Source organism: Streptomyces sp. NPDC002888, assembly GCF_042888465.1.
Lineage (GTDB): Bacteria > Actinomycetota > Actinomycetes > Streptomycetales > Streptomycetaceae > Streptomyces.
In genome coordinates, this window is sequence record NZ_JBIAPU010000015.1 from 54,681 (window position 1) to 168,406 (window position 113,726).

115 protein-coding genes and 4 pseudogenes (2 of these 119 cut by a window edge) are annotated in these 113,726 nt (G+C 69.6%); 68 read left to right on the forward strand and 51 right to left on the reverse strand.

Features of this window, described 5'->3' with window-relative positions; translation table 11 throughout:
• The 3 genes from ACFYWX_RS24145 to ACFYWX_RS24155 form a co-directional block, all read left to right on the forward strand.
• On the forward strand, positions 1-1,197 hold the 3' portion of the coding sequence (locus tag ACFYWX_RS24145; RefSeq protein WP_389426157.1) for a PLP-dependent aminotransferase family protein. The gene continues 243 nt to the left of window position 1, outside the view; only the last 1,197 of its 1,440 coding nucleotides appear in the window; its start codon lies off the left edge, out of view; its stop codon occupies positions 1,195-1,197.
• Between the two features lie 122 nt (positions 1,198-1,319).
• Positions 1,320-2,894, forward strand: coding sequence for an alkaline phosphatase D family protein (locus ACFYWX_RS24150; RefSeq protein WP_389426158.1), 1,575 nt, complete (start codon positions 1,320-1,322; stop codon positions 2,892-2,894).
• Between the two features lie 164 nt (positions 2,895-3,058).
• Positions 3,059-4,297: a GNAT family N-acetyltransferase gene (locus ACFYWX_RS24155; RefSeq protein ID WP_389426159.1), complete on the forward strand. Its 1,239-nt coding sequence runs from the start codon at positions 3,059-3,061 to the stop codon at positions 4,295-4,297.
• 2 nt (positions 4,298-4,299) lie between these two features.
• On the opposite strand, the gene ACFYWX_RS24160 is transcribed toward ACFYWX_RS24155, so the two are convergent.
• Positions 4,300-5,499, reverse strand: a complete 1,200-nt coding sequence (locus ACFYWX_RS24160) for a trans-sulfuration enzyme family protein (protein WP_389426160.1) — start codon at positions 5,497-5,499, stop codon at positions 4,300-4,302.
• 60 nt (positions 5,500-5,559) lie between these two features.
• Here ACFYWX_RS24160 and ACFYWX_RS24165 point away from each other — a divergent pair, with 60 nt between their 5' ends.
• The gene (locus ACFYWX_RS24165) at positions 5,560-6,054 is read left to right on the forward strand and encodes an Lrp/AsnC family transcriptional regulator (protein WP_389426161.1); all 495 of its coding nucleotides are present in this window, start codon (positions 5,560-5,562) and stop codon (positions 6,052-6,054) included.
• A gap of 32 nt (positions 6,055-6,086) precedes the next feature.
• Positions 6,087-7,778 carry a DUF885 domain-containing protein gene (locus ACFYWX_RS24170; RefSeq protein ID WP_389426162.1) on the forward strand — a complete coding sequence of 564 codons (1,692 nt, stop codon included), beginning with the start codon at positions 6,087-6,089 and terminating at the stop codon, positions 7,776-7,778.
• A 24-nt stretch (positions 7,779-7,802) separates the two neighbouring features.
• On the opposite strand, the gene ACFYWX_RS24175 is transcribed toward ACFYWX_RS24170, so the two are convergent.
• The 3 genes from ACFYWX_RS24175 to ACFYWX_RS24185 all read right to left on the reverse strand — a co-directional run bounded on the left by ACFYWX_RS24175 (position 7,803) and on the right by ACFYWX_RS24185 (position 9,856).
• A complete protein-coding gene (locus ACFYWX_RS24175) occupies positions 7,803-8,642 on the reverse strand; it encodes an SDR family oxidoreductase (RefSeq protein ID WP_389426163.1) in 840 nt (279 codons plus the stop codon).
• Positions 8,643-8,801: 159 nt separating this feature from the next.
• Positions 8,802-9,317, reverse strand: a complete 516-nt coding sequence (locus ACFYWX_RS24180) for an immunity 21 family protein (protein ID WP_389426164.1) — start codon at positions 9,315-9,317, stop codon at positions 8,802-8,804.
• A 56-nt stretch (positions 9,318-9,373) separates the two neighbouring features.
• Complete coding sequence (locus tag ACFYWX_RS24185; protein ID WP_389426165.1) at positions 9,374-9,856, reverse strand: rhodanese-like domain-containing protein; 483 nt, start codon at positions 9,854-9,856, stop codon at positions 9,374-9,376.
• A gap of 123 nt (positions 9,857-9,979) precedes the next feature.
• Here ACFYWX_RS24185 and ACFYWX_RS24190 point away from each other — a divergent pair, with 123 nt between their 5' ends.
• Positions 9,980-10,426, forward strand: coding sequence for an Lrp/AsnC family transcriptional regulator (locus ACFYWX_RS24190; RefSeq protein WP_389426166.1), 447 nt, complete (start codon positions 9,980-9,982; stop codon positions 10,424-10,426).
• Here ACFYWX_RS24190 and ACFYWX_RS24195 read toward each other — a convergent pair.
• From ACFYWX_RS24195 to ACFYWX_RS24210, 4 genes are read right to left on the reverse strand one after another with little or no spacing between them, the layout of a single operon-like run.
• Positions 10,420-13,410: an AAA family ATPase gene (locus ACFYWX_RS24195; protein WP_389426167.1), complete on the reverse strand. Its 2,991-nt coding sequence runs from the start codon at positions 13,408-13,410 to the stop codon at positions 10,420-10,422. The genes ACFYWX_RS24190 and ACFYWX_RS24195 overlap by 7 nt on opposite strands.
• Positions 13,407-14,570, reverse strand: a complete 1,164-nt coding sequence (locus tag ACFYWX_RS24200) for an exonuclease SbcCD subunit D (protein ID WP_389426168.1) — start codon at positions 14,568-14,570, stop codon at positions 13,407-13,409. Before ACFYWX_RS24200 ends, ACFYWX_RS24195 begins: the two co-directional genes overlap by 4 nt.
• A gap of 28 nt (positions 14,571-14,598) precedes the next feature.
• Positions 14,599-15,813, reverse strand: coding sequence for a tyrosine-type recombinase/integrase (locus ACFYWX_RS24205; protein ID WP_389426169.1), 1,215 nt, complete (start codon positions 15,811-15,813; stop codon positions 14,599-14,601).
• A 38-nt stretch (positions 15,814-15,851) separates the two neighbouring features.
• Positions 15,852-16,232, reverse strand: coding sequence for a helix-turn-helix domain-containing protein (locus ACFYWX_RS24210; RefSeq protein ID WP_389426170.1), 381 nt, complete (start codon positions 16,230-16,232; stop codon positions 15,852-15,854).
• A 1,084-nt stretch (positions 16,233-17,316) separates the two neighbouring features.
• On the opposite strand from ACFYWX_RS24210, the gene cutA (ACFYWX_RS24215) reads away from it, so the two are divergent.
• A complete protein-coding gene (cutA, locus tag ACFYWX_RS24215; protein WP_389426171.1) occupies positions 17,317-17,643 on the forward strand; it encodes a divalent-cation tolerance protein CutA in 327 nt (108 codons plus the stop codon).
• A 71-nt stretch (positions 17,644-17,714) separates the two neighbouring features.
• Here cutA (ACFYWX_RS24215) and ACFYWX_RS24220 read toward each other — a convergent pair.
• A pseudogene (locus ACFYWX_RS24220) lies at positions 17,715-17,981 on the reverse strand (transcriptional regulator); the annotation flags it as partial.
• Positions 17,982-18,032: 51 nt separating this feature from the next.
• Positions 18,033-18,276 (reverse strand): annotated as a pseudogene (locus ACFYWX_RS24225) (transcriptional regulator); the annotation flags it as partial.
• Between the two features lie 2 nt (positions 18,277-18,278).
• Here ACFYWX_RS24225 and ACFYWX_RS24230 point away from each other — a divergent pair.
• Positions 18,279-18,425 (forward strand): annotated as a pseudogene (locus ACFYWX_RS24230) (DNA-binding protein); the annotation flags it as partial.
• Between the two features lie 361 nt (positions 18,426-18,786).
• Here the strand turns inward: ACFYWX_RS24230 and ACFYWX_RS24235 are convergent.
• From ACFYWX_RS24235 to ACFYWX_RS24255, 5 genes are all read right to left on the reverse strand, one after another.
• Positions 18,787-20,694, reverse strand: a complete 1,908-nt coding sequence (locus ACFYWX_RS24235; RefSeq protein ID WP_389426172.1) for a hypothetical protein — start codon at positions 20,692-20,694, stop codon at positions 18,787-18,789.
• Positions 20,695-20,702: 8 nt separating this feature from the next.
• A complete protein-coding gene (locus ACFYWX_RS24240) occupies positions 20,703-21,257 on the reverse strand; it encodes a hypothetical protein (RefSeq protein WP_389426173.1) in 555 nt (184 codons plus the stop codon).
• Positions 21,258-21,270: 13 nt separating this feature from the next.
• Entirely contained in the window at positions 21,271-22,359 is a 1,089-nt protein-coding gene (locus ACFYWX_RS24245; protein ID WP_389426174.1) for a dsDNA nuclease domain-containing protein, read from the reverse strand.
• A gap of 303 nt (positions 22,360-22,662) precedes the next feature.
• On the reverse strand, positions 22,663-22,884 hold the full coding sequence (locus ACFYWX_RS24250) for a DUF5134 domain-containing protein (RefSeq protein WP_389426175.1): 222 nt from the start codon (positions 22,882-22,884) through the stop codon (positions 22,663-22,665).
• Entirely contained in the window at positions 22,881-23,171 is a 291-nt protein-coding gene (locus ACFYWX_RS24255) for a DUF5134 domain-containing protein (protein ID WP_389426176.1), read from the reverse strand. The genes ACFYWX_RS24250 and ACFYWX_RS24255 overlap by 4 nt, the downstream gene beginning before the upstream one ends.
• A 226-nt stretch (positions 23,172-23,397) precedes the next feature.
• On the opposite strand from ACFYWX_RS24255, the gene ACFYWX_RS24260 reads away from it, so the two are divergent.
• Together ACFYWX_RS24260 and cutA (ACFYWX_RS24265) are read left to right on the forward strand one after the other, a co-directional pair.
• Complete coding sequence (locus ACFYWX_RS24260; RefSeq protein ID WP_389426330.1) at positions 23,398-24,618, forward strand: metallophosphoesterase; 1,221 nt, start codon at positions 23,398-23,400, stop codon at positions 24,616-24,618.
• A 449-nt stretch (positions 24,619-25,067) separates the two neighbouring features.
• A pseudogene (gene cutA, locus ACFYWX_RS24265) lies at positions 25,068-25,352 on the forward strand (divalent-cation tolerance protein CutA); the annotation flags it as partial.
• A gap of 79 nt (positions 25,353-25,431) precedes the next feature.
• On the opposite strand, the gene ACFYWX_RS24270 reads toward cutA (ACFYWX_RS24265), so the two are convergent.
• The 3 genes from ACFYWX_RS24270 to ACFYWX_RS24280 all read right to left on the reverse strand — a co-directional run bounded on the left by ACFYWX_RS24270 (position 25,432) and on the right by ACFYWX_RS24280 (position 28,527).
• Positions 25,432-26,676 carry a helix-turn-helix domain-containing protein gene (locus ACFYWX_RS24270; RefSeq protein ID WP_389426177.1) on the reverse strand — a complete coding sequence of 415 codons (1,245 nt, stop codon included), beginning with the start codon at positions 26,674-26,676 and terminating at the stop codon, positions 25,432-25,434.
• A 261-nt stretch (positions 26,677-26,937) separates the two neighbouring features.
• The gene (locus ACFYWX_RS24275; protein ID WP_389426178.1) at positions 26,938-28,086 is read right to left on the reverse strand and encodes a helix-turn-helix domain-containing protein; all 1,149 of its coding nucleotides are present in this window, start codon (positions 28,084-28,086) and stop codon (positions 26,938-26,940) included.
• A gap of 21 nt (positions 28,087-28,107) precedes the next feature.
• Positions 28,108-28,527 carry an NUDIX domain-containing protein gene (locus tag ACFYWX_RS24280; RefSeq protein ID WP_389426179.1) on the reverse strand — a complete coding sequence of 140 codons (420 nt, stop codon included), beginning with the start codon at positions 28,525-28,527 and terminating at the stop codon, positions 28,108-28,110.
• 168 nt (positions 28,528-28,695) lie between these two features.
• Here ACFYWX_RS24280 and ACFYWX_RS24285 point away from each other — a divergent pair, with 168 nt between their 5' ends.
• From ACFYWX_RS24285 to ACFYWX_RS24345, 13 genes are all read left to right on the forward strand, one after another.
• Positions 28,696-29,496 carry a TauD/TfdA family dioxygenase gene (locus ACFYWX_RS24285; RefSeq protein WP_389426180.1) on the forward strand — a complete coding sequence of 267 codons (801 nt, stop codon included), beginning with the start codon at positions 28,696-28,698 and terminating at the stop codon, positions 29,494-29,496.
• A gap of 14 nt (positions 29,497-29,510) precedes the next feature.
• Positions 29,511-29,966, forward strand: a complete 456-nt coding sequence (locus tag ACFYWX_RS24290; RefSeq protein WP_389426181.1) for an ATP-binding protein — start codon at positions 29,511-29,513, stop codon at positions 29,964-29,966.
• Complete coding sequence (locus tag ACFYWX_RS24295; protein ID WP_389426182.1) at positions 29,966-30,364, forward strand: DUF6415 family natural product biosynthesis protein; 399 nt, start codon at positions 29,966-29,968, stop codon at positions 30,362-30,364. Before ACFYWX_RS24290 ends, ACFYWX_RS24295 begins: the two co-directional genes overlap by 1 nt.
• A 28-nt stretch (positions 30,365-30,392) precedes the next feature.
• Positions 30,393-31,067 (forward strand): hypothetical protein, encoded by a 675-nt coding sequence (locus ACFYWX_RS24300; RefSeq protein WP_389426183.1) that lies wholly within the window; start codon positions 30,393-30,395, stop codon positions 31,065-31,067.
• 309 nt (positions 31,068-31,376) lie between these two features.
• Positions 31,377-31,787 (forward strand): 6-pyruvoyl tetrahydropterin synthase family protein, encoded by a 411-nt coding sequence (locus ACFYWX_RS24305; protein ID WP_389426184.1) that lies wholly within the window; start codon positions 31,377-31,379, stop codon positions 31,785-31,787.
• Complete coding sequence (locus ACFYWX_RS24310; protein WP_389426185.1) at positions 31,784-32,530, forward strand: 7-carboxy-7-deazaguanine synthase QueE; 747 nt, start codon at positions 31,784-31,786, stop codon at positions 32,528-32,530. The genes ACFYWX_RS24305 and ACFYWX_RS24310 overlap by 4 nt, the downstream gene beginning before the upstream one ends.
• Before the next feature lie 59 nt (positions 32,531-32,589).
• Positions 32,590-33,234 (forward strand): GTP cyclohydrolase I, encoded by a 645-nt coding sequence (folE, locus tag ACFYWX_RS24315; protein WP_389426186.1) that lies wholly within the window; start codon positions 32,590-32,592, stop codon positions 33,232-33,234.
• Positions 33,234-34,052 carry a hypothetical protein gene (locus ACFYWX_RS24320; protein ID WP_389426187.1) on the forward strand — a complete coding sequence of 273 codons (819 nt, stop codon included), beginning with the start codon at positions 33,234-33,236 and terminating at the stop codon, positions 34,050-34,052. The genes folE and ACFYWX_RS24320 overlap by 1 nt, the downstream gene beginning before the upstream one ends.
• Positions 34,049-35,116 (forward strand): hypothetical protein, encoded by a 1,068-nt coding sequence (locus ACFYWX_RS24325; protein ID WP_389426188.1) that lies wholly within the window; start codon positions 34,049-34,051, stop codon positions 35,114-35,116. Before ACFYWX_RS24320 ends, ACFYWX_RS24325 begins: the two co-directional genes overlap by 4 nt.
• A gap of 22 nt (positions 35,117-35,138) precedes the next feature.
• Complete coding sequence (locus tag ACFYWX_RS24330; RefSeq protein ID WP_389426189.1) at positions 35,139-35,834, forward strand: dTMP kinase; 696 nt, start codon at positions 35,139-35,141, stop codon at positions 35,832-35,834.
• A gap of 27 nt (positions 35,835-35,861) precedes the next feature.
• Complete coding sequence (locus ACFYWX_RS24335; protein ID WP_389426190.1) at positions 35,862-36,779, forward strand: DUF2797 domain-containing protein; 918 nt, start codon at positions 35,862-35,864, stop codon at positions 36,777-36,779.
• A gap of 63 nt (positions 36,780-36,842) precedes the next feature.
• Positions 36,843-37,685: a class I SAM-dependent methyltransferase gene (locus ACFYWX_RS24340; protein WP_389426191.1), complete on the forward strand. Its 843-nt coding sequence runs from the start codon at positions 36,843-36,845 to the stop codon at positions 37,683-37,685.
• Positions 37,682-38,233, forward strand: coding sequence for an NUDIX hydrolase (locus tag ACFYWX_RS24345; RefSeq protein ID WP_389426192.1), 552 nt, complete (start codon positions 37,682-37,684; stop codon positions 38,231-38,233). The genes ACFYWX_RS24340 and ACFYWX_RS24345 overlap by 4 nt, the downstream gene beginning before the upstream one ends.
• A gap of 20 nt (positions 38,234-38,253) precedes the next feature.
• Here the strand turns inward: ACFYWX_RS24345 and ACFYWX_RS24350 are convergent, their stop codons facing one another.
• Positions 38,254-38,772, reverse strand: coding sequence for an NUDIX hydrolase (locus tag ACFYWX_RS24350; protein WP_389426193.1), 519 nt, complete (start codon positions 38,770-38,772; stop codon positions 38,254-38,256).
• 170 nt (positions 38,773-38,942) lie between these two features.
• Between ACFYWX_RS24350 and ACFYWX_RS24355 the strand changes: the two genes are divergently transcribed.
• On the forward strand, positions 38,943-40,148 hold the full coding sequence (locus tag ACFYWX_RS24355; RefSeq protein WP_389426194.1) for a hypothetical protein: 1,206 nt from the start codon (positions 38,943-38,945) through the stop codon (positions 40,146-40,148).
• Between the two features lie 419 nt (positions 40,149-40,567).
• On the opposite strand, the gene ACFYWX_RS24360 is transcribed toward ACFYWX_RS24355, so the two are convergent.
• Complete coding sequence (locus ACFYWX_RS24360; RefSeq protein ID WP_389426195.1) at positions 40,568-41,008, reverse strand: pyridoxamine 5'-phosphate oxidase family protein; 441 nt, start codon at positions 41,006-41,008, stop codon at positions 40,568-40,570.
• Between the two features lie 707 nt (positions 41,009-41,715).
• On the opposite strand from ACFYWX_RS24360, the gene ACFYWX_RS24365 reads away from it, so the two are divergent.
• The 3 genes from ACFYWX_RS24365 to ACFYWX_RS24375 are packed head-to-tail and all read left to right on the forward strand — an operon-like array spanning position 41,716 to position 44,606.
• Positions 41,716-42,258 carry a hypothetical protein gene (locus tag ACFYWX_RS24365; RefSeq protein ID WP_389426196.1) on the forward strand — a complete coding sequence of 181 codons (543 nt, stop codon included), beginning with the start codon at positions 41,716-41,718 and terminating at the stop codon, positions 42,256-42,258.
• 12 nt (positions 42,259-42,270) lie between these two features.
• Positions 42,271-43,377 (forward strand): MAB_1171c family putative transporter, encoded by a 1,107-nt coding sequence (locus ACFYWX_RS24370; protein ID WP_389426331.1) that lies wholly within the window; start codon positions 42,271-42,273, stop codon positions 43,375-43,377.
• A gap of 29 nt (positions 43,378-43,406) precedes the next feature.
• Complete coding sequence (locus tag ACFYWX_RS24375) at positions 43,407-44,606, forward strand: amidohydrolase family protein (RefSeq protein WP_389426197.1); 1,200 nt, start codon at positions 43,407-43,409, stop codon at positions 44,604-44,606.
• Between the two features lie 39 nt (positions 44,607-44,645).
• On the opposite strand, the gene ACFYWX_RS24380 is transcribed toward ACFYWX_RS24375, so the two are convergent.
• Positions 44,646-45,551, reverse strand: a complete 906-nt coding sequence (locus tag ACFYWX_RS24380) for a helix-turn-helix domain-containing protein (RefSeq protein WP_389426198.1) — start codon at positions 45,549-45,551, stop codon at positions 44,646-44,648.
• An 809-nt stretch (positions 45,552-46,360) separates the two neighbouring features.
• On the opposite strand from ACFYWX_RS24380, the gene ACFYWX_RS24385 reads away from it, so the two are divergent.
• From ACFYWX_RS24385 to ACFYWX_RS24435, 11 genes are all read left to right on the forward strand, one after another.
• Positions 46,361-47,413 (forward strand): hypothetical protein, encoded by a 1,053-nt coding sequence (locus tag ACFYWX_RS24385; RefSeq protein WP_389426199.1) that lies wholly within the window; start codon positions 46,361-46,363, stop codon positions 47,411-47,413.
• Entirely contained in the window at positions 47,410-48,165 is a 756-nt protein-coding gene (locus ACFYWX_RS24390) for an ATP-binding protein (protein WP_389426200.1), read from the forward strand. Before ACFYWX_RS24385 ends, ACFYWX_RS24390 begins: the two co-directional genes overlap by 4 nt.
• 122 nt (positions 48,166-48,287) lie before the next feature.
• Positions 48,288-48,905 carry a WhiB family transcriptional regulator gene (locus tag ACFYWX_RS24395; protein ID WP_220645595.1) on the forward strand — a complete coding sequence of 206 codons (618 nt, stop codon included), beginning with the start codon at positions 48,288-48,290 and terminating at the stop codon, positions 48,903-48,905.
• Positions 48,902-50,545, forward strand: coding sequence for a hypothetical protein (locus ACFYWX_RS24400; RefSeq protein WP_389426201.1), 1,644 nt, complete (start codon positions 48,902-48,904; stop codon positions 50,543-50,545). The genes ACFYWX_RS24395 and ACFYWX_RS24400 overlap by 4 nt, the downstream gene beginning before the upstream one ends.
• 14 nt (positions 50,546-50,559) lie before the next feature.
• A complete protein-coding gene (locus tag ACFYWX_RS24405) occupies positions 50,560-50,733 on the forward strand; it encodes a hypothetical protein (protein WP_389426202.1) in 174 nt (57 codons plus the stop codon).
• Positions 50,734-50,795: 62 nt separating this feature from the next.
• Positions 50,796-51,068: a hypothetical protein gene (locus ACFYWX_RS24410; RefSeq protein WP_389426203.1), complete on the forward strand. Its 273-nt coding sequence runs from the start codon at positions 50,796-50,798 to the stop codon at positions 51,066-51,068.
• 128 nt (positions 51,069-51,196) lie between these two features.
• The gene (locus ACFYWX_RS24415; RefSeq protein ID WP_389426204.1) at positions 51,197-51,727 is read left to right on the forward strand and encodes a plasmid mobilization protein; all 531 of its coding nucleotides are present in this window, start codon (positions 51,197-51,199) and stop codon (positions 51,725-51,727) included.
• Positions 51,724-53,451 (forward strand): relaxase/mobilization nuclease domain-containing protein, encoded by a 1,728-nt coding sequence (locus tag ACFYWX_RS24420; RefSeq protein ID WP_389426205.1) that lies wholly within the window; start codon positions 51,724-51,726, stop codon positions 53,449-53,451. The genes ACFYWX_RS24415 and ACFYWX_RS24420 overlap by 4 nt, the downstream gene beginning before the upstream one ends.
• 81 nt (positions 53,452-53,532) lie before the next feature.
• Positions 53,533-53,979, forward strand: a complete 447-nt coding sequence (locus ACFYWX_RS24425; RefSeq protein WP_389426206.1) for a hypothetical protein — start codon at positions 53,533-53,535, stop codon at positions 53,977-53,979.
• Positions 53,980-54,082: 103 nt separating this feature from the next.
• The gene (locus ACFYWX_RS24430) at positions 54,083-54,778 is read left to right on the forward strand and encodes a hypothetical protein (RefSeq protein WP_389426207.1); all 696 of its coding nucleotides are present in this window, start codon (positions 54,083-54,085) and stop codon (positions 54,776-54,778) included.
• Positions 54,779-54,945: 167 nt separating this feature from the next.
• The gene (locus ACFYWX_RS24435; protein WP_389426208.1) at positions 54,946-55,401 is read left to right on the forward strand and encodes an NUDIX domain-containing protein; all 456 of its coding nucleotides are present in this window, start codon (positions 54,946-54,948) and stop codon (positions 55,399-55,401) included.
• Between the two features lie 145 nt (positions 55,402-55,546).
• Here ACFYWX_RS24435 and ACFYWX_RS24440 read toward each other — a convergent pair whose 3' ends face one another.
• The 8 genes from ACFYWX_RS24440 to ACFYWX_RS24475 all read right to left on the reverse strand — a co-directional run bounded on the left by ACFYWX_RS24440 (position 55,547) and on the right by ACFYWX_RS24475 (position 66,698).
• The gene (locus tag ACFYWX_RS24440; protein WP_389426209.1) at positions 55,547-56,440 is read right to left on the reverse strand and encodes a hypothetical protein; all 894 of its coding nucleotides are present in this window, start codon (positions 56,438-56,440) and stop codon (positions 55,547-55,549) included.
• Between the two features lie 48 nt (positions 56,441-56,488).
• On the reverse strand, positions 56,489-57,001 hold the full coding sequence (locus ACFYWX_RS24445) for a hypothetical protein (RefSeq protein WP_389426210.1): 513 nt from the start codon (positions 56,999-57,001) through the stop codon (positions 56,489-56,491).
• A gap of 15 nt (positions 57,002-57,016) precedes the next feature.
• Positions 57,017-57,703 carry a DUF317 domain-containing protein gene (locus ACFYWX_RS24450; protein ID WP_389426211.1) on the reverse strand — a complete coding sequence of 229 codons (687 nt, stop codon included), beginning with the start codon at positions 57,701-57,703 and terminating at the stop codon, positions 57,017-57,019.
• A gap of 78 nt (positions 57,704-57,781) precedes the next feature.
• On the reverse strand, positions 57,782-58,090 hold the full coding sequence (locus ACFYWX_RS24455) for a hypothetical protein (protein ID WP_389426212.1): 309 nt from the start codon (positions 58,088-58,090) through the stop codon (positions 57,782-57,784).
• Between the two features lie 95 nt (positions 58,091-58,185).
• Positions 58,186-58,539 carry a DUF317 domain-containing protein gene (locus tag ACFYWX_RS24460; protein WP_389426213.1) on the reverse strand — a complete coding sequence of 118 codons (354 nt, stop codon included), beginning with the start codon at positions 58,537-58,539 and terminating at the stop codon, positions 58,186-58,188.
• A 1,006-nt stretch (positions 58,540-59,545) separates the two neighbouring features.
• Complete coding sequence (locus tag ACFYWX_RS24465) at positions 59,546-61,183, reverse strand: UvrD-helicase domain-containing protein (protein WP_389426214.1); 1,638 nt, start codon at positions 61,181-61,183, stop codon at positions 59,546-59,548.
• Complete coding sequence (locus ACFYWX_RS24470) at positions 61,171-63,174, reverse strand: ATP-dependent endonuclease (RefSeq protein WP_389426215.1); 2,004 nt, start codon at positions 63,172-63,174, stop codon at positions 61,171-61,173. Before ACFYWX_RS24470 ends, ACFYWX_RS24465 begins: the two co-directional genes overlap by 13 nt.
• A 350-nt stretch (positions 63,175-63,524) precedes the next feature.
• Positions 63,525-66,698 carry a DEAD/DEAH box helicase gene (locus ACFYWX_RS24475; RefSeq protein ID WP_389426216.1) on the reverse strand — a complete coding sequence of 1,058 codons (3,174 nt, stop codon included), beginning with the start codon at positions 66,696-66,698 and terminating at the stop codon, positions 63,525-63,527.
• A gap of 470 nt (positions 66,699-67,168) precedes the next feature.
• Here ACFYWX_RS24475 and ACFYWX_RS24480 point away from each other — a divergent pair, with 470 nt between their 5' ends.
• Both ACFYWX_RS24480 and ACFYWX_RS24485 read left to right on the forward strand, forming a co-directional pair.
• The gene (locus tag ACFYWX_RS24480; RefSeq protein WP_389426217.1) at positions 67,169-72,235 is read left to right on the forward strand and encodes a sacsin N-terminal ATP-binding-like domain-containing protein; all 5,067 of its coding nucleotides are present in this window, start codon (positions 67,169-67,171) and stop codon (positions 72,233-72,235) included.
• Positions 72,223-72,483: a hypothetical protein gene (locus ACFYWX_RS24485; RefSeq protein WP_389426332.1), complete on the forward strand. Its 261-nt coding sequence runs from the start codon at positions 72,223-72,225 to the stop codon at positions 72,481-72,483. The genes ACFYWX_RS24480 and ACFYWX_RS24485 overlap by 13 nt, the downstream gene beginning before the upstream one ends.
• A gap of 178 nt (positions 72,484-72,661) precedes the next feature.
• Here the strand turns inward: ACFYWX_RS24485 and ACFYWX_RS24490 are convergent, their stop codons facing one another.
• The 3 genes from ACFYWX_RS24490 to ACFYWX_RS24500 form a co-directional block, all read right to left on the reverse strand.
• Entirely contained in the window at positions 72,662-73,606 is a 945-nt protein-coding gene (locus ACFYWX_RS24490; protein WP_389426333.1) for a collagen binding domain-containing protein, read from the reverse strand.
• A gap of 288 nt (positions 73,607-73,894) precedes the next feature.
• Positions 73,895-74,782 carry a hypothetical protein gene (locus ACFYWX_RS24495; protein ID WP_389426218.1) on the reverse strand — a complete coding sequence of 296 codons (888 nt, stop codon included), beginning with the start codon at positions 74,780-74,782 and terminating at the stop codon, positions 73,895-73,897.
• A gap of 42 nt (positions 74,783-74,824) precedes the next feature.
• Positions 74,825-75,406 (reverse strand): DUF317 domain-containing protein, encoded by a 582-nt coding sequence (locus ACFYWX_RS24500; protein ID WP_389426219.1) that lies wholly within the window; start codon positions 75,404-75,406, stop codon positions 74,825-74,827.
• A gap of 40 nt (positions 75,407-75,446) precedes the next feature.
• On the opposite strand from ACFYWX_RS24500, the gene ACFYWX_RS24505 reads away from it, so the two are divergent.
• Positions 75,447-75,719 carry a hypothetical protein gene (locus tag ACFYWX_RS24505; protein ID WP_389426220.1) on the forward strand — a complete coding sequence of 91 codons (273 nt, stop codon included), beginning with the start codon at positions 75,447-75,449 and terminating at the stop codon, positions 75,717-75,719.
• A 28-nt stretch (positions 75,720-75,747) separates the two neighbouring features.
• Here the strand turns inward: ACFYWX_RS24505 and ACFYWX_RS24510 are convergent, their stop codons facing one another.
• The 19 genes from ACFYWX_RS24510 to ACFYWX_RS24600 form a co-directional block, all read right to left on the reverse strand.
• Entirely contained in the window at positions 75,748-76,611 is an 864-nt protein-coding gene (locus ACFYWX_RS24510) for a DUF317 domain-containing protein (RefSeq protein WP_389426221.1), read from the reverse strand.
• A 47-nt stretch (positions 76,612-76,658) separates the two neighbouring features.
• Entirely contained in the window at positions 76,659-77,342 is a 684-nt protein-coding gene (locus ACFYWX_RS24515) for an HAD family hydrolase (protein WP_389426222.1), read from the reverse strand.
• Positions 77,339-78,427, reverse strand: coding sequence for an MFS transporter (locus ACFYWX_RS24520; RefSeq protein WP_389426334.1), 1,089 nt, complete (start codon positions 78,425-78,427; stop codon positions 77,339-77,341). The genes ACFYWX_RS24515 and ACFYWX_RS24520 overlap by 4 nt, the downstream gene beginning before the upstream one ends.
• 74 nt (positions 78,428-78,501) lie before the next feature.
• Entirely contained in the window at positions 78,502-79,728 is a 1,227-nt protein-coding gene (locus ACFYWX_RS24525; protein WP_389426335.1) for an ATP-grasp domain-containing protein, read from the reverse strand.
• 103 nt (positions 79,729-79,831) lie between these two features.
• On the reverse strand, positions 79,832-80,161 hold the full coding sequence (locus tag ACFYWX_RS24530) for a hypothetical protein (protein WP_389426223.1): 330 nt from the start codon (positions 80,159-80,161) through the stop codon (positions 79,832-79,834).
• A 60-nt stretch (positions 80,162-80,221) separates the two neighbouring features.
• Entirely contained in the window at positions 80,222-81,385 is a 1,164-nt protein-coding gene (locus tag ACFYWX_RS24535) for an MFS transporter (RefSeq protein WP_389426224.1), read from the reverse strand.
• 74 nt (positions 81,386-81,459) lie between these two features.
• Positions 81,460-81,981 carry a hypothetical protein gene (locus ACFYWX_RS24540; RefSeq protein ID WP_389426225.1) on the reverse strand — a complete coding sequence of 174 codons (522 nt, stop codon included), beginning with the start codon at positions 81,979-81,981 and terminating at the stop codon, positions 81,460-81,462.
• Positions 81,978-82,865, reverse strand: coding sequence for a winged helix-turn-helix transcriptional regulator (locus tag ACFYWX_RS24545; protein ID WP_389426226.1), 888 nt, complete (start codon positions 82,863-82,865; stop codon positions 81,978-81,980). Before ACFYWX_RS24545 ends, ACFYWX_RS24540 begins: the two co-directional genes overlap by 4 nt.
• Positions 82,866-82,893: 28 nt before the next feature.
• The gene (locus tag ACFYWX_RS24550) at positions 82,894-83,322 is read right to left on the reverse strand and encodes a hypothetical protein (RefSeq protein WP_389426227.1); all 429 of its coding nucleotides are present in this window, start codon (positions 83,320-83,322) and stop codon (positions 82,894-82,896) included.
• A gap of 9 nt (positions 83,323-83,331) precedes the next feature.
• The gene (locus ACFYWX_RS24555; RefSeq protein ID WP_327731489.1) at positions 83,332-83,775 is read right to left on the reverse strand and encodes a hypothetical protein; all 444 of its coding nucleotides are present in this window, start codon (positions 83,773-83,775) and stop codon (positions 83,332-83,334) included.
• Positions 83,772-84,248 carry a hypothetical protein gene (locus tag ACFYWX_RS24560; RefSeq protein WP_389426228.1) on the reverse strand — a complete coding sequence of 159 codons (477 nt, stop codon included), beginning with the start codon at positions 84,246-84,248 and terminating at the stop codon, positions 83,772-83,774. The genes ACFYWX_RS24555 and ACFYWX_RS24560 overlap by 4 nt, the downstream gene beginning before the upstream one ends.
• Positions 84,249-84,360: 112 nt before the next feature.
• Positions 84,361-84,720, reverse strand: coding sequence for an SH3 domain-containing protein (locus ACFYWX_RS24565; protein WP_389426229.1), 360 nt, complete (start codon positions 84,718-84,720; stop codon positions 84,361-84,363).
• A gap of 186 nt (positions 84,721-84,906) precedes the next feature.
• Positions 84,907-85,653: a hypothetical protein gene (locus tag ACFYWX_RS24570; protein ID WP_389426230.1), complete on the reverse strand. Its 747-nt coding sequence runs from the start codon at positions 85,651-85,653 to the stop codon at positions 84,907-84,909.
• Positions 85,654-85,681: 28 nt separating this feature from the next.
• Positions 85,682-86,380: a hypothetical protein gene (locus ACFYWX_RS24575; protein WP_389426231.1), complete on the reverse strand. Its 699-nt coding sequence runs from the start codon at positions 86,378-86,380 to the stop codon at positions 85,682-85,684.
• Positions 86,381-86,410: 30 nt separating this feature from the next.
• A complete protein-coding gene (locus tag ACFYWX_RS24580; RefSeq protein WP_389426336.1) occupies positions 86,411-86,980 on the reverse strand; it encodes a GNAT family N-acetyltransferase in 570 nt (189 codons plus the stop codon).
• Positions 86,899-87,486 (reverse strand): hypothetical protein, encoded by a 588-nt coding sequence (locus tag ACFYWX_RS24585; RefSeq protein ID WP_220645625.1) that lies wholly within the window; start codon positions 87,484-87,486, stop codon positions 86,899-86,901. Before ACFYWX_RS24585 ends, ACFYWX_RS24580 begins: the two co-directional genes overlap by 82 nt.
• Positions 87,483-87,977, reverse strand: a complete 495-nt coding sequence (locus ACFYWX_RS24590; protein ID WP_389426232.1) for a type II toxin-antitoxin system RelE/ParE family toxin — start codon at positions 87,975-87,977, stop codon at positions 87,483-87,485. Before ACFYWX_RS24590 ends, ACFYWX_RS24585 begins: the two co-directional genes overlap by 4 nt.
• Positions 87,974-88,585 carry a DUF4913 domain-containing protein gene (locus ACFYWX_RS24595; protein ID WP_389426337.1) on the reverse strand — a complete coding sequence of 204 codons (612 nt, stop codon included), beginning with the start codon at positions 88,583-88,585 and terminating at the stop codon, positions 87,974-87,976. The genes ACFYWX_RS24590 and ACFYWX_RS24595 overlap by 4 nt, the downstream gene beginning before the upstream one ends.
• A 204-nt stretch (positions 88,586-88,789) precedes the next feature.
• Positions 88,790-89,545, reverse strand: coding sequence for a DNA-methyltransferase (locus ACFYWX_RS24600; protein ID WP_389426233.1), 756 nt, complete (start codon positions 89,543-89,545; stop codon positions 88,790-88,792).
• Positions 89,546-90,079: 534 nt separating this feature from the next.
• Here ACFYWX_RS24600 and ACFYWX_RS24605 point away from each other — a divergent pair.
• From ACFYWX_RS24605 to ACFYWX_RS24735, 27 genes are all read left to right on the forward strand, one after another.
• On the forward strand, positions 90,080-91,183 hold the full coding sequence (locus ACFYWX_RS24605) for a C40 family peptidase (protein ID WP_389426234.1): 1,104 nt from the start codon (positions 90,080-90,082) through the stop codon (positions 91,181-91,183).
• A 196-nt stretch (positions 91,184-91,379) separates the two neighbouring features.
• The gene (locus ACFYWX_RS24610) at positions 91,380-91,745 is read left to right on the forward strand and encodes a hypothetical protein (protein ID WP_389426235.1); all 366 of its coding nucleotides are present in this window, start codon (positions 91,380-91,382) and stop codon (positions 91,743-91,745) included.
• 254 nt (positions 91,746-91,999) lie between these two features.
• Entirely contained in the window at positions 92,000-92,308 is a 309-nt protein-coding gene (locus ACFYWX_RS24615; protein WP_389426236.1) for a DUF6112 family protein, read from the forward strand.
• Positions 92,308-92,982, forward strand: a complete 675-nt coding sequence (locus ACFYWX_RS24620; RefSeq protein WP_389426237.1) for a hypothetical protein — start codon at positions 92,308-92,310, stop codon at positions 92,980-92,982. The genes ACFYWX_RS24615 and ACFYWX_RS24620 overlap by 1 nt, the downstream gene beginning before the upstream one ends.
• Positions 92,983-93,024: 42 nt before the next feature.
• On the forward strand, positions 93,025-94,389 hold the full coding sequence (locus tag ACFYWX_RS24625; RefSeq protein ID WP_286249449.1) for an ATP-binding protein: 1,365 nt from the start codon (positions 93,025-93,027) through the stop codon (positions 94,387-94,389).
• An 87-nt stretch (positions 94,390-94,476) separates the two neighbouring features.
• Entirely contained in the window at positions 94,477-95,949 is a 1,473-nt protein-coding gene (locus ACFYWX_RS24630; protein WP_389426238.1) for an SCO6880 family protein, read from the forward strand.
• 255 nt (positions 95,950-96,204) lie between these two features.
• Positions 96,205-96,660: a DUF6238 family protein gene (locus ACFYWX_RS24635; protein ID WP_389426239.1), complete on the forward strand. Its 456-nt coding sequence runs from the start codon at positions 96,205-96,207 to the stop codon at positions 96,658-96,660.
• Between the two features lie 29 nt (positions 96,661-96,689).
• The gene (locus ACFYWX_RS24640) at positions 96,690-98,204 is read left to right on the forward strand and encodes an ATP-binding protein (RefSeq protein WP_389426240.1); all 1,515 of its coding nucleotides are present in this window, start codon (positions 96,690-96,692) and stop codon (positions 98,202-98,204) included.
• 448 nt (positions 98,205-98,652) lie between these two features.
• A complete protein-coding gene (locus ACFYWX_RS24645) occupies positions 98,653-98,802 on the forward strand; it encodes a hypothetical protein (protein ID WP_389426241.1) in 150 nt (49 codons plus the stop codon).
• Between the two features lie 42 nt (positions 98,803-98,844).
• Positions 98,845-99,627, forward strand: coding sequence for a hypothetical protein (locus ACFYWX_RS24650; RefSeq protein ID WP_389426242.1), 783 nt, complete (start codon positions 98,845-98,847; stop codon positions 99,625-99,627).
• 23 nt (positions 99,628-99,650) lie between these two features.
• Positions 99,651-100,190: a hypothetical protein gene (locus tag ACFYWX_RS24655; protein WP_389426243.1), complete on the forward strand. Its 540-nt coding sequence runs from the start codon at positions 99,651-99,653 to the stop codon at positions 100,188-100,190.
• Positions 100,102-101,274 carry a hypothetical protein gene (locus ACFYWX_RS24660; protein WP_389426244.1) on the forward strand — a complete coding sequence of 391 codons (1,173 nt, stop codon included), beginning with the start codon at positions 100,102-100,104 and terminating at the stop codon, positions 101,272-101,274. The genes ACFYWX_RS24655 and ACFYWX_RS24660 overlap by 89 nt, the downstream gene beginning before the upstream one ends.
• A 40-nt stretch (positions 101,275-101,314) precedes the next feature.
• Complete coding sequence (locus ACFYWX_RS24665) at positions 101,315-102,010, forward strand: hypothetical protein (protein WP_220645639.1); 696 nt, start codon at positions 101,315-101,317, stop codon at positions 102,008-102,010.
• A complete protein-coding gene (locus ACFYWX_RS24670; protein WP_389426245.1) occupies positions 102,007-102,552 on the forward strand; it encodes a hypothetical protein in 546 nt (181 codons plus the stop codon). Before ACFYWX_RS24665 ends, ACFYWX_RS24670 begins: the two co-directional genes overlap by 4 nt.
• 5 nt (positions 102,553-102,557) lie before the next feature.
• A complete protein-coding gene (locus ACFYWX_RS24675; RefSeq protein ID WP_389426246.1) occupies positions 102,558-103,184 on the forward strand; it encodes a hypothetical protein in 627 nt (208 codons plus the stop codon).
• Positions 103,185-103,295: 111 nt separating this feature from the next.
• Entirely contained in the window at positions 103,296-103,988 is a 693-nt protein-coding gene (locus ACFYWX_RS24680; RefSeq protein ID WP_389426247.1) for a glycosyltransferase, read from the forward strand.
• Positions 103,988-104,533 (forward strand): hypothetical protein, encoded by a 546-nt coding sequence (locus ACFYWX_RS24685; RefSeq protein ID WP_389426248.1) that lies wholly within the window; start codon positions 103,988-103,990, stop codon positions 104,531-104,533. Before ACFYWX_RS24680 ends, ACFYWX_RS24685 begins: the two co-directional genes overlap by 1 nt.
• A gap of 253 nt (positions 104,534-104,786) precedes the next feature.
• Entirely contained in the window at positions 104,787-106,193 is a 1,407-nt protein-coding gene (locus tag ACFYWX_RS24690; protein ID WP_389426249.1) for a hypothetical protein, read from the forward strand.
• Positions 106,190-106,546 (forward strand): hypothetical protein, encoded by a 357-nt coding sequence (locus ACFYWX_RS24695; protein ID WP_389426250.1) that lies wholly within the window; start codon positions 106,190-106,192, stop codon positions 106,544-106,546. Before ACFYWX_RS24690 ends, ACFYWX_RS24695 begins: the two co-directional genes overlap by 4 nt.
• Before the next feature lie 28 nt (positions 106,547-106,574).
• Entirely contained in the window at positions 106,575-107,789 is a 1,215-nt protein-coding gene (locus ACFYWX_RS24700) for an MFS transporter (protein WP_389426251.1), read from the forward strand.
• A gap of 170 nt (positions 107,790-107,959) precedes the next feature.
• A complete protein-coding gene (locus tag ACFYWX_RS24705; protein ID WP_389426252.1) occupies positions 107,960-108,403 on the forward strand; it encodes a hypothetical protein in 444 nt (147 codons plus the stop codon).
• 287 nt (positions 108,404-108,690) lie between these two features.
• Positions 108,691-108,912, forward strand: coding sequence for a hypothetical protein (locus ACFYWX_RS24710; RefSeq protein ID WP_016572176.1), 222 nt, complete (start codon positions 108,691-108,693; stop codon positions 108,910-108,912).
• Between the two features lie 194 nt (positions 108,913-109,106).
• Complete coding sequence (locus ACFYWX_RS24715) at positions 109,107-110,249, forward strand: AAA family ATPase (RefSeq protein WP_389426338.1); 1,143 nt, start codon at positions 109,107-109,109, stop codon at positions 110,247-110,249.
• Positions 110,246-112,045 (forward strand): hypothetical protein, encoded by a 1,800-nt coding sequence (locus ACFYWX_RS24720; RefSeq protein WP_389426253.1) that lies wholly within the window; start codon positions 110,246-110,248, stop codon positions 112,043-112,045. The genes ACFYWX_RS24715 and ACFYWX_RS24720 overlap by 4 nt, the downstream gene beginning before the upstream one ends.
• A 250-nt stretch (positions 112,046-112,295) precedes the next feature.
• Positions 112,296-112,745, forward strand: a complete 450-nt coding sequence (locus tag ACFYWX_RS24725; RefSeq protein ID WP_389426339.1) for a hypothetical protein — start codon at positions 112,296-112,298, stop codon at positions 112,743-112,745.
• A gap of 106 nt (positions 112,746-112,851) precedes the next feature.
• Positions 112,852-113,289: a hypothetical protein gene (locus ACFYWX_RS24730; RefSeq protein ID WP_389426254.1), complete on the forward strand. Its 438-nt coding sequence runs from the start codon at positions 112,852-112,854 to the stop codon at positions 113,287-113,289.
• Positions 113,286-113,726, forward strand: the 5' portion of a protein-coding gene (locus tag ACFYWX_RS24735) for a hypothetical protein (RefSeq protein WP_389426255.1). It continues 342 nt past the right edge of the window; only the first 441 of its 783 coding nucleotides appear in the window; its start codon is at positions 113,286-113,288; the stop codon falls past the right edge of the window. Before ACFYWX_RS24730 ends, ACFYWX_RS24735 begins: the two co-directional genes overlap by 4 nt.

Genomic DNA, 113,726 nt, shown 5'->3' on the forward strand with positions numbered 1-113,726 from the left:
GGCTACCTGCGCAGCGACCGGGGCGCCGGCACCTGGGTGGGCGGTGCCGTACGGGCGGCGCCCTCACGCGCGCGTGACCTCGCCCCGCGCACCCCGGGCGCCCGGGCCGACTTCGTACCCGGGACGCCGGACCTGTCGCTGTTCCCGCGCGCGGCCTGGGCCGCCGCACAGCGGGGCGTGCTGGCCGAGCTGCCGCACCACGAGCTGGGCTACCCCGATCCGCGCGGACTGCCCCGGCTGCGCACCGCCCTGGCCGAACTGCTCGCGCGGCGCCGGGGCGTGGTTGCCGATCCGGAGCGGCTCGTGGTCGTCTCCGGGGTGGCCCAGGCGGCCACCCTGCTCGGATTCGCCCTCCACGCGCGCGGGATCCGTACCGTCGGCGTCGAGGACCCGGGCAGCCCGCAGCACAGCGACCTCTACTCCTCGGCCGGCGTCGACGCCGTGCCACTGCCCCTGGACGACGAGGGGATCGCCGTCGATCCGCTGAAGTCGTCGGGGCTGCGGGCGGTGGTGACGACGCCCGCCCACCAGTTCCCCACCGGCATCGCCTACTCCGCGCGGCGGCGCACCGAACTGCTCGAATGGGCACGCTCGGTGGACGGGTTCGTCTTCGAGGACGACTACGACGGCGACTTCCGCTACGACCGCGCTCCGGTCGGCGCGCTCCAGGGGCTCGACCCGCAGCGGGTGGCGTACGCGGGATCGGTGAGCAAGTCGCTCGCTCCGGGGCTGCGGCTGGGCTGGCTGCTGGTGCCCGAAGCGTTGACCGACGAGGTCGTCGAGCGCAAGCGGACGATGGATCTCGGCCATCCCGCCCTCGATCAGGCGCTGTTCGCCCGCTTCCTGGAGCGCGGCGACTACGACCGCCAGCTGCGCCGCTGCCAGCGTGCGTACCGCGAACGGCGCGACGCCCTCGTGGGCGCCCTGGCGGAGCATTTTCCCGGCGCGGAGGTGTCGGGGATCGCAGCCGGGCTGCATGTCATCGCCACGCTGCCGCAGCGGTACGGGCCGCAGGCGCGCTTCCTCGCGGGCGTGGGGGCGGCAGGGGTCGCGGTGCGCCCGCTGGAGGCCTACACGCACGCGCGCGTGACGGGCGACACAGCGGGCCTTGTCCGCCTGGTCCTGGGATACGCGCATCTCTCACCCGCACGGATACGGCAGGGAGTGCGCCTGATGGCGGAGGCCGCCGGCGGCTGACGTCCCCTGGGAAGGGCGGGTTCCTCGGCCAGTTGTTCACCCGTGGTTTCCATGTGCGCCGCGACGCCCCAGTAGGTGTGGCAGTGCACACTGGCCGGTTCCCGTCCCTGGAGGCGCACCCCATGTCACATCGTCCGTTCCCGGGCCGCCGCAGCGTTCTGCGCGGCTCGCTGGCCGCGTCGGCGGCCCTCACCGTGCCCGTGGGCCTCGGCGCGGCACCGGCGTTCGCCCTGTCGGGGCGCCCCCAGGCGGGCTGGGGCGTGCAGACCGGCGACGTGACGACCGACTCCGGTCTGGTGTGGGTACGTTCCGACCGCCCGGCCCGGATGATCGTCGAGACGTCGGCGACCGAGTCGTTCCGCAACCCGCGCAGATGGCACGGTCCGCTGCTCGGCGCGGACACCGACTTCACCGGCACGACCCGGCTGCGCGGACTGCCGGCGGGCGAGCAGATCCACTACCGGGTGCTGCTGGCCGACCCGGACGACCCGCGCCGCACGGGCGAGCCGGTCACCGGCACCTTCCGGACGGCGTCCGCGAGGCGGCGCGACGGCGTGCGGTTCGTCTGGTCCGGCGACCTGGCCGGGCAGGGCTGGGGCATCAACCCGGAGCTCGGCGGCTACCGGATCTACGACGCGATGGCCGCCCTGGACCCGGACTTCTTCCTGTGCAGCGGTGACAACATCTACGCCGACGGGCCGCTCACCGAGACCGTGGCCCTGCCCGGCGGGCGGACCTGGCGGAACATCACCACGGAGGAGAAGGCGAAGGTCGCCGAGACGCTGGCGGAGTTCCGGGGCAACTTCCGCTACAACCTGCTGGACGAGAACCTTCGCGCTTTCAACGCGCGGGTCCCCTCCATCGTCCAGTGGGACGACCACGAGGTCACCAACAACTGGTTCCCGGGTGAGATCTTCGCCGACACCCGCTACACCGAGAAGAACGTCGACGTGCTCGCCGCGCGCGCCCGGCAGGCGTTCTCGGAGTACTTCCCGATCTCGACGCTGCGCCGCCCCGACGGCCGCGTGTACCGGGTCCAGCACCACGGCCCGCTCCTCGACGTCTTCGTGCTGGACATGCGCACGTACCGCGACGCGAACTCGCCGGACGACCAGAGCACCGACCCGGTGGGCATCCTCGGCCGCGAGCAGTTGGAGTGGCTCAAGCGCGAACTGACCCGCTCCCGGGCCGTGTGGAAGGTCATCGCCTCCGACATGCCGCTCGGCCTGGTCGTGCCGGACGGCACCGACGGCAAGCCGAACATCGAGGCGGTCGCGCAGGGCGACCCCGGTGCGCCGCTCGGCCGCGAGCTGCAGATCGCGGAGCTGCTGCGGTTCGTCAAGCACCGGCGGATCACGGGCACGGTCTGGCTGACGGCGGACGTCCACCACACCTCGGCCCAGCACTACGACCCGTCGCGCGCGGCGTTCAAGGACTTCGCGCCGTTCTGGGAGTTCGTCTCCGGTCCGCTCAACGCGGGCGCCTTCCAGGCGAACGCGCTGGACGGCACCTTCGGCCCGGACCGCGTCTTCGTCAAGGCGCCCGCCACCGCCAACGTGTCACCGGCGGACGGTTACCAGTTCTTCGGCGAGGTGGACATCGACGGCGACAGCGGGGAGCTGACGGTCCGGCTGCGCGAGCAGGACGGCACCGTACTGTTCACCCAGGTGCTCCAGCCGGGTCGCGTCGGTCAGTAACTCCCGTAGCCTTGAAGGGTGCCGCGTACCGGCGCCATCCCTCGGTACGCGGCACAACTGTCAAATAGGCAACAAATGGGTCAGATGTACGCTTTACCCATCAGTCACAATGCGTTCGTGATCACGCAACACCCTTCCTTCACAGTGGGCGTATGACTGAAGACATGTCCGCTGTGACCCTGCTCCTGATCTCGGCCGTCGTCCTGGCCACGGCGGTCGCCTTCTTCACCTGGTGGTCACGCCGCCACGGCCACGCCCCACCGAAGAGCGATACCGGCGCCCGGCCGCCGGCCGGGGAGAGTGGCCTGTGGCGGATGCGGACGACCGTGAAGGACGAACCGGGATCCCTGGCCGCGCTGTGCACCGCCCTCGCCGGCCACCGGGTCGACATCCTCAGCCTCCAGACGCATCCGCTCGGCGCGGACACCGTCGACGAGTTCCTGCTGCGCGCCCCCGGCGCACTCGCGGCGGACGAGCTCGACCGGGCGGTGTCGCTGGCGGGCGGCACCGGCACCTGGATCGAGCGGGCCGACGCCCACGACCTGGTGGACGCGCCGACCCGGGTCCTGGGCCTGGCCACCCGTACCGCGCTGGACGCGGCGGAACTCCCGCTGGCGCTCAGGCAGTTGCTCGGCCGGTGCACGATCCGCTCGCTGCCCGCCCGGCCCCCGGGCGGTGGCCGCGGCACGGACGGTGTGCCGGTGGAGGGGGTCCTGGAGGACACCGTGATGCGGCTGCGAGCGCCGGAAGGCGGAGTGATCACCGTGGAGCGGCCGTATCTGCCCTTCACGCCGACCGAGTTCGCGCGGGCGCGTGCCCTGGTGGAGCTGGACGCCCGCCTCGGCCCGCGCGTCCCGCGCAGCGACGACGTGCTGACGCTGCCCGAGGGCAACGACATCACCATCCGGCGGGCCGACACCGGTGACATCGAGGCCGCGAAGGCGATGCACGAGCGGTGCTCCCCACGCACTCTCGGGATGCGCTACCACGGGCCGCTCGGTGACGTGGACCGCTACCTCAACCACCTGCTCAGCCCGCGTTTCGGCCGCACGCTCGCGGCGCGGACCGCCTCCGGCCGCGTCGTCGCCCTCGGCCACCTGCTGTGGGACGGCGACGAGACGGAGGTGGCCCTCCTCATCGAGGACGACTGGCAGCGCCGGGGCCTCGGCGGCGAACTCCTCACCCGGCTGGTCGCGATGGCCGTCGAGGCGAACTGCGCGAGCGTGTACGCCGTGACGCAGTCGTCCAACACCGGCATGGTCGCCGCGATGCGCGGCCTCAACCTGCCCCTCGACTACCAGATCGAGGAGGGCACCCTCGTCGTCACGGCCCGCCTGGACACGGCGGCGGTCGGCTCCGCGCTGCCGTACGACCGGCCGTCGCGGCGGTTCGTACGGGACTGAGCTCAGACGCGGCTCACCGGCTGCCGCACCCCCAACGCCCCGTCCAGGTCGGCCCACAGGTCCTCGACGTCCTCCAGGCCCACCGACAGCCGCAGCAGCCGGTCGCTCACCCCGGCGCCCCTGCGGTCGTCGGCGTCGACGATGCGATGGCTGATCGAGGCCGGGTGCTGGATGAGGGTGTCTACGCTGCCGAGGCTCACGGCGGGGGTGATCAGGCGGACGTCGGCGATGACCTCGTGCGGGTCGCCGGCCACCTCGAAGGCGATCATCGCGCCCCCGATGCGCGGATAGTGGACGCGGGTGACGCGCGGGTCGGCGGCGAGCCGGCGGGCGAGCTCGGCGGCGTTCGCGGAGGCGGCCCGCACCCGGACCGGCAGCGTCGAAAGGCCCCGCAGCAGCAGGTATCCGGCCAGCGGATGCAGCACCCCGCCGGTGGCGAACCGCACCTGCCGCAGCCGCCCGGCGAACTCCTCGTCGCAGGCCACCACCCCCGCCATCACGTCCCCGTGACCCCCGAGGTATTTGGTGGCGCTGTGCAGCACCAGCCGTGCGCCCTGCCCGGCGGGGCGCTGGAGCACGGGCGTGGCGAAGGTGTTGTCGGCGAGCAGCGGCACGCTGCCGCAGGCATGGGCGACGGCCCGCAGGTCGACTTCGGCGAGGGTCGGGTTGGCCGGGGACTCGACCATGACCAGGCCGGTGTCCGGCCGCAGCGCGTCCGTGATCCCGGCCGGGTCGGTCCACGTCACCTCCGAGCCGAGCAGCCCTGCGGTCAGCAGATGGTCGCTGCAGCCGTACAGCGGGCGTACGGCCACGACATGGCGCAGTCCGAGAGAGGCCCGTACAAGAAGGACCGCGGTCAGCGCGGCCATGCCGCTGGCGAACGCGACCGCGCTGCCGGTGCCCTCCAGGCGGGCCAGGGCCGTCTCGAAGCGGGCGACGGTCGGGTTGCCCAGGCGGGCGTAGACCGGGGGGCCGTCCGGTTCGGCGCCGGTGGTGGCGAAGGCGTCGATGCGGGCGGCCTCTCCCCGGCTGTCGAAGGAGGGGTAGGTGGTGGACAGGTCGATCGGCGGGGCGTGCAGGCCCTGCCGGGCCAGGTCGTCCCGCCCGGCGTGCACGGCCTCGGTGGCCAGTGCGCGGGGTGTTCTCGCCGCGGTGCGGCGTACGTCGTCGTACGCGTGCGTGCTCGCTGAGACTGAGTCCATGGACGAGAGGGTGAACAGCGACCGGGTCACAAGGAGGCTGGGCCGTGTTACGTTCGGCCGATGACCGAGTCCGTCGTACTGGATCCGGTGGATCTCCAGCTGCTGCGGCTGCTGCAGAACGACGCCCGGACGACCTACCGCGACCTCGCCACCCGGATCGGGGTGGCGCCGTCGACCTGCCTGGACCGCGTGACACGGCTGCGCCGTGCGGGCGTGATACTCGGGCACCGGCTGCGGGTCGATCCCGCCAAACTGGGCCGAGGCTTGCAGGCGCTGCTGTCCGTGCAGGTCAGGCCGCATCGGCGGGAGCTGGTGGGGCCGTTCGTGGAGCGGATCCGGGCGCTGCCGGAGGCGCGGACCGTCTTCCACCTGACCGGCCCCGACGACTACCTGGTCCATGTCGCGGTCGCGGACATGGCGGACCTGCAACGGCTGGTCCTGGACGAGTTCACCGCCCGGCGTGAAGTGGCCCGCGTGGAGACCCGGTTGATCTTCCAACAGTGGGAGTGCGGACCGCTGTTGCCGCCGGATACGCCCTCGGCTCAATCCGGATGACGGCCGCGGCCCCTCGTACGAGGATGGTCCGCATGTCAGAGACGAACAGCCCGCTGCCCCGTGAGGTCGCCGACGCCTACGTCGAAGAGCTCATCGCCCTCGATCCGGTCACCGGCACCTACCTAGGCGTACGGGAGAGTTCGAGCCGTCTCCCCGACCTCTCGCCTTCCGGTCAGGAGGCGCTTGCCGAACTGGCGCGGACGACCCTCGCGCGGCTCGACGAGGCGGAGCGCCGGCCTGGGGCCGACCGTGACATCGAGCGGCGTTGCGCGCGCCTGCTGCGCGAACGCCTCACTGCGGAACTCGCCGTGCACGAGGCCGAGGAGTGCCTGCGCGCGGTCGGCAACATGGCCACGCCCGCGCACCAGGTGCGCGAGGTGTTCACGGTGACGCCCGCGCAGACGGACGAGGACTGGGCGGCGATCGCCGAGCGGATGCGCGCGGTGCCGGCCGCGCTGGCGGGCTATCGCGCGTCCTTGGCGCTCGGCCTGGAGCGCAAGCTGTTCGCGGCGCCGCGCCCGACCGCCACGTTCGTCGAGCAGCTCACCGAGTGGGCGGACACCGACGGGTCCGGCCGCGGCTGGTTCGAGGACTTCGCGGCCGCCGGTCCCGAGTCGCTGCGCCCCGAGCTGGACGAGGCCGCCCGTACGGCGACCGCGTCCGTCGTGGAACTGCGGGACTGGATGCGGGACGTGTACGTGCCGGCGATCGAAGGCGCGCCGAACACGGTCGGGCGGGAGCGCTACGCCCGCTGGGCGCGCTACTACAACGGTACGGATCTCGACCTGGACGAGGCGTACGCGTACGGCTGGGCCGAGTACCACCGCCTTCTCGCCGAGATGGAGAAGGAGGCCGAGAAGATCCTGCCCGGTGCCGCCACACCGTGGGTGGCGCTCGCGCACCTCGATGAGCACGGCCGGCACGTCGAGGGCGTGGACGAGGTCCAGAAGTGGCTGCAGGGCCTGATGGACCAGGCGATCGAGGCACTCGACGGCACCCACTTCGACCTCGCCGAGCGGGTACGGACGGTGGAGGCGTGCATCGCCCCGCCCGGTGGCGCGGCGGCCCCGTACTACTCGCCCCCGTCGGAGGACTTCTCGCGGCCCGGCCGCACCTGGCTGCCGACGATGGGCCAGACCCGCTTCCCGGTCTACGACCTCGTCTCGACCTGGTACCACGAGGGCGTCCCCGGCCACCACCTCCAGCTCGCGCAGTGGGTGCACGTGGCGCAGGACCTCTCCCGCTACCAGGCGACGGTCGGCATCGTCAGCGCCAACGCCGAGGGCTGGGCGCTGTACGCGGAGCGGCTGATGGACGAGCTGGGCTTCCTCACGGACGCGGAGCAGCGGCTCGGCTACCTGGACGCGCAGATGATGCGGGCCGTGCGGGTGATCGTCGACATCGGCATGCACCTGGAGCTGGAGATCCCGGCCGACTCCCTGTTCCACCCGGGTGAGCGCTGGACTCCGGAGCTGGCCGAGGAGTTCTTCGGGGCGCACAGCAGCCGTCCGGCGGATTTCGTCGAGAGCGAGCTGACCCGCTACCTCACCATCCCGGGCCAGGCCATCGGCTACAAGATCGGCGAGCGGGCCTGGCTGCTGGGCCGGGAGAAGGCACGCGAGCGCCACGGCGAGGCGTTCGACCTGAAGGCGTGGCACATGGCGGCCCTCTCGCAGGGTTCGCTGGGCCTCGACGACCTGGTGGACGAGCTGTCCGCGCTCTGACCGGCCGTTCAGCCGCTCAGCTGTTCAACGCCGGAACCCGCCCTCCGAGTCGATGACCTGCCCCGTGACCCAGCCTGCCTCGTCCGTCGCCAGCCAGGCGATGAGGCGGGCCGGGTCGTCGGGCATGCCCCAGCGGCCGGTGGGGAAGCGGGCGGCGACGGCCGCGTAGGCCTCGCCGGTCAAATAGCCGGTGTCCACGGGGCCGGGGTTGACCGTGTTCACCGTGACGCCGTGCTCGGCGAGTGTGGTCGACAGGGAGCGGGTGATCGAGGCGAGGGCGCCCTTCTGGAGGGCGTACGCGATCTCGCCCGGCATGCCGCCCGCGAGGTCCTGCCCGGACGTCATCATCACCACGCGCCCGCCCGGCCCGGGCGACGTGGCGCGCGCTCTGGCGTACGCCTGCACGAGCAGCAGCACCGAGCGGGTGTCGACGGCCCAGTGGGCGTCGAGCATCGCCGCGTCGATCTCGTCGAGGCTGCCGTCCGAGCCGCTGAGGGCGTGGTTGGCGACGAGGATGTCGAGCCGTCCGCCGAGCGCCGCAGCCGCGGTGGCGACCAGTTCGGCGGGCGCCGCCGGGTCGGACAGGTCGCTCGGCCCCGCGACGACCAGCGCGCCGGGGTCGCCCTGCGCCGCGCGGACGGAGGCGGTCACCTCCTCGGGCCGGTCGGCGCCCCAGGGCATCGCGGCGTCGTGCGGCACGTGGTGGTGCAGGTACACGCTCGCCCCGTACGCGACGAGCCGCCGTGCCACCGCATGCCCGATCCCGGCCCGTCTGCTCGCCCCGGTGACCAGAGCGGTCCGACCGCGCAGGGGCAGGGGGTCACGGCGCAGGTCTTCGGGGGCGGGATGCGGAAGGTAGGGCATGGGCACCCATGATGGGGAGCGGGGGCGGGCGACGCACTTGTTTTTTCACGGCGCCCGCGCGCCCTCTCAGTCCGCCAGTGCCCCTCGGTCCGCCAGTGCCCCTCGGTTCGCCTGCGTCCCCTCAGACCGCCTGCGCCCCCTCAGACCGCCTGCGTCCCCTCAGTTCGCCAGTTTCCGTATCTGCACCAGGCCCAGCCACGTCTCCGGCCCCGGCTGCACGTGAGCCGCGCGGACGGTGTAGTGGCCGGGGGCCAGCGCGACTCTGACGTGGTCGGTGCGGGTGGAGTCGTTGCCGGGCCAGGCCGCGTCGAACAGGAGCACCGGTCCGGGGACGGTCCAGCGGACCTCCGGCTCCCACAGCGCCGTCTCGAGCGCCGTCGGCACCTGGGCGAGGAGTTCCTCCTCGGAGTCGGCGGCGGCCCACCGTACGAAGGTGCCGTGGTCGGGAAGGTAGGTGGTGGAGGCCGGTTCGTCGCCGAACACGAGGGCCGCGCTGTCCCCGACGGGCAGCAGTCCGACGAAGCCGTCCACCTCGCAGGCCCGGTCGTAGTCCGAGGCCGTCTCCTCCCCGTCGGCACCCGCCCAGAACGGCAGCACCGCCTCCGGTACCGCGATGAGCGGCCCACCGCCCGACTCCACCCATTCCGCCGCGCCCGGTTCCGCGTATCTCACCATGGCGCAGAACCTACAGGCGAGGGGGCCGCACTCGGCAACCCGGCGGAACGCCGCATTCAGCAGCCGCAGTCCGCCGCGTCCACGGGCGCGGTCAACGGGTCGGCGTCGCGCCGCTCGCGGCCCTGCCAGGCCTCGGACTCGAAGCCCTCGCGCACCCAGTACTCGAACCCGCCCAGCATCTCCTTGACCTGGTAGCCGAGTTCGGCGAGGGCGAGCGCGGCGCGGGTCGCGCCGTTGCAGCCGGGACCCCAGCAGTACGTCACCACCGGCACGCCCCTGTCGAGGAGCTGCCCGGCCTGCTCGGGGATGAGCGCGGTCGGCAGATGGACCGCGCCGGGGATGTGGCCCTGGTCCCAGGACGCGGTGGAGCGGGAGTCGAGAACGACGAACCCGGGGTCGCCGTCGGCCGCGAGCGCGGCGGCGACGTCGGAGACGTCCGCGTGGAAGACGAGACTGGCCCGGAAGTAGGCGGCGGCCTCGGCCGGGGCGGCGGGGGCGACGCGCAGGACGGGGTTGTCGGCGGTCGTGCTGGTGGTCATGATCTGGCCCTTTCCCTCACGGGTCTCGATGCCAGAAATCTACGGTCGATGATCACCGGTCTGAAGGTGTGTTCCCCGGCAGACCTCTTGATCGGCCGGGGATTCCCCTGCTATCCCGGTCCCATGGCCGCGTTTTCCCCGGACGCCACCGACTGGCGCATCCTCGACGTCCTCCAGCGGGAGGGCCGGGCCAGCTTCGCCGAGCTGGCCCGTGCCGTCTCGATGTCCCCGAGTGCCGTGACCGAGCGGGTGCGGCGGCTGGAGGAGGCGGGCGTCATCCAGGGCTACTCGGCGGTCGTCGACCCCGAGCGGCTCGGTCTGCCGATCCTCGCCTTCGTGCGGCTGCGCTATCCGAACGGCAACTACAAGCCGTTCCACGACCTCGTCGCCGTGACGCCGGAGATCCTGGAGGCGCACCACGTGACCGGCGACGACTGCTTCGTCATCAAGGTCACGGCCCGCTCGATGCGCCACCTGGAGGAGGTGTCGGGCAAGATCGGCGCGCTGGGGTCGGTCACGACCAGCGTCGTCTACTCCTCACCGCTCCCCCGCCGCCCGCTGGGTCACTGACCGCGCTGCCGCACCACCGAGCCCGACCTGCCCTTCACGATCTCCAGCTGGGCGTGGATCCGCCGCCGCAGATCGGCGACGTGGCTGACGATGCCCACGCTGCGGTCGCGTTCGCGCAGGGAGTCGAGGACGTCGAGGACCTCGTCGAGGGTCTGGTCGTCGAGGCTGCCGAATCCCTCGTCGATGAAGAGCGTGTCCAGGCGGACCCCGCCGGCCTCGTCGGTGACCACGTCGGCCAGGCCGAGGGCGAGGGCGAGGGAGGCGAAGAAGGTCTCGCCGCCCGACAGCGTGGCCGTGTCGCGCTCACGCCCGGTCCAGGCGTCGACGACGTGCAACCCGAGCCCGCTGCGGCCGCGTCCGGCCCGGTCGGCGAAGTGGACGAGCGTGTAGCGGCCGGACGACATGCGCTGAAGGCGGACGGTCGCCGCGGCGGCCACCTGCTCCAGGCGAGCCGCCAGGACGTACGACTCCAGGCGCATCTTCCGCTCGTTGTCGGCGGAGGTGCCCGCGGTGAGGGAGGCCATGCGGGCGACCCGGTCGTGCTCCTCGCGCAGGGGTGCGAGGCGTCGTACTCCGGTCTCCGCGCGCGCGGAGAGGCCGTCGAGTTCCGTGCAGCGGCGGGCTGCCGCGTCCCAGGCGGAGGCGGCGGCGCGCAGCCGGGCGGCCGCGTCGGCGGCGGTCCGTTCCGCCGCGGCGAGGTCGGCGGGCGGCTGCTCGGCGGCGGCCGCGGTGTCGGCCTCGGCGAGGACCGCGCGGACGGCGGCCTCCTCGGTCTGCCAGGCGTCGAGGCGCCGTTGCAGCTCGCGGTGGGCGGCGTCGTCGAGGAGTGCGGCGGCCGCGGCCTGCGGGTTGTCGAACCCGGCGCGGAAGGCGGCCTCGGCGAGCCGCCCGTCGGCTGCCTTGAGGCGCTCGGCGCTCTCCTCGGCGGCCCGCGCGGTGTCGGCCGCGTCGGTGAGCCGGGAGACCTGCCGCTCCAGCTCCGCGGCCCGCGCGGCCACGCTGGCCCGGGTACCGCGGGCCTGCGCCAAATCCTCCTCCAGCGCGGCCCGTTCCCGCTCCAGGGTGTCCCGGCGGGCGGTCCTGGTCGCCGTGGACAGCGCGGCCTGCTGCCGGTCGGCGGTCCGCCGCTCATGCTCCTGCTCGGCCCGGCGCAGCTCCTCGTGCGCGGCGTGCAGGCCGGAGGCGTCCCGGCGGGCCTGCGCGTGAAGCCGTTCCAGCTCGTCGGCCTCGTCGGCGAGCCGGCCGGTCGGGGTGTCGCCGGCCTCCGCGGTGGCGGCGGCGAGCGCCTCGCGTACGACGCCGAGGCGCCGTTCGTCCTTGGCGTGCCGTTCCTCCGCGCGCTGGTAGGCGGCGAGGGCCTGTTCCTCGGCCTCGCGGTCGACGTGCCCGGCGTCCTTGCGCGCGGGGGCGGGGTGTTCGGTGGCGCCGCAGACCGCGCAGGGTTCGCCGTCGTTGAGGTGGGCGGCGAGTTCCGCGGCGATGCCGTCGAGGCGCTGTTCCTTGAGGTCGAGCCAGTGCTTCTTGGCCTGGAGTGCCTGCTCCTCGGAGGCAAGAACCTTCCGCTGGGCGTCCTCGGTGTCCCCGGCGAGCCGGTCGCGCAGCCGGGCCGCGCTCAGCCGCTTCTGGGCGGGCTCGCGCCGCACGGCGAGCTGTTCGGCGCGGGTGGCGGCCTCCTGGGCGGCCTCGATACGGGTCTGCAGGTCCGCGCGGGTCGCGTCCCAGCCGGCGAGCCAGCCCTCGCTCTCCGCCAGGATCTCCTCGTCGGCGCGCTCCTGGCGGTCCAGGTCGGCGCGCTCGGCGACGAGTTGGGCGAGGCGCTGTTCGGCGCGGCGGGCCGACTCCAGGCCGCCCAGTTCCTCGGCGGCGCGGCGGGCCGCTGTGGCGAGTCCGCTCGCACCGGCGTCCGCGTGGCCCTCCGGGAGCAGGGCACGCGCGTGTGCCGCGGCATCGGCCGCCCTGCGGTGCTCGGTCTCGGCCGCGTCGCGCAGCTCCAGCGCCGGCGCCACCGCCTCGGCCTTGCGGGACCGCTCCATGCGCGTCTGCGCCTCACGGTGGGCGTCGGCCCGCTCCTGCAGCCGTTGCGCCCGCTCCCGCGCCTCGGCGAACCGTCGCTGCAACCGCGCGACTTCGCGTACGTCGGCCAGGGCGCGCTCGGCGGCGGCGTGGGCGGCGTCGGCGGCGGCGCGTCCGCGGTGGGCGATGGTGAGCTGCTCCCGGGCGGTGCTGCGGGCGACGGCGGCCGCGGCCAGGACCTCCTCCGCCAGACCGGGCTCCCCCGGTGCCAGCTCGGGCAGTTCCATGGCCTCGCCCGCGGCCTGCTGCATGCGGTGGGCGTCGGCCAGCAGCGCGGCGTCGCCCTCACGCACCCGGGCCTCGATGGTGCGTCGGCGTTCGGCGAGGCGTTTCTCGACCTCGGCGAAGCGGTGGGTGTCGAACAGGCGGCCCAGCAGCCGGCCGCGCGCCTCGGCGTCGGCGCGCAGGAAGCGGGCGAAGTCGCCCTGGGGCAACAGCACGACCTGGCAGAACTGCTCGCGGCTCATGCCGAGGAGCTGGGTGATCTCCTCACCGATCTCCTGGTGGGAGCGGCTGAGGTCCTTCCAGGCGCCGGCCGTGGCGTCGTACTCGCGCAGCCAGCTCTGGGCCTTGTCCAGGGTCGTGCCCGAGCCGCGCTTCTTGGGCCGCTCCCAGGGCGGCTGCCGGGTGATCTCCAACCGCCTGCCCGCGACGGTGAGTTCGAGGGTCACCTGGGTGCGCGTGCCGGCCGCCGCGTGGTCGCTGCGCAGGGTCAGGCCCTGGCCGCTCTGCCGTGCGCCCGGAACGGAGCCGTACAGGGCGTAGCACACCGCGTCCAGGACGGAGGTCTTCCCGGCGCCCGTCGGCCCGTGCAGCAGGAAGAGCCCGGCGGCCGACAGGTCGTCGAAGTCGACGCTCTGGGAACCGCCGAAGGGCCCGAACGCGGTGATGTCCAGCCGGTGCAGCCTCACCGCGCCACCTCCCGCACCACGTCGTCCGCGCGGACGGCGTCGAAGGCGTCCCGCAGCACCTCCTGCTCACGCGTGTCGGGACCGGCGCCGCGCACATGGGTCACGAAGTCCTCGGCGATCTGCTGGTCGCTGCGGCCCGCCAGGCGTCGGGCGTACGACACGTCGGGGTCGTCCGGGGCCCGTTCCGGGGCGAAGACGAGGCTGAGGGTGTGCGGGAAGCGCTCGGTGAGCCGGGCCATGGGATCGGCCGGACGGACGGCGTCGGTGAGCGTGGCCTCGACCCACGCCTCCTCGTGCCGTGCCAGCTCCGGGCCGGCGAGCAGGTCCTCCAGCGTTCCGCGGATGCGGGCCAGCGCGCGCGGCACGGGGCAGTCGATCCGCTCGGCGGTGACCGTCCCGTCGGCGTCCAGGTCGACGAGCCACATGGTCTTGCGGTGGTCGGACTCCGAGAAGGAGTACGGCAGCGGGGAGCCGGAGTAGCGCACGCGCCCGGTGATGGTCTGGCAGCCGTGCAGGTGCCCGAGGGCCGCGTAGTCGACGCCGTCGAAGACGCCGGCGGGCACGGCGGCCACTCCGCCGACGGTGATGTCCCGCTCGCTGTCGCTGGCCTCGCCGCCGGTGACGAAGGCGTGGGCGAGGACGACGGAGCGGGTGCCACGCGCGCGCGTGGCGAGGTCGGCGCGGACCCGGTCCATGGCGGCGGCGAGCACGGCCTCGTGCCCGGCCCTCTCCACCCCGAACTCGTCCTTCACCAGGGCGGGTTCGAGATAGGGCAACCCGTAGAAGGCCACATCACCGAATCCGTCCGCCAGCACCACCGGCGTCCCGCACGCCGACGGCTCGGTCCGCAGATGGACGCCCGCCCGGCCGATGAGCCCGGCGCCCACCCCGAGACGGCGCGCCGAGTCGTGGTTCCCGGAGATCATCACCGTCGGCACACCGAGGTCGGCGAGCCGGTGCAGGGCGTCGTCGAACAGCTCGACTGCCGCCAGCGGCGGCACCGCCCGGTCGTAGACGTCCCCGGACACGACCACCGCGTCGACCTCCCGCTCCCGCACGGTCGCGACGAGGTGCCCGACGAACTCGGCCTGCGCACCGAGCATGTTCACCCGGTGGAACGCCCGGCCGAGGTGCCAGTCGGAGGTGTGCAGAATTCTCAAGACACTGCTCCGACCTGCATGTTTCCCCCTACTTCGCCTCTGGACTCAGCACCGAACCAGCACGGTTCCCGCTCTCAGCACCGACCACGCTAACGCCTGTCAGTACCTGGTCCATCACAGACCTCAGTCTGCCACCGGCATCTGGCGTCAGGTGGCCGTAGATGTCTGCCGTGATCTGAATGGTTGCGTGGCCGAGCCACCGCGACACTTCGAGAAGGGAGACACCGCCCGCGATGGCGCTACTCGCAAAGAAGTGACGCAGCGTGTGCGCAGTCCACGGCTCGTCGACATATCCCGCCCTCTTTACCGCAGCCTTGAATTCAGTCCGATAGTTCGAGTCGAGCACCTCGCCTCCATGATGGGCATGAAGAAGGTAGCCCTCATGGCCCAGGCCGTGCTGTGAAACATGCCGCTCGACTGCCGACCACACGAAAGGGGGAACAGGAACGTCGCGCCACTCACCTTCGTCGCGAGCCTTCAGAGGCGCCAACTCGGCCTTGTATCCATTAGACCGCTTCACTCTTACAAACTGACGCCGAAGCCGCAGCATTCCGGAATCGAAGTCTGCATACCGAACGGCGAGGACTTCCCCGATCCGCAAACCACATCCCGCCATTAGCCATACCGAGATAGCCCAATCAGACCGGATCTCTTTGGCGATATTCCTCACATCCTTCCCATCCGGGAGGGACTTCTCATCGAGACGCTTGGTCTTCATTTTGGGAATGGCAGCAAGAGTGACAGGCGATTCAGATATCCGCTTTTCAGCAACCGCAGACCGGAAGAGGGCGCGAAGCGGGGCCATCAACGTGTGGTAAACGGTTCTACGCGACAGACCTCCTGCAATCAGCGCCATACACATGATCTCAATGTCTCGCGGGGTGACGCTTACCAACATCTTTCGCCCGATGTGCGGCCCCAGATGGAGCTCGATATATCGAGCATAGTTCGCTCTCGTCGTATCCTTCACGGCACGCCGAGCCAGCCAGTCTTCCGCGTAGTCCCGCACAAGAATCCTGCCAAGATCAGGATCCAGGTATGAACGCTCACGCTTATCGTTTTCCACTTTGATTCCAAAATCGGCTGCCTCCCGCCGCGAATCGAATGACTTCTCACGCTGCCGTCCACCGCGCCCCCCTGGCTCTCGATATCGAACCGTCCATGGATGTCCACACCGATTTTTGGGGCATGGATAATTCAAACTCTTCTCATCTGTCTTGCACTTTTGAAATACCGTGGCCACGAGTTTCTTCTTCTCTCCTATCAGGCAGAGTAGTGCCGTTATCCATAGTTGTCTTCGAGATACGCTACGATGTCGCGCTCGCGGAATCTCAGGAGCCGCCCGACCTTTTGGGCCTTCAGCCCCCACTGGCGGTACTTGTTCCGCACCGTAATGTCACTGACCTTCAGCCATGCGGCCACTTCTTCCGGGGTCAGCAGCCGGTTGCTCCCCCCGGCGGTCAAGACGTCATCTCGCGATTGCAGGTAAAGTCGGAATCGGTGAGCGAGGCATGCGGGCCTGCCAGCCCAGATCGCAATTGGGCATGGGGCAGCGCGGATCGGCACATGGTAAGTGTTCCTTGCGAAGGTGCGCACGGGGCGACAGAGCGGAACCAACAACCCCGAGGACCCACGCCGACTCGGCGAAGGCACCGCTGACATTCAGCCATCAGGCGCTGCGGGTTCAGGGCAGCAGCGGGCCGGGGGCCGCGCAAACCTCCTTGCGTCTTATGCGGCGCTGCCCTACTGCGTCCGCCACGGCTCCACCGCCAAGCACAGCCGGGTGCGAACACCATCAAGACTCCGCACGATCCCCGGTTTGGGTAACCGGGGATCGTCTGCTATCTACCGCTCTGCACTACGAGAGCTGCCCCTCACTCCTTTCACCGCCTCGTTCAGGAAGCCAGGCGGTACGAGCCCAAAGTGAGAATCGTGCCCTCCGCGACAAGCACCAGCAGCCCGTCGCTGGTAAGGCGGTCGACGCCGCGCGCCACGACGCGCTCGGAAGCGCCAACGGCGTGGGGAGTGTGGCGGGTTGTTGCGGCGCCGGGATGTGCCGCGATGCACGCGAGGACCTCTCGGACGCGGAGGTAGCCGCGTTATAGCAAGTCCTCGCCGACGAGACCTGCCGCCGCCCAGACGCAGAGACACAGCCCTGTAGACAGGGCAGCGTAGTCCTCTGTCACCTGGACGATCCATGCGTTCACCGCGCTGAGCGCCATGAGGATGGAGGCAGTGATGGGGCAGATCGGATTGCGGGATTCGGCAGGTGGACTCCTTGGGGCTGCGCTCGGTCACGGGACCGAGTAGCGCGGGCTGCGGACTGGGGGCGACCGTCTGCCGGTTTGGCCCAGAAGCCCACATACCTACGCTGACCTGGTGTTTTCCGGGTCCTTGTACGTTGACATGATCCTGGAAGAGGTTCCAGTCCGTTGGGGCTCTTTCTCGTCTGCCGTGAGCTGAAGGTTTCCGGCAGACACTTACCTATTGCTCGAGGCCCCAGATCGGAGTGAAAGATCACAGGCCGGGCAGGGCGGCGTTGACGGCAGGCGAATGCGAGAGCGTCCGCGACCAGTTCGGTCCGTATGAGGGACGGCACGCCAGCGTCTCCGCTATCCCTGCTGGAGCGAAGACAACCGGCGGTGCTCTCCGCTCCAGCGCCCAGCAACGGGCATACGCGGGGGGCTTAAGAAGGCTGAACCACCGGCTGGATAGGGTCGCGGCAGCCGAGCCGGAAGGTAGTTGTATGCCCAACGACATTGTGATTGCGCAGACGACCAGCGACGACGAGGATCAGGCGAAGGCGTTGGCCCGGGGCGCGGTCGAGAGCAAGCTGGCAGCAGGCGTGCACATTGACGCGCCGATCACCGCCTACTACTGGTGGGAGGGCAAGATCGAGGCAGCGCAGGAGTGGCGGATCTCGTACATGACCACAACAGACCGTCTCCTGGCACTGGAAGCCTGGCTGCACGAGAAGCACCCGTACGACGTCCCCCAGTGGATCACGCTGCCCGTGACCGGCGGGTCGGAGGCGTACCTGTCCTGGGTTGTCGAGGAAACAGCAGCGGGCTGAGAAGCGACGGGCCCGCTGTACGTCGGCTTTCGCGTCCCGAGCTTGCCCGCGTGTACCTCACCGAGTGGCGCTCATGAAGCGAACTCCGCTAAATGCAGGGCTAGTTCGCGCCCTCCATCGGGGAGCGACGCTGCGATGGCCGCAGCGCGCTCCTTGCCCATCGTGTTGGGTTTGGCCTGAGCCGCTGCGGCGAATTGGCGTGACACGTAGACGCCTTGGTCGACGTCGCCGCCTCGTAGGAGGGCCGAAGCGAGATCACCGAGAGCCACGACGCCTCCGTCCGGAAGCTCCTCTCCAAGGCGGTCGACTGCGGTGTCAGCTGTGGACGTGAGTTCGGGGTTCGAGACGATCGCAGCAGCCCTCGTGCGGCCGGACTCTTGGCCGACGCCCGCTGGCGTGGTCTGCGAAGTCGTAGGCGAAGCGCGCGCACTCCAGCGCCCGGAGCGCATCCGCCTCATCGCCGACCGCCGCAGCTTCCTCCGCATGCCTACCGAGGACCCAGGCCGCAGCAGTCGCGTTGCCGTGGCCTCGCACGTCCCTGGTCGCTTGGGAGAGGAACTCCAACTTCGCCTTCGGCGTCGAGGCGCCATAGCTGGTATAGGTCAGGGCCAGAGCTCGGAGTGGAGGGTGGCCGCGCCACCGCCCTCCTTGCCTACGCCGGCCTGCACGGTCACAAGTACGCCATCAACGCCACGCTCGGCACCCCGGAACCCGGGACGATCCTGACCTCCGATCCGGAGGACCTCGCGACGCTGTGCGGTGGGCACGCCACCGTCATAAAGTCTGATCCTGCTGTGAACGGCCGTGCGCGCCTTGGACGCTCGCCCGAAATGTGGGCTGAGCTAGGTACTCCACTGCTGGTCGTCTTCTGGTGCCTGCCACAGGCTCAGCCACGGGTTCTGTGGAGGGACAGCGACCCATAGACCCAGCAGCGGGCAGACGGCCCAGTTTCAGGAGGACCGGCCCTGGACGACGTAACCCTGGACACTGTTCGCCCTCATCACACATGCCGGCCCCTACCTAAGCTTGACGATCACCGGTCCGCTCTTCGGCATCGCCTGGTTCCACCGCCGCAACGGGGCGCGGCCAAGGTCCGTTCTCCCGCTGGTAGGACTCTCTTGCGCCAAGGACGAGAGGGGCTGCCTACGGCGCTTCGTACTCCCTGGGCATGTGGATTTCTCCGATGGTGGCCGGGTCGCGTGGTACTGGAATGGCCTGGGTGCTGATGACCTGGGTGCCCGTGGCCTGGGCTGCGTTTGCCAGATCTCGCAGGACGTCGTCGACCACGGTGGTGCCGATGCCCTGCTGGTACGGGTTGTCCAGGAGCAGCAGGCCGGGGAAGGCGGCTTCTTCGTCGAGGTCGGATGCCAGGAAGAGGGTGGCGTAGCTGTAGGCCAGGAAGAAGAGCACCTTCGTCTCTGCCCCCAGGGCTTGGTCCCAGGGGCGGGTGCCGACGTAGAAGGTGAGGTCACTGTCGTTGATGGTGATGGCGCCCTTGACCCAGCCGCGTTCGCGGTATCGGTGGAGAAACTCGTTCATGCGCTCGGCGAACAAGGCGCATCGTTCGACGGAGGCGAGCGTGGCTGTGGCAACTGCCGCAGGCTCTTGGCCAAGTGTGTCAACAGCTTGTTGTGCAGCGGTGACGGCCTGGCTCGCTACCGCGCGGCGTTGAAGGATCTCTTCAATGGCAGGAAAAGCTGTCATCTTCTGTTCGAGCTGGGCGATCTGGGCGGCGAGGTTTTCGAGGCTGGCCATGAAGGGAGCCAGCTGCGCGGCGCGTTGTTCGTTGATGCGGTGCGCGAGCCGTGCCTGTTCGTCTTGGAGGGCCACTCGGCGAGTGCGGGCCGTCTGCAGATCGGCGGCAGTGCGGGCGGTGACGTCTTCCAGGTCGGCAAGTTCCGACTTGAGCGACCGGATCTCCACTTGTGCCCGTCGGCGGCGCTGGTCGTCGTCGACAGGTTGGAAGCACAGGTAGCAGGCGTCTTCGCCGTGCTCTCGGTGCGGGTCCACGCGTTGTTCGCACGCTGGGCAGAGTCGTACGGGGAGAGCGTCGAAGATCTCCACGGAGGCGATGAGGCGTTCCATGCGGGTCACTTCCGAGGTGACCGTCTGGGCGGAGTAGGCGTGTTCGCTGCCCAGTTGTTCGAGCGCAACGACCTCGTCGACCGCCAGTTGTAGCCGCCTGGATATGTCTTCGTAGACGCTCGTCAGTGACGAGTCGTATCCGGCCGCCACCGCGGTGGTGGACGTTCCCTGCAGGAGGCTGTTGATCTCCTGCGTCAGTTCGTGACGCCGTTGGCGAACCGCGTCGAGTTGGGAAGTGACCTCTTCCCGTGCGGTCGCTACCTGGTCTAGGGTGCGGGCGACGGGAATGCGGAGCCGTTCGGAGATGGCGGTGACGGCCTGCAATGTGCTGTCCTGCACGTCCCGCTCCACTGCCTGGGCTTCGGCGAGGCGCCGCTTGGCCTGGGCGACGGCGAAGTCCTTGGTGTCGTAGCGGGAGCCGGCGAAGCCGAGGAGCATGCTGATAACGCCGCGCCGGATGAATTCCTGCTCCTTGTTGGCGAAGCTCGTCCAGGACTCCTCGTTGCGGTAGAAGTGGCGCAGCAGGTTCCGGAAGGACAAGGGCGTCAGTTCGCTGGCTGTGGCCGGGTGGAGGCCCTTGGGGATGCGCAGGTTGGGCCAGCCCAATTCGCGCAGGATCCAGTCGGAGAAGTCGGCGTCGGTCATCTCGTCTCCGTCGACGTACACCTTGTTCATGCGCCCGTGCTGCAGGAGGCGGGTAAGGATGCGCGGGTGTCCGTTGAGCCGGATCGCGGTGGAGACCTCGATGTATTCGTCGGAGACGGCAGCACCGAGAGCGTCGATCATCCCACCACGGTCGCCGAGGCAGTAGTCGATGACCTTCAGCGTGGTGGTCTTGGAGCTGTTGCGGGGCCCGCTGAGGATGTTCAGCATGCCGGTCCCGAAGGCATACTCGTCGATCTCTGCGGTGTTGTGGACGAGCCTGACGGAGTCGATCCTGATCCCGCGGTCGGGGTGGGCGGTCACGGACTTTGTCATGGCCGGATCTCCTGGCGGAAGGGCGCATTGCCGACCTCGTCTGGGAACAGGTCGTAGATCAGGTTCTTCAGGTCGGTGCCCGACATCGCGGCCAGATTCCCCTGCATGGCCTGACAGCGCCGGACCAGCGGCTGGAACTGGCGGGCCTCGGCAAGGCGTTGCGCTGTCCTCTTGCCGACAGCTTTGAGCTTCACGCGTTCGACCCGGTGGCTCGTGACGGTCACGAGGTCCCTGGAGATGAGGAAGGCGAGGAACTGCCGGTAGCGCTGGTCCCAGGGCCCGTAGCGGTAGCGGATCATCGGTGCCTCGACTTCGGACGGGTCGCGGGCGAGAAACGCGGTTTCGGCATCGACGGCTTCCGGCATCGCGGCGTGGGCCCGCTCCAGGAACCCCGGATAACGCACGAAGAAGTCAAGTTTGGCGAACTTCGTCCGTCCCTCGATGTAGGGACCGGGCTCTTCACCGCAGAGGTAGATGAGCAGCAAGAGCCGTGCGGCGTGGAAGTCGGGAGAGTCGTCCGGGTCCCAGGCGCGATACAGCGGGGGCACCACGCTGCTGCCGATCTTATGAGGCATCGGCGTACCTGTTCTGGCAGCGTGCCGTGATGTCGGAAAGCACTGCGTGCGCCTCGGCGAGGGTGAACTGCCGGCTGGTCACCTCGGGCATCTCGCTCACCGCCACGAGCGTCTCGAAGTACGCCGCTGAGCCGGCGTCGAGACGTCCGGCGCGTCGCTTCGCCATCATGAGCGTGCAGATGGCATTGATCTGATCGGCCAGATCGTCGTATGCGCGGCGCCGGGTGCCGATGCTGGCGCGGTAGGTGCGACGAAAGGCGAGCATGGCATCGTGCTGAGCTTCCACTTCGGGCTCCGGTATTTCGGCAGCCCGTAGCTTGTGCTTGAGTTTCATCAACAGTTCGGTGGAACCGTCTCGCCGCCGCCCGGTGGCTCTGCGCACGCTGTCATCCAGGGCCGCGCCGAAGTCGTCCGCAGTAAAGACTCTCGGTCGCAGCTCAAGGGCGCTGCGGGCGATGTATCGGGAGATCAGCCAGATCATGACCTCCTCGACTTCCTCGTACAGCGGTTTCTCTCCCAGGCACGCCTCCACCAAGGGCGCAAGCCGCGCCATGGCCTCCGCCTCGACCTGGTCGATGGTGCGCGCCTCCACCAGCACGTCCAGACGGTCGACGCACCATCCGATGTCCCTGCTGTCCGGCAGTTGCACCCCGCGGAGCCTCTTGACGATGTCTGCGCGGGCCTCCGCACTCACCGGACCGCGAGGACGGTCCCGTTCCACGACGAACTCGTACAGGTCCCGCTGGGGCGTCTCGTTGACGATGAAGGTGAACCGTGTGCCGTCCGGCAGCGGCTTGCCCAGGAACAGCTTGCCCAGGTAGCTGCTGTCTGCGGCCTTCTTCTCCTCCGGCCTGCAAATGTTGGCGATACTGTGCCGCGTCCCGGCTTCCTCGATCGTCTTGACCTGCCGGTATACAGGGGCGCCGTCCTGATGGCACAGGATGTCTTCCAGGTCCTCCCACGAGACAGCCGTCCACTGCCCTTCGAGCATGTCCAGGCAGTCCAGCAACGTGACGGCATCCTGGTAGGCGAACCCGCGCCTACTCCGACGGCCGCCGTCAGCAGGCGCGAGAGCCACGGCCACCTCGCGCGCACTGACGCACACCACTGAACCCTCGATACACGGCAAAATGGCCTGTCCGCACAGTTCCCCCATAAGCCACTTCGGAGCGTGCAGTAGATCACTGCATCACCCAGAAGAGCAACGGTCGTGCAGAACATCGGCCTCGCTCCGTGTCCGTGCCGCTACAAACGCAACACCCCAGGAGCACGTACCGACGAACGGCGGGCCCCGGACGCCCGCGTGGGGAACTCGCAGGCACCGGAACGGCCCGGAGCTCCCCGCACCGATGATCATTCGCACCCCGCCGAGCGGCTCGGTTCAGAGCAGCGGGACTAACATCGCGGCCATCCCCAGAGCCATGGCCGCGTGGCAGGCCGGCGACCACGCATCGGCCCGCGCGTCCGCTACCGGCCCCGGCCCGCCCGCGGGCGTCGCGCTGGTGGCGTCGAAGGCGCGGGCCAGCCAGCACAGCGTGAAGGCCAGCAAGACGAGGGCCAGCACGACAGCTGTCAGCGTGCGTCCGGTGCCGGCGAGGCTCATGGTGGCCCGCCGCCACCCGCCGACATGTCCATTCCCGCCCTGCCCTGACCGGCTCCGCCAGATCCCTGACCCGCGGTCATGCCGCCGGAGTCCATGACGGCGACCATCCAGACCATCGCCGCCATCATCACAGCGCGGAACAGCGAGCCGAGCAGAGTCCTGAGGCGGAATCCGCCGTCGGCACGCCACAGCGCGGAGCACACGAACCACAGCGCGCCCGCCGCGGACACGACGATCTGCGGCAGGGCCAGCACGTCCATGCCCCGCGGCCAGACCATCGCGATCATCGAGAGCCACTGGCTGCTCCCTGTCACGCTCGCCGGCACCGCCCTGTTCGCCCTCGGCCTGATCGGTATGCCGCTCGCGTTGGTGCGCGGCCACGGCCGACGCCAGCAGAACTCAGAGGCCACCTCGCCACATGGGGCTGCCCACCATGAGCACACCGTCCGACCGGACCGGGACTGCCGGATACGGTGCGCGCGGCGGCAGCCTGGTTGGCCAAGGAGGGGAAGCGTGACCGACACCAGCGACACCCGATCCGCCGACAGTGCAGCGCACGCGACCCAGCGGACCCAACTGCACCGCCTGATGCGCTTCATCCCCGTGATCGCCCCCGTCCTGTTGTGGGCCGTGCCCTGCTGGGTGCTTCTGTACACCGGCCAGCACTGGCGGCTCCCGGTCACGCTGGCCGGCACCGCCCTGTTCGTCCTCGGCCTCGTCGTGATGCCGCTCGCGATGGCGCGCGGCCACGGCCGGCGCCAGCAGGACCGGGCGGCGATCGTCGGGGACACCCTGCTGGGCAGCAGCTGGGTTCTGTTCACCTGGTCCGTCCTGCTCGGCGTCCTCCTGCGGCTCGCCCTGACCGTGGCCGGCGTCGGCGAGAGCCAGGACCGCGCCCGGATCGTCACCTGGGCCGTCCTCGGCACAACCGCCCTCCTGCTCGCCTGGGGGTACGCCGAAGCCCGCCGCGTGCCGCGCGTGCGCCGCCTCGACGTGCAACTCCCCCGGCTGGGTCCCGGGTTGGACGGCACCCGCGTCGTCCTCATCACCGACACCCACTACGGCCCGCTCGACCGCGCCCGCTGGTCCGAGCGGGTGTGCGAGACGGTGAACACCCTGGAAGCCGACCTGGTCTGCCACACCGGCGACATCGCGGACGGCACGGCCGAACGCCGCCGCGCCCAGGCCGTCCCACTCGGCAGCGTGCGAGCCACCCGGGCCCGGGTCTACGTCACCGGCAACCACGAGTACTACAGCGAGGCCCAGGGCTGGGTCGACCTGATGCGCGAACTGGGCTGGGAGCCGCTGCGCAACCGCCATCTCCTGCTCGAACGCGGAGGCGACACCCTCGTGGTCGCCGGCGTCGACGACGTCACCGCCGAGTCCTCCGGCCTGCCGGGCCACCGCGCCCACCTCGCCGGAGCCCTGAACGGCGCCGACCCCGGCCTACCCGTCCTGCTCCTCGCCCACCAGCCCAAGTTCATCGACCGGGCGGCAGCCGACGGCATCGACCTCCAGCTCTCCGGCCACACCCACGGCGGCCAGATCTGGCCCTTCCACCACCTGGTCCGCATCGACCAGCCCGCCCTCGCCGGCCTCAGCCACCACGGCACCCGCACCCTCCTCTACACCAGCCGCGGCACCGGCTTCTGGGGCCCGCCCTTCCGCGTCTTCGCCCCCAGCGAGATCACCCTGCTCGTACTCCGCAGCCCGCACCTGCCCACCACGCCGTAGCACTGGGCGCCGGCCCCCATCGCGCACGACGGTCGTGACACGGTGCCCACGCACGCCTCGGCGGTGACCGCCCGTTCCGCCTGCCCGCTCCCGGGGACGACGATGCCGCTCCCGGGGTCGCGCCGGTGTCACTCGTCGGGCGGTTCCGTGGCCACTGACAGGTACGACCGCTCGATGTCGCGGCGGTTGCGGCGCAACTCCGCGCCGGTCCCCGAGAGTTCGACTCGGCCGTGACGCAGGACACGCCCCCGGTCGGCGATTTCGAGGACGAGGCGACAAGGCCACCGTGCACACCTTGGACTGAACTGGCCGTTCACCAAGAATAGTTGCATGGTGGCCTGCCCCGTTCTCAGGGAGCATTCACCGGCAGCCGATGCACGCGAGGGCACGGAAACGGCGCACTTCCCAGCCAAGATCAGCTACACCACGACACGGGACACCGTCCGACCATCGACGACGAGGACCAGGCGAAGGCGTTGGCGCGGGGTGCGGTTGAGAACCGGCTGGCCGCCGGCGCCCACATCGACCAGCCGCTCACTGCGGTCTACCGGTGGAAGGGGGCCATCGAGGCGGTCCAGGAATGGCAGATCTCATACAAGACGACCACGGATCGACTTCCGGAGCTTGCAGCGTGGGTGGCAAAGGAACACAGCTACGAGGTTCCGGAGTGGATCACCGTCCCGGTTACCGGCGGGTCCGAGGCATACCTGTCGTGGGTGGTCGAAGAATCGTCCCGCAGTAGATCCACAGAAGTGAGCGTCCGGTCGCGCTTGCGGACGGACCCTCACCTACAGCAAGCAAGAGCGTGAGGGCTCACGCAGCGAACTGTTCCAGGTGTCGCGCGAGTTCCTGCTCACTATCGGGGAGCCGGGCAGCCACACTCTTGGCGCGAGCCCTACCCATGGTGTTCGGCCGGGCCTCTGCCGCCGCTGCGAACTGGCGTGATACGTAGACACCTTGATCGATATCTCCTCCGCGCAATAGTGCGGAGGCCAGGTCGCCCAGGACTACAACGCCTGAGTCTGGTAGGGCCCCACCGAGACGACTTACCGCGTTGTCTGCGGTCTCGGTCAACTCGTGCCGCCCGAGCTGCCCATATACCGACAACGAGAGGGAGTCGAGTCGGTATGGGGTCATGAAACGCACCCATGCCTGTTCCTCGGTGTGGTCTGCGAAGTCGTACACAGTGTGGGCACGGTCCAGAGCTCGCAGAGCACCCGTGTCGTGTCCGGCATTCGCGGCTTCCTCCGCATAACGGCCGTGCACCCAGGCAGCAGCGGTGGCATTACCCTGCCCCCGCACGTCCTGGGCAGCTTGGGCCAAGAGTTCTACCGCCTTCTCAGGTGTAGCCGCTCCGTAGCTTGCATAGGTCAGGGCCAGTGCCCGAAGCGGCGGGTGCCCGGCGGCCTCTGCACAGTCCCTCGTGACTTCGTAGTAGGCGCGCGCCCTCTGGTAGTCGCCCAAGTCCCAAGCAACCCATCCGGCCAAGGCAGCTGTTTCTCCGGCAGCAATGGCTAGAGCCCGCTCATGCTCGCCGGCGCGCGGTAGCACGGCAGTGATTGCGTCAAGGTGCGTCTCAACCATGCTTTGTAGCCGGTGGGCCGTGAGGTGATGCTCGGTCACATGAAGGGCACAAGCTCGATCAACGAGAGTGGCCATTGAGGTCGAATCGATCTTGGTTCCCCTACCGAGGGCATGCGCAAGGCGGCCCCATGGCTCTGCAGCGGCGGCTGCGCCGAGGACAGCGCCCCCGATCAGCGTGCGGCGTTTCACGTCGTCCAGGTCCTCCCCTTCACGGCGGTACCCCTTCCTTCGCCGGCCGCGGGCGGCCGCCGCCTCCCGCCGCAGTTGTTCAGGGGGTACGCCGCAGGCCACCGCAATATGCGCAATCGTGTGGTTGGTGGGGATGTTCTCACCGTGTTCGTAGCGGTTGATCTCGCGGCGGGTCATGGTGTCTCGGCCGGAGACAGCGTTGATCGCGGCTGCCTGCTGCTCCTGCGTGCGTCCTGACTCCTGCCGGAGCCGGAGAAGCAGTTCGGCGAACGGATCTGCTGGCATGAGTGTGACCCCTGTTGGTGGACTGAACCCAATCATGGTTCCAAATCCCCCTGCAGTTTCCCCCTTGACAGGATTTTCCCCCTCTAGATTCCCCTGGCAGGCCACCTGGACACACGGTGCGATGGGCCCATGACCACGTTCCGCAAGGCGCCCGCCCATGAGGGCTGCCGACCGCATCGCGACCACCGTGCCCCGGCCGCCTCACGTCCAGATGAGGCGGTCGTCCTGGGCTTGCCGGTGATGGTCTGGAACAGGACCACTTTAGGCAGCCATCTCGTGCCGCATCCGGTCCAGGGCGTGGCCTGCGGCCTCTCTGATGTCCGGCAGCCGGTTCCCCGCCGCGCGCACAATGCGTTGCAGTTGGTGGGGAAGCCGCTGGCGGACTGCCTCATCAACCGCGGTGTGCAGGGACTGGGCGCCGCCGCCGCAGTCGTCAGCGGCCAGCCGTACCTGGGCCACCGTGATGAGCTCGATCACGCGCCACTGCGGTGCGACGGTGGTCGTCGGAACTGGGCTGTCCTGGTCGACCAGTTGTATGGCGAGATCGATCCGGCCGGTGGAGATCAGCCCGCGCAACCGAATCTCATGCAGGGCATAGGGGTTGAACAGCGACGTGTGTTCGGTCTGGTCGAGGAGTTGGTCGGTCTCCCGCATTACCTCGTCGAACAAGGGCTGGTTGCGGAGTGTGCCGGCGGCGCGGGCGAGGAGGGGAAGCACGGCGGCTCTTGCCTGCTGATTCGGCGCGAGAGCAACCGCGTGCAGCAGTCGGTCGACGGCGGCTCCGTGGAGACGAGCCTTGCGCAGTTCGTTGCCGTGCATGCGCAGTACATAGGAGGTGAAGCTCGGGTCGCCGAAGTATCGAGCGATGTCGATGCTCTTCGCGGTCCAGCGGGCAGCGGTGCTCAGCCGCTCCTCCGGCAGGACGTTGCCGAGTGCGACGCCGAGGCCGACCCGGGCTCGGGCCAGGAGGTGGAGGACGTCCCGTTCCGTGTGTCCGTCCTCCACCCGTGCTTCCAGCCGGGCGATCAGCGGCCACAACTCGGCGACGGCTTCGGACGCGTGCCCGGACTGCCGGGCGATTTCGGCGAGGCGGACGGTGGACTCACCGAACTGCAGCATGGCGCGGTGGTCAGTGTCGGCAGGGTCGGTGATGCCGAGGACGTGTGGGGGAAGCCGCAGGGAGTCAGCGACATGCCGACGGGAGCCGAGGTCATCAAGGCTCCGTTTGCCGAGTTCGAGATGAGAGATGTACGTCTTGTCGTAGCCCAGAAGGCGGCCGAGTTCGGTCTGGTTCATGCCGTGCACGGTGCGGTGAAACCGCAGGATGGCGCCGAGGTCGCGCGTGGCGAGGATCGCCTCGGCCTGTGGCGTGGCCCAGTGCCACAGGACGTGCTGAGCCCGGCGTGTCACCTCCCCTCTGGCCACGGCCGGCTACATCCGCTCGTACCAGGCGGCGATGGACTGCTTGTACCCGTCCGGCATGGTCAGGCCGGGCACCTCGTCCGCAGCGAACAGGCCGATCTCCTTGTGCTCGTTACTCACTACGGGCTCGATATCCGGGGTGAGCACGGTGCAGCCGTAGGTGACGATCACTACGCGCCGTTCCGGCAGAGTCTCGGGCAAGGGCTGGTAGATCCACACGTCCAGGAGAGGGCCCGTCTTCACTGTCCAGCCGGTCTCCTCCCCGATCTCCCTCTCCACCGTCAATTCCGGTGTGGGGTCGGCTGCTTCGAGTCGGCCCCCGGGCAGCTCCCATTCCTCGCGTTCGTTCTTCAGCAGCAGGACGCGTCGACGGCTGTCCACTGCCACGCCCTTGACGGAGACGGGCCAGGTAGGGGGCGTGTACGCCATCGCTCTCCTCGGAATACGCGGATGGCCAGGGGAGCTCGGAACGTACCACGCAAGCCCCAACCGAACTCCTTCGTGGGCGAATTGCCCGAGTCGACAATCTGTCGCTTTACCCCAGGCCCAGCGGCTCCCAACAGTGGGAGCACCACATCGCAGCGAAGGAGATCCGTGATGCGCCGAGCCCACCAGCCGTACGCCGACGCTTTCGCGCGCCACTGCATCGACCTCACGGCGCCGGGGGTAGAGGCGACGATCGCGGCACAGCTGCGGGACGTGGGCCTGGTCACTCTCGATGGCCTCACCTCACGCAACGCTGTGCTCGCCCTCGCCAACCAGATCATGAACCTCGTACCGCACCGCGACAGCGACTCGGACGGCCTCACCACCATCCGCGACACCCGCCGCCACGCGCGCCGGGCAGGCTTCGCCGGATTCGGCAACGGGGATCTCGATCCCCACACCGAACGTTCCGGCATACCCAATCCGCCTCGCCTGATGCTTCTCGTGTGCGGGCAGACCGCAGCGACGGGTGGGGAGTCCCTGCTCACCGACGGGCAAGCTGTCCACACCAGCCTTTTCATCGGTGGGCGGGAGGCCGGGCCGACTCTGGCACAGCCTCGCACAGCGTTCTTCGGAGCCGGAGACGGTCACACCACGCAGGTTTTCACCGTCCACTGCGGCCAGCGGGTGTCCGTACGCCTACGGCTTGACGGGCTCGCACGCTGGAGCCCGATCGTTCTGCCCTACCTCCCACAGCTGAGGGCCGCAGCCGTACGCCATCAGATCCCCCTGGCCTTGGCACCCGGTCAGGGCTATCTGCTGGACAACGAACGCTGGCTGCACGGGCGCCGCGCATTCACCGGAGATCGGCTCTGCTGGCGTGCCCTTGGCCATCCCCGATTTCCCATGCTGCGAGGGTTCGCCCCTGCCCCGGAGGCGGTTTCTCCGCCCATGCTCTCGGAGGTGGGATGACGACGGAACCAACCATGACGGTCCCCACCAGAACGTTGACGGCCACCACGGCCGATGCCCCGGCTGGCTCACGCTCGGATCAGGCGGGCATGCGTGGCTTCGAGGTGGACTTCCTCCCGGCTGACTTCCGTGTCGGACAGATGCGGCGGATCACGTCGGCCCACCTGCGCCTCTGGGACCTCAAGGCGCTGTGCGACACGGCCACGCTTGCCGTCTCGGAGTTGGTGACCAATGCCGTGCGACATTGCCAAGGGAATCCGGTCGGACTCAGGGTGACGAGCTCCGACGACGACCTGCGCATCGAGGTCACTGACGGAAATCCGACTCCAGCCCGGCTGCGTGAAGCGGGCGAAGCCGCCGAGAACGGCCGCGGGTTGTTGCTCGTCGCTGCGCTCGCGAAGGAGTGGGGGGTCAGTTCCGACGGCAGGATGACGTGGTGCTCCCTCGCGATCCCCGAAGGGACATCGTGATGGTCGCAGTAACGGCCGACGTCGCCACGCAGTTGCTGAGTCGACGGACCTCCGACGATCACGAGACGTTGGGCACGCTCCTCTACTCCCTGCGCCGCTCCCTCGCCAGCGAGGCGATCGATGAGCAGCTGTACGACGACCTGGAGTCCGTACTCGGCGAGTACGCACACCCTCCCCCGCGTGAAGTCACGGCCATCGCGGAGCGGCTCCGCAAGGCGACCACCAAGTTCGTGGAGATCGTTCCGTACCTCGTGCGGCCGTACCCGATCGATGAGATGCGGCGTCTGATCTACCTGAGCGCCGAGCACCCCCACCCCGAGGACACACCGGGCCACCTCCGACGGTTCGCCCTGGCCATCCTCGCGATTCTCGACCTGATGGGAGATACCGCCTCATGACGCGCGCTACGCCGAGGGAAGCAACCGCATGAACACCACGCCCGTCACAGCCAGTCGCCTCGTGCCATACATCACCGCCCGCCACGGCGAACAAGCCGACTCGTTGTCGAACCTGAGCCTGCGGCCCGGCGGCAAGGGCCTGTTCTATCTGGACGAAAGGCCACGCGACCGCGACGAGCGAGGCGTGCTCTGGGCACGCTGCTCCCAGTCCCGGGATGGCAACGAGATCATCGGAAGACCACAGTGGCGGGATGTGCACCCTTCGCGGCAACGGGAGTGCATGGAGGAATTGCGGTGCCAGGTCTGCGTGGGGCAGTCCAGCCGCACCGCTCTGGGATACCTGTTCCTGGCCACCGATCAGACCGACGTGCCGACGGACGGCTGGGAGGGGCACCTCACGGCTCAGCCGCCCCTGTGTCTGGAACACGCGAAGGCCGCGGTCGAGCAGTGCGGACACCTCGTGCGGACCGGGGCCGTCGCGCTCCGGGTCAGGGTCCCACGGCTGTACGGAGTAATCGGCACGCTCTACCGCACGGGACCCGACGGACAACCTGAGCCCGTCGAGTTCGACGGCGCGTCTGCGAGCACCCCGCTGCCGTACAGGCAGCGACGGTTGACCTCATGGTTCCTGGCCTCGCAGCTCGTGCGCGAGCTACGAGGCGTCACCGTCGTCGAATTGGATGACCTGGTTCCCGCCGCCTAGACAGCCGCCCGGCCGTCCGGCCCGTTCTCGGCCCGGCTCCGGGAGATCGAGCGCATCGACCACTGGCACCTGTCCGACCTGGCCGCGCGTGGCCCGGCGAAGGATCGCACCTTCTAGTCCAAGCGCAGCTTCCTGCGCGATGTGATCGCCGCCCGGCCCAAGTTGGTGCCGAAGTGCTGATCATCTGCTGAGCCACCTTGGCCCGAACCGTCATTCAAGGCACGCCGCCCCTGCGTACGTGCCCTAGTCCGCCCGCGACCAGGGCCACCGTTCGCAGCCCGCAACGCCGAGTCCCAAGGGAAAGGTCCCATGGTTTTCAGCTCCGTACCGCTCCCGTCCGGCACGTTCACCATCGGCAAGACCTTCGACTTCGAGGCCGGCCACCGGCTGCCCAGCCTCCCGCCCGAGCACAAGTGCTCGCGACAGCACGGCCACAGCTACCAGGTCGAGGTCATCCTCACCGCACTCGACTTGCAGGATCCGGGCTTCGTCACCGACTTCGGTGACCTCGCCCCGTTCAAGAAGTTCTTGGACGCCGAACTCGACCACCGCAACCTCGACGAGATCCTCCCCTTCGAGCCGACTTCGGAGCGCTTGGCCCAATTCCTGGCCGGGTGGTTCATCCAAAACGTCGAGCCGGCCATCCTCGGGCGGCTGGCCGCCGTCCAGGTCCGCGAGACCGAACGCAGCTGGGCACGCTTCGACGTGGAGCAGCAATGACGGCCGCGGACGCCCCCACGATGGCACTCGCGGTGGTCGACGAGGAGTTCGAGCTGATCGTCGCCGAGTGCTTCGGCGTAGAACAGCCGACATTCCAGGGCGAGGGTCCCAGCTGCGGAGTCCCGGCTCTGTTCATCCGCCTCTCGCGCTGCAATCTGACGTGCGACTGGTGTGACACCAAGTACACATGGGACTGGACTCAGTTCGACCCCCGTAAGGAGTCGAAGAAGCGGACTGTCGCGAGCCTTCTCGCGTGGGCGCTCAGGTCGGCAGTGGAGTTGGTCGTCATTACCGGCGGCGAGCCCCTGCTGCAGCAGAAGAAGTTGATCCCGCTCCTGCGGGGGCTGCTGGCTGCCGGTAAGCGAGTGGAGTTCGAGACGAACGGCACCATCGCTCCTCATCCGGAGCTGCTGGTCGACGGCGTCCGCTTCAACATCTCGCCCAAACTCGCCAACTCCGGTGTCGCTGAGGCCAAACGCATCATCCCCGCCGCGCTGGAGACGTTCGCGGCGAGCGGCCGGGCGGCGTTCAAGTTCGTCACCCGCACAGTGGCCGAGCTGGACGAGATCGCCGCCTTGGTCGACCGGTACGGCCTGGACCCGGTGTGGGTGATGCCCGAGGGCACCACGCCGGAGGGCCTGATCGAGACCACCCGAACACTCGCGGATGCCGTCGCGATCCGCCGCTGGCTCTTCACCCAGCGTCTGCACGTCCTCGCGTTCGCCGAAGCCCGCAGACGCTGACCGATGCCTTCCTTGCTCACCCCCATGTTTCCCCAGTCCCTGGAAGCGAGGCGAAGTCCATGACCCACGCCCTCTGCAGCCCGGCCGCCGGCGAGATCCCTGCCCTGCCCGAGCAGCCCAGCCCGGCCCAACCGACGCCGGTCGACACCGAACAGGTCGCAGACCTGGTCCGTCAGCTCCTGTCCGCGCTCGGCGAGGATCCCGACCGGGAGGGACTGACAGGCACTCCGGCCCGCGTCGCGGCTTGGTACCGCGACTTCTTGACTCCGGCCTCGGCCGCCGCACCGACGTGCTTCGCCGAAAAGTCCCTGAGCGGGCAGCTGGTCGTGGTCGGCGGCATGAGCGTCTGGGCCCTCTGCGAGCACCACATGCTGCCGATGAACCTGGAGGTCGCCGCCGGGTACGTGCCGGACGGCGAGGTCGTGGGCCTGTCGAAGTTCGGGCGGATCGCGCAGCGATACGCCAGCCGTCTCCAGGTGCAGGAGCGGTTCACCCGGGAGGTCTGCGAGGAGATCTCCCGGGTGATCGGCAGTGAGGACGTGGCTGTCGCCGTGCGCGGCACCCACCTGTGCATGAGCATGCGCGGCGTACGCATGGAGCCCGCCCGCACCTCCACGCTCCAGGCCAGCGGCCGATTCGAGAGCGACCCGGTCCTCTCGCAGCAGTTCCTCAGCCTCGTCACCAACCAGTGGAGGACCACGTGATGGCCAAGAGCATCGACGTCTCCGTGATCGCCCCGCCCGCCTACCTGGATGCCTTCGTCGCCCAGGAACCCGCCCGCATACACCACGTGGCCGCGCATCGCGTCCTGACCGACCCGGCCTACAGGTCGTTCTTCCAACACGAGGCGCAGCGCGGCGCGGAGATCATCGTCGACAACGGCGTCTTCGACCTCGGCCATGCTCTGCCGGCCCCCGGCCTGATCGAAGCAGCCCGCGCGGTCGGCGCCCGGGAGATCATCCTTCCGGACGTCATACGGGACGGACCCGCCACCATGCAGGCCAGCGACGAGGCCGCCCGTGAGATCCGCGACCTGAGCGACGACTTCCGCCTGTGCGCCGTGGTGCACGCCGCGGACGACGAGGAGTGGCTGCGCTGCTACGACCACTTCGCCTCCATCGACTACGTCGGCGCGATAGCCCTGCCCGCTTCTCGACGCCCCGCGCCCGAGGAGCGGCTGTGCCGTACCCGCTGGACGGCCACCCGTTACTTGGAGGAGAACGGCATGGTCGAGGAACGGATCGTCTATCGACTCCTCGGACTGGGCCGGACCGGGCACCTGGAGCTGCTGGAGCAGCGCGAGCACGAGTGGATCGCCTCCGTCGACGGCGCCGCTCCCGTCATCCTCGGCGCCATGGGCATCGCGATGCTGCCCGGCGGCCCGTACGAGAAGCCCAGCACGCCCCGCATCGAGAACCTGGGCCCCATCCCCGAGGACCGTTTCGGCCTGATCCGGCGCAACATCACGGTCGTACGCGAGGCGGCAGGCAGCGGCGTGCGGATCCCGGAGGCCCACGCGTGAGCCTGCGGCCCGACCTCACCCTCGCCCAGGGGGGCGACACGGCGCTCGGTGCGGCTCCGATCGCGGTGGAAGGGCACACCATGGGCCCGGACAGTCTGCTGCGCTACCTGCAGATCAAGGTCCACCACCTCATCCAGGAACGGAGCTGGAACAGTATCCGCGTCGTCGGCGGCTACGACCGCCAAGCCGCGATCTCCCAGCACGAGAAGACCGGCAAACCGTTCAACTACGAGCGGCCCACCGCCGAAGTCCACGGCGATGACCTGCTGATCAAGGCGTTCCCCGGCAACGACTATGTCCATCACTACGCCCTGATCATCGCCACCTATCTGGCCATGACCAGCCGCCCGGCCGACACCGTCACCTACCAGCTGCCGGAGACCGCGCTATGCCGCGCGGCCCTGGAACCGATCGATCTCGACCTCGACGGCGACCTCGTGATCGTCGGCTGGGGCCTGCAGTACCTCGCCCCTGCTGGCGGCGTGTGGAGGCGCGGTCCAGGCCACGCATGGCAGCGTGCCGTCGTGCACGACCGCCGGGTGGTGTACCTCGGCTTCCGGCACAGTATCTGGGGTGACGTCGCAGGCCGCGCCGTCGCGCGACTGGCCGAACTCGGCGCCCGAGATGTCGTTTACGTCGGCAAGGTCGGGGCGTTGTCTCCCGAGATCGAGCCCAACGCCTGGCTCGCCACCGGCAACGAGAGCCTCGTCGGCGGGGATCCCGTGAAGTGGGACGACTTCTTCGGGGACTTCGCCGCCGCCCAATCCGGTGTGCACGCCGGCGTCCACGTCACCTCGCCGTCAATCCTCCTGGAAGACCGGGATTGGCTGGCCAAACACGCCAAGCACGACTTCGTCGATCCGGAGATCGGCCCCATGGGGGCGGCTGCGCGCCAGGCGGGCATCAGATTCGGCTACCTCCACGTCATTTCCAACAACCTCGCCCGCTACTACCCCGCTGACCTGTCCAATGAGCGGCACGGTGACGTCATCCGACGGCGGACCGTTCTGGTCGACCACATCCGCGACATCATCGCGAACCGCCTTGCGACCCACCCGACCTGAACATCCTCGGAGGAACACGACCATGACGGTCGCAGCCCACACAGACGCCCCCGCGCGAGGGCTGGAAATCACAGTCACGGGCATCGACGGGGCCGGCAAGTCCACCCTTGCCACCCACCTGCACCAGGCGCTGGAGGACGCCGGCCACTCGGCCATCCTGATCGGCAAGCACAGCACCGCCGTCCCCATGGACGAGGAACTGTCGGCCTACGTCGACCGCCTCAACGCGCTCGTCTACCGGCGAGATGCCCGCGTCGCCCAGGCGTGCGGCGACCACTACTGGCTGCTGGCCCTGGCTACCTGGTACACGCTCCAGGACAAGCTCGTGATCCAGCCCGCGCTCACCGCCGGCACGCACGTGATCCTCGACAACACGCACCACAAGATCCTCGCCCGTTACGCGGCCAATCCGGATGTGCCCACCCGTCTCGCTGAACAGGTCTTCGCCCACCTCACCGAACCCGACCTGGTGATCTTCCTGCGCATCGGAGCCCGTGAAGCCCTGCGCCGAAAGGGCTCATTCACCTCCTTGGAGACCGGCCACTCCGGCAGCGGTGACGAGGACTTCATTCGCTACCAGGACAGCGTCCTGGCACAACTGCGCGAGCAGGAGCAGCGCAGCGGATGGCTGTCCATGGACGTGACCGACATGGACCGCGACGCGGTCTACAAGGCCGCCGTCGAAGCGCTGGCCGACCGTCTCCAGCTCAGCATCTGACCGCCCCACTACGTCGAGGAACGCACCATGCCAGTGACCCCACCCCACGAGGGCGAGTACGTGTGCCACGGCGTCACCTGGGCGACCGGAGACCCCCGGCTGCTGCTAGCGCCGCTGTCCGGCGGGCCGCTGGCCTACGCCGAGATCATGAACCGGCGGCTCGGATACCAGGCTGGTACGGGCCGGTGGTGCACCGGCCGGTACGAGTTCGCCGACACCGTCCGCGTCGAAGCCGTCGCCTGTCCCAACCGCGCGCCCGCCGAACAGAGCGGCCAGTGCGCCCACTGCGCCGGCCGGGACGACTTCCGCTTCGCCCACCAAGTGCACCAGGGCGGCCACGCTCCCGCGGCCCTCGTGCAGTACATGGCCCAGTCCCACTGGCTGTACGCGGCCACGTTCGCGGACGGAACCACCAAGGTCGGCACCGCGGCGGAGCCGCGCAAGCGTTCCCGCCTCGACGAACAGGGCGCCCTGTTCGCCACCTATCTGGCCAAGGCCGACGACGGGCGCGCTGTGCGCCATCTCGAAGACGCCTTGACCAGGCGTCTTGATCTGCCCCAGACCGTGCGGGCTGCGGCCAAGCTCCAATCGCTCGCCACCCTGCCGGGCCTATCCACGGCCCGCGCCGCGCACGAGAAGGACATCGCCCGCGCCGTCGAGGCCCTGGCCGACATGAACATCCCCTCGGTACTGGAGCCGTGGGCGCCGCCCACTCAAGGCGACCGACTGCGTGCCCCCAGTGCCGAGCGGGCGCTGTACCCGCACGACCTGCGCGAGGGTGAGCACGGATTCACGCCCGTCTCGTGCGTCGGTTCCCAGGTCCTCGCGACCCTGGACAACGACGACGTGGGCTACCTGCTCGACCTCGGCACCCTGAACGGCCGCCGCATCATGCTCGGCTCATTCAGCTCCCCAGGTACGGCCGTCCAATCAGCGTTGTTCTGACCCCCGGCCGACTCCGGCCCGGTCGGCCGGGCCGGAGTCTTCTGCGAAGCGAGGCATCCGACCGTGGCACCCCATGACGCCGTCCTCGGCTGGGACGAGGACTCCACCGCCGAGGCGTACGCCGCCTTCACCCGCGACTACCCCATGTACAGCGCCACCAGCCGCGACCTCGCCGAGCGCGCCCGCCTCGCGGACAGCCGCCTGGTGGTCGATCTGTGCGGCGGTGCGGGAGCGACCGCCGAGGCGATCCTCGCCCTCGCCCCGGCCCAAGCGAGAGTCATCTCCCTGGACAGCGCCGCCGCCATGCAGCGCGTCGGCCGCCGCACCGTGAGCGACGCGCGTCTGACCTGGGTCGCGGCGCCGGCCGAAGAACTGACCGACTATGTCCATGCCGGTGACGTCGACGCCGTGGTGTGCAATTCCGCGATCTGGAAGACCCACGTGCCGGACGTGTTCGCCGCTGTTCGCCAAGTCCTGCGGCCGGGCGGCCTTTTCGTGTTCAACGTGAGCGGGGGGTTCGCCGGAGTCCGCCACGAGGACGAGAAGGCCGCGCGCACCAGGCCGTCGCTGAACAGCTTGATCCAACAGATCGCCGCCCGGGACTACGGCTACGCCCCACCCCCGTCCAACAAAACGCCGCCCAAGCTTCCGCTGGAAGCGGTCGCCGAGAACCTGTCCGCCGCCGGGCTGTCCGTGCTGGACACCGAGATCGTCGCCCAGCACGGCACGGTGGCAGAGAAGGCGGCGTGGCTGTCGATACCCGTCTTCGCCCGGCCGGAGGGCGACTTCGCCCACGCCCAGCGGATGGACATCCTGTCCAAGGCGTACGCGCTGACCTCACCCGAAACGCCGACCGTGACGAGCTGGCTCGTGGTGGTCGCCGAGCGGCCCTGGAGCGAGCGTTGACCGCTCTTCCCGCACCCATCAGCCACGACAGCGGCAGGGCGTGCTGCGACCACACCAGCGTCGGGGTGCTCATCTCCTCGCCGGGCGGCCTGCTCGTCTTCGAGCGTGCGACGCCCCCGGCCGGCATCGCCCCGGTGGGCGGCCATGTCGACCAGCACGGCAGCCCTGAGCAGGCCGCCCGCGCAGAGGTCGCTGAGGAAGTCGGCCTGGCCGTCACGCACCTGCATCTGCTGCTGGAGCGGTGGCGACCCAACCGGTGCCGCCGCCCGACCGACGAGACCGTGGGCCACCGCTGGTGGATCTACCAGGCCCAGGTGTCCGGGCAGATCCGACCGTCCGACCAAGAGGTGCGCGACCCTCGATGGATACACCCCGACCAGCTCCAGCAACACGCGCACCACACCGGGGCCTACGCCGAAGACCGGATCAGCGAATCGGAGTTCACGGCGAAGCCCGGTCTTGCGCCGGTGTGGGTCCGCTTCCTGCACGACCTGCAGCTCGTGACGCTGGACCCCGAGGCCCTGAACCTGATCGACAGAGTCATCTGACAGCAAGCCTGCAGCGAAGCTCAGTACGCCCCGACCGACTGCCCGGCCGCCAGCCGGCGCACGTGCGCGCGGATGCGGTCGCGGTCCTCGGGGAAGGCGCTCTCCCACTCCTCGTCCAGAGCGACCCACCTCGGCGGCTGCCCGCTCTCCCCACCGAGCGGCACGTCGCGGCCGATGACCGCGGCGTACGACAAGCCCAGCGTCGCCGACCAATCGGCCCGGAAGGAACGCACAGCGACAGCCGCCGGCGTGGGCAGCAGCTCACCTCGCAGGCCGGTCTCCTCCCACAGCTCGCGGACAGCGGCCTCCTGTGGTGTCTCGCCCAACTCGACTTTGCCGCCGGGCGGTACCCATCCACGCACCCTGTGCTTCACGAGCAGGACGTGGCTGAAGGTCGGGTCGGTAACCCAGACCTCGGCCGCGAGCGGTTCCATCGGCCCTTGCCGGGCGTTCTCCAGCCATGCCCGTGCGCCGTCGAACTCCAGCGCGGCAAGGCGGGCATCGGCGAGCGCCGCTTCCAAGGTCACCTGGTCGATCATCTGACTCACCTTATTCCGAAGGCGCGCCGGGCAGGGCGCGTTGCCTCCCGAACACTCCCTCCAACCAGGTCGGTTCTGAGCTGTAGACGGCGCGTCACGGACACCGGTATGGGGGCGGTCAGCAGCAAGGGCACCATCGCGGTGTCCGCTTCCGGAAAGGGGTACCAGCCATGAGCAGCGACACAGCGCGAGCCGCCTGGATCGTCCTGGGCGGAATCCACCTGCTCAACCAGACCGCAAGCCGCCGCCCGGACGACCCGATCGTGCTGGTCCGGGTGACTCCGCAGGAGGTCAGTCTCCCCAGCACCACTGTCGTCGTACGGTGGGACACGCTCGGTACGTGCCCCACCACCGCCCTATCCGCAGCCGGCGGCCGGCTCGCGGATACCCGAATCGAGGGCGGCGACCTGTTCCCCGACGCCACCGCCGGTACCGCGCTGCGCGAGATGGTCGGGACGGCCGCAGCCCCTGGACTCGTACCGCTGTGCTACCTGGCCGAGCACCCCGGCGGCGGCTACCACGTGTACGCGCAGATCCGGTTCTACGCCGACGACGCCTGCTTCCTCCGCACCACCCGCGAACCCGTCGGCAACGGCCCGGTGGAGGCGCTGCGCTGGCTGGACCCGGTGCTGACCACGCACGCCGAGTCGGCACTGCGGCTCAACAACCACTTGCGTTACTTCCACACCCACTTCGCCGGGACAGAGCTGGAGTACAAGTACAACCTCCAGCCCGCCCCCGACATCTGGCCCGTCTCCATGGAGCTGCTCAAATCCCTTCGCCACGGCGAGCTGGCCGACTGCCGCCCGGAATACCGGAACGAATTCCAGATCCACTACTTCGACAACCACATGTTCGACGTCGTCGGTCCCGACGAGGAGCGGGGCTACGCCTCTTTCATCCCCACGGTCAACGGAACCCATGTGCTCAAGCGCAAGTGGTTCGAGGAAGACACCTTCGCCCGCCGCGAGCAGATCTCCACCGACATCGAGATCTCCCCGGACAGCTTCGGCGAGTACCTGCGCTCCGAGCTGGGCCTCCAGGTGCGGGCGCTGCCGCCATTCCGGCGTGTCCGCTACGACATCCAGTGCGAATCGATGCGTACCGGCCACGTCTTCGGCATCTTCTTCGACCGCTGCTCGCTCCTGGCCGCACCGGACGTCGTGCTCTCGCAGTGCGAGATGGAGTACCGGCGCTCGCGCAGCCTCCTCGACCACGATGAGGAAGGGATGCTGCGGGAGATGGAGCGCATCGACCGCTGGCTCCTCTCGTACCTCGCGGAACGTGGCCTGACGAAGGAAAGCACCTTCTACTCCAAGCTCAGCTTCCTGCGCGATGCCGTCGCCGCCCGACCCGAGTTGATGCCGACGCACTGATCATCTGCTGAGCCACTTGGGCAGCAGCGAGGACTGGATCGCCCCGAAACCTCATCGGCCCGCGGCGTACTGACCATCGTCATGTCCGGGATCACCGACTGCCGCACCGCGGATCACATCGACATGTGCGCCCGATGGGCTGGGGCGGCAGTCCACGTGAAGGACCCGCAGCATCATGACGACGGCCGACATGACGCAAGTGATCGGCTACCTCGCGATGTCGACGAAGGCCACGGAGGACGAGATTCCGAGGCTCTTCGAGATGCTCCGCGACGCTGCCATCACCAACAACTGAGCATCACGTCACCTGCGACGCAGCGCCAGCGCCAGCCTCAAGTGCCCGGCGGCACCGAGGGCTGTGTGGGGATCGGCCTACGCCGCGTGCCGCCGCCTGTACGGCAACAGGGCAGGAGGCCAGATCACGCGGCACGTTCAGTCGACGCAGGGCGGGTAAGTGCGGCCAGTCCCATGGCCCGTTCGATCCTGATCTCGATGACCACGCGCTCGGGGTCCGGGGCCGGAGTCCGTCCGTACCGGTCGGCGTAGCGCGCCACGGCATCGTCGACCGCTGCGGCGTCGGTGAGCACCTCGGCCAGTCCTTCCAGGGTGGCCCAGCGTCCTCCGTCGACCTGGCAAACGGCCACGCGGGCTTCGCCGGGACGGAACGCCTGAATATTGGCGACCTTCTTGCTTGATTTGCGTGTGATAACCCGGGCGACTCCGGCGTCGGCATCAACGGTGACTCCGACGGGCACCACATGCGGACTCCCGTCGGGCCGCAGAGTGGTCAGTGTGCACAAATGGTATTCATTCCAGAACTCAGAGTATTCAGGCGTCTGGCTGAATTTGTCACTAGGCATGCCCGGGATCGTAACGCGGAGCGCTTCACTGATTGACACAGAAGTGACCGCTTCCACACAAGCCCTCACACCCAGGGCGCCGGAACTATGCGGCTTTAGCCATGACATGCCCACATTACAGCCTTGCGGAATATCTCAAACCGGTAACAGAAGTGTGAGCCCGCCATGCGTGAGCGACCAAAATGACCACAAGTGAATCAGCAGTTCAGGGCCATGATCAAAACTCGGGAATGGATGATTTGGCAGGTTTTATTGGTACTGATCACCACCTTTCATTGATCTTCAAGATGTCGTTTTCCGGCCTTGATCTCATGCGGGCCTCACGTAAGGTCCGAGACTGTTCCCGTGAGCCTCACCGAAGGGCTTCGACCGGGCCGAATGCTCGTTCGCGCTAGCGACCGTGCATGTCCGGAGGGGATCGAGCGTGTCCTCGCGGCTCAATCGCTGGGGTCGGCGTGTGCCCTTCGGTCGGTGCTGGTCTCGGCGTCCGTGATCACCTTCATGAGTGCCGTCCGGGGACCCGAACATCGTTGACCCGTGGTGGCTGGCGCCCGGCTCCGAGTAAGAGCCCCGATCGGCCGGTACGAAGGGATTGCTCAATGTCTCCGGGAGAAAGTGGTCGCGACGCTCCGGAATCTCCGGTGCCTGCGCGAGAGCAGGCGATCCGCCGGCGGTTGGGGCGGTGGCGTACGACTGAGAGGCGGACCGTGGAGCGCGACCTCCACCGCCGACTGCGGCAAGAGCTGCGCAACCTCGGCATTCACCCGCCCCTGGACGTGGAGGAGCTGGTCCAGGCGCTCAGTGAGAGGCGCGGACGCCCGATCGTCTTGCGCCCCTTCCCGCTGGAGAAGCCGGGACCCTCGGGGCTGTGGATCGATATGCCGCAGATGGACGTGATCCTCTACCAGCAGGAGACGACCCGGCTACACCAGCGGCAGATCATCCTCCACGAGATCCTCCATATCCTCGTCGCCGAGTGGGAGGAGGACCAGGCCGAGGAGTCGCCGGAGGAGTCCCCGGACGACTTCGTCGAGGGCTGGGCGACCCTCATCCCCGTACTCGATCCCAAGCTGATCCGGCGGGTCGCCCGCCGCTGCTCGTACGAGGAAGAGGAGGAGTGCTCGGTCGAGCTCGCGGCCACGATCATCCTGGAGTGGTCCTCGGTGCTCGACGAACTCCCGCCGCTGTCCGACGACCCGGAAGTACGTCGAGTGCAGTCCGCCCTGGGTGACCGGCGAGGATGGTTGTAGTCCGTGACCGAGATGCTCCTGCTGATCATCGCGGCTGCCGTCATTTGGCGGCTCTACCTGTGGTCACGCGCCCCGCACGACGCTCCCACCCGGTCGGTCGCCCTCTCCCTCCTGAGCGCGGGCCTGTCGTATCCGGTGGCCATGCCGGGGGGCACCACCGGCATCGACACCGTGGCCGGGCACGGCACGGCGAAGCTGGTCCAGAACGTCCTACTGTTGCTGACGGTCTACTTCCTGATGTGCTTCTACCTGTACTCGGCCGACGGGCAAGCAGCGCGGCGTCGCGCCCGGTGGGAAGCCGTCGTCGTGGCCGCAGTCACGGCGGCGATCATCCTGGCGGCCGTGAACGTGCCGCACGAGGCGCTCGCCGGCTCGTTCAGCACGGCGGACATGACGATCCCCCAGGTCGCCTTCTTCTACACTGGCGCCGGCCTGTATCTGATGTACGCGCTCGGTGCTGCCGCACGGTGGTCCGCCCGCTACGCCCGCATGTCCCGTCGCCCTCACGCGACGGGGCTGTGGATGACCGCGATCGGCCTCGGCGCGATGGCGGTGGCCTGCGCCGTCCGCGCGGTCTTCGTCGCTGTCCGGTGGAGCGGGGGGTCCGTGTCGCACCAGCTCATGGCGAGCGTGGCGGTCGGGCTGGTGGTGTCGAGTCTGCTCTTCGTCGCGGGCATCACCTATTCGGGGGTTCGCGCCAGGATCACGGCGACGCGGCTGTGGCTGCGCCGGCGGCGGGATCACCGTCGGCTGATCCCGCTGTGGCAGTTGCTGATCGAGGTCTATCCGGAGAATGAGCTGCGCCCTGCTTCCCGCGGGCTCTGGGACCGGTGGCGGGCGCGTGGCGTGCACCGCCGCTACCACCGGCGGATAGTGGAATGCCGGGACGGACTGGTTGACATCAGCCCCTACCTGGTCCGCGGGGAGGACGGCACCGGCCTGCTGGACCTTGATCCGACTCAGCTGGCCCGGCGCCTGCGATCCGCCGCGACCATGATCAAGAACGGCGTCCCGGCACCGGGTCAGGCGGTCGCCCTGGCAGTGCCGCAGGAAGACGACCGGAACGCTGATGTCCGTCAGCTGATCGCGGTGTCGGAAGCGCTCCGGCTGACTGCGTGACCGTGGAAGAACGAGGGAGACGAGACGAGATGCTGATCACAGCCGGCCGGGTCCTGACTGGGTCCGGGACGTACCTGGAGGACGGTGCCGTCCTCGTCGAGGGCGACTCGATCATCGAAGTCGGGCCGCGCACGCAGCTCGCTGACCGCGCCGGGGCAGACGGGATCCTCCTGGCGTTTCCCGACGCGACGGTGGTGCCCGGGCTGATCGACGCCCACGTGCATCTCGCGTTCGACGGCGGCGGCGACCCGGTGGCCACGCTCCACGAGTCCAGCGACGAGAGACTGCTGCAGGACATGCGCCGGCGCGCGGAGCAGCTCCTGTCCAGCGGTGTGACGACGGTCCGCGACCTGGGCGACCGCAACGGCCTGGCCCTCCGCCTCGACACGGAGATCAACCGGGGCAGCACTCCCGGCCCGCGCATCGTGTCCGCGGGCACACCGGCTACCCCGCCCGGAGGCCACTGCCACTTCCTGGGCGGTGAGGTATCCGGCGTGGCCGAGGTCCGTGATCTGGTGCGCCGCAACCTCGCTGGGGGTGTCGGCGTGATCAAGGCGATGGTGACAGGCGGCGGCCTGACCAAGAACGGGCCGAAGAGCTGGCAGAGCCAGTTCTCCGCAGAGGAACTCCAGGCCCTGGTGGACGAGGCACACCAGGCCGGAGTGCCGGTGGCCGCGCACGCGCACGGAGCGGACGGCATCGCCGCGGCCGTGGACGCCGGCGTGGACACGATCGAGCACTGCACCTGGATGACGAGCGACGGATTCGACCTCCGTCAGGACGTCCTGAAGAAGATCATCGACCAGGGCATCGCGGTCTGCCCGGCCGTCAGCCCGCACTGGCAGATGCTGCCCCGCTTCTTCGGAGAAGAGCGGGCAGCAGCCATGTTCGCTCTGGTCCGCGAGATGGCCGAAGCCGGCGCCAAGCTCATCGCCGGAACCGACGCCGGCGTTCAGCGGGCCGGGTTCGACGGGCTCGTGCCGGCGCTCGCGTTCTACGAGCACCTGGGCCTGCCCAACAGCCGGATCCTCGACATGGCCACTGCGGACGCGGCCGGAGCCCTGGGGCTGGGCGGGCAGACGGGCCGGATCGCGCCCGGGCTCCGCGCGGACCTGCTGGTCGTAGGCGGAGATCCGCTGGACGACCTCGGTGCCCTCCAGCAGATCCGTGCCGTGATCGCGGCAGGACGGGTACACGAGGCGAGCTCGCCGGCAGAGAAGCTGCAGTAGCCACGCCGCCGGCCCGCAGCCCAGAAGCTGCGGGCCGGACTACTTAGTGTCCGCTTCCTTCTCCGTCATCTCCGCCACCAGCTCATTGACCAGCGCCAACGCTTTGGGCGACAGACCCCGCGGACCCAGGCCGCGAGCTCGCACCCGGCCCACGGCGCCCTTCTTCGCGGCGGCCAGCAGCTGGAGACCCTCATAGACCTGGGCGGCCACGGCCTCGTCGGGCTCGAAGTACATCCGGGACACACCGACAACGGCGGCCAGCGCATCCAGGACCACGGGCGGCGCCGTGTCCGTGACGCCGGTCCGAAGATCGGCGAAGTCTTCCCCGGTGATGATCTCCGCCCCGGCATGGGCATTCACCTCGGCCGCCATCTCGGCGTCCGAGGGGGGTCCCTGCGGACCGGGGTAGGAGCGCTGCAGGAGCAGAGTGATCTTCTCGGCGAGGGATCCCGGCGCCCCGCTCGAGTCCGGAGCCGTAGCGTCTTGGGTTCCGGGCTCCCCCGTCGTGCCGTTCTTCCTCGCCTCTGCGGCGGCCAGGGAACGACCCTCGGCCCGGCGCAACTCCGTTTCGCTGACGCCGTACTTCTCTGCCAGGGCCGGGACGTATCTGTCCTTGAGCCGACGGTCGCCTCGCTCGGCTCCCGCGACCGGGCCAGCGCTCTTGGTTCCGATCACCTCGGCCGTCTCGTACTGGTAGATGCCGGCGTCGCAGCGCAGATCAGCCAGATCGGGCAGGCCGCGACGGGGAAACAGATCGTCCAGGTCACCTCTGAGGGCCGCCGCGTATGCGGGCAGCTTCTCCGGATCGGGCGAGGAGTGGCCGGCCTCCCAATTCGCCACCGCGGAGTCGGACACGCCCAGCTCTGCCGCCACTTCACTCTGGAAGATGTCGGCAGCTCGCCGTACCGCGCGAGCACGGTCTCGGTCGAAGTGACGGGCAGGCATCAGACCTCGCTTTTTCTTCAAGTTGAAGTGAATGCATCTTGTTGACTTTTACTTCTGGTGGGAATAGCTTCAGCGTAGCGAAAACAGAGCGCCTTCGCATACCGCTCGCCCTCTGGATTCGGCCTCCCCACCAGCACCTCTGGGCTGCGGTGAGGTCCCGCACCGCGTGTGAGAGGTCCCCTCTTCGCGGCGGCGTGGCGTGTTCCACCGCGTACCTGGGGGTCAGCAGTAGTCCCCCCGGCTCCGCAGTGGATACCCCGTTTCTCCCCTCCCCGTCAGGAAGTCCGCGCCATGCCGCAGCACCCCTTAAGCCCAGCGGCCAGTCCGCTCGGTGCGTGCGACGCCTGACTCCGGGGATCACTTCTCCTTCGCCTCGCTCCGCCTCCTCGACCCGCCCTGGGCGCCGCCCGACGAGTTGTCGAGAAGGCAAGAGCTAAGTCTGGATGTCTTCGCAGGCCACACGTATGTTGCTGGTCCCCCGCCGGGCATCCGCCCGGCGACCGGCACGGAAGGAGACGCGTGAGGCGCGCACCGCCCATCGCAACGGGCCACGGCCCCATAAACGCCGACGGCGCCTGAGAGCGGGAACTCTCAGACGCCAAACGGCCAGGACACCCGCGCCCCGGGAAGGGCGCGGAGATCACCCAACGAATCCGCTCTGGTCCCTTTCCACCAGCACCGGAACGGATCTGCTTCAAGGGAGAGTTTCGCATGCCGACTGCCCTGCGTGAAAGGCCGAAGACCCCGGCCAGCGCGGCAGCCTGTGCCCGTGCCACCCCGTCAGTGCGGCGGAGTGGCGGTGATGCCTGATGGCACGTATCCGCACCGTCAAGCCGGAGATGTTCGAGTCGGAGTCGCTGGCGGAGTGCTCGGTGACCGCCATGCTCACCTTCATCGGGCTGCTGACGCAGGCTGACGACTCCGGCCGTCACCGCGACCATCCGGCGATCATCGCCGGTCGGCTGTGGGCACTACGCCCGGAGCACACCGCCGCGCACGTCGCGCAGGACCTGGAGGAGCTGGCCACCGCCGGATTGATATGCCGCTACACCGGATGCGACGGACGCACCTGGCTGCACGTCGTGACGTGGGAGCAGCACCAGAGGATCAACAAGGCCACGGCGTCCCGGGTGCCGCGCTGCACCCACCACCAGGGCCACCAGCCGTGCGGAAAGTGCCAGACCGGCGCCTGCCCCACCACACGCACGGCACCGTCCGTGACAGCTCACGGAACCTTCCCGGAGCACTCCGGGAGCCCGCAGGGAGGGGTGCACCGCCCGGTCGCGGACGCCACTCAGCCCGCAGAGACCACCACGGGCCCCGGAGAGACGTTGTCCGTGCCGCAGACCGGCCCAGCTGCATCCGCTGCGGCACCGCCGGGGAAAAGTGCAGGTCAGACGGCGGTCCCGGAGTCCTCCCGGAGGACTACGGGAGGACTCCCGGAGGACTCCCGCTCTGGATCTAGGATCTTGGATCCTGGATCTGTACCTAGGGGGCGCGAGGCGCCCGCACCCGACGCCGTCTCCAGATCGGTCTCCGCGAAGGAGCTGGTCGCCGAGTACGTCCGGGACTGCCAGCGCCGACCGCCGGAGGACGTCCTCGGGCTGCTGGGGCGCAAGATCCGGGTTCTGCTGGACGAGCGCTTCGACCCGCAGGACATCCGCACGGCCCTGGATCGGCTGCGGGCCAAGGGCCTGCACCCGAGCGTGCTGCCGAGCCTGGTGAACGAGGTCGTCAACGCAGCCCCGCAGGCCACCTCGGCGGCGTCATCCGCCTCCGGCGCGGGGCCCTGGGCCAGCACCTCCGGATACACGCCCTACCTCAACCCGACCGAGCCGACGACGTTCGGAGGCCACCTGTGACCCGCGCACACCTCGCCGACCCTCAGCCCGCCATCGGCGAGCGGCTGCGCGCCCGGTTGGAGGCCAGGCTGACCGAACGCGGCATCGACCCGACTGCGCCGCTGCCGGACACCCCGGAACCGATCCCGGCGCTGGAGGCCGCGCAGGCGCGTATCCCGGTCGACTACCGCGACGCCGTGGTCGAGCACCCCGACGTCGCCGCCTGGGTCCGTTCCATCACCGAGGCCGCGGTCGAGCCGAACGCCGGCGGCCTCAACCCGCACTACGGCAAGGCCGGACGCCGGCGGATCGCGCACGGCCCGTCGCTGCTGCTGTGGGGCAGCACCGGGGCGGGCAAGACGCATCAGGCGTACGGCGCGATCCGGGCCCTGACCGCCGCTGGGTGCGGCGTGTCCTGGCAGGCGACGACTGCCGCCGACCTGTACGCCGACATGCGCCCGCAGTCCGGGGTGGACCCGGAGCACATGCTGCGCCGGATCGTGCGGGTGCCGCTGCTGCTGCTCGACGACCTCGGCGCCGCCAAGGGCTCGCAGTGGACGGAGGAGATCACCTTCCGGCTGGTGAACTGGCGCTGCCAGAACCGCCTGCCGACGATCTTCACCACGAATCTGCCGCCGGTCCGCGACCGGGGCGTGCCCCCGCAGCAGCCGGTCCTGCGCGACGTGATCGGCGACCGCGTCCTGTCCCGCCTGTCCGGCATGTGCACACCGGTCCACTTCAGCGGCCCGGACCGGCGCTTCCAGCGCCGCTGAACCGGCCGCTCTCGCAACCGACTTCACCTCCGGTGCGGCACCGCCGCGCCCCTGCCCCGCCTCATCACCGCGCCCACCCACGCTGGTGCCGCGCGACCGCTGAGGCGTACCCGGAGACTGACTTGCGCACCATCACCACGAACGACACCGCGCGCCCGACACTGCGCGGGATCGCCGACCACAGCTGGAACGCCCGGGGCTTGTGCTACGGCATGCCGGCCGAGGACGCCGACGAGCTGTTTTTCCACGCCCCACGCGACCACGAGGCCGCCTCGGAAGCCAAGTCCATTTGCGGCCGATGCCCGGTCAAGAAGGACTGCTTCAACTACGCCCTGGACAACGACATCCGGCACGGGATGTGGGGCGGGCTGACCGAGATCGAGCGCCGCCCCTGGCACGCCCGGGTCAGCAAGCGCCTCGACTACGCGCGGGTCAAGGCAGCCTTCCAGGGCCGCGACGTGCACCTCAGCGACGCCGAACGTGAGGCCGTCGTCCGCCACGCCTACGCCCGCGGATGGTCCCCCGAGCGCCTCGCCTACACCCTCCAGCTCGAACTCGACTGGGCCCGGGACCTGATGCGTCGAGCGGCCCATGCCGTCGCCGACCGCGACCGCTACTGGGGCCTGTACGACGAGGCCGAGCCCACGCCCGACGACGAGGAGGACGAGGCCACCTCCTCGCCCGTGCCCCGGCAGGTGCACACCCACGCTCTGATCACCGCGCTCGGAAGGGCAGCATGACCCACCCCACCGCCATACCCCTGGCTGCCGTCCCCTTCGGGCTGTCGCCCGTGATCACCGCCGCCGTTGCGCTGCCGGTCCTCGCCGTACTCGTGGGCGGGTGGCTTACCCTGCGCCGCCGCGACCGCGCCAGAACGGAACGGTCGTCTGCGCTGGCGGTGTGGGTCGCAGCGCTCGCCGCGATCGGCTGCACCGCTTACAGCGCCGACACCAGCTGGCGGTTCGCCGCCGACTACCTCGACATGGCCGGCACCACCGAGCGTGCCGCCATGTTCGGCGCCGCCGAACTGGCGCTGTTCGCCACCGCGCTGATGGCCCGCCAGAACCTCACCTCCCAGGGCGCACCGGGCCTGCCCGGAGTCCTGGTCTGGATGATCACCGGCGTGCAGGTGATCCCCGCCTACGCCGAGTCCGGCCCTGTAGGCGGGACCGTGAGGGCCTTCGTCGGCCCCATCATGGCGGCGATGCTGTGGCACCAGGCCATGGGTATCGAGCTCCGCCTACGCAAACCCGGCGCCGCCTCGCACGGCATCCTGGCCACCCTCGGACGGGAAGCACGCGAGCGTCTACTCTCCCGCCTCGGCATCGCCGAACGCGACCGGGACGCAGCCCAGATCACCCGCGACCGCGCCACCGCCAAGGCAGTCGCCCTGGCCGCCCGCCTGGCGGAACGTTCCGCCAAAGGCCGCCAGAGCTGGCGGGGACAGCTGATCACCCGGCGGCTGTCCAAGGCCCTCGCCAAGGCCGACGTCGGCACCGACCTCCAGCAGAGGCGCGCTCTCCTGGACCAGCTCGCCGCCCGCCGCCATGCCACCGCGCTCGCGACGGTCGACCTGCCCTCGCCCTGGACTCACCCGTCACAGGACGCAGACCACACGGCCCACGATCCCGTCCGCCCGTCCCTCGCCGACGGGGCGGCATCCGGGGACCGGCCGATCCGCCTGCTCACGGTCCCCAATGCGAACACCACACCGATCGGGGACGGTCCCGAAGAGGACCATGCAGATCCGGTCCCCGAGATGGCACCCGTTGAAATCGGGGACCGTCCCCCCGCGGCCCTGGAAACCGGGGACCGCACGCCGACTGGGGACCGGGACAACGCGCTCCCCGGGACCGACACCACACGGGACCGCACGGACGCGAGCCCGGAACACGGGGACAAAACCGCAGCTCAAAGCCCAGGTCTTCCGTCCCCGACGCCGGTCCCCAATGGGGACCACGATGCCCGCGACTCCGAAACGGGGACCGAGTCCAACGGGGACCGTCCCCAGCCGGTCCCCAACGAGGGGGACCACGGTGACCCCGACACCGGAACGGGGACCGAGTCGGACGGGGACCGTCCCCACTCGGTCCCCGCGCGCAGGAGGCCGAAGGCGTCCCGGAACCGGTCCCGAGGTGGTCAGGGCAAGCCGTCCCGAAGGCAGGGGAAGGTGAGTGTGGACCAGCTCGTCACCCAGCTCCGTCCCCACGTGCCCAAGCTGCTGGAACGGGACGGGAACGCCGAGGTCACGCGCAGCCAGCTCAGGGAGATCATGCGCGCCCACGACATCGGCATCCGCAATGACCGCCTTACGCCGGTCCTGGAGCGTCTGCGCCACGAAACGGCCACGCCCACCACGAAGAAGAGGAGTGCACGGTGAGGACGTGCCCGCGCATGTCGCACATCAAGTCCGACTTCGAGAAGGACATCCGCTTCCTGACCGCCTATGCGGAGCGCAAAGCCGGCGCCCCATCGGCCAAGACCAGCGCGAAGCAGGCGATCACGCTCAAAGGCAATATGGCCAGGGCGATGAGCCGGCACTTCGCCCGCTGCCCCGAGTGCGGCTGACACCTGCTTAGACGCAGGTCAGGCGACTCCACTGCACTCAATCGCTGCGATGGCCCGGCTTCGTGCGGGGCCACCGCCCCCTCCGGAAGGAAAACGCCATCCGACGCCCACGCCCACGGACGTACACCCCCACCGCCGCCGAGGCCGCCGCCTGGGCGGACGTCCTGATCCACCACCAGCTCCTGCACGCGGCAGTGCTGGCACCGAACGGCCAGTGGCTCGTCCAGGACACACCCGAAACGCGCGTCCGACTCCTCGACGGACCGGCCGCCATGTTGGACCTCGCCGCCGAAATCCAGCACCGCCTCCGCGCCACCAGGAACCGCACCCGATGACGAACTCGACTACGAGCCCCACTCCCACACCGGATGAGCCGGTCCCCAACTCGCTTGCTGAGCGAGCAAGTTATCGCAAGAGCATTGCTCCCGTCGGGAGCAATGCTCTTGCCTCCCCCGCCCCTGAAGTGGCGGGAGAAGTCCGGCGCCAGGGGGCGCCGAACGAGCAGGACGCGACCGAGGGCGGCTCGCGTCCGGGGGAAGAGCACACGCATACCTGCCACACCGAGCAGTGCGCCCACACCGCACCGTCGAAGCCGCACGTGCAACAGCGCGAGCGCCTGCGTGACGAACACAAGCGCGTGCGCCAGCCCAGCTGCCGCATGAACGACGACGAGTACCAGCTGCTCGCACGTGCAGCGTCCGCGTGCCGTATGAGCGTCGCCAGTTTCCTTGCCCACGCCGCTCTCAAAGCCGCCCGCGATCTCGACCGCACCGCCGCCGAGATCGCCACCGAACGCGAAGTGCTGAACGAGCTGTTCGCCCTGCGCCGACACCTCGGGCACATCGGCAACAACGTCAATCAGGTGGCCAAGGCCCTGAACTCGGGTGCGGACGTCCCGAACACGGTGGCGGTCCTCGACGCCGTGACCCGCGCGGCCCGCCGCGTGGACGCCTTCACCCGGCACTACCTGGAGACCGAGACCACCGCGGCATGATTCCCCGAGTCCACGATCGCGGGCAGCGCACCATCGGCCTGCTCTACTACCTCTACGGGCCCGGCACCCACGAGGAGCACATCGACCCCCACCTGGTTGCAGCCTGGGACAGCCTCGCCCCTGACCCCGGCCGCGACCCGAACGCCACATACGCCGACCTCCAGCAGCTGCTGGACATGCCCGTCGAGGCCCTCGCCAAAGGCCGTCGGCCCAAGAAGCACGTATGGCACCTGTCCGTCCGGGCGGCCCCCGAGGACCCCATCCTCAGCGACGAGCAGTGGGGCGACATCGCCCGGCGCATGGTCGCGGCCACCGGCATCGCCCCCGACGGCGACGACGCGGCATGCCGCTGGGCCGCCGTACGGCACGCCGACGACCACATCCACATCATTGCCACGCTCGTCCGCGAGGACCGCCGCCGGCCACGGCTGAACAATGACGCCGCCCGGTCCCAGGCCGAAGCCAGGCTGATCGAAGCCGAGTACGGGCTCAAGCAGCTCAACACCGGTGACGGCACCGCCGCCAAACGTCCCACCAGCGCCGAGCGCCACAAGGCCGAACGCGAGGGCCGCGAGCGCCCCGCCCGCGAGGAACTGCGCGAGACCGTACGGCAGGCAGTTGCCGGCGCCACGAGTGAGGAAGAGTTCTTCGACCGCCTGGCCGACGTCGGCGTACTAATCCACAAACGCGTCGCGCCCTCCGGCGACCTCCTCGGCTACAAGGTCGCGCTCCCCGACGACCGCAACGAAGACCAAGAGCCCGTCTTCTACGCCGGTTCCACCCTCTCCCCCGACCTGTCCCTGCCCCGTATCCGTAAACGCTTCTCCAACGACACCCCCTCACCGAGCGCCGACACCTCCTCGGACCAGGCCACCCCCCTGGCGCCGAGCGGCCCGGCAACCGCACGGCGACGGGCCGCCACGGCCACGTGGCAAGCAGTGCTCGTCATCGACGGCGGCCAGGACGCGGCGGTGGCCGCGCAGATCGCGGCGGCCGGGGAAATCCTGGACGCACTCGCCCAGACCTCAGCAGCCCACACCCGTACCCAACTGCGCGATGCGGCCTTCGCGTTCGAACGGGCCACCCGCTCTCACGTACGAGCTGAACGCGGGCACGACCGCGCCCTGCGCGAAGCCGCCCGCGACCTCGTCTACAGCGGACCCGCCCTCGGCCGCGGAGAGGACGGAGCCACCACGGCGATGCTGATCGACATGGCGTTCTTCCTCGTCACGGCCGCAGCCCACTGGCACGCGAAGAAGAACCACGCCCAGCAGGCCGCCGCCGCCCGCCAGGCCGCCGAGCACCTGCGCGCCGCCTACCAGGCCGCCGCCGGCATCCCATTGGGGGTGCTGTACCAGCGGGGACGGCATCTGTCGCAGCCACTGCGGCACAAGCAGGCTGCCTGCCTACGAGCGGCGGTGCCGCAGTTGGCCAAGCAGATCCTGGCTGAGCCGGGCTGGTACGCCCTCGCGGCCACCCTCGCCGACGCCGAGAGCGCCGGCCACGATCCGGCGGTGCTGCTGGCCGAGGCCGCCGCGCGGCGAGAGCTGGGCACCGCCGACTCCATCAGCGACGTGCTGGTGTGGCGGCTGCGCCGCATGGCCGATCTGCCCGCCGACGCGACCACGATGCCCATCGACTCCATCCCTACCTCGGCCAGTACGCCGGGGCGTGCGACAAAGCCCGCAGCGGGCCGCGGCGAGGGTCCGGGCAAGGCCCGCTGATTACGGAGTCTGAGAGTTGAAGCAGGTCAGGTGCATGAGGCACCCTCCTTGTGGACTGTCAGACGAAGAGAAGGAGAGCGGATGTTCGGACGTGCTCGTGCCCACCGTGAATTCCGTGAAGCCCAGCGTGCTGGCCACGCCCTGCTGCACACCATGCAGTCGCATCCCGGCTTCCAGCCTCCGGCACCCGCTGCTGATCAGGCTCCGGACCCGGCCGCGGAGGTGGCGGTGCCCGACTTCCTGCCGCCGGACCTGCGGGTCCCCTCGCGTCAGGAGGTCGAGGGCCTGATGATGCGCTGGCAGCAGCCACTCGTCATCGACGGCGAGGTCCGTTCGTGCCCCGCGTGCGGCGCATACCGGGACTGGATCATCTTCAGCATGTGCGACGACACGATCCACCTGCGCTGCCGGGCCGGCCACACAACGCCGGAGCCCCGCCTCGACCCGGTGTGGTTCAACCGCAACTCCGGTCCGGTCGATCACTTCCATCCCACCCTGGACGAGGGCCTGCGCCACCTCGGCCACTGAAGCCGGCGAAACCCCTGAAACCCCAACTCCCCTTCTCTCTGCCGGTGCCCGGAGGGCCGGCGCAGTCAGCCCGTCCGCTTCGCAGGCCACTTAGGGGTTTCGCATGCGCCTTCCCACCACGACCGTCCTCAGCCTCAGCGCTCTCGCCGCTCTGGTTCTGACCGGCTGCTCGACGGGCAGCACCACCTCCGCCGAGCCGGCCTCCCCCACAACCGCCGCGCCGCGCAAGGTGGGCTCGAATACCGCAGCCGCGGCGCCGCTGTCCTCGGCCGCACTGAGCAAGCGGCTCCTTGACGAGAGCGACCTCGGCGAGGGCTACAGCCGCAAGCCGCAGCGCCCGGCCACGCACGGCGATGTCACCGTGATCGGCTGCCCGGCACTGGCCAAGCTCGGCAGCAGCGCGGCCACTGGCACCGGCCTGTCCTTCCCCCGCCAGGCGAAGGCGTCCTTCACCTACTCCGGCGGCAGCGACTCCGAGGTGTCCGAGGAGCTGTACAGCGACACCGCGACGAAGCTTTCGCAGGGCATCGGGGAGATCTTCGACGCGATGACCGCCTGCCCCACGTACCAGCTCGTGTCGGGCAGCATCGTCATCGACATGGGTACGAAGCAGACGGCCGCCCCGGACCTGGGTGACGAGCAGTGGAGCCAGCTGCTCACCTACGCGGTCGGCGGGCAGCGCAGCGTCGTCAAGCAGACGGCGATCCGCACCGGCACGATTCTGGTGGTCCTGTCCGGGGCGCCCGCTCTCGTCGACGCCCATCTCGCCGACGCCGTCCAGGCGGCGCAGGCCCGCTGACACTCGACGCTCCGTCGCGCCCCGTTCTCCCCGCTGCCAGGCAGTGGAGAACGGGGCGTTCGTCATCCAGCATTACCGTGCTGCAGGGCCCTGCACACAGCGAGGGCCATGCTCCGGCTTCGGCCGTGGGCCATCCGGACGCTGTCGTACGAAGAGAGGTCACCGGCGTGGTGGACCATCCCACGAAGACCCGCGGGTGTTTCGCGTTCGTCACTACACCGCGCCGTGAGGTCGTGCTGCAGCTGCGGGACGACAAGGCCGGCATCGGCTGGCCGGGGCGCTGGTCGCTTCCCGGCGGCGGACGTGAGGCGGACGAGACGCCGCTCGAGACGGTCCTGCGCGAGTTGCTGGAAGAGACTGGCATCGTACCGACGGTGATCGAGGAAGTGGCTGTCACCGCCTACGCGGAGGGCAAGACGCCACCCCACGTGTTCGCCGCAGTCTGGGACGGCACCGAGAGCGAGCTGGTCCTCGGCGAGGGGCAGGCCCTTCGTCTGTTCCCGCTGGACGCTCTGCCGGAGCCGATGCCGCCCCATGTCCGGCACTACGTCGAACAGCTCGCACTGCGCCTGCCACCCCGTATGAACGACCCCACGCCACCCACATCCTCCGGGTTCCTGTGAGCACCGGGACGGAACGGCGCGGCCTGGCGCAACGAAACCGGGCCCGGTTTCCTCACCTTGACGAAGGAGGAAACCGGGCCCTTGGGTGACGCGGCGGTCAGGCACGGCGCGTCCAGAGCAGGCTGGTGCGTGCCGCTACAGGGGGTCATGGCAGCGTGGGCATGCCCGCCTCCGGCGCGTGCGGCCGTTCGATGGCAAGCAGGCGATCGGGGTGAAGGCCCAGTTCCACGATCTCGTCGGCGGCGGGGGCATAGACCAGGACGGCAAGTCGCCGACCCCGGCCGGGGTGGGTCACGGTCAGGACGTGGTGCTGGTCCGGGCAGCCGGAGAGCGTATAGGCGTCGCCGGAGTTGAGGCCATCGGCGCGGCCCTGGAAGGTGTCCAGTTCACGGCATTGGTCCCACCAGCGGGCGCGTGCCCTCATGTGGGGAAGCGCGGCGGTCCGCCGGTCGCGCTCGGTCCTCCATGCTCGGCGGCAGGGGGCGCATTCGTTGGTGGCCTCGGGGTTCGGTCCGGCCAGCGGCGTGTCGCACAGGCCGGTGCCGGTCGCGGCGTGGCGGCGGTGTCCCGTGACGAGATTGGCGTGGCCTTTGGGTGCCCACAGCAGGTCCTCGTCGCGCGGGCAGGATCCGTCGAAGGACAAGCTCACCTCGCCCGCGAGCCGGTGGAGGCGCTCCAGGGCCGCCGCGAGCGCCGAGCAGTTGGCGCACACCCGGCGGGCCGAAGTCGAGCGAGGGTCAAGGGACTTGCCGCAGTAGCCCAGCAGATGGCCGGGGATCGGCAGGTGGGCGGTGGCGCCCTTGCCGGTGCCGGCGGCGGGCCGGAGATCCCGTTCGCCGCCAAGGTGCGGCTGCGTGGTCAGGATCAGCCAAGCGCGTGTACAGCTCTGGCACAAAGAGTGCGTGGTGTTCTCCGCGATCGGTGCGAGATCGGTCGAGTGCGTAGCGCACACCGTCAACGGCTCGGTGCCGATCAGGACGCCGTGGTGAGCGGTCCCGTTCGTGGGAGAGATGGACAGCCGGATCACGGGCAGGGGCAAGCAGACCTCCAAGGGTCAGTGTGGGGCGGGTGGGTGACGAAAGGCTCGTCAGAGAAAGTCGAAACGGCCGGGCAGGGTGGCGAGCGTGCGCGCGTCCTCGGCCGCTCTGTCAGCCTCGACGCGGGCGAGCGTGACCGCGCATTCGCCGTACTCGCGCGCGTTCAGCTCTCCGGCCTCGGTGCACTGCCCGTCTTCGATGATGTACCGGGTCACCGTCCGGGCCGGGCCCGAGTCGGTGGGGGCATCGGACACCAGCGACAGCACCGACGACCCGCACCGATTACCCGCATCCTCCAGGGCCCGGTCTACCAGGCGCGTCAGGCGGTCAAAGCGCTCCATGCTCACCGGCCCGAGCACAAGGGTGTTGCCGCCCAGATAGAGGAGTTCGGCCAGCACTTCCCGGGCAACCAGCGGCCGGATGGCGTGCAGGTAGTGACGTCCCGGCCCGGCCGCCGCAATGGCATTGGCGACCGCAAGTCGTCCAGGGGACAGGTATGAAACCGACAGGTCGGTGTCCTTTCGCAGCGGAAGCGACCGCCCGGGGCGACGGGCGGCCGGCATGAGGAGGCGTCGTCGTCAGTCACGGCGCACTACGGTGAGCCGCTCTTGCGCGCCCTCGGGCAGGGTGCGCCGAGGCACGGGGACCGGGGAGGCGAGCGAGGCGGCGAAGGCCGCGACCAGGTCGTGCGGGACGCTGGCGCTGAAGCTGGCGCACCACAGATAGGGGGCGCCCAAAACAAGCTCCGCCCACGCCTGCCAGCCCATCAGATCGGGGCGCGGGTCGGCGTCCTGAATGAGCTTGGGCAGTTCCTCCAGCGACACGCTGGAAGCGAAGCCGGGGTCCGTGGCCGCGGTCGCGGGGCGGTCCACGTCCCGGATCCAGCCCTGTGAGACAAGCGCGGCCATGACCGCCTGAGGCCCGTCGAACCCGGTGTCGGGCGCCTCGCGGGCATCGAGCGCGACGAGGAGGTCGGCAAGCGCCTCGTGCGGGACGCCCGTGGTGAAGTAGGCGTTCCACTCCGTCAGGGCGCTCGCGGCATGCGGACGGGCGGACAACTGCCACGCCACGGGCAGTCCGCCGAGTTCAAAGGGGTAGCTGGCGAGGATCCACTCGGCGCCGCGCAGCTCGTCCGGGCTCACGTACAGCAGGGTGTGGCGGGAGGTCGGCCACAGCCGCCAGCCCAGGCCGGTCAGCAGGTCGCCGATCCGCTCGCCGAGCGCGCCGTCGTCGCCGGCCAGGTGGCGCGGGGTGACCCAGTACACCGCCTCCTGCGGGTCGGGGTGGGCAGGGTCGTGGGGGTGGTGCGGGTACAGAGGCGCCTCCGTAGGGTCGTTGGTGGTTCAGCTGCCGTCGTCGCGTGGCCCGGTCGCCCTGCGACGGCGACGTGCGGGAGCCTCGGTCGGCTCGTGCCAGGTGAGTTCGACGGCGACGTCCGGTGGGAGGTGGCCGACCTGCTCGGCGTCCTTGGCCTCGGTGATGAAGACCAGCGGGTCGCCGTTCTCATCCTGGGCAGCGATCACCCCGCCGATACGGTGGGCCATGGGAAAGAGCGGGTTGATGGCGAGCCGGGCCGTCGCTTCACGGTCGCAGGTGGACAGAAGGTCGACGAGTTCGCCTACGGTCATCTCGTGCAGATGCGGTTCGTCCACAGCGTTCTCCTCGCGGTAGCGGACAAGGGTGTCCCGACGCTGGGCAGGGTATGCGGCGCGCAGGGCGCCCGGTGGTGTGGCGCCGGCCCCGCTGTTCAGAGCGGCTGGGAGGTGGCGAGGACCTGGGCCACGGCAGCGGCGACGATGGCCGCCGGAGTCTCGGTGTCGAACGACATCCGGTACCCGCGGACCTTCGCGGTGCCGGTGACCGCGATCACCCAGCCCTCACCGTCGGTGCCGGGACGACCCGTCGGGAACCATCCGAGGTAGAAGCGCCCGTCCTTGCTGTTCACATGGACATCGGCGCGGTCGTCCACGACCAGCTTGAAGTCGGCGTCCGTGAACTGGTCGGTCACCAGCGTCGGCTGGCCCGGACCGAGGTTCCAGGAGCGCAGCCTCAGGGCCTCGACAGTCGCGGCAAATCCGGACTGGGTAACCTCCACGATCACCGACATCACCTCTCTGACCTGGCATTTTCCGGGAAGGCGTCTACGTTGACATGCTCCAGAAAGCGTTGGCCAGTCCTTCCGCGTTCTTTCCTGTCTGCCTCAGGCGAACTTTGTCCCTTGTCATCTTGTAGGGTTCAAATTTCGTGTCGCAATCTCACGGCTGGTGCCGGATGGAAGTCGGATCCGACGTGGCGCCGAGACATGCAGGTGTCCTGTCGCACTGAGCCTGTCGGATTCTCACTGCTTCTCGTTCGTGCTGTCGGATTCTCATTGCGTCGCGCGCTGAGCGACGACGTTTGCCCCGTACACAGCGGACTGCGGACAGGGTTTGTTCTTGGACCAGATCAGCCGGCGGCCGTGTGATCAGAGCAGGGCTCGGATGGCGTCGCGTTGCTCTGGCAGGCCGACTTCCCTGAGCCAGCGGAATTTGTTGCCAATGTTCCCAGCTCATCAATCACCTGGCGGACGGTCGCTCTGGCAAGACCCAGCAGTGAGATCGGATCGTCGAGGGACAGTCAACGTTGGCCAGGGTCCAGTTCCAGCCGTCGTCGCGCAGGACGCCTTCTGCGCCGTCGCAGGCTGACTGTCAGTGCTGGGTGCCATGCTTGTTTGCGTGGCTTTGCTCTTGATGGCCGGCGCTGCTGGGCAGCCCGGTTCTTGCGGCGGAGTCGGCTCGGGCTGAGTGACAGTCCTTCGGCTCACGAGGCTCGGGCTGCGGTGTACGCGGGGCGGTGTCGGTGAACCCGAGTCCGTACTCTACTGGCGGTGGGGGCGTGACCTTCGAGCGGCGTCTGGCCGCTACCTTTCTGGTCCGCCGCCTCACAGGTGCACCTGCCTCCGAGGTGGGACCGGGACGGCTGGTGACACGGGTCCTGTTCCAACAGGCGCCCCAGCGCGCGGTCGACGACGTTGTGGTCCATGCCTGTCACCCAGATGTTCCTGACAATGTGGAGCTGCTCGTCACCGTGAACCGCTCCGGGATCGGTGGAGGCTCCGGACTATTCTCCTATGGATGGATGGTTCCTGAGGCGAACCACTTGTGGAGTGTGGATTCCGCCCCGTCTGGGAGATCGTCGACGAACACGACAGCCAGGCCGCGCTGGGCTCGAGAGCAGCACACGTAGAACAGGCTGCGTGACCGTTCTGTCCGGTCGGGTTTGTCGGTGCCGGCGAGCATTTTGCCGATGCTGTACCTGTTCCACGCGCGGTCGTCGACCACCACCAAGACGTTCTCGAATTCGTCGCCCTTGACACCGTGCTGGGTCGAGAACGGGGTGAGTTCATCGATGAAGTACGTGACGCTGATGACTTCCCGGTAGGACACGCTGCGGAGGTTGTTCGAGAAGTCCGCTCGCCGCTGGTCACGCTCGTCCAGGCCCGTTGCGGTTCTGCGGCGTTCGAGGTCTTTGAGCTTCCCTGGCATGGCGAGGAGGTGGCCGTCGGCCATCAGGTCGAGCACGTCGCCGATGGTTCCGGTCGTGCGTACGGCGTCGAGTGCGCGGATGGCGTCACTGATGGCGCGTTTGTGGGCGTGGCGGGTGATCCGTGTCCGTCCCTCGTCCAGCAGACCGGTCAGCTCGGCGAAGTCGTTGTTGTGGAAAGCGGTGCTCATTGCCTCGATGCGGGTGAGGTACTGGATGTACGACTCGTTGCGTGCCATGAGGTCGTCGGGCCCGTAGCGGCCCAGCTTTCGGTACTGCTCCAGGAGGTTGGCGTACTCCAGGGTGCCGGCTATCCCTCGGTGGGTGAGCAGCAGGTATTTGCTGTTCTCCCGTGTCCAGCCGTTCCGGGCGAGTATCGCTTCGGCAGCCGTCAGTCGCTCAGGGCCGGGTGAGATGCCACTGTTGAGAAACAGGTGGACCTCGCCTGTCTGCTGCTTGCCGACGGCGTCCTGGATGAGCTCAGGGCGCATCTGGTTGAGCACGTCGACGACGGGAGGCGAGCACCGGTAGTTCTCGTGCTTGGTGATCTCGGTGAGGAGGCCGGGACGTTTCACCGCTCCGACGCCGGATTCGTAGATCTTCTGCATGGAGTCACCGAAGAGACCGACCACGCATTTCTCATGGCCCGCGCCCGCCAGGTGATCGAGCAGCAGCTGGATCGTCTTGGGAGAAGTGTCCTGGTACTCGTCAACAAAGATGACCGGGTACTTGCTGGCGATGATGCGTATGAGCTTGGGGTGGGATGTGACAAGGCGGAGCGACAGTGCGATGACGTCGTCGTGGGAGATGCGTCCCTCGCTCAGCCTGCGCCCGCGGTCGGAATATTCGATGGCCGGTGGAGCGGTGACGTCATCGAGGTCTTCCGGTCTGGTGAGGTCCTTGTTGTAGTCGAGGATCTGCTGCCAGAGTTCGCGCTGGTAGGGCTGGATGGCACTCCAGAGGAATTCGTGGATGGTGCCGACGTCGACGAGCGGGTCTGCGGCGATGCGTTCGTGGATCTTCTTCTTGGCGACGTTGGTGTATGTGATGCAGGCGATCCGCCGCCCGTGTGCCTCTAGATCTGTGCGGTGGTGGGTTAGGAGGTGCTGCAGGGCGCGTACCAAGGTGGTTGTCTTGCCTGCGCCGGCTCCTGCTTCGACGAGGAAGCTGCGCCGGGCCTCCAGCTCCGTGGCGACGGCTTCGAGGGTGTCTAGGCGAGCCACTGCAATCCTTCGGCGATGTAGCGGGGAACGGCCCAGTCCTCCAGAAGCATGACGTCGAAGGCGAAGTCCGTCTTGTGGTCGCTGAGTTGCTGAGCAATGTCGTAGGCCTTGGCTTCGATGTCGTCGGCGGTGGGGTCGGCCCCGACCTCCTTGACGAAGGCCGTCTTCACGGCGAGCTGGCGGAAGCCACGTACGAGGGGTTCTGAATTGGCGATGATGAAGGCGTCCTCGAAGCTCCGCGCGCAGGCTCCCGAATCCTTCTCCGGGACCTGGTAGGCGACGCGGACGTGTCCTTGCTCTTTGTCGGCCGGCTCGGTGGCGAGCAGCTCGGCGATGCTGGACTTTGCGGGCAGCCAGTTCTTGAGCGTCGCATTCGAGGTGACCGTCTGCCCCTGGCCGGGTGGGCAGGCCTTGCGGTGCTTGGGGCACACGGAGTCGATGTCGGTGATGACGAGGGTCTTGACGTTCAGGAAGGCGAGCAGTTCCCGGAAGCGGACGGCGTAGGCGTCGCCGACCTCGATGACCGATACGTACTGGTGCAGAAGCCCCTTGGCGCACCGCCGGACCATTTCCGGCAGGATCAGCCGTTCCGCGGTGCCCTCGATCAGGATCACCTTGTCGGCGAAGAACATGTCACACCGGTGCAAGACCATGTACTGGCGCAGGAAGCGCAGGGTCTCGTCACCCTGCGGAGTGGCCTTCACGTTGGCCTCGAAGGTCGAGAGATCCTTGACCGTGAGCTGCGGCTCGGAACGGTCGAAGTAGCGCACCGTGTGGAAGCCGCTGCTTGCGACGATGTGGGAGGAGTGCGTGGTGATGACCACCTGCACCTTCCAGCCCGTCTTACGGTCGATGAAGTCCTGGATGTTCTTGATGAACGTCTCCTGCATCTGGGGATGCAGATGGGCTTCGGGCTCCTCGATGAACAGCACCTGCAGCGCTGGCTTGGGTGTGGTGCGCTCGTAGGTCTGGTGAAAGCTGATGACCTGCAGGATCGTAAAGATCAGCTTGCTGTAGCCCAGCCCGTTGTGACCTTCAGGAAGATGGAAGTCGGCGTCCCCGGACGGGTACTGGATGCGGGTACTGCCGCGGAGGATGCCTGAGGCCTCGATGAGGGAGACGATGCGCGGCTTCTGGACCGGGGTGATGGTGCCCACCCCGAAGGTGCGCAGGTCCTCGAAGATCGGGTCGAACAGCATGGCGTAGTTGTCGTCGAGCTGCTGTGAGGCGGACGCCAGAGCGGTCTCGATCTGCTCGACGCTCTGGTGACGGTCCTCGTGCCCGCTGTTGACCTTGTAGTAGGCCTCGAAAGTCTTCGACAACGTGCGGGCCTTGTCGCTCGGTGTGTCATCCATCTTGGTCTGCGCGTAGACGAATTTGACCGACAGGATGGATTCGGCGGCGCCGCGCTTGATCTCCTTGCGGACGTCCTGGTCCAAGGGGCTGATCGCCCGATAGGCCGGGGCGAAGTAGTTCGAGAAGTTCTTGCGTAGCCACTTGATGCGGTCGAACGGCTCCCGCTGGCTGGCCGACCAGAAGTCCTTGAGGAAGTCGTTTGGGCGAGCAACTTCAAGCGCCGCCTCGATCTTGACCTCGAAGCAGGTGTCGTCCAGGTCGAGGATCACACCCGTGAGCGGCGCGAGGTCGTCGTCTTCCTTGTATTCGATGGTGAGGACCAACCGGATGGCCGGAACGAGGTCGTACGCCTTGGCCAAAAGGTCCTCGCTCGTCTCAGCGTCGCCCCGGCCAGCATGCGCCTGCGCCTCGCCGAAGATCTGCCGTGCCTGCTCGATGTCGGCGATACGGCAGGTGGAGAAGTCCTCCAGGACGAACCTCGTGTCCTCCTCGCCGAAGAACTTCTCGAAGAGATTGACGAACGACGTCTTGCCGCTGTTGTTGCGCCCGACGATGAGGGTGGCCTTCGGATCAACCCTGACGTCCACTCTCTCCAGGGCGCGAAAGTTGATCACTTCGGCATGGGTCAGCTGCATCTCACTCCCGACATCGTCCCCAACCCAGCTCCCGGGACGGCATACGCGTGCGACTACCGAGAGTCAGAGCAGTATCTGATACGGAAGGGACAGAGATGCCCACTTGGCTCAAAATGGTCAGCGATGTGACGTGTTGCGTCCGTTTCGATCATTGCTGATCAGCGTCCGTCATCGATCCCGCGCGAGAAGCCGGGTGATGAAGCCGGCATGGACGGGACTGCCTACCCAGCCCGGGGCATGGCGTCCGCACACACAAGCCATCGCGTGGCGGACGGCTGCAGTGGCAGTTGGTGGGGCTGCCCGGTCATGCTCGTGCGGATGCAATAAGGGTGTCGGCCCGTTGCATGCGTTCAGGCGCTGCAGTACACGGTGAACGTCCCCCGGGTGAGGGCGTGGACGTAGGTCTCGGCGCCGGCGAGCAGCCGCAGGTGTTCCTCGGTGCACGCCGATGCGGACAGCCCGGGCTGGGCGAGCACAGTATGGACGCGAGGCCGCAACTGCGGGGCAAGTTCCCGGATCCGGTAGAGCTCCTCGATGCTGCCGACCTCAAAGGGCGAGACTCCGGTGCGGGCCCGGAAGCTTCTGGCACGTCTGTCCAGATGGTTCAGGAGCGGGCCCAAGTGGTCCTGCCGCCACTTCGCGCCACGGACAGCCTGCCCGCACAGTTCATACAAGTCGGCCACCCGGCCGCCGGGGGTCGGCTCGGAGGAGTACTTGCAGTGGACCAGGGTGACGACGAGTTCGTCACCGTTGATCTTCATTCCGACCAGGTCGGCTGCTTCGCGAGCGCGGTCGTCGTCGATGAGGACGTCGAACTCCTGCGACTGCTGCAGGTGGGCGGAGATGTAGGCCTGGATGGAGTCAGGTTCACGGGTGGGGGTCTGCGACTCCTTCTTGATGTCCACTCCGGCCCAGTTGAGGATGGTCAGTCGTCTGCGGTCGAAGGGGTCGAGGTCTTTGCGAGGGGCGAGCAGTCGGTCCTCAGCCGTGATCATCTTGTCGCCTGCCAGGAACAGGGTGGGCTTGTTCCGGTTGATCCATTCTTCAAGCGAATACTCGTGGATTCCCGAGCGGACATGCCCGTCCAAATCGTCGGGGCTGTAGGTCAGTCCGTTGTCGGTGAATTCTGCGCTGTAGCCGATCTGCCAGGCAGGAGTGGTCAGGCGGATCCGGAAGGGGCCGGTAGAGGAGTGGTCTGCCACCTGCAGTGCGACATCGACGGCGGAGTAGGTGGTGCGGGCGAAGGTGATCTGCGGGCCGGGCCCGTTGCCGGTGAACAGCGGCCAGGGCCATTCGGCAGCGATGAGTACGCCCTCGGGACGTTCGGTGAGGTCCTCGGGGAAGATGAACCCGTCCATGACGCTGGCCAGGTCGATGCTGGCGTCGGTGAGCTTGGCCCCCTGCTCGTCACACCAGTCGGTCCAGGCCTTGAGGTTGGCGGCGGTCTGCATTGACCAGAACCGTCCCGACAGGGCGGCGCTGATGGTGGTCTTCTCCCCGTTGCGGAATCCGGAGGCGGCGATGTGGGTCTGACTCTTGCCCTGCCGGTCGGCGGTGGAAAGCGCCTCGTAGACATCGCTTCCCACATGCATGGAGAACCGGTTGAAGTGGTCACGTGAATCCAGCAGGCCCACGTTGGTGGGGATCAAGCGCTCCATGTGACCCAGCACCCGGAAGGTCGGCATACCGGTGACCGGCCGGGAGTCCAAGCCCAGGACGGCCTGTGCGAGTTCCCGGTAGTCACCGGTGTTGTTCGAGCCATGGATGTAGAGCAGGCCTTGGGTGCGGCTGAAGTACATGACGATCAGCTCGTAGGTGACCTGCTCGAGGGCTTGCGGGGCGCCCCAGCGGACTTCGCTGCGGTTCTCCACTACGAACCAGGCGACGGTGGAGGTGGTGTTGACCGCGATGGTGCTGTCCAGGACCCGTCCTTCGCCGTAGACCTCCAAGGCCCGTTCGGGAGTCCAGGTGTGGCTGGGAGCACGGTGAGCGATGGCGCTCACCTTGGGTTCCAGCACCGTGACCGACACCTCTTCTGGGGCATCGGTGAAGGACGCCTCGAAGTCGCTGATCTCCTCCACGCTCGCCGTGGCACGTTCGGTGATGTCGTGCAGGATTGTGTCCCAGTCAGCGTCCTCGCGTAGCAGTTCACGCAGCGGCGACAGTGCTACCGACGGATCACGGGCCACAAACACGGAGGCTGTGCCGATCGTCGAGCCCGCAGAAGTGGACCGGGTGAACCGCCCGATGAACTGGATCATCGGGCTCAGGCTCTTCTTCACGTCGTGCAGTGCGGCGATCTTCAGGGCCGGCAAGTCGAAGCCTTCACCGAGCATGTCGACACAGACCACGATCCGGCACGACCGATCTTCCAGAGCGGCCAACGCCGCACGCCGTGTTCTGGCCGCCACCTTCTCGTGCAGAACCAGCGGATTCAGGTCCGGCGCGAGTGCCTGGTATAGCTCAGCTAGCTCTTTGGCCCGCGCGATACTCCTCGCCCGCACCATCACGATGTGATCCAGCCCAGCAGCCCGGTCCGCGCGTAGCCGTCCAACCGCCAGCTTCGCTAGCTCTCGGTCAGTGTCCTCCAGACTGAGCACGGCCCGGTAGTTGATCGGAGTGAAGTACCCATCCCGTTGAGCCTCCCGCAGCGGGAACCGAAAGATGGTCCGCCCGGGCACAGGACGCCCGTCCTCTCTGAATGGAGTGGCGGTGAACAGCAGGACATGCCGGTCGGCGAAGGCATCGACCACGCGCGACCAGGTGGGCGCCGGCGCGTGATGAGCCTCGTCAACCACCAGGTGACTGAACGCGGCCAGGAGCGCGTCGCGAGACTCCGGCTCGCAGGCCTGAAGAGCGTGCGGGGTCGCGACCACCACGTTGCAGGCATAGGCGAATGCCTCAGCGTCGGCGGCGTCGTGGAACCCGTGCTGGAGTTTTCCCACCACGGGCCGCATCACGCCCGGAGTGACAATCTGGTGTGTGTGCAGGATGCCGAGCGACTCAAACTTCGCCGCAATTTGATCACGCAGCGCTGCGGTCGGCACCAGCACGAGCAGACGCTCGGGTCGGGCGGCCACGAGTAGCGCGAGCATTGTCTCCGTTTTACCCGTTCCGGTGGGCATCACGACGATTCCTGGAGCAGTCACCCCCGAGGCCCAGTAGCCGATCACCGAGTGCAGGGCACCGATCTGGGGACGTCGCAGCGCGTGCGGTTCGGTGTGGTCGCGGAATCCGATGCCGTCGATAAACGAGGCCAGCACCGTCTGCGGCGAGCGAAGTGCCGTGTCGCCGACCCAGCCCACACGCCCGCCTTTTTTGACGGTGGGGATGACAGCCGTCAGCTGCTCAGGCTCGCTGCCTCCGGCTCGTATCGCGGGCCATCGGCCCTGGACGCTGGCCACCTCCAGTCCGGTGGCTGCCTCCACCGCATCCAAAGTGCCTGACGGCACCAGTAGTTGGCGCACCGCATTGCGGCCGAAGACGATCTGTTGGGCCCACACCTTGCTGGTCGCGACGTGCACACGTGCTCCTGTTCCTTCACCAGTCCGGGCTGGCAGCACAGTCGCCCCAGTGCCCGCACCCAACCACTGCGCCCCTCACAACACGCCAGCATGGATTCAACCGATATACACCCACGAGTCGGTCACCGCACCCCATATGTCGGATGGCCTGCTCCAGCCCTCGGTGGGACCGGGCCCTCGCCGGGGAAGCTGCGGTGGCGTCGCCAAGACCGCATAGACGATAGAAGGCGCTCTCACCTCTCCAAGTAGCAGGCGGAGCGGGTGGCGATTCGAGCGCTCGGCGGGACGTGCTTGAAGGATGGAACGACACCTTCGCGGATCGGGCGGAAAAGAAGGTCTTCGAGGTCGGCTTGTACCGACCGGCGCGGTGATGAGCCTCGCCGGCCACGGTGCCTCGGGTTGTGCATCCGAATGTCAGTGGTCACCCCTATCGTCGACACCAGTAATTTCGGGGGGCTCCAGGGGGAACAGTGACCGACGGGCAGTGGCGAGCGAGGCGGTCCACGGGTTCCGGCAACTCGGCCAGGCGCAAGCGCGTCGTGTCGACGGCGGTCATGGAGGCCGAGGGGTGTCTCGCCGACTTGAAGCGCGGACGCCGTGCCGCTCTCGAACTCAAAGAAGTCACCGAGCAGATGCTCTCGCCCGAGTACAAGGGGCGCGTGCTGGTCGAGCTCCTTCAGAACGCCCATGACGCGCACCTCGCCCGGCATGGCGACGGCCGCGTCGAGATCGTCCTCGACGAGGACGAGGGCGAACACGGCGTCCTCTACGTGGCGAACGGTGGAAGGCCCCTCGGGTACAAGAACTTCGAGGCGCTGTGCAGCATCGGCCTGTCGAGCAAGCGACCCGATGAGGGCATCGGCCACAAGGGTGTCGGCTTCAAGAGCGTGCTTCAGCTCACCTCCGCCCCGGAGATGTACAGCGTCAGGGGTTCCGCATCCAAGGCCTTCGACGGGTTCTGCTTCCGCTTCGCCCGGGACGACGACTTCGACTGGTTGGCGGACCAGGTTGCGCCCGGCCGCCCGGAGGCCGCCGACCAACTACGCGCGAACTTGTCGTCGTTGAAGATCCCGGTGCCGGTGGACGACGTCCCGGCCACAGTGGCGTCCTTCCGTCGGCGGGGGCTGGTGACTGTGGTCCGGCTCCCGCTGCGGTCCGCCGAGGCTAGGCTGGAAGCGGTGCGCCAGCTGCGCGAACTGACCGATGACGGGGCGCCGTTCGAACTCTTTCTGGACCGTCTCGGCAAAGTGGCCGTGACACACCGGGTGGACGGCCGGGGGCGCCCCAGCCTCTACACGCGCAAGGTGGACACCCTCTTCGCCTCTCGCGACCTGAAGATCCAGCAGATCACACTGCGCCGTCGCACTCGCCTGATCATGGTGACGGCCGCCGTGGACAGTGAGCGCGCGCACGAGGCCATCGCCGCCGGCCTGGGATCGGGACCGTTGAAGGACGGCTGGCAGGCACTGGGCGACTCGGCCGTGGTCAGCGTGGCGGTGCCCGCGGGCGAGCCTCTGGAGCGCGGCAGGCTCTACACGTTCTTGCCCATGGGGGCACAACGGACCTGTCCGGTAAGCGGGTTCGTCAACGCTCCTTTCCACACGGACGTGAGCCGACGCACCATGGCGGAGTCCACGCAGTGGAACGACCTGCTGCTCGACACCGCGGCCGAGGCCTGTGCACAGGCGACCGTACTGGTCGACGAGGGACGTGTCGCGCTGCCCGCGGGCCCTCTCATCGACCTGATGTGCTGGGAGCACGACCAGGTTCGGCGCCTGGAACTGGCCTTCAAGGCACAGGACCGTGAGTTCGACGACGTACCGTTCATGCCGGTACTGCACCCCGCGGGCGCCCGCGCCTCGTACCGCTACGGCTACCTGTGGCGCGGCGCCGACCAGGCTCGCGTGTTCACACCGGAGGCCGTGGCAGCCGCCGGGGTCCGGCATGTCATCGACCCCCAGCTCCATCCCCGGCGCGCCGAGCGGCTGACCGCGCTGGGTGAGGCCCGTGGACTGAGTCTCCTTCCGCCTGCCACCGTGCTCGCCAGTTGGGCGGAGAGCGTCGCTTCGGCCCACGCCCGACGGGAGTTCAACGCGGGGAAGTGGGCGGACTACTACCACGACCTCTCGCTCTGCTTCCCCGGCACCGGCGAAGCGCTGAAGGACAGGAAGATCGTCCTCACAGCCGAGGGCAAGCCGGCTCCGGCCGGGGTTCCCGGACTGTTCCTCCGCGGCTCGGACGGTTCATCGGCAGCGCTGCCCGGCCTTCCGGCCGGACTCGCGAACAGCATCTCCTTCGTCCACGCGGAGATCGCCTGGATGGGAAGAAAGACAAGTCGGCGGTCCCGCGGCCGCACCTGGCTGGAGGAACAGGGGCTGGTGCGTGACTACAGTCCGCAAGCCCTCTTGGACGTGCTGGGCGAAGCTATGCGCAAGAACCGTGACGACGACGAAGCCCTGCGCGAGCACCTCCTGTTCGCCTGCGCCCTGTGGGCGTCATCCCTGGACCGGAACGGCAAGGGACCCGTGATCAGGGGACTCCTGGTGCCAGGCCGCAAAGGCTGGGTCCCCGCAACCGAGGCCGTGTTCGGAGACGGCTGGACCGGCGCGCACAGCGGGACCGACCGGACGCTGACCCGCTTCCTCGATCACACCGAGGGAGTTTCCCCTGCTCTGGTAGCCGCCGCCGACCGGGTCGTCCGTCCCCCTCAGGAGATCTGCGCCGACACCCGGACCGACACACAGACCCTGCGGCGCTTCCTCGATCAGCAGGGCGTCCGCCATGGCCTGCTACCGACCTACACCGCAACGTCCCAGGTGGTGAAGGGGCAGTTCCTCAACCACCCGTACGTCTTTCCCGGACTGTGGGCACTGAGCCTGAACTCAGACGAGCTGGCCCAGTGGCGGTCGACCGCTGAGCGCTGGCCCAACCGGCGCAGCGTCCTGTACCAGACCGTCGAATACCGCCCCACCGGCAAGAAGGTGGCCATGCTCCCCGGCCAACGGGAGTACGCCGCGTTCGACGAAGAGAGCCGCCGGCTCTACGCAGAACTAATCGTCCACGGCCTGGACACCTGGCACGCCAACGCCCTTGAGTTCCACTTCGCGGGCGGCTCCGACCGGCAGGGCACACCGTGGCCCACCCCTCTTGCGGCTTTCCTGAGCCGAGCGCCATGGATTCCCCAGACGGGCGACGACGAGGACGCCCCTGCCTTCACCACGGCCGGCCAGGCATGGTGGTGGGCTGCCGCAGAGGCGCCACCCGCCTTCCTCTCCGTCGCCTCCGCCGCGCTGCGCCGACGGCAGTCGGATCGCGTCCTCAAGCGCCTGCGCCTGCTCGGAGTACGCCGCTGGGACAGCGCGGAGACCGCCAGCGACCGGCTGCGCCACCTGCCCGCCCTGCTCCGCCGGATGCCACGGCTCCGGCAGGGCCGCCTCGGGCATCTGCTCGGCAGGGCCTACGAACAGGCCTGGTCTGATCTGCTGCCCCCGCACGAGACCTGGCCCAGCAGTAACCCCGGACACCTGCCCGACCTCCTCGTGAGCCGGACCGGGACACTGGACGCCCTCCCGACCGGCCCCGAGACCGAACCGGTCTACGTGCCCGACGTGGCAGGGACCCAGAACCGCAGGCTGCTCAACCAGGTGCCCGTGCCCGTCCTCCCCATCGACGACCGGGCGCTGGGCCAACGCGTCCACGCCCACCTGGCGGCACAAGGACACCACTCGGTCCGCGGAACTAGCGAGGCAGAGGTCGACATCCGCGTGGACCTGCTGCCGATCGCCGACGCCCCCCGCGCACCACTGCTCACCCTGGCCGGACCCTGGCTGCCCACCCTCCTGGCCGCGCTGGTCGAATTCGACGACGATCGCTCCATCCGCCCCGAGGCCCCCACAGCACACCACGTACGACGACGGTTGGAAACCTGCGGTGCCGTGTCCGCCCAGACCGCCATCACACACATAGCCGGACACACCCTCGACGACCCCGGCGACGACCGCTCACTCCTGCACGACGAGGAGGAACCCTGCGTCGTGATCGTGTGCGCACCAGGATCTTCCGACTGGCACGTGCTCCAGACCGCCTCCACCGCCCTGAGCACCTTGGCCGGCGCCTCGTACCTGGCCACATCGGTACGGCTGGCACTCATCGAACTGGAGCGCCGTGGCCGCTCCGTCGCTGACGTCACCGACTCGGACATCGCCGCCGTGGTCGGCATCCCACTGCAGCGGCTGGAGGCCGTCCTGGCCGACCGTGCCTCGATCCGCTCCGGCAGCGCCCGCCTCGTCCCCCTGCTCGCCTGCGTCGCGCCCGATCTCGCCGACGAACTGCGGCGCGGACAGGAAGACCTCCACGACCGCAAAGAGCTCCACGACTGGCTCGTGTCCAGGCTCGATCTCGACCGCGCTGATCACCTCCTGGGACTCGTGGACGACAATGACTGGCAGCGCAAGCTGTCCGCCCTGGGAGTGCCCCTGTCCGAGGCCAACCGGGCCTGGGAGACGCTGGACCTGCCGACCGTCGACAACTCGGAGACCCACCAACGGCAGTTCCAGGCCTGGTTGCAGCAGAACCGGGGCCGACTGGCCGACCGCGTCCGTGACGCGTACGTGACGACGTACAAGGCGGGCGCTCCCCTCACGGAGTACGTCCGACTGAGGTCGCTTCCCGGCCTGGAGCCAGACCCCCGGTGGGGACTCGCCCACTGGAATCTCACCCCCGACCGGCTCGACTCCCACGCCGAGGCATGGACCGCCACCCGCCTGCCTGCGGCACCGGCCCGATCGCAACCGCCGCTTCCGGTGGCCGAGATCCACGAGGAGTGCGTCGACACCGTCCACACGCTCCTTCCCCGCCTGCGCGCCCGGATGGAGGCATGGCTCAACCGCCAGGGCCGTGAGGGTCCCTCGCTGCCGTCGGCCACCGAAGTCGCGTCGGCGATGGACGCCGAAGGCCTCCTCGACTTCGAACCGATCGGCGTCCGTAAGCTGATCGCCTGGCTTCAGACCCACGGCCACTGGCCCGAGGGCATGCCCGCGACGGATCGGGCGGCCGACCTGGGCCTGAACGATCCCCCGCCGCTCACACCGACACCACCCAGGGGCGGCACACCTCTCCCCACCGCCCCGGGCCCATCGCTCCTCCTCAACGGCCGCGCGCTCCCGATCGGCCCGGACGACCTGCGCGATCTCGCTCGACGGATCGCCTCCGACCTCACCACTGACCAACTCGCCGCCTCTCCACAGCCCGGCACACCGTCGGCACCCGCACTCCCGAGACAACGAACCACCTCCGGGGTCGCCGGCAGCGGCGGGGGATACCGGGCTGTCCCCCGGGACACCCAGAAGGACAGGGCCGTTGGACTCGCAGGAGAGGTGGCAGTGGCCGCCTGGTTGGAGCGGCAGTACGGCGTCCCTCGCGAGGAATCCTGGAAGTCCGGGCTGCGCCAATACGTCTTCGCCGACGCTCAGGCGACGACAGCCTCGGCTACGACTTCCTCATCCACGACGGGGATCGCACCCTCCTGTACGAGGTGAAGGCCTCGACCGGGGATCGGGGCGAGTTCGAACTTGGCGAGTCCGAAGTCGAACGAGCAAGTCACCTCCGCCCGAACGAGACATACACCATCGTCTACGTCTCCCACGTCCTCGACAGCACCCACCGACGCATCACCCCTCTCCCCAACCCGTTCAGCGCCCCTGGCCTCGCCGGCTACCGGGTCGTCGGCACGGCCATGCGCTTGCGGTTCGAACTGCCGCCGGGGCGACCGGAGCCATCCCCATAGGCGAATGCGCGGACGAACAATCGGGGCCCTCGTGTGGCAAAGGCAGAGAGGGCGGATCAGCGCCTGGCACCCGAGGCCGGTCACTGACTGCGTCGAGACGAGCGGCAGTCCTGGGTGATCATTGGTGTTGGGTAGGTGAGGTCGGGTGAGTAGCCCTTAGTGGGCGGGCTCAGATGAGTCAGTTGTCGAGTGCGCCGGCCTCAGCACGGCGTCGGCAGGTGGCGACGACCACGCCCACGCCGGAGGCGAGGAGCATTCCGGCGCCGCCGATCAGCCAGGGGGCGGCGTCGGCTCCTGTGTGGGCGAGAGTGCCTTCGGGTGTAGTGGCGGGGGTGCTCGCGGCAGGCTTGTTCGCGATCGTGGTGTCGGACGTCGAGTCGGCGGTGGAGGGGGCCGAGGAGACGGTGCTGTCGCCCTGGCCGGAGGTGTCCTGCGTCGGCTTGCCGGACGGCGTCTGGGTGGCTGTGGGCGTCGGTGTCGTACTGGCGGTCTTGGCGTTGGTGACGGTCACGGTGACCGGGGCGCCGGGCTTCGCAGTGAAGGCGCGTGAGGGCTTGTAGAGGTCGTATCCCTCGGGTGCCTTTGTCTGTTTGACCCAGAAGGCGGTTCCGGTACGGCTGTTCACGGGCAGCTTGGCAGACGCGGTGCCGTTGGAGCCGGTGGTGAGGGTGAGAACGACCTCGCCGCCGGTGCCGATGTTGACGGTGGATCCGGGCAGCGGCTTGCCGCTCTTGCTGGCCTTGGCCTTGGCCTTGAGCGTGACCGTGGCGGGCTTGAAGGGGTCAATGATCGTCAGCGGCGCGTCCGTACCCGGGGTGACGATGACGTCCTGGTCGTCCACGACGTCGTGCAGCGGGCTGCCGCTGGAGACCTCCTTGAGCCGGTAGACGCCCGAGGCCAGGTCCTTGAAGGCCAGCTGGCCGTCGGCGTCGGTTATGCCGGTGCCGACTTGCTGGCCCGCAGAGTCGAAGAGGGTGAACGTGGCGCCGGCAAGGACGTCGCCAGCGGAGTCCTTCTTGTGGATGGCGACGCCGCCGGTCTCGGTGGCACTGAGCGCGGTAGGCGGTGACGGGGTGGGGTCCTGGGCCACAGCGGCCGGCGCCCACATCAGGGTTCCGGCCATGGCGGTGGCGAGCGTGACGACAGCGGCCGAAGCAGTTCGGCGAGTGGATTCGATGCGGGTCAAAAGGGATGGCTCCTGAGGTGTGCAGGGAGAAGCGAAGTTGAGCAGGTCGACTGGTCGGCGGCGTGGCATACGAAGTCGCACGTGGGTGCGTGCCGGCGCAGAGTGGGCGCGAGGACGTGCAACAGGATCTGGACGTCGGTGCCGATGTCGGCGTGGCAGATGCCTACCGGGTGTGGTCCAGAGGACGGCGCCGCCTCTTGCCGTGTGCCGGGGACGGTGAGCAGCTCACCGTCCCCGGCTCGGCCGCGCCGGATTGGAGGACCGTGGTGGGGCCATGGCTGGCCGGAGGCTCGCGGGGACCGGAGTGGTGAGGGTGCAGCGGCGGGCGGCGGCTTTGACGATTTGCTGTTGCTGTTCGGCGGGCAGGCCGGCGATGTGGTCGATGCCGGTGGCGAGGGCCGGGCCGAAAGGTGAGCCGACGGGCAGGCCGGCGGCCTGGACGATCTGGGCGGCGGCCTCGGCTTCGATCAGGAGGCCGAATGCCGGTGGGATGCCGAGCAGTTGGGCGGCGTGATCGCGGGTTCCGGTCAGGGCCTCAGTGAGGGGAAAGTCGTCGTCGAGGACGCTGTCGACGATGTCCAGCCAGAGCGGCGTGGCGCGGTGGAGGCGGGTGAGGAAGTCCGCGTCGGTGAGCCAGCATCCTCGCGCCGGCGCAGGATCGGTGTCGTGTTGCACCGACCGATCCCGTTCGGCGACGGCCGTAGTGGTCGGGGCGAGTCCGGGAACCCATACGTTTAGATAGTCCTGGATGGCGTGGCTCAGGGGCGTGAGGCCCGCGCCGATCCAGGGTGAGGTGTCGTCGTGGTGCCAGTCCCGTATGACGCCGTGCCCGTCGTGTCCGGGCTGTCTGCCGATGCGGGAGTCCCGCACGGTGAAGGTGCTGTGGTCGGCGAAGGACAGGTACGCGTTGTCGAGGACGCCTTGATCCGGGTGGAGGATGCTCAGGCGCAGTCCGCCGTACTCGCGGTGTCGGATGGTCTGGGCGAATTCGATGCGCAGGCGCAGCGGGGAGTCGGGCGAGATCACCGCGTAGCAGGCGTCGCCGATCACCCGTCGTCCGTGGACGGGCAGGTCGAGGAGTTCGGTGAAGAAGTGCTGGGCGTGCAGGGACAAATGCTGTGGTGCTCCTCAACAGCAGAAAGGGGCGCAGGGCGGTCACCTGCGGCGGCCGGCAGGAAGTCCGGAACCGGACAGGCGCATTGGGCCGGTGCTCGGTGCCGAGGCCCTGGCGTTCGTGCGCGACGCGGTGGCCGGCGAAGGTGCCCCGCTGAGCGGCAGTCCGGGCTTGTGTCCGACTGAGTCGGTCCGGGCCTCGGGAAGGGTGAGGTGCAGGCGGGCCTCGGCCGGAACGCTCCACACGGCGCGCGCGAGCGGCACGGTGGAGGCCAGGGACGAGGCGAACGCCGCGACCAGGGAGGCGGGGACGGCGGAGGAGAACGTGGCTTTCCACAGAGTGCTGTCCGGTGGTCCACCCCAGGCGGACCAGACAGGCGCGGCCGGGTTCTTGCGAACGTAGGCGTGTTCGAGCACACCGTATCCGTCCGAACTGCGGAAGTACTGGGAGCCGTCCGTCTTGACCGTGTGTCTCCACCCGGCGGCGAGCAGTGGCAGATATACGTCTTGGGGGCGAACGTCGTCTGGGCGCAGCAGATCGCGTTCGCCCCGGGCATCGGCCTCGCAAAGGGCGAGGACTTCGGCGTAGAAGTCGCGGACGAGTTCGACCGGGGTGCTGGGCATCGAGCGTGGCCGTCCAGGTCGCGGGTCGGAAGGGATCCTTGTGCGCGGCGACCAGCCACTCGCCGCCTCGCGGGTGGGTCTCAGACGGGACGTGTCCGGCGAGCAGCCGCATGCCAGGACTGATAGCGATGGCAGGTCCGTCCTCGGAGCGGTTGAGGGTCCAGTCCTGGTCGAAAGGGAAGGGCCACACGTCGACGAGCTCGTGGATGCCGGGGCCGGCGAGGTGGCGCGGGAGGACCTCGACCACGTCATGGTCGTCGAGATCGTCCAAAGGGCTGAGCGACACAAGGTCCTTTCGGTGGGCCGGGATTGAAGGTCACGTGCACCCGTGCGCCGATGGGTCAGCGGCGCACGGGTGCACGCGGGGCGACGGCTGCGGCGGGCGGGCTGCTGGTGCTCCAGCGCGGCACACTGCGGGCGGTGGGGGCCGGTCTGCGGCGGGTGGCGGCGCGGTGCACGTCGAGCGGGGTCGGCATCGGGGGCCCGGGAGGGGTCACGGGCGTGAGCTGGGCGCGGTCGGTGAGGTAGTGGAGCATCGAGTCCTTCCAGCGCGGCAGGGGCTCGGGGTCGGAGACGCAGGTGGTGAGGGTCGTGACGAGGTGGACAGGGGTGTGAGTGGAGGCGGTTGCGTACCAGCCGGCGGCGGCAGGTCCGCCCTGCAGATACCAGCGGGCCTGAAGGGTGGTCAGTTCCTTGCCGGCGTCGAGGCGGCCGGTGGTGTACTCCAGGCTCGCCAGGCCGTCGGGCGTGCGCACCTCCAGCACGCCCCACCTCGGGTGCTGGATCGCCCAGCCACGCCGGATGAGAGGGGCGACGGCCCGGAAGGCGTCCAGTTCCGGGTCGTCGGCGGGTTCGGGGAGGTAGGCGGCCGGGCCGGTCGTGTAAGCATCGGCGAGGGCGGCGGTGAAGGCCGTGACGAATTCCGTGGGGCACATGTTGTTGAAGGACGCACCCCACTTCGGCTGGGCGAAGGGGTCCTCGTACGCGGTGATCCGCCACAGGCCGTCGTCGGGGCCTTCGGGCAGATAGCCGAGGCGGACCTTGCGGTCGGGGGCCGTGACGTAGACGTTGCCGTCCTCGTCATGCTGCAGGTCCCAGCCCAGGGCGAGCAGGGGGGCCAGGGCGGGGTCACCGGTCCAGGTGGTTCCGGCGAGGTAGCGGGGGGTCACGTAGACGTCGCCGTCGATCTCTTCGGTGTCGGGCACGAAGGTCCTGGGGGTCGGGGTGGGGGTGTCGAGCGGAAGGGAGGCAGTCAGCGGCTGGTGCCGCGCGGGCATGCGGGTGCGCGGAAGGCCACAGCTGGGCGGGGGCGGAGCAACTGTGCCTCCAGCTGGGCGGGTTGGCCGGTGTAGTGCAGGGTGCGCAGGCCCAGCTCGACGGCGGCCTGACAGTTGTCCTCGCGGTCGTCGATGAACAGGACGCGTCCGGGGTCGTCGATGCCGGTGGCGGCCAGGGCGTGTTTGTAGGCGGCCGGGTCGGGCTTGCACAGGCCCAGGCGGGCCGAGTACAGGGCGTCGGTCATCAGTTCGCGCCGCCAGTCGATGGCGTCAAGGACGTCACTCAGGAAGTGCGGGGCATTGGAAAGGAGCACCATGGGCAGTCCCGGCTGGCGGGCGCGGTGCAGGATGTCGAGGACGCGGTTGTCGGTACGGATCCACATGGCGGTGTCTGCGGCGCGTAGGGTGCGCAGCCACCGCGGGCTGGGGTGGTGGCCGAGGACCTTGGCCCAGTAGGCGAGATCGCTCAGTTCTCCGGCGTCGTACTCATTCCGGGGAGCCCAGAAGGCGTCTTGGAAGGAGTCGAGTTGCCCGCTGGGCCACTCGGCGATGTCGGCGAGGCGGGTCCACATGGCGTTGGTGGGCTGCAGACCGACGACACCGTTGTAGTCGGCGATCACGGCGTCCACGCCTGTCAGGGTGAGGGAAGTGCTGGTCAAGGGGTGGGGTTCTCCAGGGCTTTGCGGGACAGGGCGGCGACGGCGGCTGCGAGGAGGGCGGGCAGCAGCAGCGCGTGGGGCAGGGCGGTGAGGGTGGCGAGGGCGCCGATGAGAGCAGGGCCGGCGAGTAGTCCGGCGTAGCCGGTGACCGAGACGGTGGCGACGGCGCCGGGGCCGCCGCGTCCGGCGGCGGTGATCAGGCTGGGGATGGTGACGGACAGGCCCAGGCCCAGTGCCGCCCAGCCGGCCAGGGCCGCCGGGACGGTGGCCAGGGCCAGGCCGGCTGTGAGCCCGGCCGCGGCAAGGACGGCCCCGATGCGTACGACCATCGGGGCGCCGAAGTGGGCGATGAGGCGGTCCCCGGCGAGCCTTCCGGCGACCATAGACGCGCTGTAGAGGGCGAACGCGGAGGCGCTGACCGCCGTCGAGGCATCCAAGCTGTGCAGGTGCACGGCCGCCCAATCGGCTGCGGCCCCCTCCCCCAGCAGACACGCTGCGGCCAGTGCCCCCAGCAGCCACAAGCGCGCCCGGGGCAACCCCGGCGAGTCCTTCGGGTCCGGCGAACGCCGGGATATGGCGGGGGTAGTGGGCTCGAGCATGCCGAGGGTGCGAGCCACTGGAGCCATGGCCACACCAGCCGTCGCGACGGCGAGGCCGGTGACGGCGAACAGCCAGGTGTGGGAGGTGTGGGCGTTGAGAGCGGCGAGTCCGGCCCCACCGAGCGCGCCCAGGCTGTAGGCGGCGTGCAAGGACGACATGATGAAACGTCCGAGACGGTCTTGGCAGCGGACCGCCGCGGCGTTCAGAGCCACGTCCAGCACACCGTGCGCGATACCGAACACGAACGCCCCCAGAGCGAGGGTGAGCGGCGTGCGACAGACGCCGATCACCGCCAGGGCGGCGGCGAGGCCGACTGCGCCGCTGGTCAGCAGCAGCGGCTCCCGGGCAGGAGCGGCAAGACGCCCGCCGACGTGAAGGCCGATGACCATGCCGACGGCGGCGGCGAGCAGGACCAGGGCGAGACCTGCGGTGCTCAGGTCGGCCGCCTGCTGGACGGCCGGCATCCGTGCGCCCCAGACGGCCATCACGACCCCGAGCGCGGCGAAGTACCCCGTCAGCAGACGGCGGCCGTGGACCGGGGCGTGAGCAGTCGTCGTGCTCACGTGGCCGAGTCCTGTGCGGGGACGGCGGTCGGGTGCGGGGCGACCTGGACAGTGAGGTGGCGGTATGCCTCCCGTGAACGGTCCTGGGCCACGTCGGCGGTCGGGCCGGTGGTGATCAGGAACCCAATGCGGGCGGTGAACAGGTCGCCGTCCGGCGGCAGCATCAGCTGGTCGCCGACGTCGCGGTGGAAGTGGGCCCGCTCCAGCCACGGCGCCTGCTCGGCGAAGCCGTCGGTGAGGTGGCGTGCGGTGAGGGTGCCCGGGTGGGCGGGGTAGATCATGCGGATCGCCGCTGCCCGGCTGTGCGTCCGGGTGAGGTCCGGGGCACGTCCGCAGGCGATGTCCGCCGCCGCCCGGGCGAGGTCGACGCCGGTGGCGAGGTGCACGAGGTGGCCGATCATGTCTCCGCCGATGCGGGCGTTGACCTCGATCAACCGGGGGCGGCCGTCGACGAGGCGGAGTTCGACGTGGCTGACGCCGTCGGTGACGCCGAGGGCCTGCACGGCGGCCTGGGCAGTTGGGGCAACGGTGGCCAGCAGCGGGTCGGCGGCGTCGACGGCGTGCGCGATCTCCTCGAAGTACGGCGGGAGTCCTACCGTCTTGCGGGTGACGGCGACCACGGTGGTGGTGCCGTGGTACGTGACGCATTCGACGCTCACCTCCGGACCGTCGAGGTATTCCTCGACCAGCACCTCGGTGCCCTCGGCCCCGAGGCGGGCGGCCTGGGCGGCGAAGGCGTAGGCGTCCGGCAGTTCTTCGGGGGTGTCGACGCGGATCACTCCGGCGCTCGCGGCACGCGCGGTGGGCTTGAGGACGATTGGGTAGCCGATGTGCTGTGCGGCGCGGGCCGCCTCCGCAACGGTGCGGACGCCGTTCGAGGTTGCCGAGGGCACCGCGTGTCGGGCGAACAGGGCACGGGAGGTGGCCTTGTTGCGGCAGCCCTGCATCACCTCCGGGCCGGGGGTGGGCAGGCCGAGGCGGCGGGCGAGGCGGGCCACGGGCACGAGGTACCACTCGGTCCACGTCATCACCCCGGCCACCGGGTGCCGCTCGGTCAGGGCCAGGGCGGCGGCGGTCAGGGCCGCCTGGTCCGTCGGGTCGGCGACCTCCCAGTCCAGAAGGTAGGGGCGTTCCCACGTCGGTTCGGCATCGGTGATCAGGACGACGTCGTAGTGGGCGGCTACGTTCTCAAGGCAGTACGCGCGGTATGCCTCGGACTCCATGTCAGCGGCGGCGACGATCAGGACGACGGGGCGATACGGCAACAGAGTGCTCCAAATTGGCGTTGCGGTGAGGGGGGTTGGTCTGGTCTGGTTCGCCGTCGGGTCAGGGGGTACGTCGGCGGCGCAGTCCGAAAGCGCCAGCCCAGTCGGGGTGATCGGCGATCAGCTTGCGTGCGTACAAGGCCGTGAAGTTGTTGTTCAGCCCTCGCAAACCCTGCGGGAGTCGCCAACGCAGCGCTTCGAAGAGGGCCTTCAGTCCGATGCGGGTAGCTCCCGCCGATGTCCGGTCTGCGGTGAGCCGCTCCAACGCGCGGTAGGCGTATGGGTGTTCGGTGTCGAAGTCGTGGAACTGCTCCGTGATCGTTCGCCTGTCGATACGAAGGCCAACAGGTTCGGGAAGCGGCAGGACGTCCTGCTTGACGGCGTAGGGCATAGGAATCGGGCAGCCCTCCAGGAAGGCGGACGGGTGGGCGAGGCGGGTGCGAGGTGGAGGTCAGGCGGCTGACGGGGGCAGGTCCGGGAGGGTGCGCAGCCGGGTGAAGGCGGTGGCGAGGCCGATTGCCTGCAGGACGGCGCAGGCGGTGATCGCATGGCCGAGCTGGCTGGGCGGGATGGCGGCAACGAGCAGGCCGGCGACCGGGAAGGGCGTAAGGAGCAGCAGGATCGTCACCGCGAGGGTGTTGCCGAAGACGTCGGCGGGGATCAGGTGGGAGCGCAGGGTGCGCAGCACGACGGTCATGCCGCTTTCGCCGGCCATGAAGAGCGCCATCAGCGCCAGATAGGCGGGGTAGGTGTGCGTGAGGGCGAGGGTGAGGCAGGCCGAGGCCGTGATCGTCGCGCAGACGGCCCCGGCGGGCCACAGACCGCAGCGGTCGATGGCGTGGCGGCACAGGGAGATCGCGATCAGGGAGGCTGCGGCGGCTGCCGACCAGAGCAGGCCGACATCGGCGCTGGAGTGGCCGAACTGCTGGACGACGATCACCGGGGCGGCGGCCTGCAGGAGGCCGACGGCGAGGTTGGACAGCATCAGCCCCGCGACGAGCCAGCCGAGTGCCGGCAGCGCGCGCAGGGTCTGCCAGCCCGTCTTCCATCCCTGCCGTACGGCCGCAGGGGTAGTGGCGTGCTGGTCGGTGTGCTGCTTGGGGGCGAGGGCGGCGGCGAGCAGGGAGAAGGCGGCGGTCGCGGCGAGCATGCCGGTGGCGCCGGTGTGGGCGAGGAGCAGTCCGGAAAGCGCGGGTCCGGCCAGGGTCGCCGTCTGATCGATGCCGAGGAGCACCGACTGCACGCGGTGAGCGCGCGCACCGGCGGTACGGCTTGCCAGCCCGCCCGCGGTTTCGGCCGCGACGTAGCTGAACTCGGTGAGCACACCGGTGCCGGCGGCGAGCGCCATCACCGTGATTGTCTTCCCCAGCCCGCCCGTCTGGGCCCCAAGGAGCAGCGCGGCGGCCAGGACGAGGGTGGCCCGGGCGGTGGCCGCGAGGCGGAAGACGCGGGTGGTGCCGTGGCGGTCGACCAGGGCACCCGCCACGGCGAAGGCCATCAGCCTCGGCGCCCATTCCAGGGCGAAGGCCAGGCCCGTGAGGGCCACGGATCCGGTGGTGGCGAGGACCAGCAGGGGGATGCCGTACGTCGTCATGGCGAACGCGGCGGCGTCCATGCTGCGCGGGAGATAGACACTGCGCAGCAGGGGGGAATCCGGTCGGTGGGAGGGCCGGCTTCCGGTACGGGCTCTCACGCAGCGTGCCCCGTCTCATCCGCCGCGTGGGAGGAGCGGGATGCCACGGCGTTAAGGACCTGCGGATGCGTCTGGAGCCAGTCGGCCAGAGTGGTCCGCAGCGGACCAAGCGCGAAGGCCGCCTCGGTGGGGAGGACGGCGCCGTTGTCCCCGAGCAGTTTCAGGGTGTGCTGGACGCGGGTGACGAAGTCCCTCGCCGCGCTGGGGTATTGGTGGGTGCGGGACCAGCGGGCGACGGTGTCGTACACCGAGGCGAGGTCCTCGCCTGCTTCGGTGAGCCGGTAGCGGGCCGGTGCGTGGTCGGTGCAGTGCACCAGGCCCAGTGCGCGGGCGACGTCGATGGCGTAGCGCAGCTGGTGGCGGGTGAGGTCGCCGAAGGCGCCCCGGAGGCTGCCGCGTCGGTGGCTGATGGGGCCGTTGTCGTCGATCTCGCTGACCAGCCGGATCAGGGATGGCAGGGACAGGGTGTTGATGACCTGGCCGGTGTGCGGGTGGTTGAGGATCGCGGTGCTGGTCATCGGCGCGGGCCTCCTGCCGGAGAGATCGCCAGGGGGCGGGCGGGTATCGGGTGGGAGAAGAGGTCGCCGGGCTGCCACGGTGTGGCCGGGGCCTTGGCCATCTGGCCCTGGGCGGGCGCGGCCGGTGGCGCGGGCAGTCGGGACTGGGTGGTCAGCCATGGTCCCGAGTGGGCTGAGGAAGACGGTGTCAGGGCTTGGCCCCACAGGGAGTGGGTAGCTTCGGCGAGGGGGTATCCGGCCGCCCACGCGGAGAGGGCCTGGTAGACCGGGGCGAGGGCCTTCCCGCTGGTGGAGAGCTGGTAGTCGCCGGCCGGTGTGGTCTCGGCCAGCCCGTCGTCGATCACCCGGCACAGCGGCGGGTAGACGCGGCTGAGGCTGTAGTGGGGCATGACCTCGGCGGCCAGTGCCTTGGCGCTCGCCGGCCCGCGGGCTTTCAGCGCCCACACCAGCGGCGTGGAATGCCGCGGGCTGATCAGGGCGATCGTGTCCTCGATGTTCTGTGCCACCGCGACCGGCTGCGACTGAAGCTCGCCGGTGGCCTTATTCCGTACGAGAGGCTTCTCCAGATGCGTGTCCCCCCAGGCGGCGAGCACGGGCAGAACGGGCATCAGGTCGGCGCCGCGACGGGTCAGTCCGTAGGTGACGTGCCGGGGGGTGTGCTCGGTGCGTTCGACGAGACCGGCGTCGACGAGCTTGCCCAGCTTCGGGTGGAGCTGGCCGTCCGCGAGCAGGGCGAGCTTTGCCTTGACCTCGCTGTAGCGCAGCGGCTGGGCGGCGAGGGTCATCAGCACCCACACGCTCCAGTTGGGGGCGAGCATCTGAAGGCTCTCGGTGACGCGGGACAGGTCGTTCAGGGTGGTGCGGGACAGACCGGTGGCGGCCAAGGGGGAACTCCTCAGGCGGGGCGATGGGTCAGCGGGTGCGGGCGACGGCACGCGCGGGAGCGGGAACCGGTGCGGCAGTGGGGGCGGCCGGCGCGGGCTCGGGCTTCGCGTCCGGGGCGGGGACGCGGTGCAGGCTGGCCAGGACGCCGCTCAGGGTCTTGGCGTGGGCGTCGCGGGTGGCGACGGCGTCGGAGATCCGGCGCGCGCAGTCGAGGATGTGACCTGCCTCGAAGGTGCCGATCTCTCGTTCCGGATCGGCTAGTTGAAGCAGCCGCCGGCGTTGGAAGTCGATGTTGCGCTCGGCGAACTGCAGGTCGGTGAGGCCGGCGATCAGGGCGGCGAGCATGCTGCCGTCGGGGTTGAGGCCAGCCAAGGTTCCGAGGTCGGCCAGCGGCTGGGCGTACAGGTCCTCGATGCGCTCGGCGATCGTCTGGGCCGTGGCGTCAGGTGCGGGCAATCGGGGCTTTCACGGTCGGGGCCCTCGCACTGCCCCGGCTCGGATGTCGGCCGGGGCAGGCGGAAGGGCGGTGGTGGTCGTCGGCTGCGTGAGCCGTACGGGTCGGCGTGGCACCGGCCCGGGTGGAGGCATGGTGCGCAGCAGTTGGCCGAGGGCGGCGACGTAGCCGTTGCGCCCGGCCAGGGCCGCCTCCAGCCACTGCGCGTCGAAGCGCAGGTCGTCGGCGGATAGCCCACTCATGTCACGATCGGCGGCGGTGGCCTCGTGGACGCGGTCTCGTACCCAGGCCACCTGCTCCTCGGCCACCACGAGGAAGGAGCGCAGCTCCAGCGCCCGCCGCAGCGCCGCGGACGCATCGCGGCCGGACGCCTGCGTGTACAGCTCACGCACGGGGGCGCCGAACGTCTGCTCCAGCAGGCTGTCCTGGCTGGAGGTCTTGTCGGTCACGCTCACGGCGCCGCCCCGCGTACGGGTGCCTGCGCGGTGTCCGGCACAGACGGTGCGGTGGTGGGCAGGGCCGGGCCCCGGCGGGCGGTGGGCGCCGTCCCGCGCCACGCCCCCGGGCTGCGGTTCCCGATCGCCTGAGGGTCGAGGAGGTGGCGCACCGTCATGGCGCGTCCCTCCCGCACGGTGTGCGCGCTGTTCACCGAGTCCGCGAGCCGCATGAGGTGTTCGGGCAGCTCGACGAATTCGCCGTCGGGCACCGTGTCGACGTGGTGGGCGAGGGCTTGGCCAAGGGCGTCTTCGGCCCTGTTCAGCACCTGCTGGGCCTCGGTAAGCAGCCCGTGCCAGCGCACGATCGTGGTGGCTTCGGGGTGGGCCTGCGGGGCGGCGACTACCGCGCGTTGCAGCTCGGCAATCGGCATCTGGAAGCGGGACTGGATCTGCTCGGTCAGGACGCCCAGCACGTCGTCGGCGTCAGGCACAGCGCAATTCCTTTCCGTTGAATTCAGGGAGACAGGGCGTGGCATTTCCACGGCCCAACCGCCTTACAGACGAGTGCGATTCAGGGCCGTTCGGGAGAGAGGGTCAGACTGGTTAGTCCAGGCACATGCGGACGTCGCGATAGACGTAGGTCCCGGAAACCCAGCCCTTGACGCCGGTGGTCTTGTCGGTGATGTACACCCACTTCGCGCCCTTGGTGGTCTTGTGCACCGTGAACTTGTGCGACTTGTAGAGGATGCCGACGGCGGTGGACTTGGTCGTCGCCCTCTTGCGGATGGTCACAGCGTTGGTGCCGTGGACCGCCCACGGGAGGTACGGCTTGCTGGTGCAGGATGACGCGGGCACCGCAGTGGCGACGGACGTCGGCGCTGCGGTGGCCGCAGAAGCCGACGCGAGGGGCAAGGCGAGCGCGCCGAGCAGTGCGGCGGATATCGCAATTCGGGTTGAGCGCATGGGAAATTGAGCTCCGTGTAGGAAGAAGGAACAGAGAATGCAGGCCGGACAGTTGCCTGTGCGGGCCGGATTCAAGAGTCCGGAGAATCCCCGGTTTCGCTAACCGGGGATGGAGTGCTATGTTTCGCCGCCATCAGACGAGGCGGCGTGAAGTCGCCCCAGAATCACCGGGTGTTGCTGCCGCCATCAGCGGCCGGGACGGCGCGGTGGTGTCGGCGGCACGGGGCGCGCCTGGGCCACAGGCTGGGTGTTCTGGCGGGCGGAAGGGGCAGGTGCGGACAGCGAGGCGGGTTCGCCGCTCCAGTGTGCTTCCCACCAGGTCGTGGCGGCCTCGAAGGTGGCGAAGCCGCCCTCGCTCAGGGTGTGCTTGAAGGTCTCGGTGTCGGTCTGTTCCAGCAGCACCCGGAAGGGCAGGGGCGCCCGTTCGTCGAGGGCCCGCAAAAGCACGGTGGTCTCGACGGGCCCCATGTCGTGGGTGTAGCTGTGCAGGAGGGAGAAGTGGTCTCCGTCCCGGCGCAGCCGTTCCTCCAGTGCACGGGTGGCGGCGTCGGCGGGCGTGGTGCCCAGCTCCTCGGTCAGGAGGATCTCCTCCTCGGGGCACCCGCGGGCGATCAGCCAGGACTGGGCCATGGCCGGCAGGGGCAGTTCAGCGCGGTCGAAGCGGAACGTCCGCGCGGTCGTGTCGCGCTTGAGGTGCAGGGCGACGATCTGGGGGTCACCCGGCATGCCCCAGGTGGCACTCCCATCGTGCATGACGTAGTAGCTGTGCTGGTCGTCGTTGGTGTGGTGCTCGGCCAACACAGTCGAGCAGTGCTCCACGAAGGTGATCTGCAGCCGGAAGCGATCGGCGACGCGGTCATTGGCGGCTCCGTAGCCTTCGAGGCGGAAGTCCGGAGTGGTGTCAGGGCGGAGTTCGGGGATGTACTGGGGCATCGGTGGTTTCGGGTGGGCTGGTGCGGGGTCAGCGCCGACGGGCGGAGGAAGCTGGCCAGGCTCCGGGCCGCCGCTCGGGCGATGCTGCCGGTGGCCTGGGTAGTCGGGGTGAGGCGAGAAGCGCACGGCCGTCGTCGGTGAGGGTGACGGGCTGCCCGGCGTGCAGCGGATGAGCGTCGTCGCGCACGACGAGACCGGCCGCCTCAAGTCGCTGAAACTGGCTGTAGGCGAGGCGGGTACCGGATGCGGTCACGACCGACAGGCGCTGGGTGAGCAGGTGTTCGCGCAGCTTGGCGCCCTGGGCGACGGCCAGCAGGGCCGCGTGATCCGACGCTGGCAGCTCCGCCGCCGGACCTGTTCCACTCGAACGAACGGCAGCCTCGATGGGTTCGAGCGCCGCCACGACCTGTTGCTCGCGCTCGTCACGGGTGGCGGCGGCCTCTTCCAGCGTGGCGACGGTGCGGTTGATGCGCGAGAACAGGGCCTGGTCGACCGCGAACTCCCCGGAGGCCAGCCGCTGGAGCTGGACCCGGTAGAAGGTCACGCCGTGTTCGGCCTGGACCAAGGTGCGGTGAGCGTCGACCAGGCGGCTGCGTGGCTCGTCGAGGAGGTCGCGGTCGCGGTGCTGCCACAGTTGGTCGATGCTGTGGCCGACGGCCAGCTCGATGCGGTGATCGAGCGCCGTGAGCGCCTTCTTCGCCGGCGCGGGGGCAGGAGTGGCAGGCATGAAATAGGACTGGTTTCTCGGTGGGGGCGATCACGACGGCGCATGGCCGGCGGGGATGTCGCCGAGGGGAATGCGGACATCGAGGTGAGAGCTGTCGCGGGTGTGTACGGCGGGGCCAAGCCGGGCGAGGAGACGCAGCATCGGCGTGTTAGCGGCGTGGAGGTACGCAGTCAGGGTGTGGCCGCCACTGCGGCGGGCGTGGTCGGCGGCGTGCCGGGCCAGCAGGGTGCCGATGCCGCGGCGCTGGTGGGCGTCGGCGACCTGCAGTCCGAGATCGACGACGCCAGCTTCGTGGCTGACGAGCCCGGCCGAGACCATCGCGAGCGGACGGCCCTCGGCGTCGAGGCCGATCCAGACATCGCAGTGGTCCAGCAGGCGGGTGAAGTCGCGATGGGTGATTCGGGTCCGCCCCCAGCGCAGGAGCAGGTTCGACTCGGAGCAGTCCTGGTGGAGGGAATCGGCCAGCGGCCGGTCCGCCTCGGTCGCTGGGTGGATCGTGGCGAGGGACGGCTGGTGGATCAGGGGGCGAAGCCCTGCAGGGCGATCAGCACGGCACCGCGCCGGTACCCCTTGACTTCCCTGTCTTCGTCCATGGCGCAGGCGTACACGTTGTTCAGGGCCAGGAGCTTGGCCAGGCGGGCCTCGGTCAGTCCGGCGTACGGGCCGCGCCCGTCGGAGCCTCCGGCGAGGTCGCTGAGCAAGCCGATGAGGTCCGCTGCCGTCAGGGCGGGCGGATCGCCGGCGGCGGCGAAGGCGTCACGGCAGGCATGCAGGATCGTTTCGGGCTCGCTCCCGCAGTGCAGCGCGAAGTCCTCCTGGGCTTCGGTGGCCTCGGAGACCGGCGCGCAGCAGCAGGGCTGGGACACCAGCCGGGTCAACTCCACTTCGAGCCGCAGGCGTTCGGCGAGCCGGTGGGCGAAGGTGTCGGGTCGTTCGATGGCGAGGACACCATCTGCGTGGTCGCCGACGAGGGCGTCGAGTGCCTCGTCTAGGTCGTAGCAGTCCCGGGCGATCTCCAAGATGGCCAGGTGATGCTGGTTGGCGGACGGGGGCTCGACAGCCAGCGCCTCGGCGACACGGTCGAGGATGAAGGACAGGCGGGTCAACGGACAGGGCCTTTCAGGGGAGTGGGCGTGGGTGCGGCTGAGGGAAGGCCGGGCACCGCGTAGGGCGGCGGGCCGGGCTTGGGGACCGGCGGCCGTTGCGTGTCCAGCTGCGGGGAGCGGGCGCGGGCGGCGTGGGTGCGCGCGCCTGTCGGGCGCCGGGCGATACCGAGGCGGGCGCGGGCCGTTTCGTACACGTCGTGCCGGGCGCGCGGGCGTACGGCGACGACGTGGATCTCGGTGCGGTGCGTCGCGCCGGGTGGGGCCGGGCGCTGGGCGTAGACGATGCGCCAGGCGTTGCGGTGATCGACGTAGAGCTTGCGGCACCCGGTCAGCTCCTCGGTCAGCTTGCCGCCGAACAACTGGGCGTTGACGACCTTCTGGAGCTGGTCGAGGGCCAAGTCGCGTATGTCGCCCGGGGCCTGGAGAAGGTCGGTCAGAGCCCTCGGGTCGAAGGACAGGCCGAAGGCCGGCCGGGGTTCGGGATCGCTCATGCGGCGGCCTGGCCCGGCTCGCCGACCGTGGGTGGCTCGTCGGCGGGGGAACTCGCCGCCCGGGTGGAGGGTTTGGGCCCGGGCAGCAGGCGGTGGGCGGGCCGGTCCGGGTCGGTCATGCACGCGGACAGCGGCCCGCCGGGGGCGCGAACGGTGGTCATGGCATGGGTGAGGAAGTCACGGTGCCACACGAACAAGCCGCTGGGTCCGGCTTCGGGGTCCTTGTGCTGTTGGTAGGCCAGCCACAGGGCATGCAGCCAGGCGACGACACAGTCGTGTTCCTGCCACTGCTGGCACCAGGGCGTGGCTGTGGTGACCTCCGCGCCGTAGATGGGCATGAGGAAGTCGTCCACCCAGTCGCTGAGGCTGTCGAGTTCGTCCTCGTACTCCTCGCCGTCCAGTTCCAGGATCGGGCGCGGCTCCGGTGGGGCGGGCGGTACCGGCAGGCCGGCGAATCCCGGGAGGCCGAAGCTGTCGAACGCGCGTGGTCCGGTCTCCGTGGACAGGCTGTCGAGCTGCTGGGCCTGCTGGGCCGACTGCTTGAGCAGCTTGCGCACGCTGGCCTCGATGCTTTCCAGATCCGTGTCCGGCAAGCGGACCGATTCCATTTCCCCGTCGTCGTTGGGGTTTATGGGTTCAGGCACGAAAGTGTCCTCCTTGAAGCCGCTTCCCATGGGCTGGGATGGCGGCTCCAACCATCCGGAAGATCCCCGGTTTCGATAACCGGTGATCCGGTGCTATAACGCTTGCACTCATGACCGGGAAGGAATCCGGTAATTCAGATTCCGCCCAGGTCGGACAGCCCCTGCGGGTCAGGAGGACAGGACGAAGTCGTCCTGATTCAGGGTCTGTTGCAGGGTCTCGGTCAGCCGGTCGGCGGCGATCGTCGCGTAGTGCTCGGTCTTCTCGACGCCGATGAAGTCACGGCCTTCCAGAAGGGCGGCGACGCCGGTCGAGCCGGAGCCGGCGCAGAAGTCGAGCACCGTGCCCTGCTCGGGGCAGATCTTCACGAGCTCGCGCATCACCTCGACCGGCTTCTGGGTGATGTGCTGCCGGTTCTTGCCCGACGGCTGCGACGCGCTGTAGAGGCCGGGCAGGTAGACCGGGTTGCGGGACGCGTCGATGGCACCCTTGGAGGCCCAGACGATGAACTCGCAGTTCTGCGTGAAGCGACCCTTCTGGGGTCTGGCCTGCGGCTTGTGCCAGGCCAGCACACCACGCCACAGCCATCCGGCCGCCTGGATCGCGTCCGTCGTGGTGGGGAGCTGACGCCAGTCGGTGAACAGAAGCGCGGTACCGCCAGTACGGGTGAGCCGGTGCGCTTCGGTCATGATCTGCGTCAGCCAGAACCCGTACGAGCGCTGGTCCATGTTCTCGCCGGTGAAGTCCGGCAGGTTATGGCCGGCGTCGGCGGAGGTGTACTTCTGCTTCGCGCTGCGGGAGGTGCGCTCCTTCGCCGTCCGGCCACCGGAGTTGTACGGCGGGTCGGTGATGACGGAGTCGACACAGCCTTCCGGCAGTTCGGCGAGGACGCTGAGCGCGTCGCCCTGGTGCAGGGAAAAAGGCAAAGAGATACCCCAATTTCGGGTCGGGTGAGATGAGGGGGGAAGACCTCCGGCACGCATGTAACCCCGGGCAGGCCGAATGCGGGCATGACGGCACCGCTGACCTACGAAAGTGGGGTGGCGCGGGGAGAAGCCAAAACTGTAAGGCACGATCCCCGGTTGAGACGCATCGCCGCCTTCCAGCCCAGGAAATCAGGGCTTGATCGCCCGCGATTTCGGCAACCGGGGATCCGCCCTTACTGTTTTGGAACTGCCCGGCGAACACCGCCGATGGCGCAATCCCTGCCCCTGCCTTCATGGAGATTTCCCCGTGCCCCGGCACACGTGACCTGACACCCACGCGCCTCGTGAGCTGAAACCAGCGCTCACGAGGTACATCCCCGACTCACCCAACTCCCGTGCCGCAGCGCCTTTCCGCCTCTACTGCCGCGCAGCCGGGACCGTGCCTTCGAAGGACCCCCTTGTGACAGCTCCCTACCCTCCCCTGCCCGAACACCGGTCCCCGGACCGTGACTGCCGCTCGGGAGGCGTCCCCGGTTGAAGGGCGTAGCCGCCGGCATCGGCGTCGTCGCCCTCTCCCCGCTCCTCCTCGCCGGCACGGCCATGCTGATGGCCTCCTCCAGCGAAGCCGCCCAGAGCACCTACTCGTCCCTCACCTGCGTGGGCGACGTCGACACCGACGCCGTCGTCGAGCAGGTCACCAAGATCCTCAACGGCGCATCCGCCAAGGACGTCCACGTCGAGGGCCTGAGCCTGCCCGAGGAACAGATCCCCAATGCTCAGACCATCGTGGCCACCGGGATCAGCCTCCACGTGCCGAAGAAGGGCCAGATCATCGCGCTCGCCACCGCGATGCAGGAATCACGGCTGCGCAACCTCAGCTCCGGCGACCGCGACTCGCTCGGGCTGTTCCAGCAGCGCCCAAGCCAGGGCTGGGGTACCGCCGAGGAGATCCACGATCCCGTCTACGCCTCCACCCAGTTCTACGAGCACCTGCTCGCGGTAGACGGATGGCAGCAACTGACCGTCGCCCAGGCCGCGCAGAAGGTCCAGGGCTCCGCCTACCCCGACGCCTACGCGAGGTGGGAGGAGCTGGCCACCGCCCTGCAGAAGGCGATCGCCGCCACCTTCCCCGACGCCAACCAGGACGCCACGGAGACGGACACCGCCTCCTGCACGGCGACCGAGGACGGCTCCGGATACGGCACCATCCCCGAAGGGTCCGTACCGAAGGGCTACTCGATCCCCAAGGACGCCGACCCGAGGGCCCGCAAGGCGATCGCCTGGGCGATGGCGCAGCTCGGCACGATGTACCAGTGGGGCGGCACCTGCACCGCGCCGCACGGCCCGGACCCGATGGGCCGCTGCGACTGCAGCTCGCTGACCCAGCAGGCGTACGCCCATGCCGGCATCCAGCTCACCCGCACCACGTACGCCCAGATCAACGAGGGCAACGCCGTCTCCCCCAAGGCGCTCAAGCCCGGTGACCTGATCTTCTCCCGCGGCAGCGCCGCCCGCCCCGAACACGTCGGCATGTACATCGGCTCGGGCCTCGCGATCGAGGCACCCCGGACTGGCAAGCCAGTTCGAATCACGCCCCTGGCGGACTGGGACATCCTCGCCGCCCGCCGTGTCATCTGACCCCTGGTCGGGGCGCAGACCCCACATGCCGCCTGCATCACCAGTTCAGCGCGGGAACGGCCACGCACGGCATGTGAGCCGGATCGCGGCTCCCAATCCCCCTGGGCCGCTTCCTTGCCCGCCTGCATGCGGCCCATCGGCAGGACGACCTGCCCGTTTCTCTCCCTCCTCTCTCTCGACATCACGGAGCATCTGAGTGATACCTCACTACCGCGTCCGGCGCGCTCTTGCGGCCGCCTCGACGGGCCTGGCCGTCGCAGTTGGCGGCCTGGCCACCGCCGTCACGGCTCAGGCGTCTGACACCGGCCATACGACGATCTCGTGCAGCGCGGTCAAGGTACGCAAGTCCCCTGCGAAGAACGCCACTGCGCTGGGCGTCGCCTACCGGCACGACGAGATCGCCTACAACCAGTTCGCGTACAAGCGCTCCGAGAAGACCTGGTACACCCGGGGCACGGTGACCCGGAAGTCCGACGGCAAGAAGATCCGCGGCTACGTGATCTACCAGTGCGCGAACCCGTACGGCAGCAACGGCGCGCCCACACCGCCGATCCCGAAGTAGTACGCCAGGCAGCCGGATCAGAGGCTGAGCCGTAGCGCCGTCGAGGCGGCACCGGCCCGCGTTGTGGCCTCTCCCCAGCCTCGGAACGAGCGCTGCTGTGCCCTCGCGCGCGACGACGCTACGCATGCGTCGACGGGCTCGGCCAGATCCCGTACGGCTGCCGTCCGACTCCCCGAGGCCGCCGCCTCGCACCTCCTCCTCTTCTCTTCATTGATTCCCGCGCGTCGGCTTCGGCGCGCGCAAGGAGCCTCCCTTTGCACCTGCTCGACACTGTGCAGTACCTGGCCTACGACCCCGGCATCACACCATCCGGCGGTGGCCTGCCCGGCCTCGCCGTGCTGAAGAACGTGGTCAACTCGATCAACCTGTTCGCGATCGTCGCCGTGGTCGGCGCGCTCGCCGTCTCCCTCGGCGTGTGGGCCTGGGGCCACCACACCGGCGGCCACCAGGCCGAGGCCAACGGGAAGAAAGGCGCGGTCGTCGCGGCGGGCGCCGCCCTCGGTCTCGGCGCCGCGAACGGGGTCGTGGCGTTCTTCTCCGCCCTGGGGTCCCAGGTCCATTGATGCCGAAACGATCCCTCTCCCTGTCCGGCTACGGCATCGGCTGGTCGACCCGGCAGCGCATCACGGTCAGCGCGATCGGCCTCGCCATCCTCCTCGCCCTCGCCGCCACCGTCGCTGTGTTCACCGGCCGCACCGGAACCAGCGACAGTCAGACCGCCACTCCGCCCAGCACCGCCGCCGCGTCCGCTGACCCGACGGCATCGGCCGGGACCGGTTCGGTGGCGAAGCCGCCGCCGGTGGCCGACCCGGTCAACTTCGCTAAGGCCGCCGCAGCGATGCTGTGGTCGTACGACACCCGGACCACCAGCCGTGATCAGCAGCTCGCCGGGATGAAGGCGTGGCTGACGGCGGAGACGAAGTACGCCGACTGGTCCTCCCTCACTGCCCAGGTACCGGATCCGGTGCTGTGGTCGCGGATGGCCGACCAGGACCAGTACGCCACTGCCGCCGTGGACGAGGCCCACTACCCGTCGGCGTTCAAGCAGGCCCTGGCGGACGATCCTTCGGCGATTACCGAGGCGTACATCTACGCCGTCACCGTCACCGGCAAGCAGCAGATCGCCTGGAAGAAGGGCGGCGCCGGCGCCGAGGACCGCTCGATCACCCTCGCCGTGCAGTGCCGTCCCAACGCCGACTGCTCCCTGGTCTCCATCGCCCCCCGCGTCGTGCCCTGACACGCGCCCCGAGCCCACTGAAGAAAGGAGGGGTGACTCCCCTTGGGCTTCTGCGACCTCCCCCTCGCGGACAAACTGTGCGCGGTCGGCGACGCGGTCTCCTTCGCCTCCGACCCGGGCGCGGCCATCGGCAACTGGATGGCCAAATCAGCGGGCGAACTCGCCGCCGCCGGAGCCGACTTGGCCGCCGAGGCGGTCAACACCACCACCAAGGTCGACCTGAACGCCGGATGGTTCCGCGACAACTACGAGATGATCCTGCCGATCGGTCTGATCGTCCTCGTCGCCACCTTCTGCGCCCAGCTTGTCCGCGCCGCGATCCGCCGCGACGGCCAGGCCCTCACGCAGGCATTCACCGGCACCGCCGCCGGCGTCCTGTTCGCCTTCACCGCGATCGCCTTCACCACTGTCGCCATCGAAGTGGTCGACGCCCTCTCCGACGGCCTGCTCAAAGCGGCGAACCTGTCCATCGATTCCGCCGTACGCCGCATCGTCAAGGTCGCCGCGATCCCTGGCCTGTCGGCGATGGGCTGGCTGGTCGCCGTCTTCGCCGGCGTCGGCGCCGCCCTGGGCGCGTTCCTCTACTGGTGCGTGATGATGGTCCGCAAGGTCGGGATCCTCGTCATGGTCACCCTCGCCGTCTTCGCGGGAGCGGGCGGCGGCTGGGAGGTCGCCCGGCGCTGGCGCAAGGGCTGGATCGAGGCCACCGCCACCCTCGTCGTCTCCAAGCTCCTGATGACCGTGATCTTCGTGCTCGGTATCGCGGCGATGGGCAAAACGGAGGCCAAGGACGGCGTCGCCGCCCTCGCCGACGTCATGGCCGGCATCGTCATCATGGCGCTCGTCCTGCTCTGCCCCTACGCCACGTTCAAGTTCGTCCACTGGGCCGCCTCCGAAGGCTCCGACGCTGAGACGCTGCACCGCTCCGGCGGAGCTGGCGCGCAGATGGCCCGCCAGCACGCCGAACGCGCCGGCCGCAAAGCCGCCGCCGCGGTCGCCACCGCAGGAACTGGCGGTGCCGCGGCCGGAGCGGGCGCCGCTCCCCAGGGCCCGGACGCCGTGCCGGGCGGTTTCCCCGGCGACATCGCCACCAACCCCACGCCGGACACCGGCAAGGAAGGCGGCGGTTCGGACGCTCCGTCATCCGGGGGCGAGGGGATCAAGAGCGGTCTGGAGAAGGCCGTGCAGCCACCGCCGACCAATCCGCGCGACGACACCAGCGGCCACCTCGGCGGCAGCCCTGGACCGGCCTCCGGCGGAGGATCTCCCACCGGCAGCGGTTTCATGTCCGCGTCCGCGTCTCCGGCCGACGCTTCCACCCCGCCGCCGCAGGGCGCCCCGCCGGCTTCGCATTCCACGCCTTCGGCCGGAACCGGCACTCCACCGCCTCCGCCCACCGGCCTCTGACCCTGCCCCCGCGCCGGGACGGCACACCCGCACTCCCCTTCAGGTGTGCCGTCCCGGCCCCGCCCCGCGCCTTCCCGGAAACCGGCCTTGTCTGAACTCTCCGTCTCCCCGATCACGGTCAAATTCCCGCACCGCTCACGGCGCGGGATCCTCCTCGGTCTCTCCCTCCCTCAACTCACTCTCGTCTCCACTGCGTTGGCGCTGCTGCTGATCACGGTGGTGACCACGGGGCTGCTCGGCGCCATCGCCCTGACCCCCCTATGGGCAGTCGTCGCTGCCCTGGTCGCCGTCCGCCGCGACGGCAGGTCCCTGATCGACTGGGCTCCGATCGTCTCCCGCTACGCCCACCGCCGCCGCACCGGCCAGACGCTGTGGCTGGCCCGCCCGGTCTCCCGGCCCCGCCAGGACGGCGTGCTGCACCTGCCCGGCACCGCCGCCTCGCTGAAGGTCGTCACCCCCGGCGACTCCGCCAACCAGGCTGCCGCCGTCCACGACCCGCACCACCAACGGCTCACCGCGATTGCCCGGGTCAGCAGCCGCGCGTACGCCCTGCTCGATCCCGCCACCCAGAACTCGAACGTGGCGGGCTGGGGCCGGGCTCTGGCTGGCATCGCCCGCACCGGACACGTCGCCACCGTGCAGGTGCTGGAACGTACCGTCCCCGACTCCGGCGACACCCTCGCCCGTCACTGGGCCCAGCACGGCCGCCCCGACACCCCCGTCGCCGGGCAGGTGTACTCCGAACTGGTCGCCTCCGCCGGCCCAGCCGCCGCCTCGCACGAAGCGTACCTGGCCATCAGCCTGGACCTCAAGGCCGCCAAGCGCCTCATCAGCCAGGCCGGCGGCGGGCTCCCCGGCGCCTTCACGGTGCTGAAGCAGACAACTTCGGCCATCGCGCTCGCGGCGCGCAGCGCGGGGCTGATGGTGACGGGCTGGCTGACTGCGCGGGAGATCGCCGCGGTCATCCGCACCTCCTACGACCCTCACGCCCTGTCCGCCCTGCAGCAGTGGTCGCCGAATGGGCGGGCCGAGGCCGAACCTGCTGCTGCCGGGCCGGTTGTCCAGGTCGAGGAGTACGACCGCCTCGGCACCGACAGCGCCCGCCACGCCACGTACTGGATCGAGAACTGGCCCCGCACCGAGACCACTCCCGGCTTCCTGCACGGGCTGATGTTCACCGCCGGGGTCCGCCGCAGCCTGTCTCTTATTTACGTGCCGCAGGGGCTTGAGTCCGCGCTGCGCGACGTCCAGCGTAAGAAGGCGGCGATCATCGCCGACGCCAACGAGCGTGCCCGCCGCGGACAGGTGGATTCCGAGGCCGACTCGGTCGAGTACGCGGACGTCAAGGTCCGTGAGCGGCAGCTGATCGCCGGCCATGCCGACGTCGCCCTGACCGGGCTGCTCACCGTCAGCGCCGCAACGGACGCCGCTCTCGACGCCGCGTGCGCGCAGATCGAGACCGCCGCGGTCACCGCCCAGGTCGACCTGCGAAGGCTCTTCTTCCAGCAGCCCGACGCGTTCGCCCTCGCCGCCCTGCCGCTCGCCCGCACGGCGCTGTGACAGTGGTGCCGGGATGACGCTCCCGCTGCGCCAGACGGCATGGCCCGGACATCGTCTTCCTGCCCCGGCAGAGCCGCCCCTGACTGAGCGCTTCCGGTGAGTACGTCGATTTTCGCCCCGCCCAGACCCTCTCCGCCCGGGCCTCCACCAGCCGATCCGCGCTCACCGGTATATGCCGCTGCCGACCACCACTTCGCTCTCCGGACCCGTTCCCGCCCTCGCCGACCTCGCCGTTCTGCGGCACCAAGGACTCCCTTGAACGCACCCCCCACCACTGACGCGCATCCCTACCTCCGCGCAGCCACCGCCGGCCTGCGCCACCACACCCGTAGCCACGCCACCTCCTGCGCGCCGGCCGACCGCCTCCACCTGGACACGCTGCACGCCCACCTCACCGCAGCCCACCAGCTGCTCGACCAGCTCACCGACACCACCCGGCCCCCGCATCCGGCCGCCGGGCGTCATCTGGCCGCCGCGCACCTGCGGTTGTGGCAGGCCACCGCTGCCGTCCACGACGCCTTCCACACCGTGCCCGCCGGCACCGAAGGCTCAGCAACCGAGGAGTGCCGACCCGAGCGGCTCCCCGACGGCCCGCTGGTGCTCACGATCTGCCAGCGGCACCTGGCCGCCTCCCACGCGATCCGCCGCAAGACCACCCCCACCGACCTGGCCACGCCATTGCACGGCCACACCACCAGCTGCACCATCTAGAACCCGCGCCGAATCGAGCCCGTCCCGCCATGACCCACCGGCCCGCCCGACGCGCCCGCCGCGCCTCGGCATCCCCCCTGTTCACCCCCCACGGCACCGACCGGGCCAGCCGCAAGACCGCTCGCCGTCAGCTCGCCGAAGCCGCCGCCAAGGCCCGCGCCGAAGCCACCGCCCTCCCGGACGGCAGCGAGCCGGTCGAGCCCGAGATGCCTCCTCCGCTGTACCCGGCCCGTGGCCGTCCCGGCCCCGGCTCCGCCCGCGGCAGCCGGCTGAAGCTGCCGCAGCACCGCATGACCACCGCCACCGCCAGCGGGGCGTACCCCTTCCTCGCCGAAGGCGGTCTCGGCGCCGAGGGCATCTACGTCGGCCGCGACGTCCACGCCGAAGCCAGCTTCACCTTCGACCCCTTCTCCCTGTACGGGCGCCTCGAAGGGTTCACCAACCCCAACATCCTGCTCGCCGGTGTAATCGGCCAGGGCAAGAGCGCGCTGGCCAAGTCCTTCGCCCTGCGCTCCATCGCCCACGGCTACCGCGTCTACGTGCCCTGCGACCCCAAAGGCGAATGGACCCCCGTCGCCTCCGCACTCGGCGGCACCTCCATCGCCCTCGGCCCCGGCCTGCCCGGCAAACTCAACCCGCTAGACGCCGCCCCACGGCCGGACAACGTGCCGGAGGCCGACTGGGCGGGGGAGATCCGCAAGCGCCGTCTGCTCCTGCTCGGCTCCCTCGCGCGCACCGTTCTCGGCCGCGACCTGCTGCCGATGGAGCACACCGCGCTCGATGTCGCCCTCGACGCGGTCGTCGCCCAGGCCGCCACCGTCCACCGCACTCCGCTGTTGGGCGACATCGCGGCCACCCTCAACCATCCCGACCAACTCGATGCCGCCGCTGGGCTCATGTCCGGACGGCTCGGCGAGGCCGCCCGTGACCTCGCCCACGCTATGCGGAGATTGGTCCACGGCGACCTGGCCGGCATGTTCGACGCCCCCTCCACCGTGCGATTCGATCCCACCTCGCCGATGCTGACCATCGACCTGTCCCGGCTCGGCGGCTCCGGCGACGACACCGCCCTCGTCCTCGCCATGACCTGCGCATCCGCCTGGATGGAATCCGCCCTCACCGACCCGCACGGAGGTCGGCGCTGGATCGTCTACGACGAAGCCTGGCGCCTGATGCGGCACCCCGGACTCCTCCAGCGCATGCAGTCCCAGTGGAAACTCTCCCGCGGCCTGGGCATCGCCAACCTCATGGTCATCCACCGGCTGTCCGACCTGCTCACCGCCGGCGACGCCGGATCACAAGGCCGCGCCCTCGCCGAGGGCCTCCTGGCTGACTGCTCCACCCGCATCATCTACCGCCAGGAAACCGACCAACTCCACGCCGCCGCAGCCCTGCTGGGGCTCACCTCGGTCGAGACCGGCGCCATTGCCCACCTCAACCGCGGACGCGGGCTGTGGCGCGTCGCCGGACGATCTTTCATCGTTCAACATCAACTCCACCCTCACGAGCTGGCCCTGTTCGACACCGACGCCCGCATGCACTAGAAGCCCCCGCGACGACCGACAGAAACGACTCTGACCCACCTGACCTGGAGTACCCCTGCAGCACCCCGCCTTCGAGCTGTACGACAACGTCGGCCGCACCGCCGACCAGATCAGCGCCTACCACACTCGCTCCGCCACAAGGGACGACCTGTACCGCTGGGCGGAGCGCGATGCCGAAGCCTTCCGCACCCGGCACACTCTGCCGGCCGAGCCCTTCCCCGCCCCGCACCTGAGTCCCTACCGCGAGGCTCTGGACGCGGCCGAGACTCCGGCCGAGTTCAGCACCGTCCTCAACGCCCTGCTGGACGCAGTCGCGCCGTTCCTCAACGAGGTCATCGAGCACCTGGCCGCCACTGCCCAGTGGAAGGGCCAAAACCGCGGAGCCGAACCCGAGTCACCGCCCTGGCTGCTCCGCGGTGCCGCCAGCAGCATCGCTTCAGCACTGGCCATGGCGACCGAAGCGGAACTGAAGACCCTCCGCGCGCACTACGATCCGCCGCCGGACCTCGACGCGCTCCTGAAGCAGGCCCGCACGACGCCCGGCACGCCCCCGGCCCCGCCCCAACCGCAGCCCGTCTCCGGAGGCCCGCGGCGCTGAGCGCCGACGGATCAACCACCCGCCGCCGCACCTCAGGAATCCATGCCCCCGTCTCGCACCGATCTGTCCGCCTTCGCCTCCGCCCTCGCCGAACGACTGCCTGGCACGTGGACGAGCGAGTATCACCGCCACCCCGCCTACGAGAGCCAGTTCCCCACCGTCGAAGGGCTCTGGGACGCCGGCCACGTCGACTACATCGTCAGTCAGTACGTCCTCGGCCATGACGCCGTCCTCCATGGCCCCCACGGACAGCAGCTCTACGTCACCGACCGGCCCCTGTACCGCCACCAGTTCGTGGTGGCCCCGCTGGAGCCCGAGGGCTTCAAAACCCACCAGATCTCCCCGGTGCGTGAGCCGGACGGCATCGCCGTCTCCAACGATCCGGTCCGAGCCGCTGCCGCAGTCATCCGACGCGTGCTGCCCCGCTACCGGGCGGCCCTGGATGCTGTCCGTCACAACGCCCTCGTCCAGCCCGAGCCGCCACACCGCCAGCCCGCCCCCGAGGTCGCCCAGACACTCACGCTGGTCTGGTACCCGGATGGCGTGGTGGGTGCTCCGTACGACTCGGTGCCCGAGGAGGCTCGCATGACGCTGTTCGGCTGTCGCTTCCAGTACAGCCCGCACGAGTCCGCCTTCGTACTGCCGGCCTCCTACAGTTCCAAAGAGCGCGCCTTGCTGGTCCAGCTCGTCGCTCTGCGGCTCACGCTCCAGGGCATCGGGGTCAACTTCCGCCGCGCCGCTCCCCTCCCTTCCCCTCCAGCAGCTGCCGCGAGCAAGGCGCTGACGACGGTGTCCGCAGCCCCGACGTCCGCCACCCGACGGTAGAACCCGGTTCCTGTATCAAGGAGTTGCCGCTGTCCGATCCCGACCAGCGGATGCTGCTGCACGACGTGGCCGACCGGCTCAACACCGTGGCCGATCAGCTTCCGCTCCCCGACCAGATCCGCCCGGATCCCGCGCTGAGCGAGATCCTGGACGATGAAGTCCGCCATCTGGCCCGCCTGCTGGGATTCCTGGCCGGGGAGAGCGCCTTCCGTCACCGAGCCGCCGCCCGCTACCCGGCCCGGACCACGGCCACGGTGCGCCGCACGACCCTCGCGCTCGCGAGCGCCGCCGAACCCACCGGGCTCGCACTCGCCGCCCTCGGCGCCGCCATCCACCACCTCGGCCAGCTCGCCGACCTCACCCGCCAGGCCCCCGGCCCCGCCCGCGACCGGGCGGTCACCGCCGCGCACCAAGGGCTCGTGGACCGCCTCGGCGACAGCCGCATCCACCTCGCCCGCGCCGCGAAGCACCTGCGTGCGGCAGCCGACACTCGCACGGCACCGGCCGCTACCACCGTGCCCTCCGCGCCGTCGGCCACCACAACCCCATCCCGTTCACGCTGATCCCCTCCCCCGGAGCACCATCATTTCCCCGCACAACTCGGCCCGCCGCGCCGCCCTCCTGCTCACCACGCTCGTAGCGGTCACGCTCACCGCGCCCGCCTGCACCACCTCCCACACCAGCAGTCCTGACGCCGCAGCCAAGGCCACCCGCGCCGCCTCCCCCACGCCGACCGCCGCCGCGGCGCTGACGAGGCAGGAGGCCCTCGCCCAGATCGCCCGCTACTCCAAGATCAACAACGCGGCCAACGACGACAACAACCGCGCGCTCCTCGGCACCATCGAGGACGGCCCGCTGTACGCGATGTCGGTCGCGGACTACAAGGAGAACGAGGGCCTGCCCCAGGCCGACCGCGAGAAGTACAAGCCGTGGTCGTACAACCTCGCCTCCACGAACCTCTACATTCCGCGCTTCACCGCCGGCCAGAAGAAGTGGTTCGCCGCCGTCACCTACAACGGCAAGAAAGACAAGTACGCCCGCGTCCTGATCATGGCCGAGCAGACCAGGACGAAGCGGTGGGAGATGGTCGCGGCCGTCGACCTCGACGACAAGAAGCAGGCTCCGAAGATCGCTCTCGACGCCGACGGCTACGCCACCGCCCTCGACGCCACCTCAACGAGGAACGTCGCCGCCCCGCTCGACGTCCTGCGCGCGGCTGTCACGGACAACTTCACCAGCGGCGGCGACACCACCGGCAAGAAGGTGTTCACCTCCTCGAAGGCGTCCGCCCGGCAGATCAAGGCCCACGACTCGACCGTCCACAAGTTCGGCAGCCGCGGCACCACCGCGTTCTCCGCCGCCACCCCGGAGTTCACCGACAGCTATGCCCTCAAGACCGCCGACGGCCACGCCCTCGTCGTCTTCGCGCACACGCACACCCAGCGCGACGCCGTCGCCTACTCCGGGCTCGAGATCGTGCCGGAGAAGAAGGACCGCGCATGGCTCGGCACGGCCAACAGCCCGTCCTTCACGTACACGTTCACCTGCTCCGATGTCGCCACCGTCCCCACCACGCCGGGCAAGTCGACGCTGATCGGCTACACCTGCCGCCGCACCGATGCCCACGGCATGACCACCTCCTCGTGACCACGGCCCCCTCGACACCCCACCGCACGAAGAACCGCCCTTGCACATAACCGAGTTCACCCACGCGCTCGCCGACCGTCTGCCCGGCTGGCAGCCCTCCCCCACCGCGGTACCCATCGCCGACGACCCGGCCAGCAACCGGATCTGGGACAGCGGACCCTTGCCCTACGCCGCGTTCCAAACAGACGACGTCCAGCGCAGCGTCCTGACGCACCACTGGGGCCTGCAGTTGTACGTCATGCCCCGCCCCCACCGGCCGGACCAGTACCTCGTCCTGCCGATGCTGCCCGCCAACACCAGCCACCAGCACGTTCAGGGTCTCAAAGCTCCACGCGGCATCGCCGTCCCCTCCGATCCCATGCGGGCCGCAGCCAGGATGCACCGCCGCCTGCTGGCCGACTACCGCTTCGCGTCCCCCACCCCGATCCGGCGCAGCAGCCCCGGCCACCTCCAGGTCCACGTCACCCTCGACGCCCAGCGGCGTCCACGGATCCGCACCGGCTACATCACCGTCTTCATCGAACTACTCGCGCACGGCGGCTTTCTGCTCGACCCCGCCACCGGCGAATGCCACCTGCCGGACACCCTCACCCCCGAGCAGACCCGGCGTCAGCTGATCAAGAGCCTCCAGCGCCTGCGGCACCGCGACTTCCACATCACCGTGCACTCCATCGAGGGCCCGCGCTCCCACCCGCCCCTTCCACGGGGCAACCCGCGCAAGGGAAACCGCCGATGAGCCAGAGCCACGACGCCTTCGTCCACGCCCGCCTGACCACCTGGCAGCGCCGCATCAACGAGACCGCCGCCGGCCTGCTCCCGCCGCATACCGGCAGCGCACAGGCTGCCCTCGTACCCGTACTGGACCAGCTGGTCGCCGTGTACAACCTGTCCTCCGGCCTCGTCGCCGATCTGCGGCAGTCCACCGACAGCTCCCTCGCAAAGACCGACGCGGGACGTGAGTACCTGACCCAGCTGGCCACCGCCCTCGCGCACAGCAACCGCGCGGCCACCCACCTGAGCACAACGGTGATCGGGCTCGCCGACACCCACCGGCTCACCCCTCGCCCCGGCACCGCCACCCCGGTCGAGAGCCAGCTGAGCATCACTCTCGGCCATGCCGCCGCGCTGCGCAGCCTCCAGCGTGCTCTCGAAACCGTCACCAACGCGCTCGCTGAGGCTCAACCCGGTTCGGCGTCCTCCCTGATGCCGACTGTCAGCGAGCAGCACCGCCGGGCAGCCGACGCCGGTGGCGCCCATCCCGCACGCCGCCGCCCCTGAAGCGCATGCGTCAACCACCCATCATCCGCACGTCCTTGGAGAACTCCCTGGCCACCCGTTCCTTCATCGCCCGCCCCACCGACACCGGATATGCCGGCGCCTACGTCCACTGGGACGGCTACCCCAGCCACCACCTCCCGCTGCTGCTCGGCGCCCACCAGTACCGTTTCGACGGTGACCTTGACGCCCTGTGCCAGCACCTGATCGACGAGGCACCCGAGGGCTGGTCCCAGCTGGGCACCGACCTCCTCGACGGCGCCCCCGAACCCCTGCGCGCCGAACTCGTCGGCAGCGACGAACACCCCAGCAGGAAGCACGACAACGTCCATGTCATCACCGTCGGCGCAGCCGAGCCTGAGCTGTGGACCGTCACCGAGAAGTCCCACGGGGGCCTGGACTGGGGGTACGTCCTGCACCCGCATGGCATCGAGGTCATCTCCCTCCACGCGGAAGACCGCGGCCCCGTCGTGGCCTGGGCCACCGACCCCCGGGCCCGGTTCAGCAACGGCACCTACCGCTGGCGCCCGGGCCACCCGATCCCGGCCACCCTGCCACCTCGGGCGACCGGCCCCAGCACACCAGCCACAGCTCCAGCGCCGACCGCCACACCTCGTACCGCGCCCCGCCGCTGACCCCTTCTCGTCCCCTCTGCCGCGGAGAACCTCCTGCACTCCCCCACCGCCAAGATCACAGTCGTCATCGCCACCCAGCTACGCCCCGACCGGCTCGGCCACCTGACGGCCATGTACGAGAGCCTCACCCGGCAGAGCGTGCCCTGGGAGGCGGTGATCGCGCTCGACGGCGCCGACCGCACACGCCTGCCGACGCCCCTCGCCAGTGACTCGCGCGTGTGCATCCTCTCGCTACCCCGGCAGGTCGGCGCAGCCTGCGCCCGTAACCTCGCCCTGGGCGGCGTGCGCACCGAGTTCGTCAACTGGGCGGACGACGATGACGAGTTCACCGACGATGCCATGGCCGTACGATTGCGCACCCTGGAGACGACCGGCCTGGGCTGGTGCGCGGGATACAGCGAGGACCTGCACCCCGACGGTTCGGCCTCTCTGTGGCGGTGCCCGACACCGCCCGGCCGGCACGAGGCCGGAGACGTGTGGACCTACTGGACGAGGCCCGAGGACACCATCCCGATCGGGCCGACCACGATCCTGGCGCGTACCGATCTCGTACGCGCAGCCCCGATGGGCGGACTCGTCCAGGGCGAGGACTACATGGCGGCGATCGGCGTCACCTGCCTCGCGCCGGGCATCCTGCTGCCCGTCCCGGTCTACCGCTACCGCAAACACCCAGGTCAGATGACCCGCCAGGACGGCTATGACGTCCTGGAGCCGGGGGCTCGGCGGCATGCATGGAACTACGGACGCAGCCTGCGAGCCACCCTCTCCGGCCGGGAAACGAGCGATGCAGCCGGGGTGGTCTGATGTCCTCCTCCGTCACCCCGGCCACGCTCGATTACCTGGCCCAGCGTCTGGACGAACTGGCAGCCCAATTCCCCACCAGCCCGGACGCTGTCGACCTGGTCACGCTTACCGACGACATCGGCACGCTGGGCCACCACCTGCAGCACGCCATCGAACGCGCGCAGGAACGGTTCACCGCGCAGGAACGGTTCACCGCGCCGGAGACGGTCTATCCGCCCGAACGCGTCGCCCTGGTCCGGCTCGCCAGGGCCGCCGCCGGTATCGCGCGAGTCCTGGACACACTCGCCGAGGCCCTGACCTATGCCACGACCGGCTTCCAGCGCGAGGCCGTGGAGGACCTCGCCCACTCGCCTCTGCGCAACGACCCCGAGGTCCTGCGGATCATGACGGCGGAGAAATACGTCGCGGCCCGCGCCCGCCTGCGCCACACCGCCGCTGCCCTGCGCACGGCATCCACACCGGCTGGGTCATCCACGCCACGAACGACCGGGCTACAGACCCAGCCTACTGCTGCCCCGCAGCCACGGCAGCCGAACCGCCACTGAGCCTGTCGAAGGACCCCCGAGATGCCCCCGAACCCTCCTGCCGAGATCCGGCTTGCCTACAGCCGTGCCGCCGGCCTGGTCGCCATCGCCCACGGCGAGCAGTACCGGTGGGCCAACACCGCCCTGGAACAGGCCGGATTCACCAAACGAGACGACGGAAGCTACAGCACGCCCGGCCCCGACGTCCGCGCTGCCGCCGCGAAGCTGCTGCCCCTCGCCCACCGCCACCACGCCACCACGCCACCACGCCACCGTGGACGTCAGCCCCCGTCCGTTCCTCGGCGACATCGCCGACCGAATCACCGCGCAGCTGCCCGGGACATGGACCGCGCAGGTCGAGATCTACGCCCATCCCGTCTGGCAGGGCGATCTGCTGCCCTGCCTGTGGGACCGCGGTGAACTCGTCCGGACGGTGGAGGACCAGCGGGTGCCATACGCGGCGACGCTCACCAGCGACACCGGCGTCGAACTGCTGCTCGCGGAACGGGGCGAGGATCCCCAACTCGGCTATCTGGTCGGGGCGCTCGCCTCCCCCCAGGAGTTCAACGACAGCTACGACAACCCCTACGCACCGACCAGCATCGTGCTCCCCTCCCAGCCGGACCTGGCGGCCGAGGCCATCACGGATGCGTTCCTTCCCGCCTACCACCGGGCCCTGCACGCACGGCGTCTGGACGCCGTGATCACGGCACTTGACGAACTGCGCGCCGAATACGACGAGGTGACGGCGATCTGGGTATCCGGCCGCTCCAGCGACGGCACCCTCCTCGACGGCCACGGACTGAGGGAGGCGAACAGGACCTTCGCCGAGCGCGCCTGGCGCACCTTCCAGCCCGTCCTCACCCACGCCCCCCGGCCTGCTGAAACAGTGCGGTGCCACGGTCACCGGACGTTCCGCCGACGCCGACATCGTGGCCCAGCTGAGCGAGACACTTGCCGCCAGCCAGGCAGCACTCGACGCCTGGCGGCTCCGACACCACCCCGGCTCGGCCCAGCCCTGGCGCCTGGTGCCGCCGGCCGAAGTACGCACCCCGCTCGGCCTGCAGGCGGTGCCCGCCATCGAGACCTGGCTCGCCGGGCGCGGCGCGTTCGTGCGCATCGCCCGCTCGGCCGAGCCCAGCGGCCCCGCCCGGCCGCCCGTCGGCGGGAGCGTTCCCTGCGCCCAGCCCGCCGTACCACGCCCCTCACATCCACCAGCCCCTCGCCGCTGACCAGCAGAAAGGATCCCTCTCTGTCCGACCACTTCCGCTTCCGCCACCATCCCGAACACGGCTTCGTCGCCACCGCCGCTCCGAGCTTCACCCCCCACCTGGCCGAATGGTTCCTCGTCCGCGAACAGTTCGAGCCCGTCCCCTTCTCGCCGGGCCTGTACCGGCTCACCGAGCCCAACCGCGACGGGCTGCGCCGCACCCGCCAAGCCGTCCACGACCTGCGCAACCTCGGCTACCGCGTGCGGGACGACAGCGCACTCGATCCCGCCCACGCATCAGCTCCACCCCGGCCGACGGCCAGCAACGACCTGGCCGAACGGCGCTCCCGCATCGCACGGGCCGCCGCCGTACGCCCCTCCCGGATCACAGCCCTGGCCAACGCCGCACCGTCGGCGCCACCCGCCGCCGCCGGTAAAGCCCCGCCTGCCGGTCAAGGACGGAGCCGGTGAACCTGACCAGCGAGCCGATCCGCATCACCCGCGGCGAAGGCGGCGAGGTCGAAGTCGAAGGACCGTACGACGAGTTCGCCGCACGCATCCTGGCCCGCGCCGGATTCATGACCTTTCCGACGCTGCGCGGGCAGTGGGTCCGGCTGCCCTTCGACCTCGGCCGCGCCTGGGAGAACGAACACGCCAGCTGGGCGGCCGACATGCTCACCGCCGCCCGCTACCACGTCGACCTCGACCCGGACCTGCGACCCGGCCCGCCCGACGAATCCACGCCGCCGACGACCCGCCGCACGAAGGCCGCGATGACCGCCCAGCCCGCACCGCCCGGTAGCGCCCGGCGCCCTCGCCGCTGATCCCTTGAATGGAAACACCTCTCCCCAATTGACCACGATTGATCATGCGGTCGGCCAGGCCCCGGCCGCCGCCTCGACTTCCTATCGCGCTGTGCTGGGCAGCCGGCATGTCGCCCGGCTGCTCGGCGGCACTCTCATCGGACGCATGCCCAACGGCATGGCGCCCGTGGCCATCGTGCTCCTGATCACCTCCCAAGATGCCTCACTTGCCTCCGCCGGACTGCTGAGCGCCCTGTACGGGCTGGCTGGCGCACTCTCCCAGCCGGTCAAAGGCCGCCTGATGGACCGCCATGGCCAGATGCCGGTGTCCGCACCCGGCGCAGTCATCAACTCCGGCTGTCTGCTGCTCCTGCTGGTCGGAGACGATCCGACCCTCGCGCTAGCCGCGGTCGTGCTCGCGGGCCTGTCCTCCCCTCCCCTGGAGGCAGGACTACGGGCCCTGTGGCCCACCGTCCTGCCCGACCCCCATCGGCGCCGGGTCGCCCTCGCGCTCGACACCGGCTCCCAGGGCCTGCTCTACATCACCGGCCCGCTCCTGGTCGCCACGCTCGCCACCGCCTACGGTCCCCGCGCCGCGATCCTCGCGACCGTCGTACTCGGCCTCCTGGGCACGACCGTGGTGCTCACCGCGCCCCCGTCCCGCACCTGGCGCCCGCAGCACACCGCTGGCTCCGCCGCGGCCGGGCTGCACAGCACGCCCCTGTCGCTAATCTTCCTGGCCCATGCCGGCTTCGGAATCGCCCTCGGCGCCATGAACGTCTGGGCGGTGGCCATGGCCGAACTGCACGACATGGATCTGCTGTCCGGACTGATCCCCGCCGCCTTCGCCACCGGCAGCCTCCTCGGCGGACTCCTCTACGCCCGCCGAGCCTGGCCGGGCTCGCCCATCGTCCAGCTGCTGTCGGGCGCGGCCGGATTCTGCGCCGGGTGGTTGCCGCTGCTCGCCCTTCCCGGCCCTCACATGGCCACCGTCGTGGTCACCGTGCCGGGCGTGTTCCTCACTGTGGTGATCGCCTGCGGCTTCACGACCGCGGACGCCCTCGTGCCAACTCAGCGGAGAACCGAAGCGTACGCCTGGCTGATCGCCTCGGTCGGCGTCGGCCAGGCCGCCGGCACCGCCCTGGCCGGGGCCCTCGCCACCCACCGCCTCACAGCCGCGGCCCTGCCCGCGGCCGGAGCCGCCCTCGCCCTGACGGTCCTCGCCGCCGCCCGCCACCGCATCACCGCCCGTGGTGGCCACTGAACCCACCGCCGTCGTCCCACCCCTCTGTTTTCCACCCCAGCGACAGCGGCACGACCCGCGGGCCCCCGAATGGGGCGACTGCCGCTGGCCCGAGTCCGACACGCCCACCTCCCCGTGGATGTCGCCGCCGCCCCGCTTCCCATCCCTCACCTCTGAAAGGTCCTTCCGCCTTGCCCCACCCGTCTTCGTCCGTCTGGGACCACCACATCGAGGACTGTGCGGTCTGCACCTCACCCGACCGCGACGAGCCGGCCCTGCTGCGCTGCGCCGTCCTCACGGTCTTGCAACACGGCGTCTTCATGGCCGAGGACGACATCCCGCTGCCCGAGATCCTCAGCGACGGCGGCCACTACCTGCGCGGCCTGGCTTCGTCCCTGGGCGGCGACGAGACCACCCCGGTGCCCAAGACCGAGCACTGGCCCTGGGTCGACGCCGAACTGCGCCTGGCCGTAGCCCGCGCCGCAGGTCTGGACGCCGTCAGCACCCTCGACACCCGTATCGACGGCGCCCTGGCCACCGCTGCCCGCAGGACCCCGCGGCGCCAGGCGGACCTCCTCGAACGCGCCGCCGAGCAGTTCGCCCAGCAGCACGCACCAGCCTCCCGCACCCCCTGACCCCGCCGGCGCCCGCGCCGCCCCCACACAAAGGAGAATCCCCGCCCATGGCCGTTGTTGGTACACCCGGCTATCAGAACGTGCGGCAAGGCGAGTCAGGTAGCTGCGGGGCGGTGAGGCCCGCCCTGGAGCATGTCGGCAGTCATTGCCCATCGTTCGTGGTCCAGCCACGCACCGTTGATGTGCTGGAAGCTCCGGGCCCGCCTCGCCTTCGCCCAACACCCCACCGCTTTCCCGCCACCACCGATAGGAGATCCGCCTTGCCCGAAGCACCAGAAGAGCCGTTCATGACGATCCGGCACACCATCACCGGCGAGATCACCACCACCGGCTACAACGCCGCCGCCCGGCGGATCCTGCTCCAGGCCGGCTTCGAAGAGACGCCAGGCTGCGCCTGCCGAGCGACGGAACCCGGTACGGAGCGGACGCACGGGCCTGCTCGGCAGCCAGCGAGCTGCTCATCGCCGGCCATCCCCTGCACCTGGACCGAGCCCTCGGTCGGCCGGTGAGCGCCGACGGTACGCCCCGGTTGGCCCGGTCGCCGATGTCGGCACAGTCCGCGATCCGCTCCGAGAGCGGCCAGCCTCTCCAGCGCATCGCCAACCCCGCCCGCACCCGCACCTGTTGAAGGACCCTCGTTTTGACCACACCCGGAACGCCTACCAGTCCAGCGCGCACCAAGGGCGGCGAACTACGGGCCAAGGTGGCCCGACTGCTGGCCGACCGGCCGGCGGACACGCTCACCATCGGCGACATGGCCAGGCAGCTGGGCCACTCCCACGGCGCCGTCCGCAACGCCGCCCTCACCCTGGTGCGACGCGGCGAGGCCGACCAAGGCGGAACCGGACAACCGGAGTTCCGCGCGAACGCGAAAACCGCCGCAGCCGCGCAGACCGCTGTGATCAGCCCACCGGGCACCCACTCTCCCCGCGCCCAGGCGGCCACGGCCCGCACGACCATTCCCGCAGCAGCCACGCCCAGGCAGACCGGCCCGATCCGCCGCGCGGGGGGCCAGGTCTACCACCCCCGGGAGCTGGCCGATCTGCCCGACGTCGAGGCGTTGAATCGCTTGCGCGACGCCGACGTGCCGGTGCTGCTCTACGGCCCTCCGGGCACCGGCAAGACGAGTCTGGTCGAGGCGGCGTTCCCGGACCTGCTCACCGTCGCCGGTGACGGCGACACCACGGTCGGCGACTTGATCGGCGAGTACACACAGGACGACGCGGGAGCCTACGTCTTCCAGTACGGTCCGCTGGTCACCGCGATGACCGAGGGCCGCGCCCTGCTGATCGACGATGCCACCTTGATCTCACCGAAGGTCCTGGCGGCGCTGTATCCCGCGATGGACGGGCGCAGGCAGATCCAGGTCAAGGCCCACAAGGGCGAGACCATCAAGGCCGAGCCGGGCTTCTACGTGGTGGCGGGCCACAATCCCGGCGTCCACGGCGCGGTGTTGACGGAGGCGCTCGCGAGCCGGTTCAGCGTGCAGATCCAGATCGGCACGGACTATGACCTCGCCCTGGCCTTGAGGATCGATGCACGGGTTGTCCGGGTCGCCCGACACCTCGCCCACCAGGTCGAACTCGGCGAGCTGGGCTGGGCCCCCCAACTGCGGGAACTGCTCAGCTACCAGAAGACCGAGGCCGTCCTCGGCACCAAGGCCGCTCTCGCGAACCTCGTCGGCATCGCTCCTGTGGAGGATCGCGACACCGTCGCCGCCGCCGTCATCAAGGCTGCCGGCGTCAAGAAGATCGCGCCCCTCACCCTCGGCAAGCAGCTCCCCGCCTCGGCCGCCCGGCAGCCCCCGGGCAGCACCGGCTCCGCACACCGGGGCCACGCGCGATGAGCGCCCACCACCACGTCCAGTCCCCCGCCACCACGCCGGACGACGACGCCGACCTCGCGCGATGGGACGACGACGGCGCCCCGCCCGCGCAACCCCGTTCCTCCCCGGCCGCGTGGCTGCGCGTGGGAGCCGAACTCGGCGACCGGCTAGTCGACCTCTCCGGCCGCCAGGACCTCCTCGTCACCTGCCGCCCCGGCACGCGCAGCGGCGCACCGGCCGCGTTCTTCCCCACTCTGGGCGAGGTCGAGTTCGACGCCCGCCTGTTCGCCCCCCTCCAGCCCCACGAGATCAATCCGCGGATCGTGGGCGACGAGGACCGGTATCCCGCCGCCTGGGGAGTGTTCGTCCACGAGGCCGCGCACGCGGCCCACTCCGTCTGGACACAGCCTGCCGGAGCGGACCCCCGTGTCGTCGAGGCCGCGCTCCTGCTGGAGGAGAGCCGCGTCGAAGGCGCACACCTGATCACGCGGCCCACGGACCGCACGTACCTGCGCACCAGTGCCCGAACCCTGGTCATGCCCGACATCGCCCACCCCACCCTCCAGGGCATCGAGCACGCCGCCGCCGTGGCGGCCCTGATCCTCGGCCGCCGTGACGTCGGCATCCTGGACGCCGGCGAGACCCGGGCCGTCGCCGATCTGTGCGAAAAGGTGCTGGGCGCAAACCTGCTGGCCACCCTCACCCGCATCTGGACCGCAGCCCACCAGTGCGCCGACCACGACGCCACGACCATGCTCGCGCACGCTCAAAAATGGTGCGACGCTCTGGACACCGCGGCCCCCGCCCTGCCCGTGCCGGAGAACCTCACCGACCTGCTGTCCGGCGCCGTGGGGGCCGTCATGGACAGCACGGCCGCCACCGACGCCGCCGACCTCGCGGCACAGGCCGCAGCGACCAACGCCATGGCCGCGCAGTCCAAGGCGCAGGCACAGGACCGCGCCCAGCGGGCCGGCCAGCGACGCAAAGCCGCCGCCACCGCCAAGTCGGTCTTCAACGCCCGTGGCACCACCGTCACCCCCGACGGCATACCGGCGCCCTACGGCAACCCGGTCACCGGCACCCGCAGGCCCACCGCCGCCGAGCAGAGTGCCGCCGCGCGCCTGAGCCGCGCCCTGCGTGCCGCCGCCTACCGCGAGCGGACCGAGGAGCGGACCACCAGCCCCACCCCGCCCGGCCGCCTCAACATGCGCGCGGCCCTCGCCCGCGACGCTCAGCGCGCGGCCGGGTCGGTCCCCACCGCGGAACCGTTCACCCACACCCGCCGCCGGAACTCCCCCACCCCACCGCTGCGTGTGGGTATCGCCGTCGACGTCTCCGGCTCCATGCGTGCCGCCTGCGCTCCCGTCGCGTCCGCTGCCTGGATCATGGCACGCGCAGCAGCCCTGACCGACCCCGACTCCCTTACCGCCACCATCGCCTATGACAGGCACCTGACCGCATTGACCCGACCCACCCACCGAGCACCAGAGCGCGTGACGACGTTCGATGCCAACGGCGGCCACCACAACCTCGGCGACGCCATCGACGCACTCGACCACGGCCTCGAACTCAGCCGCCCCGGCGCCGGCCGCCTCCTCGTGATCGTCACCGACGCCCGGTACAGCAGCGACGAAACCGCTCAAGCCGTCACCCGCGTCAAGCAGCTCACGACCGCCGGCTGCGCCGTACTCCAGCTCACCCTCACCGCGAAGTCCCACCACTTGCCGGGGACCACCTTGCTGCACCTGCCCCAGCCCTCCAGCGCTCCCGTCGCCATCGCCACGGCGGCCACAGACGCCATCCGCAGGACACGCTGAGACGACGCAGAAGGCGGAAGCGTCCCCGAGACCACCGCCAAGCACTCCAGACCACCTCCGTCCGCCGCATGAATCGTGCATCTGATGCACGACCCTCCGCAACGACGCAGGCCACCACCCCAACCGCCAACGAAAGGCACTCGATTTGAAGCCCCAGACCAGCAGCCCGACCTCGAACGTAACGCCCATCAAACGGAATTCCCCGGGGGTCCAGAAGACCTGGACCGTCGTCCACGCCTGTGGACACGAAATCACGCATGACCTGTCTGACCGTCCCGCCGACCGACGCGCCGGATTCGCCCGCTGGCTCACCGAACGCGACTGCACCGACTGCTGGAAGGCCGCCCGCGACGGCGACAGCGCCGGCAAGGAGGAGTGGCTGGCCGCCAAGCGAATCGAAGAACAGCAGGCCGCTACCGTGTGGGCCGAGCAGTTCGAGATGCCGCCGCTGGAGGGCACCGAACGCGCCCAAGGCTGGGGCGAGCGCTCCCGCCATCAGTTGGTCACCCGCGCATACGCCGCCCTGGTCACCGAGGGCACCTGGGACGAGACCGACTGGACCGTCCTGGAGGAGAAGGTCCGCACCGTCACCCGGGCCGGATGGTGGATCGACCAGCGCGATGCCGAGGGCACCGATCTGCCCGAACTCCTCGACGCCGCAACCGAGAACGACCGCGGCACCGAGAACCCGTACCGGTAGCCGACCAGCGGTTATACCCGACGATCCCCGGTTATCGAAACCGGGGAACCTCCGGAGCATTGACCTTCCACCGCCACCCCGTGCCGCTCGTGGAAGGACCCCTGCTGTGCCCGACGCTCCCGGCCCCTCGCACATACCAGCCGCTTGGAGACCGTCCCTGGAGCCGCTGACCGCCCAACGGGACATCACCCACGCCCACTTCGCTCCTGGCGACACCGTTGTGATCCCCACCGGCGTCGCCGACGGCAGGCTGTCGGGCGACGTCATGACGATCGTCGCTCCTTCGTGGCACCTGCCGACGGATGAGGACGGCTGGCGGCTGCGCAACCCCAGGGGCGGCGAGCGCACCTTCATCACCGCCCACTCCCGCTACATGATCCACCTCTCCCGCCACTGCCCCGACTGCCTGATCTACCGGCGCGCCTTGGAGGACTACCTCCTGCGCAAGGTGCCCGTCGGTAGCGGGTCCTTCGACTGCGGCTGGTACTCGCTCACCCACCTCAACCAGCTCGTCCACCTCGCCGACGCCCGAGGTGGCCGGTGACTCTCCCCAACCGCCGCCCCGGAAGGGCCCTGACCCTGCTGCGTGCCGGTGCCGAAGCCGCCTCGGCCATCCCGGCACCCCACTGGCCCGCGCAGCTGGCCGCCCGTCTGAGCGAACTCGACGCGACCTGGCAGGAATCCGCGCAGTTGTGCGCCGACGCCGCGTGGACCGCACGGGCCTCCGGCCACAGCGTGCTGGGCCTCCTGCACCCCGATGACGCCCTCGTGCCCGGGCCGGACCCGATTACGACTACGGCGTATCGGCATCTGTACCTGAGCGCCCTGCGCTACGACTTCCGCTGCCCTACCCTCGCTCTGCTCGTCGAGCAGCTCTCGCTTCAGGAACGAGAGGGCCTGGACTGCTACAGCCGCGCCCTGTACGCCTTCGCCCTGCTGGGGCCGTCCCGGTCCGAGGGCCTCCCCCTCATGCAGCAGGTT

Excerpts from the sequence above, each read along its gene's own strand:
- ACFYWX_RS24385 (WP_389426199.1), top strand. The coding sequence starts at position 46,361 with ATGGCACGTATCCGCACCGTCAAGCCGGAGATGTTCGAGTCGGAGTCG.
- ACFYWX_RS24525 (WP_389426335.1), bottom strand. The coding sequence starts at position 79,728 with ATGGAGTCCGAGGCATACCGCGCGTACTGCCTTGAGAACGTAGCCGCC.
- folE (WP_389426186.1), top strand. The coding sequence starts at position 32,590 with ATGACCCACGCCCTCTGCAGCCCGGCCGCCGGCGAGATCCCTGCCCTG.
- ACFYWX_RS24155 (WP_389426159.1), top strand. The coding sequence starts at position 3,059 with ATGTCCGCTGTGACCCTGCTCCTGATCTCGGCCGTCGTCCTGGCCACG.
- ACFYWX_RS24685 (WP_389426248.1), top strand. The coding sequence starts at position 103,988 with ATGTCCTCCTCCGTCACCCCGGCCACGCTCGATTACCTGGCCCAGCGT.
- ACFYWX_RS24675 (WP_389426246.1), top strand. The coding sequence starts at position 102,558 with ATGCGTCAACCACCCATCATCCGCACGTCCTTGGAGAACTCCCTGGCC.
- ACFYWX_RS24160 (WP_389426160.1), bottom strand. The coding sequence starts at position 5,499 with ATGGACTCAGTCTCAGCGAGCACGCACGCGTACGACGACGTACGCCGC.
- ACFYWX_RS24360 (WP_389426195.1), bottom strand. The coding sequence starts at position 41,008 with ATGCCTAGTGACAAATTCAGCCAGACGCCTGAATACTCTGAGTTCTGG.
- ACFYWX_RS24530 (WP_389426223.1), bottom strand. The coding sequence starts at position 80,161 with ATGCCCTACGCCGTCAAGCAGGACGTCCTGCCGCTTCCCGAACCTGTT.
- ACFYWX_RS24490 (WP_389426333.1), bottom strand. The coding sequence starts at position 73,606 with ATGGCCGGAACCCTGATGTGGGCGCCGGCCGCTGTGGCCCAGGACCCC.
- ACFYWX_RS24670 (WP_389426245.1), top strand. The coding sequence starts at position 102,007 with ATGAGCCAGAGCCACGACGCCTTCGTCCACGCCCGCCTGACCACCTGG.
- ACFYWX_RS24575 (WP_389426231.1), bottom strand. The coding sequence starts at position 86,380 with ATGCCTGCCACTCCTGCCCCCGCGCCGGCGAAGAAGGCGCTCACGGCG.
- ACFYWX_RS24640 (WP_389426240.1), top strand. The coding sequence starts at position 96,690 with ATGACCCACCGGCCCGCCCGACGCGCCCGCCGCGCCTCGGCATCCCCC.
- ACFYWX_RS24620 (WP_389426237.1), top strand. The coding sequence starts at position 92,308 with ATGCCGAAACGATCCCTCTCCCTGTCCGGCTACGGCATCGGCTGGTCG.
- ACFYWX_RS24375 (WP_389426197.1), top strand. The coding sequence starts at position 43,407 with ATGCTGATCACAGCCGGCCGGGTCCTGACTGGGTCCGGGACGTACCTG.
- ACFYWX_RS24330 (WP_389426189.1), top strand. The coding sequence starts at position 35,139 with ATGACGGTCGCAGCCCACACAGACGCCCCCGCGCGAGGGCTGGAAATC.
- ACFYWX_RS24590 (WP_389426232.1), bottom strand. The coding sequence starts at position 87,977 with ATGAGCGATCCCGAACCCCGGCCGGCCTTCGGCCTGTCCTTCGACCCG.
- ACFYWX_RS24570 (WP_389426230.1), bottom strand. The coding sequence starts at position 85,653 with ATGCCCCAGTACATCCCCGAACTCCGCCCTGACACCACTCCGGACTTC.
- ACFYWX_RS24350 (WP_389426193.1), bottom strand. The coding sequence starts at position 38,772 with ATGATCGACCAGGTGACCTTGGAAGCGGCGCTCGCCGATGCCCGCCTT.
- ACFYWX_RS24650 (WP_389426242.1), top strand. The coding sequence starts at position 98,845 with ATGCCCCCGTCTCGCACCGATCTGTCCGCCTTCGCCTCCGCCCTCGCC.
- ACFYWX_RS24190 (WP_389426166.1), top strand. The coding sequence starts at position 9,980 with ATGGCCGCGTTTTCCCCGGACGCCACCGACTGGCGCATCCTCGACGTC.
- ACFYWX_RS24185 (WP_389426165.1), bottom strand. The coding sequence starts at position 9,856 with ATGACCACCAGCACGACCGCCGACAACCCCGTCCTGCGCGTCGCCCCC.
- ACFYWX_RS24645 (WP_389426241.1), top strand. The coding sequence starts at position 98,653 with ATGGCGACCGAAGCGGAACTGAAGACCCTCCGCGCGCACTACGATCCG.
- ACFYWX_RS24255 (WP_389426176.1), bottom strand. The coding sequence starts at position 23,171 with ATGATCGCGATGGTCTGGCCGCGGGGCATGGACGTGCTGGCCCTGCCG.
- ACFYWX_RS24175 (WP_389426163.1), bottom strand. The coding sequence starts at position 8,642 with ATGCCCTACCTTCCGCATCCCGCCCCCGAAGACCTGCGCCGTGACCCC.
- ACFYWX_RS24470 (WP_389426215.1), bottom strand. The coding sequence starts at position 63,174 with ATGCAGCTGACCCATGCCGAAGTGATCAACTTTCGCGCCCTGGAGAGA.
- ACFYWX_RS24720 (WP_389426253.1), top strand. The coding sequence starts at position 110,246 with ATGAGCGCCCACCACCACGTCCAGTCCCCCGCCACCACGCCGGACGAC.
- ACFYWX_RS24425 (WP_389426206.1), top strand. The coding sequence starts at position 53,533 with ATGTTCGGACGTGCTCGTGCCCACCGTGAATTCCGTGAAGCCCAGCGT.
- ACFYWX_RS24280 (WP_389426179.1), bottom strand. The coding sequence starts at position 28,527 with ATGGCGTACACGCCCCCTACCTGGCCCGTCTCCGTCAAGGGCGTGGCA.
- ACFYWX_RS24250 (WP_389426175.1), bottom strand. The coding sequence starts at position 22,884 with ATGAGCCTCGCCGGCACCGGACGCACGCTGACAGCTGTCGTGCTGGCC.
- ACFYWX_RS24380 (WP_389426198.1), bottom strand. The coding sequence starts at position 45,551 with ATGCCTGCCCGTCACTTCGACCGAGACCGTGCTCGCGCGGTACGGCGA.
- ACFYWX_RS24370 (WP_389426331.1), top strand. The coding sequence starts at position 42,271 with ATGCTCCTGCTGATCATCGCGGCTGCCGTCATTTGGCGGCTCTACCTG.
- ACFYWX_RS24400 (WP_389426201.1), top strand. The coding sequence starts at position 48,902 with ATGACCCACCCCACCGCCATACCCCTGGCTGCCGTCCCCTTCGGGCTG.
- ACFYWX_RS24290 (WP_389426181.1), top strand. The coding sequence starts at position 29,511 with ATGACGGTCCCCACCAGAACGTTGACGGCCACCACGGCCGATGCCCCG.
- ACFYWX_RS24335 (WP_389426190.1), top strand. The coding sequence starts at position 35,862 with ATGCCAGTGACCCCACCCCACGAGGGCGAGTACGTGTGCCACGGCGTC.
- ACFYWX_RS24310 (WP_389426185.1), top strand. The coding sequence starts at position 31,784 with ATGACGGCCGCGGACGCCCCCACGATGGCACTCGCGGTGGTCGACGAG.
- ACFYWX_RS24680 (WP_389426247.1), top strand. The coding sequence starts at position 103,296 with ATGTACGAGAGCCTCACCCGGCAGAGCGTGCCCTGGGAGGCGGTGATC.
- ACFYWX_RS24405 (WP_389426202.1), top strand. The coding sequence starts at position 50,560 with ATGTCGCACATCAAGTCCGACTTCGAGAAGGACATCCGCTTCCTGACC.
- ACFYWX_RS24355 (WP_389426194.1), top strand. The coding sequence starts at position 38,943 with ATGAGCAGCGACACAGCGCGAGCCGCCTGGATCGTCCTGGGCGGAATC.
- ACFYWX_RS24270 (WP_389426177.1), bottom strand. The coding sequence starts at position 26,676 with ATGCCAGCAGATCCGTTCGCCGAACTGCTTCTCCGGCTCCGGCAGGAG.
- ACFYWX_RS24210 (WP_389426170.1), bottom strand. The coding sequence starts at position 16,232 with ATGTCAGCGGTGCCTTCGCCGAGTCGGCGTGGGTCCTCGGGGTTGTTG.
- ACFYWX_RS24535 (WP_389426224.1), bottom strand. The coding sequence starts at position 81,385 with ATGGACGCCGCCGCGTTCGCCATGACGACGTACGGCATCCCCCTGCTG.
- ACFYWX_RS24420 (WP_389426205.1), top strand. The coding sequence starts at position 51,724 with ATGATTCCCCGAGTCCACGATCGCGGGCAGCGCACCATCGGCCTGCTC.
- ACFYWX_RS24500 (WP_389426219.1), bottom strand. The coding sequence starts at position 75,406 with ATGCCCAGCACCCCGGTCGAACTCGTCCGCGACTTCTACGCCGAAGTC.
- cutA (WP_389426171.1), top strand. The coding sequence starts at position 17,317 with ATGCCCAACGACATTGTGATTGCGCAGACGACCAGCGACGACGAGGAT.
- ACFYWX_RS24180 (WP_389426164.1), bottom strand. The coding sequence starts at position 9,317 with ATGGTGAGATACGCGGAACCGGGCGCGGCGGAATGGGTGGAGTCGGGC.
- ACFYWX_RS24170 (WP_389426162.1), top strand. The coding sequence starts at position 6,087 with ATGTCAGAGACGAACAGCCCGCTGCCCCGTGAGGTCGCCGACGCCTAC.
- ACFYWX_RS24150 (WP_389426158.1), top strand. The coding sequence starts at position 1,320 with ATGTCACATCGTCCGTTCCCGGGCCGCCGCAGCGTTCTGCGCGGCTCG.
- ACFYWX_RS24320 (WP_389426187.1), top strand. The coding sequence starts at position 33,234 with ATGGCCAAGAGCATCGACGTCTCCGTGATCGCCCCGCCCGCCTACCTG.
- ACFYWX_RS24445 (WP_389426210.1), bottom strand. The coding sequence starts at position 57,001 with ATGCCGGCCGCCCGTCGCCCCGGGCGGTCGCTTCCGCTGCGAAAGGAC.
- ACFYWX_RS24430 (WP_389426207.1), top strand. The coding sequence starts at position 54,083 with ATGCGCCTTCCCACCACGACCGTCCTCAGCCTCAGCGCTCTCGCCGCT.
- ACFYWX_RS24520 (WP_389426334.1), bottom strand. The coding sequence starts at position 78,427 with ATGGCCGTCTGGGGCGCACGGATGCCGGCCGTCCAGCAGGCGGCCGAC.
- ACFYWX_RS24595 (WP_389426337.1), bottom strand. The coding sequence starts at position 88,585 with ATGGAATCGGTCCGCTTGCCGGACACGGATCTGGAAAGCATCGAGGCC.
- ACFYWX_RS24540 (WP_389426225.1), bottom strand. The coding sequence starts at position 81,981 with ATGACCAGCACCGCGATCCTCAACCACCCGCACACCGGCCAGGTCATC.
- ACFYWX_RS24285 (WP_389426180.1), top strand. The coding sequence starts at position 28,696 with ATGCGCCGAGCCCACCAGCCGTACGCCGACGCTTTCGCGCGCCACTGC.
- ACFYWX_RS24295 (WP_389426182.1), top strand. The coding sequence starts at position 29,966 with ATGGTCGCAGTAACGGCCGACGTCGCCACGCAGTTGCTGAGTCGACGG.
- ACFYWX_RS24165 (WP_389426161.1), top strand. The coding sequence starts at position 5,560 with ATGACCGAGTCCGTCGTACTGGATCCGGTGGATCTCCAGCTGCTGCGG.
- ACFYWX_RS24300 (WP_389426183.1), top strand. The coding sequence starts at position 30,393 with ATGAACACCACGCCCGTCACAGCCAGTCGCCTCGTGCCATACATCACC.
- ACFYWX_RS24565 (WP_389426229.1), bottom strand. The coding sequence starts at position 84,720 with ATGCGCTCAACCCGAATTGCGATATCCGCCGCACTGCTCGGCGCGCTC.
- ACFYWX_RS24710 (WP_016572176.1), top strand. The coding sequence starts at position 108,691 with ATGACGATCCGGCACACCATCACCGGCGAGATCACCACCACCGGCTAC.
- ACFYWX_RS24305 (WP_389426184.1), top strand. The coding sequence starts at position 31,377 with ATGGTTTTCAGCTCCGTACCGCTCCCGTCCGGCACGTTCACCATCGGC.